A 99826-nucleotide genomic window follows, 5' to 3' on the forward strand; every position below is an offset into this window, starting at 1 on the left:
CAGCAAGCATAAGGCCAAAAAGGGTGAAATATTTCTACCTCCCTACCTTGAAAACCTGTAAACCATACTCAATAGAGCCCAGAATAGAGAAAGGATGCCCTAACAGGCAAGATTAATCGACAGTCTCATCAGCGCAGCTATATATACCAAATCTGAGGTATGCTCAATGGGACGGACACCAGCGCTCTTATTTGGCCTACCATCGCGGTTTCCCCGACTTTTTTGGGCAAATAAGGTCGTGCCTGTCCGTTAAAAATGATAACCTCGATTTTTTAGCCAAATAGCGGCGCGCCTGTCCGTTAGCGTTAGAGCATGACGTTCGCACGCATAAGGCCAACTATAGCGACGAGGATGTCCGTTTCAGGCAGCTAGCCAAAGGTCAATTTTCATCAAGTTGAATCGAAATCGCTTCATTTGCTGCATTCAAGCATGTTATGGTTCCGGTTTACTCCATAAACCCGATATGATGGCGCTAATGCAGCCAATACGCGATCTGAATAGCGGCCATTTATCGCTAACCTGACTGGGTGGACGTGGCGATCAGTGAGCAGTGTGCAACAAACGGCGAACTGCCCACTGCGGAATGCTAACTGCGGATCGCTGATTGCAAACTGCAAGCGGCAAGCAGCGGACTGCGGGCAGCAAGCGGCAAACAGCGACAAGGCCTGCTTCCATCGAGGAAACAGGCCTTGCCTTTGTTTCATTCAAACATTAAACCCTTATTGCATACGCACCAGCAGCGTCTTGATTTCGAATGGCTTGACGTACAGCCGGATCACACCGCCCGCCTGTTCTTCGCCTTCCGGCCGCTCCATCAGGTTGGCTTCCTGCCAGCCGGCGATGGTCATATCGCTTGTCACCTCAACGAAGCCGCGCTTGCCGGCAAATTCGTGAAAACGCAGCACGACAAGCTGCGGATCGTCTTCCGCCAGCTTGACCGCGTCCACGTGAACATGATCCCGGCAGAAGCGAAATAATGAACCGCAACCGGCCAGGTCGCCATACCCGTCTCCCCGGCAAACAAGCGGAGCGTTCAAATCCCACGCCTCCTGCACGGTGCCGCCTTCGACGACATCGCCATTGTGCGGAAACAAAGCGTACGTAAACTCATGCAAACCTTGATCAGCCGTAGGGTCCGGCACCATGGCGGATTTAATGAGCGTCAGGCGCATCCGGTTGTCCTTGATGTCGTAACCGTATTTGCAGTCGTTCAGCAAACTTACGCCGTATCCGCGCTCGGACAAATCGGCCCACTGGTGACCGACAACTTCAAAACGCGCATAATCCCAGCTCGTATTCCAATGAGTCGGCCGTTTCACGCTGCCGAACTGAATATCGTACGTCGCTTCCGTGGACCGGACATCCACAGTGAAAGCAGCCTTCAGCAGCTTGCGGCGCTCCTGCCAATCAATCCGCGTGCGGAAATCGATCCGCGCGGAATGCGCATAGACGATTAGCTCCTGCTGCAGCTTGGAATCGCCGTATGACCACTGAAAGCGGACAACAGCCCGCAGCGGGCCGGACTCGATTAGCTCCACGGAAACAAGGCGCTGCACTTCCTCCATCTTCTCCGTGTAAAACAAATCAATTTCCCACGCTTCGTGCCGGCCCTTCGGCTTATCTTCAAACACCTGCAGCACGTTGCCCCGCTCGCCTGCAGCAAGCATCTCCCGTTGCTCCCTTTTATCATAGATGCGGGTAAGCTGCCCGGCTTCGTTCCATTCCAGCTTATAAAAAGGCGTATCGAGACCTGACGGTTCCCAGCCGAACGGCTGTGTCGCGGCGACGCCCTCTGCTTTAGCTGCATGTGCCAATAGTACCGGCGGCTCCGTTAACGGATGAAGCTCAGTTGCCCCGGATGCAGCTGCAGAATTCCAGCATATCATTTCAACGCTCAGCGGCTGCGCTTCCGGAATTCGCACCAAGCAGCCCGCTTCCGTCCATTGACTCTCCAGTGTCCGGCCTTGCGAATCAGTCCATTGCCCCGCCTGTTCGGGGAAATCCCTCACAAGCGCCAGACCCGATCGCGTCCAGCCGCTGCTGTTCCAGATGACCGCCTGCTGCGATTTGATCTGCCCAACTGTTGCCCCCGCATCCTCAGAATTCGGACACCCGGCCACGGCATCACCAGCCGCTGCGCTCCTGGCCTCCAACAGCAGCCGCTCGGCCTCCGCATACTCAAGCCGGGAATCCTCATACACCTCATGGATCGATGAGCCGGGAATGATGTCATGGAACTGGTTGCGCAGAATGATTTTCCACGCTTGGTCGAGCTTGTTCTTATCATACACGGCCCCGCTATCTTTGCGCGCCAGCACCGCCAGTACGCCGATCCATTCCGTTTCGCGGGCAAGCAGCTCCAGCTTGCGGTTCATCCGCTTGTTGTACGCCTGGCTCGTATACGTTCCGCGGTGCAGCTCCAAATACAGCTCGCCGTCCCATGTATGCACATACGACTTGCTCTCAGCCACCGTCTGATGAAGCTTGGCAAAATAGTCGTCCGCTCTTCCTGTCGTGACATGCGGTACTCCGGGCAGCTCGCTTAACCTGCGGCGCAGCTCCAGCATCTCCCGGTTCACCCCGCCGCCGCCGTCGCCATAACCATAGCTGAGCAGCAGTTCGCGGTTGACCGGTTTATCGCGGTAGCCCTCCCATATGCCGGTGACCGATGCCGCCGTAATATCTCCGTTATATGTATAATACCACCCGTCCGACTTATCCGGCGTCGTAATAAAATGGGTCAAAATTTCCGTGCCGTCAATTCCCCTCCAGCGGAACGTATCGTGTGGCATCCGGTTGTATTGGTTCCAGCTGATTTTTGTCGTCATAAACGTATCGATGCCCGACTTGCGCAATATTTGCGGCAGCGCCCAGCTGTAGCCAAACACATCCGGCAGCCACAGATAAGTGCACTCCACCCCAAACTCCTCCCGGAAAAAACGGGTCCCATACAGCAGCTGCCGCACAAGCGATTCACCCGAGGTCAGATTGCAATCGGCCTCCAGCCACATGCCGCCGCCCGCTTCCCAGCGGCCTTCCCGAACGCGTTCCTTGATCTGCTCGTACAGCTCCGGATAGTCTTGCCGAATGTAGTCGTACAACTGCGGCATCGTTTGCAGAAATACATAGTCGGGAAACAACTCCATCAAACGCAGCACCGTCGAAAAAGAACGGGCCGCCTTTTCCCGCGTATGCTTCAATCGCCACAGCCACGCCACGTCGATATGGGTATGGCCGATCGCACGTACGATCACGCCGTGCTGCTTCGGCATCTGCTCCAGCTCGGCCCGCAGAACGCTGCGTGCTTCTTCGATAGATGCATAAAACGCCGCCGATCCGGGACGCGACCAATCGAGCTGCAAAAATGCCTGATCCACCGTTGCCAGCAGCTGATGCCGCTCTACCGACTGCTCTTCCAGCACCTGCACGACATCAAGCGCCGCTTTGGCCGTGTAATACAGATCGTCCGCCGCCTCATCCAGCCAGCACAGTTCGGCCATATTCAGCTGATGATCCATTATGGCGCCGGGCGAATAACCGCCCATTCCCGACCATAAGCGGAAAACAAGCTCGACTCGGGTTCCAGCCGACGCCTGCGGCAGAAACACCTCCTGATGGTTCGTATCCACGCCTTGATACGGCTGCCCATCCACGTACAGCAGCGATTCGAATCCGGAATTGTTGCCGCCGCCGGTTCGTCCGAAGTCAAATCGGCCCACAATACGCCGCTCATGCCAAGCCGCGGGAATCTCGACCTCTTGTCTCAGCCAAACGTACCGGTCGCGGCCAACCCACCTATCGCCAATCCGCATCTCGCGCCATTCACCATCGGATGAAGGACATTCTCCGATATTCCCCGCTTCGTCCTCCTTGGCAGCAAAACCCGTAATAGCCACGGAATCCCGGTAACGAAACGGCCCCAGTTCCTTCACCCTTGCAAGCAGCTTCTCCATCGTCCAAAACATTGCAATCATCCTCTCTCGATATATGTAAATTGGTTATGTAGACAACATCGATTCGCATAACTTAAGCGGGCCGGTTAAGCTGATAGTCAAACACAGTCTCTCGATATAACACGTGTTATAAGAAAAGCTTCGGATCGAAGCCCTTTCAATGAAGTACATTCGTATCTTAGCGGAAGCTTTTCTTGCGAGCAGAATGTTTAATTCGCGCTTTAGCGCTTTAATATAGTTAAACCTTCCTTACTCTTAACAAAAACTACGATCGAAGTCCTTCAAGGATGAGCGACCGCAATTTTGCAGAAGTTTATTCCCTTTCCGATTACCCTAGCAAGCGGGATGCGCGACCGCCCAAAAGGCGGACGCTGCGATTGGCTTTTTGACGTAATTTTTGCGAACCTCATCATCCATTGCTTTGGTGAATACGAAACCGGCTTTTCCTTGACCGCTCTTACCTTCGTATCCATCCGACACTTCTTCTTGGCCCGCTCTTACCTTCGTATCCATCCGACGCTTTCCCTTACCGCAAGCTCGGCCGGCACCACAATGTCCTCATGGGCGTCCAGCGGGCGGCGGCCTTCCACATATTCCGCCAGTCTTTCCACGGCCAATCTCCCCATTTCGCGATACGGCACCTCCACGGCGGTCAGGGATGGGTATACATGCTGGTTGACGCGATCCGTATTATCTCCCGCCATAATGTGAACGTCTTCCCCTACCGTGTATCCCAGCTTAAATGCGGCACGGCTGATGGAAACCGCCGCCCGCGACCAATTGGTAAAAACCGCGCATGGCTTCCCCTCGTTCATCTTGAACTTTAGCCATTCCAGCCACTTCGGCTCCGCCTGCCGCCATAACTTATCCGGCACCTCCGTAACCGCAGGCTGCCAGCCCTTCTCAAGCATCCACTCTTCGTATGCTTTTCTGCGTTCTATGTCGCCGAACCCAAGCGGAACTCCGACATTCATCTCCACATACAGCGGAACAAGCCCGGTGCGCTCCCACATAAAATCAAGCGCCCGCCGCGCGGCTTCCCGGTAGTCCATCAATACGGAAGCTATCCGTGGCTCGTCCGGATACCCTTCGACGGAAACATACGGCATCGCTTTGCTCTGCACAAGCCGGACCCAGTCATCACGGTCCCACTGCGGCCGGTCAAAAGCGACAACGCCGTCGATCCGCCGCTGCATATACAGCTCGATCAACTCTTCCCGCTGATCCTGCGGCGGGTTTCCCGACCCGTACAAAAGCACATGGTACCCTTTATGGCTGCAAGTTTCCTGCATCCCCTCCAGCACCTGCAGGAACAGCGGGTTCGAGACATTGCCGAATGCAGCCAAACATTGGCTGCGTCCTGTCTTCATCCCCCGGGCCTGTGCATCCACCTGATAACCCAGCTCACGGATCGCCTCCAGCACGGCTTTCCGCTTCTCCGCGCTGACCCCGATCCCCGGCGTATCGTTAAGCACGGCGGATACAACGCTGCGCGAGACGCCCGCCTTGCGGGCTACGTCAAAGCTCGTCACCCTCTTGTTGGCCACGCGCATACACCTCTTTTTGCCATGATTATAACACGTGTTATATCGATTCGTCAGCACCTCGCCGCAAAAAAATTAGCTGATCTGTGCTCGCATGTCCGATCGTTCAGGAAAACGATTACGTCCCCTCTATCTGTCAAAATAACAAAAGCTTCTGATCAAAGTAATTTCGATGAAGTACATTCGTGTCTTAGCGGAAGTTTATTTTTGTGATAAAGCATTTGTTTCAGCTTCGCCGAAAACATATACATTCTTTATCGTTTAAAAAGACCGCCAAAACCTTATTCATTCATAAGGATGATGGCGGTCAACAATTTACATAAATGCTTCTTCTTGGGTCACGGATCGAAACTTCAAGGTCAATCCTTCGGCTTGACGTTCAGGCGCGCGGATGATTTCCGGAGCCGGTTCTCCCGCCTCTGTCATCCGTTTCACAAGCCTTTCGCCCATGACACGTGCAACCTCCTGATAGGGCTTTAAACCGATCAAGTTGGTCAATTCGTGAGGGTCGGCCTCTAAATCGTATAAAAACTGTTCCGAATATTGGCTGGCCCCTGCATGCTCGTAACCGTCATGATCCACTGCGGCAACACTATACTTCCAGCGTTTTGTCCGAACGGCGCGCCCGACCTGCGACTCGCTGATCTGGATGAAGATGTCCTCCGGCCACTCTTCGTTTGATCCTTGCAGGAGGGGCAGCAACGATCGTCCCTGCATGTTGTCGGGAACGGGAATGCCTGCGGCGTCAAGTAATGTAGGCGGCAGGTCGATCAGGCTGACAAGCTCGTTTACCCAGCCTTTGCCTTGGAATCCAGGCCCTTGGATAGCCGTAGGCACCCGTATCGAGCTTTCGTGGCATGATCGTTTATACTCGTCGTTTCGCGTTTTAAAGTGACAGGCGTGATCGGAGGTAAATAACACAACGGTGTTATCCAGCAGGTTTAGGCTTCTTAACGAATCCAGCAGCCGCCCAAGCGCCTCGTCCAATCTTTTGACCATGCCGTAATATCCCCCCAGATGCTGGGCACTGCTTCCTCCCAACGCTTGCAAATCCGGCGGCGTCCAGCGGCCCTCATACCGTTTGCGGGTTCCATGCGGAGGCGGATAATCGTCAATGTGATTTTGGTGGTGCGGCTCCAAATACGAAAGAAACAAGAAAAACGGATTGTCTTGGTGCTGATCCACATAACGGATTGCCGCATCGGTGAGGGCGTCGACCCGGTATCCCGGCAGCTTGACCTGCTCGCCATTGTTGTCATAAACGATTGTATGATACGAGTCCGAGCAAAGCTCAAGCGAATTAGCACCTAACCAGTATTGATACCCTCCTCTTTCGGCTTCGGTTACCGCGTTGCTGCCTGCGCTCGCAAGATGCCATTTGCCAATATACCCTGTGTGATAACCCGCATCGTTGAAATAATGGGCCAATGTTTTCGTGCCTGCCGGCAAGGGAATTTTGTTTTTGAAGCAGCCCGAGACGGTCGGATACAGTCCCGTTTGCAAAACCGATCTAGCCGGCCCGCAAACCGGCTGGCAAGTAAATGAATAACTAACATTGGTCCCGCGATAAGCCATTTCGTCAAAATTAGGGGTGAGATCCAATGGATTCCCGTGTACACCGGTTGTATCCCAACGCTGCTGGTCGGTGAAAAATACGATGACATTGGGGCTTTTTGCATTTTTTTTACTCATTTACAGACCTCCTTTTCAGTCGTTCCAATTGCCCCACTGGCCTTTCTGCGGCTGGCCGGCCGGCGGCATTACAGGGCGGTAAGCCCACGGATCACACATCCGCTGCTGCCAAGAGGAGAGTTCCGCCGCCAATCTCTGAATATGCCCTGCAAAACGCGGGTCCCCCGACAGATCGCTGATTTCCGCAGGATCCTCCTTAATATTGAACAACTGGATACGATCGGAGCCGTAATTGTGCTCTTCCGGGCGATAGTAGCGAATGAGTTTCCATTCGCCGTCGCATACCATACGCTGCAGATCCTTGTAAACCGCAAATACGGAATCATGAATACCGCTTTTTTCGCCTTGAATGAGAGGCAGAAGACTTTGGCCGTCTACGGTCGCCGGAATCGGAATTCCCGCCAAATCGCAAAGGGTAGGGAAAATATCGAACTGACAGGTAACCTGATCAATCCGAACGTTTTGCGGGAGCCCGGGTCCGCTCATCAGCAGCGGGATGCGGATACTGTGGTCATACAGATTTTGCTTACCCATCAAACCGTGTTGTCCCAGCGCCAATCCATGATCCGCGGTATAGACGATAATCGTATTGTCCAGCTCGCCTTTTACCCGCAGCGCCTCCAAGATTTGCCCTATACGGTCATCCATGTGAGTAATCATTGCATAATAATCGGCGATGTGCCGGCGCACCGAATCCGGGTCACGGGGAAACGGCTCCAGCAATTCGTCCCGTACCGTCATTTCCCCATTATCAAACGGATGTTTCTCCATAAAGTTTGCCGGGAGCTCGATGTCGGCCGGATCATATTTCTCCGTGAACTCCTGTGGCGCCGTTCTCGGATCATGCGGTGAGGTAAACGCCACATATAGAAAAAACGGCTGATCCCTGTCGTAGTCTTCGATAAACTTCACGGCGGCATCCGCAAACAGATCGGTGGAGAACGACTGCCCCATGTACTTCGTTTCTTTACGATACTCACCGCTTGGATCGAAATCGTACACAGGCACCTGCAGATGATCGCTCATACCGCCGAAAAATATTTTTGCCCCGTCGCAGAAGCTTCGGATAAAGCTTTGTCTGTCGTTATGCCATTTGCCGGTTGCAAATGTATAGTACCCGGATTCCCGCATCACTTGAGGCATGATTGCACACTCCGGATTGATCGTCATCAATCCCGGCCATTGGTTCAAATGCCGGTCCGCCGAAGCGTTAAGAGTGTGCGCGCCCGTATGAATGCAAGCGCGGCTCGGTACGCAAACGGCCGGTGTAATGCCGCCGGTTATGTACGTTGTTCCGAAGCATACTCCTCGTTCGGAGAGCCGATCGAGCACCGGAGTCATGATTTGGTTGTTGCCGCCTGCATGGATCGTATCAAAACGCTGATCGTCCGCAACCAAAAATAAAATGTTGGGTTTTCGGTCCGTTGTCATGTTGATCTACCCCCTATACATGTGATGAATGCCAATCAAACGACAACACCGTTTTTTTCCATCCGCGGTGGGCAGCCGTCTCCTCCATCGCTTTTGTGAAATCCTCGGCTCCTTTAATCTCATGGTAATGATCGGGCAGCAGCCGGGACAATGTCTCTTGAAACTCCTTGCTCCGCATCGCTTTGACGACAGGGATATAATCGGCAGAGGAACTTCGGCTGCTGCCGGTCATCGTGATCCCCTTCTCTAGTACATCCCTTGTGTTTATTGGCACTCTGTCCTCGGTTACTCCCATCAGAATCAATTTACCGCCTGGTGATAAAATATCGATACACTGATTGATCGCACTTTCGGAAAACTTGCCGCCGGTACATTCTACTGCAATATCAAAGGTTTGCCCTTTATCGAAATCATAGTGCTGTACGAGAGCGGTTTGCGCAAATTTGAAATTGTCCAGTTTTTCTGGAATGGCTCCAAATACAAGCAGTTTATCCCGACTTACTCCAAAGACATGATAGAGCACAGCGGCCGTTAAATATCCGACGGGTCCGTCTCCAAAAACCGCCACTTTCGCATTCTTTAGATTAGACGCCTCCCGTCCTAAAGCCTGATACGATACCGAACATAGCTCGGCGAGGACGGCAATCTCGTCCGGAACATCATCAGGCACTTTAATCAGGCAATCGGCAGGCACTACAATACGGCTCTGTGCAATTCCGTCCGTGCCGCTTCCTAGAAATCTGCCACGCTCACAGTAATTGTCTCCTTTGCCCGATCGGCATGAGGCGCAGCATTCCTCAGGCCGGATCCCTTCCAATGCATGGCCCGGCCAATTCGGCACGATGATGACGCGCTCTCCGGCATGAAATCGTTCGGTTCGACTTTCCGCCACTCTTCCGATCCCTTCGTGAATCAATGCCATAGGAAGCTTACGGGCGAGCGCTTCCGGTCTGCGCTGACCTGTGAAATAACGCAGATCAGCGTGACAAATACTTCCGATGGTTGGTTCGACGACAATATGGTGCTCCGGCATCTCATGGTTCAGCCAAACTTCATTTACCTGTCCTGGCTGCAACAAACGCAAAGCCCGTGACTGTACGATAACTGGATTAGATACATTCATGACTAGCAATTCCTCCTATTCAAAATAACGTTATTTCCCGTGGAAATTCCCCCGCCGCCGTTTGACGCCAATGGATCTCTCATTCCGGGTACGTCCAATTGATGGTATGATCCCGAAGTTCGGTAATTTCAACCCTTCGGTCGACTGCGCTGACACGAGCCGGCGATGGGACGATGGCAGGTTTGCTCTCACCGGCATCTTCCATTCTCTGAAGGAGTGTTTCCCTCAGCTGCTCCGTGACCTGCCGGTACCATTCGACTCCGATCAAATTGTTTAATTCATACGGATCGGCATGCAGATCGTACAAAAATTCTTCCTCATATACGTCGGAGCCCGAGTGAAGCCAGCCGCTCCGCTCTTTGGCTGTTACACTATATTTCCAGCGGTCGGTACGAATGGCACGCGCCACTTTATCCTCACTGATCTGAACAAACACCTCATTAGCCCAATCGGAGCCGGTTTTCCGGCATAACGGAAGTATCGATTTTCCCTGCATGTGCTCGGGAACCGGGATTCCTGCAGCATCAAGCAAGGTCGGGGGCAAATCCATCAGACTGACCAGCTTGTGGATACGCCCTCCTCCATCGAATCCCGGGCCTTGAAAAACGGTAGGCACCCGAATGGAGCTGTCGTGGCAGGAACGTTTGTATTCCGCATTGCGGGTTTTAAAATGGTTGCCATGGTCCGAGGTAAACAATACAACCGTATATTCAAGCAGCTTCAAGCTTCTCAGCGAATCCAACAGCCGGCCGAAGGCTTCGTCAAGCTTTCTGACCATGCCGTAATATCCGGGCAAATGCTGCGCCGCACTGCCGCCTAAAGCCGCCAAGTCCGGGGGCATCCATGTTCCTGCGGCCGTACAGTCGTACCCTAGAGGAGCAGGATAATTGTCAAGGTGATTTTGATGATGCGGCTCCAAGTAAGAAACAAACAAGAAAAACGGATCCTTTTGATTTTGATCAATAAATCGGATGGCTGCGTCGGTTACCGCATCCACTCTGTAACCCGGCAGCTTCACCGCTTTATTCTCATTGTTGTACATGATCGTGTCGTAAGCATCGGAAGAGTATTCGAGCACATTGGACGCCAGCCAATACTCGTATCCGCCCCGCTCATTTTCGGGAACCGGATCCTGACTGGCCAGATGCCATTTGCCGATATATCCTGTGCGGAAACCATACTCACGGAAATAATGAGCCAGCGTTTTGCTATTTTCCGGCAGCGGGATTCCGTTTCTATAACACCCCGTCTGTGTCGCATACATTCCGGTTTGCAGACAAGACCGCGCCGGGCCGCACACAGGCTGACAGGTGAAGGAATTGTAAACATGGGTGCCGTTCTGCGCCATTTGGTCAAAATTCGGGGTCAATCCGTGAGGGTTTCCATGCACCCCGGTAGTGTCCCACCTCATCTGATCGGTAAAAAAAACGATAACATTGGGTTTTTCCTTGACATTTTCCAGATTCATTCGTTTTGGATTCCTCCGCAAGTTTATTTTTTACCAAAGACCTTGGCCGCTTAATCTGCGCGCAAGCCAATTCGTAAACAGGAGCATGAGCAAGCCGACAACGGATTTAAATAAACCCGCGGCGGCGGCTATGGAGAATCTTCCCAAGGTGAGCCCCACGCGGTACACATACGTATCGAGAATGTCGGCGACATTATAAACCAATGGGTGATACAGAATGAACACTTGATCGAAACCGGCATTAAGCAAATGACCGGCCTTCAAAATCATAAGCAGAATGATCGTTCCGCTGATCGACGGCAGTGTAATGTAACGAACCTGCTGAAATCTGGAGGCCCCATCGATTTTGGCCGCTTCGTACAGTTCCGGGTTAATGCCGGTGATGGCGGCTAAATAAATAACGGTCCCCCATCCGACCTCTTTCCATATTTCAGACCAAACGAGCAAGCTGCGAAATTGATCCGGCTCCATTAATGGCGAGCTTTTACTTCCAAATAAAGTAAATATCCCTGTGTTCGGCGAAAGCAGGGTAAACATAAGTCCGCCGAGAACAACCCATGATACAAAATGTGGGAAATAAACCACCGTCTGAACCACTCTTTTGAATAAGGTGCTTGTCACTTCGTTAAGCAGCAAAGCCAGCACAATGGGGGCGGGGAAACCAAAGATCAGCTTATAAAAACTGATCAGTATGGTGTTGCGTAAAGCTACCCAAAAATCCGGAGCCGCAAACAACAAATGAAACCATTTTAATCCCGCCCACTCGCTCCCGATGATGCCTTGGGATAACTTGAAATCCTTGAAAGCGATGATAATCCCGGCCATAGGCACATAATGAAACAAAATAAAATACAACAGTCCCGGCGCGATCAATAAATAATAATATTTATAAAATTTCCAGTTGCTGCGGTTCTTGCTTGCTTTTTTGATTGGTAATTCTGCTGTTTGACTGTACATGGCATTACCCCTCACTTCAATCTCCTGCCAAAGCTAGAGATGTTTCCGATACTCACCGGGGGTGACCCCTTCGTATTTTTTAAAACATCTTATAAAGCTGTGAACTTCCGTAAAGCCGACCATACTGCCGATTTCTTTCAACGAATACCGAGTGCCGTCCTTGAGCAATTCAATGCTTTTCTCCACCCGGTACTTAGCCAAATAATCAATTAACGATCTCCCGGTCTGCTGCTTAAAGATGCGGCTTAAATAGCTGCTGCTTAATCCGACGTATTCGGAAATGTCCGTAAGCGCAAAATTTTCCCGGAAATGCATTTCCACAAATTGAATCGCCTGAGAAATGTACAAATTTGTACTTTTCTTATCGCTCTGGGATTCCAGATCATTGATCATCGTTTGCAGGTAGCTCTGCATAAAGTGTTCAAGCTCCGCCATACTGTTACACTCATTTACTTTAAGCACACCTTCGCTGTTCAAAAAGTCGGCTTCAAACCCTTCTTGCATCAGATCGTGGATTAAGGTGCTTACCAATATGATGACCATCCCGTGAATCTGTTCCCGGGAGTACTTCGTATTGGAAATGTATAATTGAAACAAATCACCCAAGATATCCTTTGTTTTCTCGCGGTCAACCGATTTGATGCTGTGCAGCAAAGCCTTCTCGATATGGAGCGGGTACTCCAGCCTTTCGTCATGATCCCGGATATCCTGCATAAATACGATCTCAGCGTGATTCAGCGCCTTGTAACGTGTCAGCTTCTTCGCCTGCAAATACGAGTTGTGGATCTCGTCAAGGGAACCGCAAGTATGGCCGCATGAAAAGGTCAGCGTCATATTATGCACCCACTGAACCTGTTCATTGATATTTTTACAGCAGCCCTGCAACGTTTTTCTTAAAGGATCGTCAATCGTTTCCCGTTCAAGATTAATCACAAAGCCGAATCGGTCGTCATCAAGCAGCGTCCCGCACAAGTTAAAATGCTCCTTGAGCACATTTTCGGCTAAGCTAAACGCGTATAACTTCATCTTGCCGGAATCCGGCGCTTCCGCTTCATCCTGTAAACCCGAGGAAATCAGCAAGACCATATAATACGGCAGCGGCAAATCAATCCCCATTTGAGCAAGACGGTCAAAATGTATGGAATTATTCGACAGATTATTGTTCAAGAGGTCATAGATCAACCGATGGCGGATTAATGGTTCATTTTGATCCATCATGCTTTTAATGGTCTGGTTTTCGTTTTGCAGGTTTGCGATGACATTATTTACGAAATCAAAAGCATCGATTCCCCTTTGCTGGGAATGGCTCCGGTTCATTGTGCCGTATTTGGCCAAAATCCGTTTCCAAGGACTGTACATGATCACAGAAAACAAGCAGGAAAATGCCAGCCCGATAATAACGATCAGTATGACGGCTTTGATAATTGAAAATAGCTTTTCGTTGACTTTTTGTTCAAAAAAACTCATCGGCAGCAGCTTCAAAATGACCCACGGTTGGTTTGTCACTTTCAAATAGCTGACAAAATACTTTTCCCCGCCAAGCTTCAACATTTCCGTTTCCCGGCCTTGATCCCACTTGCCTTCCGTTAGCATCTTGGTTACAGGAGCGGTAAGCCCGCTATTTTTGTTATTAAAAAGCAAGCTTCGGCTGTTTGTGTCGACAATGAAAATTTCATTGTATTCATCATTAATCAGCTTGCGCAGCGCTTCAAAAAACTCTTCCTTGCTCGCGTTGATTACCATACTGCCCAATACGTCTTTCCTTACCGAGGGCAAATTTCGGGTAAATGAAATGACCTCAATCGGGGGAGCGTTCAGACGGTCCCTCATCGTCCTTATCTCAATCAAATCGTCATTTGTTTTGCTGGCCTTCTCAATAATTTCTCTATCGTAGAAATCAGCCAGACGGTACAATCCTTCATTAGTGGCAAGCACCTTGTTGTTTAACTTAAAATAAATATACCCCGAATAAACTAACCGGCTTGCCGATATTTGGGTCCTAAAGCTTTCGTTTAATTCCGAGAAATCATAAATACTCGCCTTAAACGGGTCAAAAAGAATGGAATTCAGGTTCGACATAAATGACAGCTGCAATGTTAAGCTATCCACTTTCCCCACAAGCATTTCAACCTTCTGCTCCAGGTTCTGCATACTGATATGAACCGATCTCTCGTTCTCGTCGCGCAGCTCACTCGAATAGTTGTTGAAATAGATAGCGCTTATAACCAAAGTAGGCAGCATGATCGTGAATATATAGGACAGCAGCAGCTTTTTAAACAATTTATGGCGAACCAGATTCATTCAGTGGCCCTCTTTTATTTTTTAGTTTTATTCCATTCCGCGTTCACTTGATCTTCGATGATCTTTCCGCCTTGCTGGTAATATTTCTGAACAAACTCATCCCATTTATCGATGGAGTAAGTCCCGCTTATGATTTTACTGTAGTATTCCGCCCACAATTTGCCCAAATCCGGATAATCAAATTGCGCCGGTACCGTTTTCCAGAAGCTGTTTCTGACCAAGTTTTTGTTCGCGCTCTCCAATGCGACAATCGTCTCGTCCGCCGTCCAGCGGCGATCGACCACCTGAAGGAACCGTACCGGATTGGAGTACCCTTGCTCATATAACTCCGAATAAGATTTGACGTTTTGGGAAATCCGGTTTTTCGCCTTATCGTACGTATAATGCTGATTTTCTTTTCCGTACGTGACGAGGTAAAAACCACCGTCCGGTTTATCCGATACCGACCAGTTGATCAGCTTCATCAAAGCTTCGGGATTTTTGAATTTGGCGGAGACCGCTCTAATATCATTATAAGCGGGAGGATTCTCCGGCCAGCCGGAAAGCCCTTTCGCACCCGTCGGAGGCGTAAGGAAGTTAAATTTCGCTGTTGGCGTCACTTTTCTGAGCGAGTTGCCAAGCGGCTGCTTTGGATCCACGTCCATAGTGAGCCCTTCGAAAACCCCTACTTTGGAGTTGATGATTTTCTCCTCAAGCTGTTTTCTCTCGGTCACCAGCGATTCAGGGTCGATAATTCCTTCTTTATACCATTTCTGAAGCAGGGTTAAAGCTTCCTTCGTTTCCGGCAGCACCATTCCTTGCTTCAACTGTCCATTCCTTTCATGCCAAAACGAAGGAATGACCCCAAATGCGCCGAAAATAGCCCCAAAATTCGGATCCATATTGTTTGGCTTGATCCCGCCTAAACCGTAGGTATCGTTAGCTTGATTTTTGTCGGGATCGTTTTTGGTGAATGCAACCAGAACGTCGTGTAATTCGTCTAATGTTTTTGGCGGTTTAAGGCCGAGATTATCCAGCCAATCCTGACGGATAATAAAAGTTCCCGTGTTGGGACCGTTAAACGGCTCAGGGCGATAACCAACCGGAAGCGCATACAATTTCCCTTTGTATTTTAACGCTTCTAAATCCTTCGGATCAAACAGACTCATGGCGTTGGGCGCTTGTTTAATTAAATCGTCGAGAGGAGCAATCAATCCTTCGTCGGCAAAACGGCTCATCGTTGGAATATCCAGGTTGAAATAGTCGGGAAGTTCTCCCGATGCGGCAAGCAGATTCAATTTGGTGAAATAATCCGGGCCTGTTGCCAAGGATACGTCAAAGTCGATCCCTTTCAGACCTGCGGCCTCTAATGACTTTAAAATTTCTTGCCGGCCGACTCCCCCTCCCTTAGGGTATTCCGGGGCGGGATAGTTCCTGAACATCTTTATAGTAACGCTTTCATTTTGTTTTGTGGAAGAGGGGGCCGCGCTTTCGTTGTTCGTTTGCTGCGAGCACGCAATGAGACCGGTTGTTGAAAGCAGAGCAGCCGTTGACAGCGTTACCCCTTTAACTACTTTATTCATAGGAATCATCTCCTTCTTACGATTTAATGGAACCGATCATAACCCCTTTAACAAAATATCTTTGCAAAAAAGGATACACACATAAAATGGGAAGCGTGGCCAGCACAACTGTCGCGGCAATGGCCGATTCGGTGGATGTATTGGTCAGTTGTCCGCTCATTTTAGCTGCTTCCTGACCTTTAATGACATCCCATAACATTAAGGATAATGTATACTTCGACTTGTCATTTAAGTAAATCAGTGCCGAGAAAAAGTTGTTCCACCTTGAAACCGCTTCCCAAAGTGCTATCGTTGCAAGCACCGGCGTCGATAACGGCAAGATGATCGTAAAGAAAATGCGTATCGGGTTCGCTCCGTCCATCATCGCCGACTCTTCAAGTTCTGCAGGCAGTGCTGCAAAAAAACTGCGCATAATGAGCACGTTGTATGCGGATATGGCACCAGGAATAATTAACGCTGACAAGGAATTGATCATTCCCAGCTGTTTAATCAGCAAATACGTGGGAATAATTCCTCCTCCGAACAACATGGTGAACAAGATCACGAAGGACATCACGTGATTCCCCGGCAAACCCCGCTTTACTAACGGATAAGCTGTCATTGCCGTTAACAGCAAACTTAACAAAGTGCCCGCTGCGGTTATGATCACCGTATTTTGATAAGCTACCCAAAGAAATTGCGACTTCAGAATGTCCATATAAGCCGATAACGTAAATTCTTTAGGCCATATGAACAGCCCCCCGCGCATGGATTCTTCCATTGAGCTTAAGGAAAGTGAAACCTCATGCCATAAAGGGTACAAGGTGGCCACCGAAAATATCGATAAGATCATGATGTTGCTCACATCAAAAAGTTGACTGCCCGCGCTTTTTTTTATTGCATACATACATTTCCTCGCTTTCAAGCTTTATAAGTCGTTTGCGGCCGCAATTAAAATTATTGGATATCCAGCTTGAAAAGGGAAGAAACAAATCACGTAAAAACTGTATAGATTCGATCATTCAAGATTTTGTTCATAAATGACAAATAATGTTCAGTCTCAAAACGTTAATGCGTCCTATTCATTCGCCGCGGCGCCAGTGGTGGGGTTCGACCGACCGCCGCTCAGCGCAACGCGCGTCTGGGATTCGCGCGCGTTGGGAAATTTCGCAACTTAAGCAAATCCGTTCCCTCGAAAGGCCGTGTGCAGATACGTTCACTCTTTATACATGATTGTATCATGAACAACTTCCGATGCTACATAAGCTGATCCAAAGATCTTCCCGGAAAAGCAGCGTGTTTACGTATTCTTCAGCTCGCGTGCTGCTTCGATCGCCGGCTTTCCGAAACAACAAAAAGCAAGGACCGCTTTTTTCAAGCCAGTCCTTGCTTATTCATAAACTCAATGTTTTCGGATCGGTTTTAATAAGGCCATACTCTCGGCAGCGGTGCTTCGTTGCGGATAACCGCCGAGAGCAGCTGCCCCCGCAGTTCCTTCACCACATCGCCGTAATCCGCATGCTCCGCTACATCGGCATATTGCATCGGGTCTTCCTTCAAATGAAAAAGCGCTTCCCGGCCATCGGCTTCGCGTAAATACCGGTAATCCCGCGTTCGGATCGTTTTCCAGCCAGTGGCCTCCATCAACGCATACCCTTTGCCGGTAAACTCATCGCCTTGAAGCAGCGGCTTAAACGATTGCCCCTGCACTTCCGAAGGAACGGGAATGCCGGCGCACTCCAGCAAGGTCGGCACGACGTCAACCGCTTCAACGATGGTCGCGGTTGTTCCCGCCTGCTTGGCCCCCTGCGGCCAGCGGACGATCAGCGGCACCCTGCTGACGCAGTCCTCACCCGGATACCCTTTGCCGTATCGCAGATGCTCGCCCAAATATTCGCCGTGATCGGAGCTGAACACCACAATCGTGTCCTGCTCCAGTCCGAGTTCTTGCAGCTTCCGCATCAGCTTGCCCACATAATCGTCGACTTCGCTGATCATCGCGTAGTAGCCATGTTTGACCGACCTCAGCTCCTCGTCGGAGAAATGAGTCTCGGAACGCCGTTCATCCAGATGCGGCGGATAGGCCGGTACAGAAAGCTGATCCGGATCGTACATGTCCAGAAACTTTTGCGGAGCCACCCATGGCGCATGAGGCGAATAAAATCCGGCGATGCACAGCCAGCTGTCCTTTGCATGTTTCTCGATAAACGCCATCGTCTGTTCGGCGACAAACGCCGAATGCGTAAATTCGTCTTTGCCGCGAAACGCTTCGGCGCGTCTCGGCTCCCGCTCGGGATGCGGGATACCGTCGCGAACCTTCATCGTGTCGTACCATACCTGTGCTGCCGGAGGCAGGCCCAGACTGGCATATTCCAGCTGCGACGGATCTTTTGCCCTGATCCACGCCCGGTAGGCATCCTCGTAGCTGCCGGGCTCGTCGGAAATTTCCAAGTGAGCGAACCCGTAATCGGGATGAACGCTGCGGTGATCCCGGTTGGCATGCGGCAGAAAATGCAGCTTGCCGATGTTGCCGCACACGTAGCCGTAATTGTTCAGCATCCGCGGCAAGGTCACCGTATCCTGGGGCACAGGAACACCCATATGCGTAATGCGCAGCGCCGACGGATACCGTCCGCTGAGAAAGCTGATGCGGCTTGGCATACAGACCGGGTTTTGTACAAAATGATGGTCGAAGTTCACTCCCTCCGCCGCCAGCCGGTCCAAATTCGGAGTTTGAATCTCACTGTTGCCGTTTGCGCCAAGCGCGTCCCAACGCTGCTGATCGGTATAAATAATGAGGATATTGGGCCTTTTCAATGTCCATTCCGCCCTTCCGGATCGCTATATGTTATGGCTCCCGCGTTAACGCCTCGTTCATTTTCTCCCTCACCCAGCCGGCAAAAGCAGGCACCTGCGCTCCAGCGGAGGGGACATTCGGCGCTTCAAGCAGCTTGGCGTCTTCGTAGAGAAATACCGGCGCCGGCGCGTCAAATAAGATCATCTGATGCAGCGCGGCTTTGTGCTCGGCGATCATGTCCCGATAAGCCTCGTCGGCGTACAGATTGGTCATCTCAAGCGGATCACGCTGCAAATCAAAAAACAACGATTTCGCATCGTCTTTGCACAAAATCAGCTTATGCGAGCGGGAACGCACCATATATTGCTCGCCTTTGGCATTTTCCGAAAACACGTAGCGGCGGCCCGCAAGCGGAGCGGTCAAATCCACTCCCGTCATATCCGGTCCCGGCTGTTCGCCCGCTACGGCGGCCAATGTCGCCGTGACATCGATGCCGCTGGTCAGCTCGGCGCAGCGTTCGCCCGCCGCGGACATCCCGGGGTACTTGACGATCAGCGGCACTCTGACCAGCGGATCGTACATATAGTTTTGCTTCAGCAGCAAATGGTGGAAACCCAAATATTCGCCGTGATCGCTGGTATATAAAATCAGCGTATTGTCGTATAAGCCTTTGTGCTTCAGCAGCTCCACAATGTTCCCGATGTAATGGTCGATATGGGAAATCGTCGCGTAATAATAACTCATGCACAGTCTCAGCTGCTGCTCCGTCAACTGCTCATGCGGGAAAAATCCCGTATGTTTCTCCAAATCCCGCGGCAGGCAGCTTTCCGTCCAGCCCGGCAGCAGCTTCAGCGCGTCAGGATCGTACATCTCGCTCCACGAAGCGGGCGGATCAAACGGATGGTGCGGTTTGACGAAACTCAAAAACAGCAGATTTCCTCCGTCTCCCCACTTGTCGATTTCCGCCAGCCCTCTCCTGCCGATCCATGCGGTCGAATGATGCTCCTCCGGCAGGTCGGAGACCATCGCCCCGCGAGAATCCCAGTAATGCTCCGGCGCCTGCTGCCGGTATTCATTTACCTGATCGAGCAAATCAACATAATCGATCAAACCCAGGTTTTGCAAGTAGCGGTGATAATCGTCCTCGTAGCGGCCGTCGCCGTTTTGCTCGACCAGCTCCATGCGGTCGAAACCGACATCCTGATACGTTGGCGTCAGATGCATCTTCCCTATAGCCGCTGTTGTGTACCCGGCACGTTTGAGCGTTTTGGGATAGGTGCCCAGCTCCGGCTGGATCGTACAGCGGTTCGTCCACCCTAAATGCTGGTGGGGATGCAGACCCGTCAGCGTGGAATAACGCGACGGGGTGCAGACCGGCGCATTGCAGAAGTGGCTTTCATATACCACTCCATCAGCAGCCAATTGGTCCAAATGCGGCGTGCGGATATCGGTATTGCCGTACGCGCCCAAGCAGTCCGCACGATGCTGATCCGCCATAATAAACAAAATATTAGGTAACCGCTTTTCGCTCACGGATCAAACACTCCCTTCTGAAAGTAAGTTCGACTCACTGGTCACGCAAATTCCAACACTCATTAGCTTTGTAACTCAGGCTTATTGGCCTGTAAGTCCAGCTACTCCACAACGCAGCTCGGCCCTCCTTACCCTTTCACCGAACCGATCATCGCGCCTTTGACAAAATGCTTCTGCAGGAAAGGGTAAATAATCAGGATCGGCAGCGTCGACATCATGACCGTGGCGTATTTCAGCGAATCCTCCGCCATGATGTAATTGTCCGTTACCGCTCCTTCGCTTCCGGTCAGCTGGCCGGCAAGCACGATTTCGCGCAGCATAACCTGCAGCGGGAACAAATCGGCGTTGCGCAAATAAATGAGCGGGCCCATATAGTTGTTCCAAATCTGCACGGCATAAAACAAGCCAATAGTGGCAAATACCGCCTTCGACAACGGCACTACAATTTTAACAAAAATACCCACATCGCTTAAACCGTCAAGTTTGCCCGATTCCTCCAGCTCCTTGGGTATATTGCTGAAGAACGTTCTCATAATAATCAGGTTCCAGGTGGCGATAGCCCCCGGCAGCACCATCGCCCACATCGTATTGACAAGACCAAGCTGCTTGACGACCAGGAATGTCGGGATCATCCCGCCTTGAATAAACATCGTGACGATGATCAGAAACATAAACGTCTTGGCAAACACCATCGTTTTTTTGGACAACGCATAAGCGCCCATCGAAGTAATGACCAGCGAAATACACGTGCCTAGAGTTACGTAGATCAGCGTATTTTTGTAACCGTTAAATATACGCCCGTCCTTGACCACATAATCGTACATCTCCAGGTTAATTCCCTTAGGCCACACCGAGATTTCCCCTTTGAGCACATGCGCCTGGTCACTAACCGATACGATCAGCATGTAATAAAACGGATACAGCGTCACTGCCACCACAAGAACCATCAGCAGCAAATTCAGCCCGTCAAACCATGTCAGCTTTCTCACAATGTACCGGCCTCCCCTTCTACCATAAGCTGTTTTCTCCGACTTTCCGGCTGATATAGTTGGCGGTGGCGACAAAAATAAAGCTGATGACTCCCGTGAACAGATCGATGGCCGTGGCGTAGCTGTAGTTGCCCTGAATCAAGCCGACCCGGTACACGTAAGTCGAAATGATGTCCGCCGTTTCATAAGTGACCGGACTGTACAGCAAGAACACTTTCTCAAAGCCAATCTCCAGCACTCTGCCGATGTCCAGCAGCAAAATAATGACAATCGCCGGGGCGATGCCGGGCAACGTCACATGCAGCGTTTGCCGCCAGCGGCTCGCTCCATCCATCTTGGCCGCCTCGTACAGCTGCGGGTCAATGGCCGTCAATGCGGCCAAATAAATAATCGTGCCCCAGCCCGCATGCTGCCAAATTTCCGAGATGACATAAATCGGCCGGAACAAGCCGGGCTCCATCATAAAGTTCACCGGGGCAAATCCCCACGCCTTGATCACCTGGTTGACGACGCCACCCGTCGGGGACAGAAACATGACGACCATCCCCGCGACAACGACATTGGAAATAAAATGCGGCAAATAACTGACGGTTTGCACAAACCGCTTCAGCACTTCTTTTCTGATCTCATTGATCAGCAGCGCAAGAATAATCGGAGCTGGGAAACCAAACAGAAGCTTGTAAAACCCCAGCAGAAACGTATTGCGCATCAGCTTGAGGAAGTCGGGGTTCTCCATAAACATGTTGAAATATTTAAGCCCGACCCATTCGCTCATCCATACGCCTCTGAATAAATTGTAATTCTGAAACGAAATGACAATGCCAAACAAGGGCAAATATTTGAAAATAAAGTAATACAGCATACACGGCAGAACAAGCAGCAGCAGGTATTTATCCCTGCGGATTTTACGAATAAGCAAGCGGGCAGCGGACAATTCCTTGCCCGCCACCACCGGGAGGCTGCGTTTTTGTGACGCTCTGGCTGGTCTTACATTCAATGCGATACGCCTCCCGTCATTTGCCGCCCATATTCTTTAACGTCCGTTCGTAGGCGGTTTTGTACACGTCCATCATCTTTTGCAAGCCTAATTTCTTCAGTTCTTCCACATACTGATTCCACTCGCTTAAATTTCGTTGGCCCATAATAAATTTGGCCACGTTCTCATCTCTGTATTTGTTAACCGCTTCCCCGATCGTGGACAAAGTTTCCATTTCTTTCTCGTTAAAAGCGGGACGCGGCTGCGGTTTGGCTTCGTAACCTTCGACGGTCTTAAATGCGTCTTTCATCTGCGGCGAGGACAAATTGACGTAAGCGTCAAAATCCATTACGACATAAGAGCCCGGAGTGACGATACCGGTTTTGATGCGCAAATCGGCAAAGCTGGTATAGTCCGGCTTAAACTGATTTTTGCCGTTTACAACAGTAAAGTCCTCCCCTTCTTTGCCCCAGCTGGCTAAGCGGGTCCCTTCGTCCGAATACATGTAGTCGAAATATCGCATCACGTCTTTAATATTTTTCGAGTTGGACGAGACGGTATACCCGCGGGTTTCCATGCCGATAAACGGCATTTTTTGCGCGCCGTTGGGCCCTCCCTTAGGCGGAACCATATACGACAGCTGAAATTCGGGGATCGCTTTTTTCAGCGGTTCTGTGTATTCGTCAATCAATCCGATCGCATCGACGGTAATAAACGATTTGTTTTGCGCGAACAAATCCTGATGTTGCTTGCGTTGATGAGCCATAAAGTCGGGCGGAATATAACCGGCTTTATAAAACTTGTTCAAGTATTCAAGCATCAGCTTGTAGTTGTCTTCGACGGGCCCGAATCTCCATTCCTTCTTGTCGTAATCATAATACGGAAAATGCGAGGAATTAAAGTTGTACGCCATCGCGTCGGCCTTATCGAGCTTATTGTAGAAGGTAAGCGGATAGCTGTCCGGATACAGCTCCTTCAGTTTCTTCAACACATCGCCGAGCTCATCGTAATTCGCAGGTGTTTTCAGCCCATGCTTTTTAAAAAGATCTTCCCGGTACAGCCAAGTTGTCCTCAGCTGCTTCTCGAGTCCCGAGTTCGGGAAGAAGTAATATTTGCCGTCGGCCGACATGATGGCCGCTTGCACCTCCGGCCGGGCTTGCAAAAACTTTTTGAAATTGGGCAGCAGGTCGAAGTATTGGGATATATCGACAAACGCTCCCTGCTGCCCGTATTTGTTGGCAATGGTGATGTTAGGCACAAACATGAAGTCGGGCATATCGCCCGAAGCAACAATCAAGTTCAGCGCAGCTTCATAATCATTGCCCGGAGGCGTCTGGACGTCGAGGTGGATTTTGGTTTTCTCTTCAACATTTTTATAGATCGACCAGTTTTTATTGTAAGGCCAGATCGGGTGATTGGACGTCGCCATCCTCAGTGTTGCCGGCTTCACTTCTGCCGGTTTGGCCGGCTCGGCCGCTTTCTGATTGTCGGGGGCTGCGGCAGGATTTGCTGCCGGAGCCGTCGGCGCGGAAGAACACCCGATGACCGTCCCGGCGGTAAGCAGCACAGCCAGTGTCGTTCCAAATGCTGTTTTGATATTCAAATAAACTCCTCCTTTTTGGGGTCAAACTTGTTTATATCGATAACAATAACGGGATAAGAACCCGATTAAAATCAACATTCCTTGTGTTTATCCGCCATACCTTGTTTATCGAAGAAAATGTGGATCATCTAAAAAAAATACGATACGGCTGGCGGCGGAAATGAAACAAATAAGAGGCTGAGACTCTCACCTTCATACGTTTAGTGAGGATCCCAGCCTCCGGGTTTCCGGTCAGCCCTATTAAAAACCATTAATCATACTATTCCCAGTAAATTAGTGTTATTAATTAAAAGCTAGCATATCTACAGTTGGGCGTCAACCATTTCAGGAAAAATGTTCTACATTTGCAGCGTCTGCAGCTTGCGGTATTCCTTCGGGGTAGTTCCGGTAAACCGCTTGAACATACGGATAAATGAGGTTGGATTGTAATAGCCGATTTGCCGGCCGATTTCCTGAATGTTCAAATCGCTGTTTTCCAGCAGCTCCTTCGCTTTGCCGATTCGGAATGTATGAATATGCTCCAAATAGTTGCTCCCGGTTTTCTCGCGAATATAAATCGAGAGATACGATGGCGAGAGGTTTAGTTTTGCGGCCACCTGTTCCAAAGAAATATCCTCGGCATAATTTTTCCTGATATATTCCAGAACAAAAGCGATCGTATCGTCCTGCTCTTCTTTCTTGACCTTGACCAGCTCGGACACACGATGGAAAAACCGTTCAAAAAACCGCAGATAGTGGTCGATCGAGCAGATTTGCGCCAGCTGTGCCGGAACGTAATCGCGGACCAACTCGCCGGTTTCCACTTTTACCGCTTCCAGAATATTTAACGATTTATACAAAATATCCGCCGAAAATTTATGAAACTGGCCGGCAACCGCACCCGAAGCAGCCATATGTTCCAGCATTTTGCGTATAAGGTCTACACAAGCCAAACAATTGCCCGCCTGCAGAAGATGAAAAAATTCCTCCTCTTGCTTGGCGGTAAAGAAATAACTGCCCGGTATCGGCCTGGCCTCCGTAATGATTTCCATTTCATCGGACAAATAACGCCCGTCAAGCAGCTTTAGCGCCTCTTCGTACGCGCTGTGGTATTCGAAAGAATCGGCATAAACCGAACTTACGGCTGCCGTCACAAGACACGACTGTTTATCATGGTCAAAAACGGCCTTCAGCCGGCTTAACGCCTCTTCAATCCGCTGCCGCTGGTCGTCACCGAAAACCATCGTTAAGATTTGATTTTTTTCAATCTGAATTGTAAAGGAATTTGGAAACGTTTCGTTCAAAGACAAGTGAATGAATTCCTTCATGAAATAAGCGACTCTTTCCAGCGTCAAACTCCGGTCCGTGTCCAAATAATTCAGATGAAACAAGACGACAAAAAAACGGTCTATTTTGCCTCTGTCGTGGGAATCGGTGTAGATCATTTTGAGCTTTTTGATGTATTCGTAATTCTCGAGCTGCGAGCTCTTAGTGAGCAAATCCTGATGTATTTGCTGGTTGAGACTGTTGAGTTCCTGAATTTTGCCGGAAATAAAATCGAATTCTCTAATATTGCTTTTCAGCTGCAGGATGGACCGGGGCTGCTGCAGAGAGTCCATGATTTGCTTAATCGGCCGGTTAAGCCTTCTTCCAAACCAGATCGAAGCGATGATGCTGATCACGATGGAAACCAGCAGCACGGCAAGCAACGTGATGTTGAGTCCGAGAATCTGGTCGTAGATCCGGTGTGTAGGAATAATGCTAATATAAGTTAACCCCGTCAGCGGACTTGTTTTGTAGAAATAATAGTTGCCTTCGCTTTCATAAAAGTCTTCCTCCCGGTTTAAGTCCGGCAGCTTAAAATCCGTAGACTGAGAGTGGATATATACAGGCTGGCGGTTCTCGTTCAGGATAAAGAAACTGTCATCCGTGGAGCGATGGAAGTTTTCGAACAAGTTGTCCGGCTGAATCAGCGCCGATATATAATAGGTATACGCGGAATTTTTCACAATAACCGGCATAAGCGTCAGGCTTGTCCCGGTATGTTTGGCAAACAGGCTTGCCGGGAAAATCTTAAAATGGTACGAGGCGCTTGATTGATCCCGCCAAAATGAAGGCGCATACATTGCGCTTGAATAAAAAGCGGAAAACATTCTGTCTTCGCTGGGTGTCCCGTCTCTTTCAATCAGCATCGACTGAGCTTTAAAAAACAGAAATACATTGTCCATGTAAAGAAAACGGTTGGCCGTCATTTTCTGCATCATGTCCTGCAGGTCGCTAACGAGCAAATAGTTGATTTCGTTCTGCGGCCGGGTCATCATCTGCCCGTTGATCAGCGATACTTTACTGTCGGAGTATAACCGCAGCATCTCTTCCCTGAGGGCGATAAAATACTCCTCGTATTCCTTCACCGTGTTGTTCAAATTCAATTTATTGTTTTTAATAATTTCATCCAAAATATTGTTTTTGAAAAAAGAAAAGGAAAAGTAATTAAACGAGGTAAGCAGCAAAATAATGATCAGAAATTTAGAAAAAACTTGAAAAAAAACGGAGTTGATCTGGGGGAACCTTGGGCTCATCGACATACACCTCTATAGTGAGTATAGCATACTTCAGCGGCAAAATGGGTCAATTCCATTTCACCGTTGCACACGGGCGCCTAAATTCCCCCTCATTACAACACGTGTAATACTCGGCCTGCCAGCGTTATTCCGCCGATTTGGGTTCATCTTCCAAATTGTAATTGTAGCGGATTTTCCCGAATTCACCTTGCTTCCACCGGGAATGTTCGGACACGGGAGGCTGCCCAGGTCTTGGCTGCAGCGTGGCCCAGCTTTCCGCACCTACAAGCTCCCGCCATATTTGCTCCGTCTGCTCGAAACCCAGCATGCGACTCTCGTCAGCGGCGCTTAACCCTTCTGCGAGATCGGATACAATGTCGCCAAGGCGCTCCAAGCACAACTCCACTATGCTTTGACCGTATTCGGCGGAAGCTTCGTCCGCATCGTCGCCAAGCGCAAATGCCCCCCCGCTCCCGGGGACGTCTTCCAAAACCCGTCGGCTCGGATCAATCAAATCCGGCCGCAGGTACGATAAGACGGAAATTTCGTATTTCCCGGCATGGTCCCCTGGAAACTGCGGCGCGGCCAAGTCAAAATCCGTCCCCATCCATATGCGCATGCCCGTAAATTTGCCAAAATGCTTGGCGACCTTGCGCAAATCGTCGGGGTGCGAGCCGCCGTGCCCCGACAGCACTACCGCAGCCTGGAAACCGGCATTATACAAAACTCGAAGCTGGTACAGAAAAAAATAAAGAAACACATAAGACGGAACCGACGTCATATGCGGATTGGTTTCCCCGACCCGCTCCTCAAGAAACCGCGCCGACGGGCCGATTTCATGAACGTGATAATTCATCGTCGGAGCAACGATGCCGCCCCAGCGCCGGGCCGCTTCCTGCGTTAAAAATTCCGCCTTAAACGTGTCCAGTCCGAAAGCGCTGATCTGTCCGTGCGGTTCGCATATCCCTAAAGGAAGATACGCCAAAGGGACAGCCCTTTGGCGTATTTTAAACTCATCGGGAAACAACTCAAGCCATAACACTTTATCCATATTCATCAGATCATGTGCCTTCTCTCGTGATAAAAATGGCGAATCCAGCGGTTGCGAACTTTCATCGTGTTAAAAACGGGAGCCGGCAGCCCCCCTTTGCGGGCGGCTTGAATATTGGCTTCCGCATAAGCCTGCACCTGCATGGACGTTAAGGCCACCGTCACTCCGGGATCGCTTAAAACAAACCGCACAGCGAGTTCGGCTAAGCAGTCCGCATGCTCCGGAATATAGGAACCCAGCCGCTCGACTTTTTCGGTATATACGGAACGCGGCACACAGTCGAAATACCGGTGCCGGTAGTCCGTATCAGGTATTTTCGTATCTTCCCGCAACCATCCGGTAAGCCCGCCTTCATCCATAATGACACGCGCAATCACGGCCACGCCGTGTTCCCGGCAGATCGGCACAAGCCCGTCAAAAGCGATGGAGTCGAAAATGTTTATGACCGTCTGAATGGAGTCAATTTGACCCGTCCGCGCCAGCGCTATCCCCAAGTCGCTGCGATGATCGGGCAACGACACGCCGATGAACCGCAGCTTGCCTTGCTCCCGCAAGCGGATCAATTCCTCCATCCAATAATCGGAGGTGTCCCACTGCGGCCAATATTGGTGCATTTGCACCAAGTCGATACAATCGACGTCAAGCTGACGCAGCGACTCTTCCACGCTTTGGGTAACATGGCCGGCGGGATACGCCAGCTCTACCGGCAAGGAATAATGGAAGCCGGCGCCGGGCAAATACCCGGCCGGCTCTGAAGCGGCCGCCACTTTGGTGGCAACAAACGGCCGCTGGCCCTTCCAGCGCTTTAACGCTTTGCCGACCAGCTCCTCCGATCTGCCGTAAGCACGAGCCGTGTCAATAAAATTAACGCCCTGCTCCAAGCTGAACAATATGGAAGCGATCATTGCTTCGTCTCCCTGCTCACCGAAACGCCCGTCAAGCCCCATCGCCCCGAATCCGAGGCGGAATAACTCATTCGCTTCACCGCTAAATGGCACGCCGCTCATCGCAGAAACCGCTCCTTCCGTCAATAATTTTCGTATTCCAGCTTGTTTGTATGGAATCCGCAAAAAGCTGGGAAATTTTTCGCGAGCTTGTCGATTTCATCCGGCTGAACGTGCTGAAGTTCCTCCAAGCGGCGCCGACGAGCCCGTTCCGCCATAATTTGCGGCGTCATCATATCGCCCACCTGCTTATACAGCTCCGGCCCCCATTTTGTGCCAAAATCGACATGCAGCCGTTCGTCGACGATGTCAAACTCGCTTTGAATCGCCGACAGGTCATCGCCGAATTTCCACAGTGCTTCCACGGCCTTGCGCTTTTTCGTGAAAGAGCATGCCTCGGCCACCATCGTCAGCCAAGCGTACATATCGGCGTAACGGGCATCGTTGTCTTCGCTTAACGTCGAAGTTCGCAGCCACTTGAAATCGGTCGTCCGGTATCCGTATTGCTGCAAACGCCTCATCCCCATCTCGCTGTGGCGGAATTCATCCCACATATGCCGCGCGAAGTCGTAATAAAAGGCCAGCGGCATATTCTGTACCGAATAATAAAGATACGTCATCGTTTCGGCTGGGGAGATTTCCGTCGCATTGATGTAAACCATTTGTTTTACGGAATGAAACAGCGGGGACATCCCGTCGTCCGAATAAGCTTGCGCCGCCCCCCCGTGGCTCTCCAGCGGCGGAAAACGCTCCTCGTCCATCAGCGGCGTCGCCGGAATCGGTCCGGCCGGCTCAACATTCGGTGCCGGAGGAAACAACGGTTCCGCGCCCGAACGAGCGCTGTCCAGCGTATTCCACAAGTTTTCCGCATATGCGGTCCACTCATCGAGCATCCGCCCCGCCGCTTCATCCAACCCGGCAAAACGCAATTGCCCGTCCAGCCACGATAAAATGTCCTGACGGTCCAGCAAAGCGATGCGAACTTGATCAATCGTCGGCGCATCTAGGATCGGGTCGGCTTTGCTTAAGTATTCGTCGTATTTGGCCAGCAAGTGGAGGTAAAAAATCCGATACCCGGCGATAAACGCCTCAGTGGATGGCGCTGAAGCCATTCTTTCATAAGCCTCCCGCATGCGTGCGGGGGATTTTTCTTCGCCCAGACCTCCCGGAAGCTCGTCGAGCCTTTTGTGCAAACATTCCGCATGACGTATATGCACATACGTCAAACGGCCAAACTTCAGCTTCGTCTCATACGCCCGACTGCCCGTTACCCAACCGGCGGCCGCCCGCGAAAGCTCGAATTCGTGCCACAACAGCGGCTTCAATATTTTCGCCGTATCGGTGGGACGCAAATAACGCGAGCTTTTCACGGTGTTTCCCGCTTTGTCCCGTTCTACATCGACAATTCCTTTTACATGATGATCACTCATAATAAGTGCCTCCTTAAAGTGGTGTAGCCATAATGTACCAAAAACCGCTTTCAGAATGTCACACCACTTTGCCTAAAAATAACACAATATTGCGATTTGTGATAAAATGGCAGCAAGGAGGCTTTTTTATGAAACTTGTCGAGCAGTTTGATTTAAATAAGTTCCCGCTGCACGCCGTTCTCTATCGAACTTCCACGTTGCACGATTCCTTTAAGGAAACGTTTCATGCCCACCAAGGCATGGAGCTGCAGTACATTCACGAAGGGCGGGGCCGGCTGCTGATCGACGGGCGTTCCATCGACATCGAATCCGGCTCGTTATGTTTGTTCCAGCCTTTTCAACTGCACCGGCTCCAGCCCGAGATTAATGAAACGGCACGTTATGTACGCAGTTTTGTGTTATTTGAGCCTTCCGTCTTTGAGCCGTATTTGGGCGGGCTGCCGCTGCTGAGTTCCTTCCTGCACAACCTGTGCCGGGGCGCCGTCAAAAGCCCTGTCATATATCCGCTGAATGAAAACCATGAGTTCGTGAGCACGTTGGTCGGATTCGGGGAGCGCCGGGTGGAGGCAAGCAACGAAGCGCAACGCGAAGACGCCGCTTCCTTTCTTATTGCGCTGCTCAGACAGCTCCGGCTGCTGTTATCCAGCTTCAGACCCGCATCTGCAGGCAGCCAAAGAACATCACACCGGGCGGAACAAATGATGCAGTGGATCGAACGGAACTACATGGAACCTTTCCGCTTGGAGGCGCTGGCCGATGAGCTTCATATGTCGCCGTATTATGTCTCCCATCAGTTTCAAGAAATGACCGGCACAAGTCTTTCCGAATATTTGAAGGCAAGGCGGATCCATCAGGCGTGCGTGCTTCTCACGGTCGGGGACAAGTCCGTAGCGGAGATCGGCGAGCTGGTCGGCCTCGGCAACACCTCTTACTTCTGCCGGGCGTTCAAAGATACAAAAGGGATTACCCCGCATCAATACAGGCTGCAGTGGAAAAAGAAACAGTCCTAGAGGCTGTCCGATGAAAGCAAATCTGTGAATCTGATCGATGCCCGTGAAGCCCTTAAAGCCCGCACCCTCTATCATCGATTTAGGGTAGCGGGCTTTTTTTAGGAGAAAGGCGAAGCAGCTTGCGGGAGAATTATACCTGTGAGTGCTCTGTTATCCCTTCAAGCCGGTAGTGGCTATGCCCTGTACCAAGTATTTCTGGAAAAATAGAAAGACAAGCAGCTGCGGCACGATGGAGAGCACAGACATGGCGAATAGCGGCCCCCACTGCGAAACCGATGATGGATCGGCAAACATTCGGAGTCCCAGCGACACCGTAAACAGCTTCGTTTGGTTTAAATAAATGAGCGGTCCCAGAAAATCATCCCATGTCCAGTAAAAGGAGAAAATAGCAACTGTCGCAAGGGCCGGGACCATTAATGGCAAAATAATATGCCAATAAATGCCCAAGGTGCTGCAGCCGTCGATGACCGCAGATTCATCCAGTTCCCGGGGCAACCCGCGGATGAACTGAATCAGCATGAAAATAAAAAACGGCGTGCCCCCGACAAACGCAGGAACGATCAGCGGCAAAAACGTATTGATCCAGCCCAGCTGATGGAACAAAATATATTGCGGAATCAGCGTCACCTGCGCCGGAAGCATTACGGCTACAAGTAAACAAGCAAACAGCGCCTTACGGAACTTAAATTGCAGCCGTGCGAATCCGAAAGCTACCAGACTTGAAGAAATGAGGGTACCGATAACTACACCAATCGTGATTATAAACGAATTTTGAAAAAAAATACCGAAGTCAGTACGGCCGAAGCCGGCCCATCCCTTCACATAATTTCCCCAATTGACGGTTGACGGGATTAAGGATGCCGCTTTGACGAAAATTTCCTGCTCAGGCTTTAACGAGCTCGACAGCGTCCACAGAATGGGATAAACCATAAATAGTCCGAAGAGGATGACTCCAGTGTGATAAACGAAAGAACGCATGGCTTGGCTCATCCTTATTTGCCCCCTTCCGATTCATAATGTACCCAGGAAGCGGCGGACTTGAAGATGAGTCCGGTAAATAGCGCTACAATAATCAACAGCACCCACGCCATAGCGGAAGCATACCCCATCTGGAAATGGGTAAAGGCCGTCTCGTATAAATACACCGCATAAAACAACGTCGTATCCAGCGGGCCGCCGGCAGTGATCAGGAAGCTCTGCGTAAAGGTCATAAACCCGCCTATCGTCTGCATAACCAGATTGAAAAAAATAATCGGCGTCAGCATCGGAAGCGTCACCCGAAAAAACCTCATCCATGCTCCGGCGCCGTCCATCTTGGAGGCTTCGTACAATTCATGCGGGATTTGTTTCAACCCGGCCAGAAAAATAAGCATAGGCGAGCCAAACTGCCAGATGACAAGAAGAATCAACGTCCATAAAGCAAAATCGGGGCTCGCCACCCAACTGGTGCCTTTGATCCCGACGATGCCAAGCAGCGCGTTAACCGCCCCCTTCGAGCCGAAAAGCTGCTTCCACATTACGGCTACCGCGACGCTGCCGCCGAGTATCGACGGAACGTAATACAACGTCCGGTAGACGGATACCCCTCTACGATCAACATTAAATAGCATAGCAATGAGCAAAGCGAATGCCAGCTTAAGAGGCACCGAAACAAACACAAAGGTAAACGTTACCTTCAGCGCGGTAATAAACCGCTTGTCATCGGTCAGCATCTTGACATAGTTGTCCAATCCGATCCATGACGGTTTGGAGAGCATGTCATACTGCGTAAACGAAAAATATAAAGAAGCGAGCATAGGTCCGATAATAAACACCAGAAAACCGATAAACCAGGGGGATATAAACGCGTAAGCGATCATGTTTCTTTTCAGTTCGCGCAATATCGGTTTGCTCCCCTCCTTAGTATTGCGTTCGAGGCCGATATATTCCGATCTTTTAGCTTGATGCATACGCATTCCTCCTGTTTTTGCCGGTTTAGCCGTCCCCGAAGGAACGGCCCGGCGTTCTGCAGCTTCATGTTTACTTGTTGGCTCTGGCTAATATTTGCTCCGCTTCCTTGCGGAACTGCTTGGCGCCATCGGCCGGCGTCAATTTTCCAAAGTTAATCTGTTCTTGAAGATTAGCCAGCAGAGTGCGAATTTCATTATCGCCGGCAGGTGCGGGAGGATCGATTTCCCGGGAATATTTTTGTGCGACTTCGATATACGAGAACATTTGTTTAGATACATCGGGCATTTTAGCCGATACGGTTTTGCGGATTTCCGACGAGATGGGAATTCCCCGTTCAGCCGCCAATACATCGTTAGCCTCCACATCGTTAGTAAAATAATCGATAAATTTCGCCGCAGCCTCCTGATTTTTCGAATGGCTTGTGATTGCAAAGGACATGGCCGCTTTCAAAAAATGCCCTTCCTTTCCGCCCGGAAGCGTCGGATACACCAACATTTTCAACGGACGTTTGGCGGCGCTTGCCAAAGCGACGATTTGGTTGCTTTGCGCAGGCTGAAAAGCCGCTCTGCCGTGAACAAGCAAGGAGTTTTCCAGGTTTTTGAATTCGGCCTGTACGTTAGGAGGCGGAGCAAGCTCCTCTTTCATGAGCTGCTGCCAATAAGTGTAGTAGTCGATAAATACCTTATCGTCCGTGTAGCCAAGCTTTTTCCCGTCTGCAGAATAAAACATCGTGCCGTTCTGGCGGACGAAATGCTTAAACCCGTCATATCCGTTGTCCAAAGTAATGCCATAAAAATCTTTACCCATCTTGGCTTTAATTTTGCGAAGCGTGTTGGCAAAATCGTCATAAGTGTAGCCAGGCTTTAACTCCTCGACACCGGCTTTTTCGAATACGGCAGGATCATAAAACATCGTCACCGAATTAGTACCCAGATTGATGCCCCACAGCTTACCGTTCACTTTATCCGGCAAATAGCTGGCGTCTACGTTTTTCAGGTTAATAATGCCTTTCTCGACGAAAGGATTCAAATCGACAAACAAATTCCGCGACACGTATTCGTTAATGACGCCCTCGTGCATCTGCATAACATCGGGCAAAGTGCCGCCGGCCGCTTGCGTATTAATTTTTTTAAAATAGTCGTCAAAACCGACAAATTCGGCGCTGACCTCGATGTTCGGATTTTTCTTCATAAACATATCGATGACCTTTTGCGTCTTGTCGTGCCGTTCCTGAGATCCCCACCATGCTACGCGTATTTTCACTTTTGCATCCGTCGCTGCCGTCGCTGCCGGTTTATCGCCTGCGGCTTTCGGCTCCGGCGCACTGCTTGAACAACCTAAGGTTCCAACAGCCAGGATTAAGGCTGTCGCCGTCATTGACATCCATTTATTTTTCATCGAAGACCCTCCTTGTGATTAGAAGAGATTAAATAATGACTTTTCGAGCCGCCGCAGCCGCTTCACGTGTACAATCCATGACTCGGATGGCGCGATAGCCGGTCATGCCGTCGATATCGAACCGTTTACCGTCCCGCAGTGCATCCACAAAAGCTTGATGTACATGAGGAAGCGCCCCGCCTCCTGATAGTGTATGAGCAAACGTGAACTCCGAAATCGTACCTCCTTGATAAGCGATGTTTCCTTCGGTGAAATCATCCTTTAACTGAATCGTCATACGGCCGCTTTCCAGAATATATTGGGCGGAACCTGCCGTTCCGTTGACATCCAAAATGTACAGCGGTGTGCCTCCGTGAATGTACGAGCTGTAGGTCGTTTCCATCACGGCGGTTACTCCGCCGCTTAGTCCATAGATCGCCGTTGTCACATCGTCTCCCTTCATCGGAGCGTGTAATGTGTTGGTGTAAGCTTGCACCCATTCAATTTCGCTGTGCAGCCAAGCAAACAAATCAATCATATGGATGCCCAGCAAATCAAGCGCTCCCGAAGCGTCGTCCATCCTCCACTGACCTTCCTTCAAGTTAAAGCCGCCCGCTGAAATCATTTTGCCGCGCAAGGAAATGATGCCTCCGAACGCGCCTTCCCGAATCAGCCGGCGAAGCAATTGAAGCCCGGGGTCACCGCGAAAGCACATGTAAATACCGAGCTGACGGCCAGCCTTCTTGGCGGCGTCCACCATGCGCAGTGCGGCCTCCGCAGAATCTGCCATTGGCTTCTGGCATAACACATGTTTGCCCGCCTCCAGCGCCTGAACCGTTACCGATTCATGGAACCGGTTTGGAACGGCCACATCTACCCAATCCACTTCCGGATCTGCAAGTATGGCTTGCAAATTGCCCGTCCAATTCGGAATGCCGTATTGCTCCGCCACCTTTTTCGCAACGTTCTCGTCAAGATCGCAAACCCATTTCAATGTGGAGCCTTCAATCCCATGGTGGGCAGGGATATGAAGCGCATTGGCAATCCCGCCCGTGCCGACTAATGCCGCAGTTAATGTACTCATTGAGCTCCCCCTTTTTCAATAGTTAACTGATTGTTTTTGATACTTTGGATCAACGCCCGCAGCCGGCGGACCGACTTCTCGGATTTAGGTATGAGCGGACCGATGTGCGTCTCCACAGTTAATGTCTGTACGGATGAATCTCTCAGCAATAACGGAATAATCTCGTCCCAGGGAACAAGTCCGTCGCCGAAAGCGACAAACGGATTGCGCTCGCGCCACGCTTTTGAATCCGCATCCTTACAATGTACATTGGCAATGCAATCTCGTATAAGCGGATATCCTTCCAGCGGATGCTCCCCTGCTACCCACGCATTGGCCGGGTCCCAGTTTATTTTCAGTCCGGGTACTTGATCGATCAATTCCCTCGCATCGCGCGCAGTTTCCACGCCGGTCATATATTCCGTCTCGACGGCAAACTGCAGCCCTTCCCCTTGTATGCGCTTACAAACCTTTTGAAAATGCGGAACCATTTTGTCCCTGAATTCCTTGGAGCGGTGGGTTTGGGCATCTTGCAGAGCAAACCCTGTAATGGTCCGGACATCCAGCCGCTTGGCCAGCTGAATGGCTTTGTCAAGCCTCTCGAACTGCCGCTCAATTGCGGAATCGTCCGGCTCGCATTTAAACAATCCCGCTCCAATTGCAGAATATACGATGTCGTATTTTTCCTTAATAACCTCGAGCTGTGCAACCTGCCGGTCATCAATATCGGGCACCCTTTTTCCTTCGATCATCCGAAGCTCGTACTGATTGACATTCCACATCTGGCTGCCGATATAAACCGCCGCATGCGGGTCCTGACTGATTTCGTCTGCTATGATGCTTATTTTCATAGAAGTGAACCTCCATTCGTTTTCAACCGGTTGTATTAAAAATGTATCATGAATTATGCTTTAAAACTTTCGCTATTAGATGGTAAAATGTTGTTAAAGTACGGTATTCGGAGTTGATTTGATGAAGTTTATTGAAAATATAGATCTGTATTCCAACAACTTTCTTTTTACCTTTCGCGCACAACGTAAGCATCCGGGCCAGTTTCACGCCCACAAGGGCATGGAATTTATTTACATTTATAAAGGTACAGGCCATATTATGCTGGACCACCGAATGTACGAGCTTAGAAGCGGGACATTGATTATTTTTCAGCCGTATCAGCTGCATCGGATCCATCAGGATGACTCCGCCGAATATATCCGCTCCTATGTGGTATTTGAACCGTCTTTATTTGAATCTTATCTTGCTTCCTTTCCTTCGCTGAGGAGCTTCTTCTATCACTTGTGGAAGGATCAGCTGCAAAATCAAATCTTCTACGACATTGGACCGGATCATCCGCTTGTGCATTTGTATGAGGAGCTTCAAGAACGCAAACATCTCGTACCTGATCACAAATTAACAGAGGAATACGGCTTGTTTATTATGCGCTTTCTCTGCTTATTGCGCCTGCTTTGGGCAAAACACGAAAACCCCGATGCCCCGTCCGTCCGATCTTTAAGTCAGGTTGAGCGCATGATGGCCTGGCTGGAGGAGCATTATAACGAACCCTTTTCGATTGACGAGCTAAGCAAGCATGTGCATCTGTCGCCAAAGCATATATCCGCCATATTTCGCCAAAAAACAGGCGGCACCTTAACCGATTACTTGATGGCCATACGGCTCAATCAAGCATGCTTGCTGCTCAAAACTTCCTCCAAACCGGTCACCGAAATCGGTCAGGAAATCGGCTTTACAAACACATCTTATTTTTGTCAGTTTTTCAAGAAAAAGATGGCCGTCACTCCCTACCAGTACCGGAAGCAGTTTTTGGAGCTGGTATGATTCCGCACGACAGCAAAAAAAATCCTCATTCGCGCTTTAGCGAACAAGGACTTTCTTTAACGATAAAATTGCTTGAACTCGCTAGGGGTCATCCCCGTATGTTTCTTAAACAATTCGCGGAAATATTTAAGATCCTCATAACCGAGCCGCTCCGACGCGTTCTGGACGCTGGACCCGGATAAGAGCAACTCCTGGGCTACTTTGATCCTTTCCGCGATTACGAACTGAACAAACGTCAGACCGGTCATCTTTTTAAATAAAGCGGCAAAGTGAGAGGGACTCGTATGCACATGATCGGCGCAATCCTGCACGGTCAAATTGTGTGGCAGATGCTCTTTGATATAAGCGATCGCCGCATGAACCAGCTCTTCCGCATCGTTTCTTTTTCGCGTTTTAAAGCGCAGCGCAATTTCACCGCCAAGCTCAAGCAGCGTTTGCTGCCATTCCTTTAACGTATAGGCCGGGTCCAACAAGGACTGCAGCTTTTGTTCAATCGGGGCAAAGTCGGCAGCGGACAATCGCGACTTAACGGCATACGCCATTTTTCTCGCCAGCTCCCAATACGTACTGGCCATGTAATCGGGCGCAGGCCGAACTTCTTCGTCTTGAATTTGCTGGAACACATCCGCAAGCACGGAACGGACGCGATCCGTATTGCCGGACACCAAACTTAAGATGACCTTTTCCTCCAAATCGGAAGCATACACGGGAATATACGGGCTGATCTTTAGATCCCCGAAGCGGATCACGCTATTGCCCTCGGTATAGAAATGACAAGCCAGAGCCGATTGTGCCTGACGGTAACAATGAGGCAATCCCGAAAGCCCGGCCGTTTCCAGGCTGAGCCCGATCGACAACGTTTGCCTCGTATAAGAGGCCGCGTTGCGGCAGCAAGCCTCCGCCATTTCCACCGGGTTCCGCCCTTCCTCTGTGCGAAAGATACACACAAATCTGCCGATTTGGTCGCGGAATGTCACATGAGAACCCCACTGCGACATCGTTTCCTCGACGACATTTTGCACGGCAAACAGAATCAGCTCCGTATCTCCCGTCGGGAGCGGCTCCACCTTTTTGGCGAAATTGTCGATTTCAATCAGCATTAAAGACAACTCGGACGGCTCAAAATGGATTTCCAGGAAAGACCATCGTTGCCGGGCCATCGGCTCCTTCGCTTTGTAACGGATCAGCATCTTCAAATATTCCTGCCGCAGCAGCGGCAAGCTTTCCCGCATCTTGCCCTCCAGCTCCTGCAGACGTTCCGTCTGTTCCAGTTCCTTCTCCCGCTCGGCTTTGGCCCGCAGCACAACTTCCACCAGTTGCCCCGGCCGAAACGGCTTAACCAAATAATCGAATACCCCAAGCCTCATGGCACTTCGCGCGTCTTCAAATTCGCTGTACCCGCTAAGTACGATCACCTTGGTATGAGGCAGCCCGCCCGTTGTCTGTGCAATCATGCTCAAACCGTCCATAACCGGCATCCGAATATCGGTAATAATCAAATGCGGGCGGATTTCCCGGATCAGCCTCATCCCGTCCTCACCGTTTGTAGCCGTTCCCACCACACGGATACCGTGCCGCTGCCACGGAATTTGCTTGGCGATGCCGTCAACGATCGTCTTGATGTCGTCAATTACGCATAAAGTTGTTTCTTCGCTCATCGGCTTCCTCCCACTCCAATTCTTGATGATCCTGCGGAACGACAAGCTGCACTTTTGTCAGAACCCCGGGATTGCTTTCGATGTTCAGGTCGGCGGCGGAACCGTAATACAACTGCAGCCGCTCATAAATATTTCGCAGCGCGTAAGACGAGGAGCCTCCCGCCGGCGACTTCGCCGCCGCCTCCACCTTTCCGGCATCCATCCCGCAGCCGTTATCTTCGACCGTCAAGCTGATCTTCTCGCGGATGCGTTTAATGCCAATTACGATACGCCCGCCGCTTTTGCGGGATTGGAAGCCGTGCATAACCGTATTTTCCACAAGCGGCTGAAGCAGCAGCTTCGGTAAACGCATGAGCTGCAGTCCTTCCTCCAGATCAATCTCGTATTCGAACCAATCGTCGTAGCATTTTTTTAAAATCGCCAAATACTCCGATACATGCAGCACTTCCTTCTCTAGCGTCGTCGTTTCCCGGCCGCTATTTAAGCCAAGCTGAAACAGTTGGGATAAAGAGAAGGTCATCTCCTTGACATCTTCGTATTGGGCCAGCTCCGCTTTCCAATAAATCGTATACAATGTATTGTATAAAAAGTGGGGATTAATCTGCGCTTGCAAAGCTTTCATCTCGGCGACCCGCTTGCTTCTGTCGGCTGCTTTCATCCCTTCGATCAATAAAGCGATCTCTTCCAGCATGCGGTTGAACCGGTTCCCTACGAGGGCGATCTCGTCATGCCGGGAAGTCTCGAAACGGACGGTAAGATCGCTGGCCTCCACCTTCTTCATCAATTGCACGAGTTGCGCCAAAGGCCGCAGCAAATAAGAGGTCACTACACGCGAAAACAATAAGGCCAGCAGTCCGCAGCTGCTAATAATCGCCACCGTTGTCCATTGGATAGCGGATACCTGTTTGTACAAATCGTCAGTTGGCCGCACTCCGACCAAAATCCAGTCGTCGGTCAGACGAATGCGCTCCACATCGACCAAATAATCTTTGCGTGCATCTTGGTAAACAAAAGGCTGCGCCGCCGGAACGGCGATGCGTTCCAGAAAATCGGGCTTATGCAGAAACGGCCGGGCAAATGGCAAGGAGGTAAATACATTGGAACCGGTTAACGTCATCAAATATAAATCGGCGGCGGACACTCCCCATTCATCGGTCAGCGCTTCAATTAAAGTGCTTACATTGATGTTCACGACGATATAAACGCCGTCCATACGGGTATGATCGTCAATGAGCGGTTCCATCACAAGAGAAATAACGCTGCGTTTGCCGCCAAAAAACATATCCTTATGCTCGGGAACCCAGACGTTGTGTTTTTTCTCCTTAATGATCGGGTACATCCCGCTTTGCAGAAACGAGTTTTCGGACAGGCGAAATTCGGTAGTAGGGTAGAAGTCGCCGATCGGCGTCGTGACAAGCACGGATTCAATTGCCGGCTCGTTGACCTTCATCAGCATAAACCAGCTTTGCAGCTCGGCGAAATGGGCGAAATAAGAGCCGGGATTGCTTAAGCGGATATCTCTCATCGTGCTTGTAAAAGAATCGTCCAGCATGCCGGACATCGCGGTGACGGTAATTTTTTTAAGCCGTTCATCCAGTAGAAGCGCCGATTTACGAATCGCGTTCCGATTTAAATCCGTCACGTTTTTCTCCAAGACGCGGGCTGCAATCATATGAGATAAAGCCCCCGAAGAAGAAACTGCAATTAAAATAAGCAATAAAAAAGAGAGCCATATGCGATTTTTAAAGGACAATGCGGGAAATACACGTGGGATCGGCATAGTTCTCCTTGTCGTCATGAATTTATGTTTATTTTACCTACAGGATGGGCCGATGGTAAAGCGATTTCATTAAAATCGTTGTTTTGTCCCCGATACATCGTGAAATTCCCCCTCGTTGGCTCATCGGCAACTTATGTACAATCATGTTGTGGCCACAGCGATAACATGTCAATTGGGAGGATTATTATGTTTGCTAAACGAAACGCTTCCATCTTTTTATGTCTGAGTCTTGCCGTCTTATCATCCGCTTGCAGCAGCGCCCCGGAGAAAAACGCCGCGGATTCCGGCACGGCTTCCGCTCCTTCCAATGCCAAAGTCAAATTGAAATATTGGACTCCGGACCGGGGATTTTCCGAACAAATTCGTGATGAAGTCGACCGTTTTAATAAAACCAACAAAGACAACATCGAAGTCGAGCTGACCATTATGGCGGAAAATTATCCGCAATCGGTCGACATCGCCTTCTCCAGCAATCAGGCGCCCGATATCATTCGTGTCAACAATGTCACGTTTATGCCGTTTTTGAAGAAAGGTTATTTGGACCCTCTTGACTCCTACATCCCGGCCGAGATGAAAAAGAAATTTGAATCCGTGTTGGCTGAAGAAATTAACACAAAAGACGGTAAATTATATTCCTTGCCCAACTATGGCTATACGCATCGCCTTGTTTACAATAAAGAATTGTTTGAAAAAGCCGGCATCCAGTCTCCACCAAAAACGTTGGATGAGCTTGTGGCGGCCGCGAAAAAAATTACCGAGGCGGGCAAAGGGGCGGCATACGGGTTTTCGGCAAATTTTAAAAGCTCGCTGAACGCGATCGAACGTTCCCCGCGCGCCATTGCCGAGCTCAGCGGTTATCCGGGGTACGGCTACGATTTCAAATCGGGCAAATACGATTTTAACGGATATAAACCGATTATCGAAGCATTCCGGCAGATGAAAAAAGACGGCAGCTTCTTCCCCGGTTCGGAATCGCTGGACATCGACCCGCTGCGCGCCCAGTTTGCCGAAGGCAAAATCGGCATGTACCTATCCATATCCGCAGAACCCAACGTCTATAAGCAGCAGTTTCCGGCCAAAATCAAGTGGGATGCGGCGATGCCGCCGACGATCGACGGAAACATTCGCGGGGCTGTCGGTTTGACACAAGCAGGCTCCTGGCTGTCGCTCAGCAGCAAATCGGCCCATAAAGCGGAAGCATGGAAGTTTCTGCAATATCTCTACAGTGATGAAATTTTGAATTCTTATTACGAAAAAGGGCTTGGCACTTCGCTTGTGCCATTTGTTCTGGCTAACGCCAAAAAACCGCAACTCGAAGGTGTCGAAGGGTTTCTGCCGACTAAATACGATACGCTGCAGCCCGCGCCTCCGACCATTACGGTGGACGGCATGAACTATGGCGACGCTTTCCTCCGCTATATTTTGGATGGAGGAGATTTGAACGTCACGATCGCCGATTTGAATAACCGCTACAATCAAGCGTTGGATAAAGCCCGTCAATCAGGAGAAGTCAAGCTGATGCCCGATCCGAATTTCGATCCTGTGAAGCTGCAAGGGAAACTTGTGAAATAACAGCGGGAGGATCGTCTCGATGAACAAAGTACGATATTATAGCGAAACCTACTCTTTTTTATTGCCAAGCTTGATAGTCACCTTGGTATTCGCCGTTTATCCGATTATTTGGGCCATGCGCTACATGGTATACGATTATCCGGGATATGGAAACGAGGTATTTACCGGTTTCGGCAATTTCACCAAGCTGCTGCAGGATAAGCTGTATTGGCAGTCGGTAGCCAACACCTTCATCTATACATTTGGCAAATTGATCGTAACGATACCTGTCGCCTTAATCCTGGCCGTTATTCTGAATCAGAAAATCAAGGGAAGGCAATTTCTCAGAGCCGTATTTTTCATGCCTACGGTGATTAGCACAGCTGTCATTTCCATTGTTTTCTTTCTTATTTTCAACTCTTACAACGGCATCTTAAATCAGTTTCTTGTAAGGACCGGCATCATCCAAGGAAATATAGATTGGCTTGGCACCGATTATGCGATGCTCACTTTGATTATCGTCGCCATTTGGGGAGCTGTCGGCAACTACATGCTGCTGTTTATCGCCGGCCTGCAAAGCATCCCGCAGGACGTATACGAAAGCGCCTCAATCGATGGCGCAAACGCCGCTCAGAAATTATGGTTTATTACGATTCCGATGCTTGGCCCGGTGCTGCAAATGATTATTATGCTGGCCATTCTCATTTCGTTAAAAGGCTATGAAAGCATTATGCTGATCACCGAAGGCGGTCCCGCGGGCCGCACGGAAGTGATGTACCTGTACGTTTACAAATTGTTTTTCCCGGTTTCCACCGGATCGGCCGTCAACCAGCAGATCGGCTACGGCAGCGCGGTCGGCTTCACCTCTGCGCTGATTGTAGGCATTGTAACTCTGATCTATTTTCACATATCACGCCGTTTGAATCATTCGTAGGAAAGGGGGGGAATGTTTTGGATACGATGCGACGTTCCGCAGCCGAGACTGCGGTCGGCGGACACTCCGGCTCCTTCATGCGCCGCTTGTACCGGCTGCCGTCCAAGCTTATCATAGGGTTGTTTTTGTTAGCCGTGCTTATCTTCACTTTGTTCCCCTTGCTTGTCACCGTGCTCGGATCGCTGAAAACGAATGCCGAAGTGACGGCAGGCGGAACTCTGCTTCCGAACGAGTGGAGGTTTTCCAATTACGCCGAAGCCTGGAGGCAAGCCGATTTTGCCCGTTTCTCATGGAACAGCTTGTTCATCAGCTCCATGACGACAATCATCGCTTTGCTTATTTCCGCCATGGCCGGATATGTTGTTAACCGCAGAACGTTTCCGGGAAAACGGATGTATACCGCGCTGCAAGCTTCCACCATGTTTATCTCGATCGGCGCCGTTGTCCTGCGTCCGCAATTCGAACTGATCGTCGCCATGAACCTGAACGCCAGCTTGTGGGGCATCATTCTCATATTGCTTGGTTCGCACGCCGCCGTGTTTTTTATGATTATCGGGTTTTACAGCGCAATTCCGCGTGAGCTTGACGAAGCCGCGACCATTGACGGCTGCAGCTTTTACGGCGTCTTTTTCCGCATTGTGTTGCCCTTGCTGCGTCCCGGGCTTGCTGTCGGCGCGTTATTTCAATTCCGCAACGCCTGGAATGAATACATCACACCGCTTGTTTTTACGATGACCAATCCGAAGCTGCAAACTTTGACCGTAGGTCTTGCCAATCTTCGTTACGGCTATAACGCGGCTACGCAAACCCATCTCATGATGGCCGGAGCCTGCATCTCGTTATTGCCTATATTGATCGTCTATATATTCGCCAACCGTTCCTTTATGCAGGTCACTGCAGGGTCCGTCAAAGGATAAATTCACCGTTGATCCCCAATTTCAAGCAATCAAGAAAAACCGTCAGGGAAGATCCCTGACGGTCCTTTAGGTTCGTGGAGCTATTTTCGGCGCGTTGAATGGGGTGCCTCATAAGAAAAGCTCCAGCTTCGCTGTGACCCGCAACGTATCCCGCTCCCGTGACACGGGGGTTATTCAAGCAGATCAGCCGTTTACGCGAATCCACACCGTCATTTCGCCAAGGCTGCGATTTCCCCATAAATAATATGGGATCGCCTGCAGCTTGACCGGCTCCGGCGTCCGCCCCTCGGCATACGGCCGGTAAAGAGCTTCGTCCCGCCATGAATCGCGTTCGTCGGCGTGCCCATCCGCTGCGATCACTATGGCTCCGCCGAGCAGTTCGTCATGGTAACTTGCCTCAAGCCGGGAGGAGCCGACAAGCGACAAGGAAGCAAGCGGGCGGCCGTTGTCCGCTTCTTCCAAACAATAAACAAGCGGTCCGCGTTCGATCGCCGCTTTGCCCGCGTTGGCGCGGATTTGCGGATGCGCCGCCGACAGCCGCGCCTCCAGCGCAGGCTCCCATTCGATGATGTCCCCTGGCGTCCATTGTCTGGTCACGGCGGCATAGCCGTTTACCGTCTCGTAATCCGCATGTACGCCATTGATGCTCAGCGCCGCGCGGCCGCCGCACCATGAAGGAATGCGCAGCGACAACGTAACAGCCGTATCCGGCGGTGCCGCCGTTAATTCCAACCGCGTATGCCCTTCCCACGGCAGGCGCGATTGCTGCCGGAGCGCCACTTGCCCGGCGGCCAGATCCAATTGTGCCGTGCTGCCGATGAACAGATGGACAAACACGTTATTTGCCTCCGGTGCGGCTGTGTAGATGTATCTGTTCAGCGAGCTGAGCAGCCGCGCCACGTTCGGAGGGCAGCAGGAGCAGCCGAACCATTTCTGGCGCACTGCCTTCACATGGCGGCGTCCCGGATTGCTCTCGGAAGCCTCAGGCCATACTTCCAACGGATTAACGTAAAAATAATGCTTGCCGTCCCGCGACATGCTGCCGATTACGTTGTTATAGAGCGCACGCTCCAGCACGTCGGCGTATTCGCTTCTGGACTCCAGCTGCAGCATCCGGCTGGCGAAAAAGATCAGCCCGATGGAAGCGCAGGTCTCCGCGTATATGGTGTCGTTTGGCAAGTCGTAATCGAAGGTGAACGCTTCGCCATGGTGTGTCGAGCCGATGCCGCCGGTTATGTACATTTGCTTGCCCGTCGTGTTCCGCCACAAGCGCCGGCACGCAGCGAGCAGTTCGGCATCGCCGGTCAGCTTGGCCAAATCGGCCATCGCGGTATACATGTACATCGCCCGCACGGAATGTCCGATCGCCACCTCCTGCTCGCGGACCGGTTGATGCGCCTGGTTGTACGCCAGCTGCCGGACGGTCGGAATCTGGAGCTGCTTTTTCTGAAAGTGGCTATAGCCCTCCCGCTGTCTGCATTCTTCGATCAGAAAATTCGGATCCGTCCCCCTTTCGTCGATAAAAAACTGAGCCAGCCGCAAATGCCGCTCGTCATCCGTCGCTTGGTACAACTTAACGAGCGCCAGCTCGATCTCCTGATGGCCGTCGTAGCCCCTCAGCTTCCCCGGCTCGCGCCCGAACACGGCTGCAATATGATCGACGAACCTGCATACCACATCAAGCATCTTGCGTTTGCCGGTCGCTTCGTAATAAGCGACCGCCGCTTCGATCATATGTCCGGCGCAGTACAGCTCGTGAGCCTCGTGAAGATTCGTCCACTGTTTGCCGGGCTCTTTTAGCGTAAAATACGTGTTGAGATAACCGTTGTCATGCTGAGCCTTGGCGATCAGCTCGATCACATCATCTGCCGTACGCTCCAACTCGGGATCGGGATGGTTCGCCAGCGAATAACCGACCGCTTCAAGCCATTTGGCGAGGTCGCTGTCCTGAAATACCATGCCGCCGAATTCGCCTTTTTGGATGCCTGCGGCAATCCGGAAATTGCGGACCGCGTAACTAGGCTCGGCGCCCGGAATCCGGTCGTTGAGCGCTTCCCATTGATACGGAATGACCGTTCCTCGAACGAGTTCAATGAATGGATTCCAAAAATCATCATGAATCTTCACATCTTTGCTCCCCTGTACAACACCTGCGGAAATCGCCATGCCGATCCTCTCCCCAATACGTTTATATACAAATTGATTATCGCTTGAATCCAGTTTATCCTTGTAAATAAAGATCAGCTACGAATAAAACCAACCTCTTTTTTATAAAATTTCACACTGTTTTTGAGAGAGGTGCCATTATGGACGAACCGGAATATATTCTCATGGAGCTGCCGCCGCTGCCTTATTACATCACGACAGGCCTGACCACTTACAAGCCGGGAGAGCAGCATCCGAGCCGCCGAAACCTCGGCGTGTTCGACCTGCTTTGGGTCGTCAAAGGGGTATTGTACATGGGGGAGGATGAACGGCAGTGGGAAGTCACGCAAGGCCAAACTTTGCTGCTGCTGCCGGACCGGTTTCATTATCCGGTTAAGCCTTGCGCTGAGGAAACGATCTTTTATTGGGTTCATTTCGACTTTGCAGGCAGCTGGTCGCAGCAATCCGGCAGAAACGCCGGTGCCGTCTCGCCGGTAAGGCAGACATGGGCGAATCCGTACACGCTGGGGGTTTCGCAGCATGCCACGCCTCCCGAATTCGCCATGGCTGAAAGTTTGCTGCGCCAATTGCACGCAAGTTCCGGCCGTCCGCAGCCGGCTGTTTATTGGAACGAGCAGCAGCTGTTTATGGAACTGCTGCGGCTGATCGAAGATACAAATGCCGGAAGCGACGCCTCCCCCGCGCTGAAGTTAGCCGAAAAAACGGAAGCTTACTTGCGGCAGCATTATCAGACCGACGTGACAAACGGCTCCGTGGCCGAAGCGCTGCATTTTCACCCGAACTATATCGTCCGGTGTATGAAGGAGATCTACGGCTGCACGCCGATGGAATATTTGCACGAATACCGGCTGGAACAAGCCAAGCTGCTGCTGATCAAGACGGAGTGGCCCGTAGCGCAGATCGCCGAACATGTCGGCTTCGCAAACGCCCCGTATTTCTCCAACTGCTTCAGGCAGTATGCAGGGACCTCGCCGATGCGTTTCCGCAAGCAGTATGCGCCGTAAAAATTCTTGGTACTTAGGGTTACTTTTAGCTCGGTGGTTGGGAACGAGTGTGGGACTCCAACCGCCAATTACAATCATGGCCCTGGGAATTAAGCAAAGTGGGCGGGCCATGATTGTAAAAGCGGCCGCTTCGCTTTTCCGCCCCACACTCGTTCCTCGTTCCATTTTCGAGCCCATCCGTTACTTAACTAAGCGGATATTCAATGCTATGGGCCACTTTGTCAAACTCAGTGTCCATTTTTCCTCTGCAGCTTATCATCGCTCAAAATATGTTTCGTTACCCTCAAAAACGGCCTGCCATTCCGGCAGGCCGTTATATGCATTTCTCTTAGTGATGGCCAACTACTTCTACACGCGAAGCAGGTTCTCCGGGTCTTTCCCGGCAAATACGTCTAAAATCGCCTGCGCGGTAGCCAATCCGACAAGGTGGTACGTCTCATACGTCTCCGCAGCCGTGTGCGGCGTGCTCACCAGATTATCGTTTTGAAACAATGGATTGTCTGCGGCTACTGGCTCGTGCTCGTACACATCAATGGCCGCCCCGGCAATGACCCCACCCTGCAAAGCCCGGTGAAGCGCCGCTTCATCAACCAGCGCGCCCCTTGCCGTATTGACGAAGTATGCGGTCCGCTTCATCAACGCAAACTGTTCATCGCTCATCATGTGATACGTCAGTTTGTTGCTGGGTAGATGCATGCTGACGACATCGCTTTGCGCAAGCACTTCCTCATTGCTCGAAACGAGTTCAACACCCAATTCTTTAGCCAGAGTCGCATTCGGCTCGATGTCGTAAGCGATGATGCGGACCTCGAATCCGGACAGCTTTTTGGCGACCATCCGAGCAATGTTGCCGAAACCCAGCAAACCGACCGTTTTGCCCCGTAGTTCCATGCCGACATAACGGTCCCAATAGCCCCTTCGCGCCGACTGGTGCAACGAAGGGATGTTTCTCGCTACGGATAATATAAGCCCGACGGTTAATTCGGCAACCGCGTTGGCGTTGATTCCCGGCACATTGCTAACCTTGATACCGTACTCTTGGGCTTTGGCAAGATCGACATTATCAATGCCCACGCCAAAGCGGGCAATCGCTTTCAATTTAGGTGCGAGTCGAAACACCGCTTCGTCCCACGTGTCCACACCGGCAACAACGCCGTCGATGTCGGTCACCAAATCTTTCAGTTCCTCAAACGTATGCGGGCGTCCCAGCTTGTTTTCAATGACCTCGACCCCGTGTTCCTCCAATAATCGTTTAGCCGCTGCACAAAGCCTGGAATAGTTGGTAGCCGTAACAAGTACTTTTTTGACGGTGGACATGAACAAACTCCTCCTATGGGCGGTAGATTTTTATCATGTTAGCGCTTACTTTTTATGATTCACTCAAACCTTAAATATTTCTTTTATCATCATCTCACCTTCGGTATAATATGTAAATAATGGTAAGTGGTCTAATTTTCTAGGAGTGAGGTTATATTTTAGTGTCTTGGAATTTTTAATATCTTGAAATTTTTTAATATCTTGTAATTAACGGGGGCAGCGATGAATTTGAAACTTATTTATAGATGGATTCCGGCAATTATTAGTATGGATATCATTTTTTATTTATCCTCACAGACCTACCATCAACAAGACATTCGTCCTAAGCTTCAAGAATTTCTCCCCGACAAACAACAGATAATAAACACTTTCTCAGGGGTAAGCTTCAATTATGGAAGTAGTCATATAGGAATTAATAACCTGGGAGTATATGGATTCATTGAATTTTTCATTCGAAAAACCGCCCATTTCTCTATATATTTTATACTCGCCATATGTGTTGCTTTTGCGTTGCAGAGCAAGAGTAAACTGAGGATTTCGTTGTATACCGTAGTTTTTTGTTTCTTGTATGCCTGCTCTGACGAATTTCATCAGAGCATAACTGGAGACAGGACCCCTCTGTTCTCCGATGTCATAGTTGATACAATCGGTTCCGTATTCGGTTTAATCTTATTCCTTATTATTTTTGTTACATTGCAGCGCCGAAAACGCGCTCATAGATCATTAAAATCCACCCTGGGATAAACCCGGCTTCTCAAACCTCACTCCGACTTCGCAAATTCGCAGGCTTACCATACAACTTGCGGTATTCCCCCGGCGTGACCCCTTCGTACGTCTTGAATTTTCGCACAAAATTGGGCAAATCGATGTATCCGCAATGCTGCACGATGTCTTTGATCGGCTCCGACGTTTCGGTAAGCAGCCGTTTTACTTCCTGCATTCTTAATTCCGTAACGTAATCGATAAAGGTGGAGCCGACCTGCTCGCGAAACATTTTGACGATATGCGACACGGAGACGCCGCATTGCTCGGCTACGAGGTCCAGGCTTAAGCCCGCATTCCGGTAGGACTGATTTACATAAGAAATCATCCGCTCCACCAGTTCTTCATGACGGGTTTCCTTCATTTTTTCCACCATGCCGCACACGTCGTCGATTAAGCGGCGCAGCATAAGCTCCAGCTCCTCCAGCGTCTGAAAGGCCATCAGGTTCCCCAGCTCGCTGACAAAAGCGTGCTTATCCAGCGCTTTGACCGCTTTGATAAAGCTGTTGACGATGTCAAAGCACACATACCGCAGCATGAGCAGCGACGGGCTGCGATCGGTAAGCGCGGCCATAATTGCATCCAGATTCTCGTAAGCGACCGCTCGGTCACCCTGCCTTAAGCTTTGCAGCAGGCGGATTTGCTCCTCAATCGGGTACCAGTGCTCATGCTCGCTGTCGGCTTTTAACTCGCCGAATTGATGGCAGCCCTCCTGCCCTGTCACCAGCGCATGCTCCAAGCTAGCCGAAGCTTCGACATAAGAGCGGTTAATGTGAAGCGGGTCGGCCACCGCCGAACCGATCGCCACGATTGGCGTGACATCCAGATGCTCACGGATCCGCTGGACCAGCCATTGCCCTTGGGCACGCTGCATATCTTCCTGCGATTCGTGCGCGTCGGCGTTAACGATCGCCGCAATCCACCGCTCATCCGCCGGCTCCACGCCGTAGACATGCGCATTGCCCTGCAAATATTGCAGCAGCTCCAATAATTGCTCTTTCAAATGCGGTGTAAGACGCGACGGTTCTTTAAACGTAATCGTAACGACGTAAAACATCGGATGCACAAAACGCAGCTTCAAATCGTCCTGCCAATAAATCAGCTCATCGTGGGTATCCAGCTTGCCGTTAAGCAGTTTAAGCAGCAGCTGTTCGCGGATCGCCTCATGGTGCATATCGACCCGCTCCTGCAGCTTTTTGCTCGTGTGTATAGCCGTCTTGGCGACGGTGCCGATTACTTCAAAGCCGCTTTTGGCGGAGAGACCGCCGTCCTGCGCATCTTTCCCGGACAGCTGCAAATCGCGGTGCAAATGCTCGGCCAGCTTGCGGATCGGCCTGTAATTAAACGCGGCCAGCAGGAAGGCGCTTCCCGCCACAATCACAATGACCACCGTCAGCAAAGAAAACAGCAAGGTGCGAAGTTCAAACACACGGGTCAAAAATTCCGAATTCGGAATGGCGACTCCGTAACTCCAGCCGGTCGTATCCGACCGGTTTAATACGACGGAATACGAGGTGCCGTTCTGCTGAGAGGAATAAACGCCGGTTTGCGTGAAACCGTCGATCAATTTGACGATATCCAGCTTTTTGGTCGTGCGGTTGGCGGCGGAAGCGATTTGCTCCCCTTTTTCGTTAAGAATGAAGGTTTCGCCCTGCAGGCCGCTGAACATCTCCTCAACAAAGGAGTTCAGCATCGATTCGCGCACTACGAAAAGAACTGTGCCCTTGGAAATATTTTCGCTGGACAAAATCGGGTATATAAACGCCACCATTCGTTGGCCCGGGCTGCCCATATTAAACTTGAACACATCTGCCCGCTGCGTATCGTCCAAGGCGTGCCGCATCCGGTCGCGGTCACCGGGCTCAAGCTTATAGAAGTACTGCTCGAATGTAAAATACGAATACATGCCGGACGAGGCATAAATGAAATTTTGATTTTTGTAGGCCAGAAAAACGTCGTCGACCATCGAATTGTTGGCCTTGTATTTGCTGAGCTGGCGCACCGCGTCCACGCGCATAAAAGCGTCTGACGCCAGATTGGTCGGCGAAATGCCGGGATCGTCGGCGATTCTTGCAGCCATTTCCGACATCTCTTTCAGCCGCAAGTCAAGCATCTTGCGGATCAGGTTGAGCTTGCCGAGGTTGGCCTGCTCCACTTCTTCCTGCAGGCTGCCTGCAGCGCTCCCGTACATCAGCCCGCTGAGCAGCATAATCGGGATGGCGCAGATGAGAATAAACGAAATCAAATAACGGTAAAACAACGGATCTTTGTTGCCCATCATATTAAACGTTTTCATCTTCAAAAGGAGCCCCCTCCTTTATTTACCGGAATGAAGCAAAATCACCCACCGTTAAAACGGTGGGTTCCCAGATATTTCGGGTATGAATCATTTTTTAAGTGTAACATGATCCTTCAGCTATGCCAACAGCTTCGGCATGAAATGATCGATAATCGCTTTGCGCAGCCGGGCGAGCGGAGCCGCGTACTCCGGTTTTTCGACGATATTTTCGTATTCGTGCGGGTCGTTGCTTAAGTCAAACATCTCCGCGTAAGCGAGGCCGTCCTTTTGGGTTTGCACATATTTGAGCGTCCCGTCGCTGACCGCGATAAAACCTTCTCCTTCGGCAAACACGTACCGGTGGCCGCCATCCCGCATGGACTGCAGGAAGTCCCTGCCGTCGCCGGGAACTTCCGGCAATCCGGCCGCGGCAAGGCAGGTGGCCATAATGTCGGTCAGCATCACCCGCGCATCCGTCACGACGCCATGCAGCTCGGCGGTCTCCGCCGCGCCCCCCGTCTCCGGATAACGGACAAGCAGCGGCACGTTCCAGACGTCCTCGTACATGCAGTCGTTTTTGCCCCAAATTCCGTGGTTGCCCAACATCTCGCCGTGATCGGCGGTAAAAATGACCAGCACGTTGCCGCCAAACTTCCGCTCGGCCGCTTGCACGATTTGGCCCACATAATCGTCGATTTGCGCCATATTGGCGTAATAGTTGCGCCTGAGCTCATGCCAGTACGCTTCGGTGTAATTTTTGCATGCACGCTCCGGTGCGGCCCCCGCGCCGTCGATGTTGCCGGGCCCGTGCATGCTGCGGTAGTGAATGCGCTGCGGATCGTCAAGTTCACCATCGCGCACCCGCCGCGGCTCGTCTTGAGTCATGTCGACCCGGTCGTAATACGATTCCGGCGCATCAAACGGATAATGCGGACCGCTGAACGATACCCAAGCGAACAGCGGCGTATCGGCATCGTAATTCTCAATGTAGGACAACGCCTTGCGGCCTACCCAGCTGTCGGGATGCCATTCCTCCGGCCCGGGAAACGGAAACACCTTGCTTTTGCCCTTAATATCCCACGTATCACGGCGATAGGCTTCCAAATAACCGGCGGCGTCCAGTTCCTTCGCATAATCGTCATAGAACCATACGGACACCTGCTTATCGTCCTGCAAATCCAGGTGATCGAGGCCCAGCGACATGTAATAATCGCGGAACTCGTCATAAGGGAGCGTAACGTCCGGCCGCGTCTCCTTGTAAGGCACCGGAGTGAAATGGCATTTGCCGATCAGCGCCGTTTGATAGCCGTTGCCGCCGAAAGCCTGGAACATATTCGGAATGCCGGCCGACAGCTCGCATTTGCGAAAATTGCTGTAAGCTCCGCTGTTATGCGGGAACTGTCCCGTCAGCATCGCGCAGCGCGAAGGCAGACACCAAGGACTTGCCGTATAAGCGCTGTCAAAGCGGATACCCTTCTCTCCGATTGCGTCGATATGAGGCGTATTGACGCTTCTTCCCCCGTAACAGGAAAGCGTCATCTTGCGCAGCTCGTCGGTTGTGATAAACAAAATATGAGGCCGCTGTTGCGGCTCGCGGTTCGCTTCCGTCATATGTAGATCTCCCTTCATGAATCATGGATCATAGTCATGTACGTTATCCGTGCTCTTAAATTAAGCTAATATGTTCTGCATAAAAACTTCCGCCAGCTTGCGCTGCAGCCGGAATAGACGCGCCGCATGCTCCGGAGCCTCCACCGCATTGTCGAATTCATACGGGTCCTGCGGCAGATGAACCAGCTCGGCAAAGTTCTCGTCAGGCTTGTTCACCTGAATATATTTGGTTTCGCCGTCGCTGATCGCGGCAAAACCTTCCCCTTCGCAAATGACGTAAGGGTGTCCGCCCTGTGCAGCAATATGTTTAAAATCGTCCCCGTCAGAGACTACCGGCGGCAGCTGCGCAGCCTTCAGGCATGTCGGCATAATGTCGACCAGCATCACCTTCTCGTCTAAGCGCACGTGCTCCTTCTCTCCTGGATACTGCACCAGCAGCGGCACGTTCCAGACGTCCTCGTAGGCGCAGTTGTTTTTGCCCCAGATGCCGTGGTGGCCTAGCATTTCTCCGTGGTCCGCGGTGAAAATGATCAGGACGTTGTCCCCGAAACGGGCCTTCACGGCGTCCAGAATGCAGCCGATATATTCGTCGATCTGCACGATGTTGGCGAAATAATTCCGGGTCAGCGTGTCCCAGTACTCGTCGGAAAAGTTTTTGCAGGCCCGATCCGGGGCCGCCGCCGATCCGTCGATCCGGCCCGGCCCGTGGTAGCTGGTGTGATGAATCCGGCTCTCCGGATCGAATTCGCCCTGCTTCACATGCCGCGGCTGCGCGCGGCTCATATCCACCTTGTCGTAATAATCGGCCGGGGCATCAAACGGATAATGCGGACCGCTGAACGATACCCAGGTGAACAACGGCTCCTGCCCGTCGTAAGAAGCGATATATTCCGCCGCCTTGCGGCCTACCCAGCTGTCGGGATGCCATTCCTTGGGCAGCGGGGACGGATACACCTTCTGCGTTTCCTTGTTCCAAGCCGCGTCGCGGTAAGCCTGCAAATGGCCATGCGCTTCCAGCTCCTTGCTGTAATCGTCGTAATGCCATGCCGACACCAGCTTGCCGTCCTGCAGACACAAATCGTCAATTCCCAGGCTCATATAATAATCGCGGTAATCGTCGTACGGCAGCGTCTTGTCTTTTCTGGTCTCCGCGTATTTCACCGGGATAAAATGGCACTTCCCGAATACGGAGGTGCGGTAACCTCCCCGCTTTAATTCGGAGAACAAGGTAGGCACCTCTTGTCCCATCCGGCATTCGCGGAAATTGCTGTACGCGCCGTTATTATGCGGCAGCCGCCCGGTGGCGATCGCGCAACGTGAAGGCAGGCACCACGGGCTGTTCGTATACGCCCGCTCAAACATCAGCGACTCGCCGGCAAGCCGGTCGAGATTCGGCGTGCGGATCGCTTCGTTGCCGTAACAGCTGAGGCCGTCCTTACGCAGCTCGTCTGCGGTAATAAGCACAATATGAGGCCGATTCATCGGTTAGACCAGCTCCTTTTATTTTTCAACGCGCGCAAATTCCAGGCGTGCGTTGCGGCGCTGCATGGCGGGTGTCGCTCGAACCCGCCCGGGCAAATCGCAAGCAACACATGGAGGCCGGTGAAGTAAAACTCCGGCCCCGCTAATAACGATTATTTTTTCGCTTTGTCGTATTCCGCTTGGTACATCGCTTGAAGTTCCTTCAAGCCGATTTTTTCCAGCTGCTTGGTGTATTCGCCCCATTTGTCAAACGTCATCGTGCCGAGAATAAACTTGGCGCGCACTTCCTTGACATAGGTTTCCAGGTCGCTTGTAATTTGGTTGGCCCGCTCCTGCTTCTCCGGCGGCAGCATCGGCGCGCTGTAGGAAACTTTCGGCAGGTACGCTTTCACTTTATCGATATACGTCGGCATCGGTGTGCCTTCCATCGTTGGACGCAGCTGCTTCTCGCCAAACAAACCTACCGCCTGGTCCCCGGGGAAATAAGTCCATTTCTGTCCAAGCTCGCGCTCAAGCCCATTCGGGGAATTCAAAAGTTCCGGTTTGAACGCCAAGCTGCCGTCCGGCTTCTTCTCGTACGATTCGCCTTCCTTGCCTAAATAAATTAGCGTAGCTCCTTCATCGCTGTAGAAATAGTCGGCCCAACGGACGCTGGCTTCGATATTTTTATTCGCCTTAGTGATCAGGAAAGCCGGAGAATTCGCCCGCGGATTGTAGAAGTTCCAGAGCTGATCCCCCTTCGGTCCTTTGATCGGCTCGATGGCATCGAATTGATCGGCGTATTTGCCGGCGTTGCGCGGCTGGTACAAAGCGGTGAAGCCAATGCGGTTATCCGCCAGCTTGCCGAAATAAATCTGGTCTGTCTGCGTGAAAATTTCCGGGTCGATCAGCTTCTGGTCGTACAGCTGCTTCAAAAACTGCAATGTTTCCTTATATCTGTCGTCATCCAGCCAAATGTTCACCTTGCCGTTCTCCAGATTGGCCGCAAACAGGTTGCCGTATCCGTATTGATATTCCAGCCCAAACATGTTCGCTACGGTGCGGGTCACAAAGTCAATCGTATGCGCGGAAAGCGGGATTTCATCGGCTTTGCCGTTGCCGTTCGGATCCTTGTCGCGGAACGCAATCAGCACCTTAAGCAGCTCATCCGACGTTTTTGGCGGCTGCATGCCGACCTTCTCCAGCCATTTCATGTTGATTAGCGGATAACGTCCGACGTTGGACGGCAAGTAATCTTTGACGTTCGGCAGGAAATAAATATGCCCGTCCGGCGAAGTAATCGCTTGCTTGACGTCCGGGTATTTGTCGAGCATCGCTTTGACATTCGGCGCATATTTGTCGATATACGGCTCCAGCGGCACAAACAAACCTTGGGAGGAAAACTTCTGAATTTGCGATACGCCCAGATCGTTCTTAAGAATAATATCCGGCAGATCACCTGTGGAAAGCAGCAGATTCAGCCGCTCCTTCGAAGCGTTGTTGGCCAAGCTTGGCGTGTCCCAATTGAGATGGATATTGGTTTTCTCCTCCATCGTTTTCCATAAATACATGTCGTTATAGTTGCCCAACTGCGGGTCCTGCCTGGAAAACGCCTTGAGCTCAATCTTGTTCTTCACAATCGGGAATCCCGTATTCGCTACTCCGCTTTTGTCTTCGCCTGCCGCAGGCGCCGTATTACCGTTATTGCCGGCCGCACCGCTGCCTGCGTTTCCCCCGTCGCTGCTGCAGCCTGCCAGTTGAAAAGCCAAAGAAGCGGATAACGCAAGCAAAGCGTGTTTTTTCCAAGTGTTCATCTAGAACCCCTCCATATTTGTATATTTGCACAATTGTATCATTCACAGCCGCAGAGGAGCAGCCGGTTATGCCTTCCTTACCCTTTGACAGCGCCAATCATAACGCCTTGCACGAAAAACTTCTGGATAAACGGGTACAAAATCAGCATCGGCAAACTGGCCAAAATAATGCTCGCGTATTTGATCGACTCCGCCTGCATCATCCGCTGGGTCGCGTTCGGGTCGGTGCCCGTCATATCCTGGGCGGAAGACTGAATGATGATTTCCCGCAGCACAAGCGGCAGCGTTTGCAGTTTTTTGTCGGATAAATAGATCATTGCATTGAAATACGAATTCCAGTTCTCCACGCTGTAGAACAGAAACATCACCGCCAGAATCGGCGTAGACAACGGAAGCACGACGCTGAATAAAATTCGCGTATTGCTTGCCCCGTCCATGTGGGAAGCTTCATAGAGCTCCCCGGGAATGCTGCTCTGAAAAAACGTCCTCATCACGATCAGATTGTACGTATTGAGAGCGGTTGGCAGCACGACCGCCCACATGCTGTTGTCGATATGCAGCGCTTTCACTATTAAATACTGCGGAATCAATCCGCCGGAGAAAAACATCGTAAATACGGCAATCAGCATCAGCGGCCCGCGGCCCTTCAGATCGGACCGGGATAACGGATATGCGGCCAAAACCGTCATCGTCAAATTAATCGCAACCGCGACAAGCGTATACACAATGGAATTGCGGTAACCGGTCCAGATGCGGGCATTCTCGAACACATTCGTATAGCCCTCCAGATTCCAGCCTTTGGGCAGCAGCCATATCTCTCCGTTCAGCACTTTGGTCGGATCGCTGAACGATGCGACGATGCAATACCAGATCGGATAAAGCACGATGACCGTCAATAAGGAGAGCAGCACCACCAGCACCACGTTAAATGCTTTATCGGAGGGGGTTTCAAATCGGTTTAACGCAGACATGGTTTCACTCCTACCATAAGCTTGATGAGCTGACTCGGCGTGCCAAATAGTTGGCGAGCAGCAAAACGATAAAGTTACACACGGAGTTGAACAAGCCGACGGCCGCCGCAAAGCTGAATGAACTCTCCAGCAAGCCGGTGCGGTATACATAGGTGGAAATAACGTCGGAGGCCGATAATGTGGCGTTGTTTTGCATCAGCAATATTTTTTCAAAACCGACGTTAAGCAATTGCCCGACCCGCAAAATAAGCAGCACGATAATCGTTGGCATAATGCCCGGCAGCGATACGTTAAACAGCCGCTTCAGCTTGCTGGCCCCGTCGATGGCCGCGGCTTCGTACAGCTCGGGATTAATCCCTGCAAGCGCCGCCAAATAAATGATCGCATTCCAGCCCATATTCTCCCATACATTGCTCAGCACAAACAACGTTTTGAAATAACCCGGCTCGATCATAAAATTGATCGGGTCGTGCCCAAACCAGCCGACGATGGTGTTGAATATGCCCCCTTTCACCGAAGTGAAGGTGAGCATTACGCCGACAACAACTACAACCGACAGAAAATGCGGCAAATACGTGGCATTTTGCACAAGCTTTTTAAAAGCGGCGTTTTTCACTTCATTTAGCATCAACGCCAGCACGATTGGCGCAAAAAATCCGACTGCCAAGCTGTACAAGCTGATGCCCAGCGTATTTCCGATGATCCGCCAAAAGTTGTAATAATGGAAGAAACGATCAAAATGAACAAAACCGGCCCATGGGCTTCCGTTGATCCCTTTCAGGGGCAGGAAGTTTTTGAAAGCAATTTGCAGCCCGTACATCGGCAAATAGTGGAAAATAATGTAGTACGCAAGCGGCAGCAATAACATAAGGTACAACTCGTAATTCCGCGTATAAGCGATCCATTTTTTACGGGACGACTGTCTGCGGACTACCGCCTGCTTCCCGTTGACAGACGCATTTGCAGCATGAGGGGGCATACCTTCTTCCTCTCTTCCGTTCTCCAATGAAGTTTGTGGTGGTGCTTGGGCTTACCATACTACCTGCTCAGCTATAACGTAAATATGTGACTTCAATTCGCACTTGGTGATTCTGGTTTCTGCGAATTTTTCATTTTTTTCGCTGCTGCGGCGTGATTTTCGTAATGTGTCAAATCAATTTGCAATTGGTTAATCTGCTTTTCCCGGCTTTTTCCCGCTGTCCCGGTTCGTTGTTTGTCAGATTTCATCCAACTATGACGACATTTAAGCCATCAGCCTTTGCTCCAGCAGCTCCGCCAAAAACGGACTGCTGTTCTTCAGCTCTTCATACAGCAGGCGGCGCATCCGCTGGAGCTGCCCGGCATGCTCCGGCTTTCCAGCCGCGTTCCCGTTCTCGTACGGGTCCGCCTTCATATCGTACAGCTCCTCTATATCCCGGTAACGGAAAATGTATTTCCAATCATCCGTCCGAATCGACAGATTAACGCTGTCCGTATCGGGATTAAAGCCGGTGAGCGGCGTATATTCGCCTTTGCCGTTTTCCTCCCCGTTCCACTTGAACGTCTCGGCCGTCACGTAATCGCGGTGTCTGGCGGCTTGACCCTGTACAACGCCGGCGAAAGAACGGCCGTCGATGTCCCCCGTTTGTATCGATACACCGGCGAGATCGGCAAGCGTCGGGATCAGGTCGTTTAACTGCACAAGCGCTTCCGAGCTGCTTCCCGCAGCGCCGGCTCCGGCGATAATGAGCGGCACGCGCAGCGCTTCGTCGTAGTGGAGATAAAAACCTTTTTCCACGAGGCCATGAGCCCCCATCATATCGCCGTGATCGGATACAAATACAACGATCGTATTTTCGTAAAGGTCGTTTTGCTTCAAATAATCGGTAATCACGCCAACCTGATCGTCGATCAGAGTGCAAAAGCCCAAATAATGGGCGATAAACCGTCTCCACTCGCTTTCGTCGCAATGCTCCAAATGTTTGTAATACCTCGACTCCAACACTTCCCCCGGCTTTCCGTCCGTGCCCTTCAGGAAATTCGGCGGCAGCACGATATCTTCAGGATTAATCAGCGTATCGTAAGGCGCCGGCACGACCATCGGAAAATGCGGCGCATTATACGAGCAGACGGCGAAGAAAGGCCGGTCCTGCTCGCGGCGCTCCATCGACGCCAGGAACTGCCGGGTCTGCCACACCTCAAGATAATGCTCCAAAGCGATTTCTGCCCTTCCGCACGGCGCTTTCCCCGGCTGCTTCAGCAGTTCCGCATCGGCGGCAGTCAAATTCTCGATGTTGTCCGGAAGCAGCGAATACCCTTGCGATTCGGCATATTCGCGGTACTCCAGAATGAATCTCCCGCGGTCAATGCCTTTTGGCTTGGCCGGTATAGCAGCCAGATCGGAGAAACCGAACCGGGCAGGCGTCGTACCGGGAACATGCCATTTGCCCGTATACATCGTATGGTACCCCGCGTCCCGGAACCGGTTCACCAAACCGCCGTCCGCGATTTCCGACCTTATATGCCGCCAATTGCCCATCACATGATGGTCGTGCGGCATTCTTCCGCTCCATAGGCTGGTCCGCGCGGGACAACATAAAGGGTATGGCGTGTAACATTTATCCAGCGAAATGCCGTCCTTGGCAAGCGCGTCCAGATGGGGCGTAATCGCTGAGGTGTTTCCGTGGAAACGAAGCGTGTCCCAACTTTGCTCGTCGCTCATAATGACAACGATATTCGGTTGGTTTGGTTTGACTGCCATGGCTATAAAATCCCCTTTCTCAAGCTGCGAACGGTAATTAACACGCTGCTCAACACGAGCTCCGGCGCTTCCTTGCTTCCGTTCTCCATGAAGTTTGTAATGGTGCTTGGGCTAACCATACTACCTGCTCATCTATACCGTAAATATGTGACTTGAATTCGGACTTGGCGATTCTGGTTTCCGCGTATTTTTTTGTTTTTTACGCTGCTGCAGCGCGGTTTTCGTAATGTGTCAAATCAATTTGCAATTGGCTAATCTGCTTTCCCCGGCTTTTATCCGGCTGTTACCACCTGAAATAGAGGAGAAGAGGACGACTTGCGTCGCCCTCTCCGGCTTTTTTCGGAATGTTGATCGGCTGCTACACCGCTTGCGAACTGCAGGACATTTAAGACCGTTGTTACTTACGGGCTTACGGCAAAGCGTTAACAAACAAATCGTCCACATAAAAACTTCCGTTTGCTGTCGTCACCTGGAAGCTCACATCGGTCAAAGCGCTGATGCCTGCGTTGTTGTAACCTTTCTCGACCACTTTTTCACCGTTGATGAACAAGCTGTAGGTCTTGGTATCCTGGTTAAGCAGCAGTTCCAAATTGTACCACGTGCCGGCATCGTAAATGTATCTGGTTTTGGTATTGTTCATGATTTTCCCGCTGACGTCAAAATTGGCATCCGCCGCAATCGTACCGCCTCCAAGCACCAACATACGCAGCCGGGAATTGGTTTGCGCCGCCTTGACCTTCGCTTTGACGCTCACAATGCCGGTCAGCGAGCCGAAATTGCGCGTGGCCGTCACGTCCGTGCCGCTTCGCTGCAGCAACATGACCCCTTTGGAAGCATCTGCGGGATCCTTCTGAATTGTAGCGCTTCCGGCTGGCGCGGCCGTGAAGCCGAGGGGCACGCCGCCAACGGCCGCTTCGAAATCGTTTTTGATCTTTTGCACCCATGTGTTGGCCGGAGTACCGCTTAATTTAATGGAAGTAGCGGAATGCGCAGGGAACGTGTAGTCGAAGGTCGAACCGCCTGCGCCCAGCGATGGCGTCGTTGTCGAGATCGATACGTCACCCGGATGAGCCGGCGAATTAAACGAAGTGTAGCTGGCCCCGTTTAAGGTGCGGACTGTCGCGCTGCCCGATATCGTATACCCTTTCAGATTCACCGTTGTCGCCACATCGTTTGCCGACGACCGGTTCACAACAACGAGATATACGTTGTTGGCGGCATCCTTGGTCGCAAGCGCAACCAACGCCGGATACGAGGCGGTGTGCGTTTCGGTCGGATTGCCCGCAATCCACGAGCTGACCAATGTGGTGCCGACCCCGTTGCCCATCAGGTTGTAAGCTTTGCCCATGCTGGACTCTACAAAACTCGTCATGTCCGGATAAGCGGGAGCAAACAAGCTGTTGTACACTTTGCCCGCTCCAGGCAATGCCGGTCCGCCGCCAAACGAATAAGCGACCATTCCTTGGTGAATGTTGATCGGCCATCCGTAGTTGATCGCGCCAACCATCGATGTCGCAAAGGTCAAACCGCGGCTTAAAATGCGGGCTCCATCGTCGCCCATCGGCGTCGTAAACGAGATGTTGCCGTATTCGGTCACCGGCACAATCGTATCGTTGCGCAGCGATCTGTCGCGAATGTTGCTTTTGTACGTTTCCAGATGGCTGACATGGTCGTCGCCTTCGGTGATAAAGCTGTCGTGCAGTTGTTGAAGCGTCGACATCGAGCTTGTCGAATCGTAATCATGAATGACGTAGCCGTCCGCTTTATTGCGGGGAACGTACGTATAGATCGAATCGAAATTGCTGTATATTTTGATCGTCGGGTCCACGGCCTTCATTGCATCGTAATACGCTTGGAACCCTTCATGCGTGTGCTGGTAGTCGATCGTAATCGCGGCATTGTTTGCCGGTATTGCCCCGTGTGTGCCGTTGCCGAACACCATTTCTCCGGTGGCATCGTCAAATTGATATACGTTGGCCCCGCTGGCCGCGGTCCCGATATTGGCGACCTCAGTCCAGACCGTTCCGTTCACCTTCAGCGTCTGCGAGTTGGCGACCACCGGTGCAAACCGCGTGTAAAATTTTTGCGACGCCGTGCCGTCGCTTGTATTGTCGCTCCATGTGCCATATTTCCGCGCCCCGGATTGATTGACGGTATCCCCCAGCGCATATTTCTCAGCCGGAGTTTTGTCCGCGCCGCTGACCGAGGTGCCGTTCATCCAATACCTTTGATTGGAAGAAGCCATTTCATTGCCGATTTCAAAATGCTTGACATTATAAGGCGAGGGATGCCCATTGGCTGCTCTGACCGCCGCCCAGTCCGTTCCCCCGTTCGGGTTGCTGCCGTTATTCGGCGCATTTAAATATTCGACCAAATCGGCGGCGGAAGCTGCGGTCTCGACGGCTTCGCCTACCATATAAATCGTCTCTGCGCCGACCTCTTCATGGAACTTCAAGCCTTCATCCAACCCGTAATAAGGAAATACGCTTGTAAAATCGCTGCCCAGCACTTCATTTTTCCGGCCCGCCACCGGCCCGATGGAATCCTTCCATTTAAACAGATTTGCGATTGTGCCTGCGGGATAACGCAACATGCCGTATTTGGCATTTTGCACCTTCGTTTTAAAATCGCTGTACACGGCCATCGTCGCATCGTCAAACATGCCGTTCCCGTCGTTGGAGTACCTTTCATTGGCGCCGATCGTTCCTTTGCTTACCTGGCCGCGATCCGTAAACGGATCGACCACAATCTGCACCGGGTTCACCGCATGAGCGGGACTGGCCGGAAAGGAACTGACCGCTGCGAAAACAAGACTCATACACAGATAAGGCGCCACTTTAGAAAACTTTGTTTTTGAGCGTAAACATGTTGTCTGCATCAACCATGTACCTCCTTCAACAATTTCGTCTTCCATCGCGCGAACTTAGGGCGCGCGTCCCCGCGTCGCATGGCGCTGATCCCCACGCGGCTTGTTATTCATCTGCTGCCTTGGTGTCGTCACTTGTGTCCGTCTTGTACTCACATTAGCATCGGCCGAATTCACGGGTAAATATGTGAATTCAGTCCGGGCTTGGTCATATTGATTTGGCAGCGATTCGTCCATTCCCGCCCGGCAAACCGCTGATTTCGCGAATATGTAAGATAAACATGCAATTGGTATTTTTGGTTTATTTGGATTTTTAAGATAGATCTGTATAAAGCAAAAAGAGCGGTTTTAATCACCGCTCTCTGCCAATCATATTCTTATGTTAAAATAAACGGGGCGGTCATATTGTTTATATTTTCGGGATATTTGGTCTAATCTTCGGTTGTGCCGCTTAATCCGGGAAACCGTACAACCTCCATGGCTTATGCCCGCCGAACGGACGCAAAAGCTTGCTCGTCGGCTCCACCGGACGGATCGTGAAGTCCGGCAGCTCATCGCCTTGATACAACATCGCTTCTTCCCCTGGAGCCAACGTCAGATGAATGCGTCCGTCGCTTTCACCGGCATCGGCGGTATGTATCTGATCCGAACCGCAGCGCTTCCAGCGGACGACTCCGGTCCAGTCCGTCTTGACCAGGCACGGCTCTCCGGCCAAACTTTTCACGCGGATCCAGCTCGTCCGGCCGTCACGCCGCCTAGCGCTAACCAAAAACGCCCCTTCGGCGCGCAAGTCATGGAAAGCCGCATCGCGCCATTCATCCGGCACTGCCGGAAATACGCGGATCACATCACCCCAGCTTTGCAGCAGCATATCGTGAATGGCTTCCGCGCCGGCCAGCGGCGTTTCGATCACCGGTCCGGCTTCCTTATACATCGTATTGGGCCTCAGCATATGCTGCAGCGCCTGCAAATAACGCAGCGCCTCGCCACCTCTGCCAAGCACGGCGGCAATGGAAGCGGCCCCCGTCATACTGAAGCCGCGAAGATCGCCTTCCTTCCGAATCCAATGTTCCAGTGATTTCGCAATCAGCTCCCGCTCCTGATCGTTGTCGCCGCTAACCATATGCAGCGGAAATACGGCCAGCAGGTGGCTGAAATGCCGGTGCCCATAAGCAAGCGGCGTATTGTCACCGATCATAAAGCCGGTTTCATCCACCGGCAGCGGCACAAGCCACTCCAGAATGATGCGCCAACGCTCCTGCAGCGGATCATCTTCCCCTAACCGTTTGCAGATCGCAAGCAGCGTTTCGCAGCCCCAACGCAGCAAGGCAAGATCGTAGTGACAATCGCGCACACGCGTCTTCATAAACGAGCCGTACTCCGGCGAAATCGTCGGCGGCAGATGCAGCAGCCCGTCCTCGCCTTCCTCAAGATGATGATTATAATAATTGACGCTCCGGCGCAGCACCGGATACAACACATTTCTCAGCAGCTCATCATCCATGGAGTACCTGTAATGACGCCACAGATTGTGGCACACCCAGGTCAAATTACCGACTTCATCGTCCACCTGGCTGGCAAGATCGAAGCTGCAGCTCCTTCCGAGCCCCGATGAATTGTGACGATACGGCTCGGCCACATTGCGGATCAGCTGCTCCTGATTGTCGGCGATTGCTCTTACCAGCGACTCGCCGATGTCCAGACGGTTGGCCGTATATACCGGCGAGTAGCTCATCTGCACATTCATATTAAACCAAACCCCGGCCCAAGGCGTCGGCGCCAGCCACGGCCCCTGATTGTCGATCAACGGTTTGTCCGCCCGGGTCGCCGACGCAAGCTTATACATTTGGATCCAATAAAAGCTTTCCAGCCGCCGATCGGGTATCGAGACAAAACTTTGCCGGTAATAACGGTGCCACCAATCACGGTGAGCCTGCATCCACGTATCGTAATCGGAGCTGGACGCTTTCGCCACTGCCTGAACCGCCTGTTCGACGGCATTGGGATCGCAGCCCCGCGCAACGGACAAATAACATATCGTGCGCGAATCGGATAAGCGCACTTCCTTCCAGGCAGTGACACAGCCCTCCTGTTCGTTATAACGCTGCATGGATACGGATATACCATCTGCCTCCGTTCTTTCGACAGCCGCTTGTGGGATAAATTGGTTCGTATTGACCCCATCGGCATAAATGAGCACCGGATCGAGGTTCGCTTGCTCGTACCATGCAAACCGCAGCCCTTGTTCCCCTGCGGAAGCTTCGGTTTCAATCGCCATGACCGGTTCAACGCTATGAACGCAGGCGCGCAGCCGGACTTCCCCTTTTGTTGTCGTCAAAGTGCTCCTGACTTCCGCATTCCACAAGTCAAGTTGTATCCGGGTCGGATGATAAATCATCCCCTTCAGCTCCAGATGCAGGTCGCCGATTGGCACACGCGGGGGAAAACCTTGGCCATCCGTGCGGGTAGCGGTAATGTCCGTTCTCCCCGTAACAAAACGCAGCACATGCCGTTTTTTGGCGTTTTCTTCGCCGTAGATCATCGCCCCCAGCAGGCCATTGCCGATAAAGGCCCCTTCATCCCAGCTAACCGGCTTAACCACCCATTCCATATCGCTTGGGGCCAAAAACGCTTCCCAGTCCAGCTCCAGCCGCACGCCTTCGCCGTTGCCGATTGCTTCCGGCACTTCAGCCTTGCTTTTTATTGCTACATCGTCATCGCTTGTGCCCGGCCTCTCACCCTTGCTCCTTCTTGGCCCACCTTCGCCACTTGCTCCCGGCAGGCCCGTGCCGCTTTCCTCCGGCATCCCCTTCACCTCTTCGCTTTCCCCCATTCCTTCACGCAACTCCTTATCCTTTGATCGTGTTATCCTTTAATCGCGCCAATCAGCGCGCCTTTCACAAAATACTTTTGCAAAAACGGATAAACAAGCAATATCGGAACGGTAGCCACGATAATCGTCGCATATTTCAGCGTAGCCGCCAGCATCGCCATGTCGTCGGCGGACGCCCCCATGCCGCTGGCTTCGCCTTGCAGCAATATTTCGCGCAAAATCAGCTGCAGCGGATACAAGGAACGGTCCTGCAAAAAGATCATCGCATGGAACCAGGAATTCCAATGGCTTACGCCGTAATACAGCAGCATAACCGCAATTACCGGCATGGATAATGGCAGAACGATGCGGAACAAGATGACAAGATCATTGGCCCCGTCGATTTTGGCCGATTCCTCCAGCGCGTCGGGAATCGCCTCAAACGCCGTTTTCATCAAAATCAGGTTAAACGTGTTGATCGCCTGCGGGATAATGAGCGCCCATAACGAATTCGCCAAGCCGACCCCTTTGACCGTCAAATAAAACGGAATCAGCCCGCCGCTGAAAAACATCGTAAATACGATAAACAGCATGATCTGCTTGCGGTATTTCAAGCTTTTGCGGGACAAGGAATAAGCGCCAAGCGAGGTCAGCAAAATGTTGAGCACAAGCCCCACCAGCACGACAAAAAAGGTGTTCCCGTATCCCTTCAGGATCATCGGGTTGGCGAAAACGTTGGAGTAAGCGTCAAGCGAGAAGCCCAGCGGCTTCCACAAAGCGCCTTTGTACGCCATCAGCCGGCTTGCGTCGCTGACGGAAGCAAAAGCGATATAAATAAGCGGATAAATGGTTGCAATCATCAGCGCGATCAAAAACAAACCATTAAACACGTCAAAGCATCTTTCCGAAAATGTCGGCTTGTTCATGCAATGAGCTCCTTTCTACCACAGACTGGTGTCGTTTAATTTGCGGCTTATCCAATTGGATGTGATCAGCAACGTGAAGTTGACAGCCGAATTAAACAAACCGACGGCCGAGCTGAAGCTGTAGTTAAAATCCTGCAAGCCGACCCGGTACACATAAGAGGATACGACATCGGCCGTGTCATAGGTACCCGGATTGTACAGCAAAATGATTTTTTCAAAACCTACATTCATCATTCGCCCCATTTCCAAAATGAGCAATATGACGATCGTAGGCATAATGCCGGGAAGGGTCACGTTCAGCATCTGCTTCCAACGGCCCGCTCCGTCCATCCGCGCCGCTTCGTATTGCTCCGGGTCGATGCCGGTTAACGCCGCCAAATAAATGATCGTACCCCAGCCGATATGCTGCCAGATTCCCGAGGTGACATACACCGTACGGAACCATTCCGGCTCCAGCAACAAAGTGACCCGTTCCCCGCCCATCCACGCAATCAGGCTGTTGATAATCCCATCGCTGGCCGTAAAATCTTTGACAATGCCGCAAATGACGACAAGCGAAATAAAATGCGGCATATAGGTGACGGTTTGCACCGTGCGTTTGAAGATGGAATTTTTCACCTCGTTAAGCAGCAAAGCAAGAATAATCGGGGCGGGGAAACCAAAGATCAGCTCATACACGCTGATCAGAATCGTATTTTTGATCGTCCGCCAAAAGTAAGCGCCGGTGAAAAACGTTTCAAAATGCTCAAAACCGACCCAGTCGCTGCCCCAAATGCCAAGCCGCGGCGAAAAATCTTTAAAAGCGATAATCGCTCCGTACATCGGGGCGTAATGAAATACAACGTAATACAGCAATACCGGCAGCAGCATCAGGTAAAGCAGCTTGTTCTTCCGTATATCGAGCAGCAGCCCCACTTCGAGCCGCTTCTTCTCTGCAAAGGCAGGTGTCGCTTCTTGATTGACCGCGCCCATTATTTTCCACTCCATCCTATCGCGTTCTTAATCCGGGAATGATGCGGGAAGACGCGTCGGACAGGCCGGACGCGTCCTCCAATGACAGCCTTGTTATTAACGTTTGTTGTACCGGTCATAGGCGTTTTGATAAATTTGCACAACTTTATCGCTGCCCATATCTTTGATGCGCTTGACATATTCGTCAAACTTGTCGATCGGCTCCTTGCCCATCACAAATTTGACAAACATTTCTTCCTTGTAGCTGGCAATCGCCGTATTCAGTTTGGCAACTTCCTTGCTTTCCTCTGTGGTCGGAGTAATAAACAAAGGCATTACGTGTTTGTTGGCGTCCGTTTTCTCCCATATTCCCACAGCGTCGTCTTGCTCTTTGAATGTATTGAAGCTTTTGCGCGGATCGCCCAGGAACGGCCCGTTCGGTTTCGTATATTGGGAGATCATCTGTTGCAAGTTGTATTTCGGATCTTTAGTCATTTTATCGCTAAATGCCGGCTTGCCGTTCTGCACGCTGTAACTTTCCCCTTCGATCCCGAAGTTGAAAAGCATGGCGCCCTTCTCGCTGTAGGCGTAGTCCAGCCACTTGACGGCCAGATCGGGATTTTTCGCAGCGGCGGTGACGGCTTTGCTCGCAGGCGGGTTATATTTGAAATCGCGCTGGCCGATAAACGGCCGTTCACCTTGCTTCAAGGTAGGATAAGGCGCCGCGACCAACTGGAATTTCGGGTCCTGCTTTTTCCCGGTTTCCATCCATTTTCCCATGCCGCCGGCCAGCAAACCGACCGTTGCGCCCGAGGCGTTGCTCAGTATTTTACTGTCAATGCTCTTACTGTCGGCATTAAGCGCAAAATCTTTGTCGATCAGCCCTTCGGCATACCATTTGTGCAGCAAAGCAAGCGCGTCCTTGAATTGCGGGTCGATCGGACCGTATTTGATTTTGCCTTGGTCGTCGACGTAATAGCGGTTGGCGGTGTGGTAAGCGCCGATAAAAGCGTCCTGAATATCGAATCCGTTGATGCTGCTATTGACGTATTGCGCCGTAAACGGAGCGGTCGCGCCTTTCTTTTCCTTAAACGCTTTCAAGACGGTATACCATTCGTCGACGGTCGTTGGTACCGGCAATTGCAATTCATCCAGCCAATCCTTGCGAAGCATCGGTCCGCGGAACACCAATCCGTTGTCCGGACGAATCATCGGAAATACGTAATATTTGCCGTCGTCCGTTTTGAGCATTTTGTCCAGCTCTTTGTCCTGTTGCAGCAGCTTTTTCAAATTCGGGGCGTTTTTGTCAATCAGGTCGTTAAGCGGCAAAATCACTTTGTCGGCAATCGCCTTCTGCGGCCCGCCCGGATATTGGCTGTTCCAATCGTATTCGATGACGTCCGGCAAGTTATTGGAGGCGATCAGCAGATTAAACTGCTCTTTCGCTTGGCCGTCGGCCGGGTGGGTGTATTTCACTTTAATTCCCGTTTCCTTCTCCAGTTGCTTGCCAAACGGCGCGTCGGCCAAATTAGGAAAAAACGCCGTCGCATTTGGATTGATCTGCTCCCACGACGATAAGCTCTCGGTCGTGCTTACCGGATATTTGCCCGCATCCGCGGCCGGTTGAACAGGTGCCGACGATTTTGCCGGCGGAGCGGCCGGACTTTCCTTGGAGCTGGAGCAAGCTGACAGCAGCCCGGTTGAAGCGATCATCACGGATACGGCGATGCTGATCGTTTTTGGATTTGAAACTTGTTTCATGGTAGTCCCCCTCACAAATGGTTAGGTCGAATGATTAAGCGTCTGCCTTAGGTGGCTCAGCGGTGTGTCATAGCGTTATTATGGGGCGATATAGGCCGCCAATGAAATCATCAAAATGCAAAATCGATCATCAAAACCTAAAAACCGGCTCATCAAAATCCGCACTGGCCTTATAAAAAGCGGAAAAGCCGCTTAAAGGGCGGCTTTTTGGCATGACACCATGCCTTTATCTCACATAATTTCTTTATATTTGCCGGGGGTAATGCCTTCGTATTTTTTGAAAATCCGGTTGAACGTGTTGATGTCCGCGTACCCGACTTTTTTGGAAATCTCCAAAATCGAAAACGAGGGTTCACCCAGAAGCCGCTTCGCTTCCTCCAGCCGTGTCTTGTTAATGAATTCCAGCAGCGCTTCGCCCGTCTGCGCTTTAAATTGCTTGGACAAATACGAAGGAGTCAGCTTAAACGCTTCGCCGATCATCGTGATGTTCAGATTCTCCGAGCTGTAGTGCTCCTTCACGTAATCGATCACCAGCCGGCTTAGCTGGTTGTAATCGCGGTTGCTGTCCTTTTCGATATATTGGCATACCTGCCGGAGCACTTCCCCAATCTGCACACGCATCTCTTTAATCGTTTCGCAGCGGGTCAGCTGATCCACCGGGTTCACGCTGTCCATGAATTCCCGTTTGTTGCCCGCGCCGATTTCATCCATCGTTTTGAGCAGCGTGCTGATCAGGTCGAACATCAGGCATTTGGCCAGCGAAACGGACAAGGAGGCATCGGATACATTAATATCGATAATTTCGTCAACAAGCGCGTTTGATTTTTCATAATCACCCGTCTTCACATAATTAATCAGCTGCTGTTCCACATGAAGCGGATAATAATAACTCGTGGAACCCTTGTCCGACGCTGCGCTTGGCAAATCCTCATAACGGATAATTTCGCCGCTTCCCATGACCAGACGATATTCCAGCGCCGCCAGCGCTTGTTGATACGCAAGAGGGATTCCCTCCAGCTCCTGGTGAATGGCGCTCTCCGCCACGGTAAGCCGGATGTGGAAATGCTCAAGCATGAACGATTTGACCTGCTGCGAAATGGATTTCAGCCCATCGAGCTCGCTTTCATCGCTGAAATTAACGATACACGCCTGAATATCATCCGTCTCGGTAGCGAAAGCTTGATGTTTGCCGCCGGCGACTTCCTCTACGACATTCCTGATAATAAAATGCACCAGCTTTTCCTGCTGGGGATTCACATACCCGGTTGATTCAAACTTGCCATAACTGTCCACACAAAACAGCAGCACGGCAAAATAAGACGTCGCCAGCCGAATATCATAAGCGGCAAGCGATTCGTGTATCGGCACATCGGTCTCGAGACGGCCCTTCAGCAGTCCTTGCAAAAAATGGGAGCGGATCGCGGGGCGATGCCTTTCCAGCCGCTGGCCGATTCGTTCTTTTTCGTCAAACGTATCGTTTAAAGCCGCCTGCAAATAACCGTACTCATTGGAGCCCTGCTTAAAGGAAATGCCTGATTTGGAGGACAAGCTGCGTATGAGCAGATCGATCGGATTATAATTTTTTCTCAGGAAAATGTAGCTGACAATGCCCCCGATGAGCAGACTGAGCGCCAAGCTGATCGCAATTAGCGACTTCACGTATTGCATCTTCTCGTCAAACAATTCGGCGGGCATCATCGATACGTATTTCCAGCCGTTTCCGGCCGATGTCGTATAATTGACCGCTGTCTTCTCACCGTCCATATCGCCGTAAAACAAGCCGTTTGGGCCGGACAAGCGCTCCTTAATCCACGATTCGGGGATGCGCGTCTTGCTGCTTGCGGCGATTAAGCGGTTCTGTTTATCCAATACGGCTACCGCGGTTTTGTTGGCCGAACTTGTATTCTCCAGCAGCTTGGAATCCTTGATAATAAACAAAATGACTGCGCCCGGCTGCTCCGGGTTATCGAGAATGACCGATTTGGCATACATGACCGCCCTTACGTCATTGCCGTCCTCGCGAAGTGTCACAGGCGCATATTCCTGAATATACCTTTTATCAAAAAAACGCTTCCATTCTTCGTAACTCGTCGAATCCCGCTCGCGGGTCAGGCTGTATAACGCGCGGCTGTCCATCCGGTTCCGCGTCGATACTACGGTGTCGCTGTTTTTGTAATACACGTATATCTGATCAATATAGTCGTTCGCCATCTTGTATACGCGCAGATCGCCTGCGATGCTGACGATATCATAATAATCATTGTCTGTAAGCGGCTGCGATGCCGTAATGAACCCGGACAACCGTTTGCTGAGCGCCATCTCTACGCTCAACCGCTCGATTCCCGCAAGGTTGTTGTCAATCGCCTGTTCCATCTGCTGCAGGAGGGACTCGTTGGCCCTGTTCACTTCCGATTCCACGACATGCCAGGTGGCCGTATAGATGACGCCGCTGATCAGAATCGGAACAAGCAATACGGAGATATAGGAAATGAGCCAATTAATTAGAACGCTGCGGTTATTTAAACGGATTTTACCAAAACTCATATCCGCTGCCTCCGTCCTCCAATAGTTTAAAAACGGGATTCTTCTATTATACACGAATTGGATTGGCTGGCTACTGACTGCTTACTGTTTGCGCGGAATGCGCCATAGGAAATCGGACTCGCAAGGTGAAACCGCGCACCCGGGGTATGTCAATCCGGCCGCCCGTAAACAGCAAAAAACCGCTCTGCTGCAAAGGTTGCCCTTGGCGCAAGAACGGTCTTGCATAGCTAATAGCTGCATATATTTACCGAATTCCGGGGCATTCACCTTGGATGCCAAGGTGCTGCCGCAGCGGCGGCCTCGCCGATTTATTCCAGCGCGCCGTAGATGACGGCATGCAGCCGCGGATGAATGTAAGGCTCCAGGCTGGGCAGCATTTGCTGCATATACACGACGGACAGCTGCTCCTGCGGATCGATTAGCGTCCACGAGCCGGCCAGCCCGGCCCAGCCGAATTCGCCGAGCGTGCCGTTGCTGCCGCCATCCGCGGGATCCCGCAGCACGCGGACGCCGAGCCCGTAGCCGTAGCCCTTTTGCTGCGGCCAGTTATAATCAAGAAGCTGCTGCGGCCCTAGGTGGTTGGTTGCCATCAGCTGCACCGTTTTGCGGCTTAAAATCTGCACGCCGTCGAGTTCGCCGCCTTGCGCCAGCGCTTGCGCGAACCGGCTGTAATCGCCGGTCGTGGACAGCAGGCCGGCTCCGCCGCTCTCGTGCTTGCAGCCCGGCTGATACACAGCGTCCCGCGTCGTGTTTAAGGTCAACGTGCCGTCCTCCGAGCGATCGTACATGCCGCATAGTCTGGCGCGTTTGTCCTCGGAGATACGGAACGCCGTATCGTTCATCCCGAGCGGCTCGAAAATCTCTTTCTGCAAAAACTCGCCGAACGTTTGGCCGGATATCACCTCAATCAGCGCGCCCAGCACATCGTGGCTTAAGCCGTATTTCCAGTGCGTGCCGGGGTCAAACGCCAGCGGAATTGCCGCAAGCGCCTTGGACAAGGCGCGAATGTCCGCCGCATGTGCTTTGCCCATGAGTTCCTGGGTCAGCCGCTCGGTCTCCAAAGCATCCCCGCTGTATGTAAGTCCCGACGTCATCATAAACAAATCTTTTACCCGAATAGGCGAAGATGCCGCAGATACGTTTCTTAAGCCAAATGCGTTGTAACGATACACCTGCGGATTTTTGAACTCCGGCAAATACGCCTCAAGCGGATCGTTCAGCAGAAATTTCCCCTGCTCATACAACTTAAGCGCGGCCACGCAAGTAATCACTTTGGACATCGAATAGATGCGGTAGATCGTATCCGCGGTGATCGGCGTTTTGTGATCCAAGTCCGCGTATCCGAAATGCTCCTGATACACGACCTCGCCATTTTTCACAACCGTACAGGCGCATCCCGGAGCGCCCTTTTCCACCCATTCCTTCAGCATCGGAGTTAAACGCTCATGCAATCGTTTCATCGTTTGATCCGGCTCCCTTCATTATAAAAGCTCCAAGCTGCCGCTCCTGCTGTCCCATGATTTCATGATAACGCATTCACCCGCTAGCAGACAACCAAATTATCAGCTGTACGAGAACGTAAGTTCCCACACTAACACATAGGCAGCCCCAGCCGTTCAAACTGACCGGACCGCGCATATACACATACCGGCCGTCGGTGCAATTGACATGTCCTCCGTGAATGCCAAACAATAACGCATCCCTTACGGGAGCGTCCGATTCAATGACCTCCCGCAGCGGTTGCCCCATAACGTCCTGCGGGATTGGACAATCGAAAAATTCCAGCAGTGTCGGCGCCATATCGATCATTTGCACAAGCGACTGCCGCCGTTCGCCGCGTTTCCCGCTCCGCCGATCCCAAATAAACAGCGAAATATGCGCAATTTCATTATAGAAGGGCTGGCGGTTTTTGCCCCACCAGTCGTGCTCGCCTAGCAGGAACCCCTGGTCGGTGTTGACGATCAGCATCGTATCTTCCCACATGTTCAGCTCGTCCATGAGGTCAAGCAGCTTGCCCAAATAAGCGTCGCACATGCTCACCATTTCGGTTAATCGGATTCGCAGCAAAGAGGTGCCAATATGGATTTGTTCCTTCCTCAGTTGCAGGATCGAATCGATCAGCTCGTCCAATTCCTTCAGAAACAGCTGGGGTTCAATCGTAAATAGCTGTTCCAGCAGCAGTTTGATTTTTTGAATATGCCCCTGCACATCAATCGATCTTTCCAGACGCCTGCCCATTTGCGCAAGCGCATCCTGCAATTCGTGCTCCTTCACCGGCTTCAGAATATATTCGGACACCCCGTAACGCATCACCTGCTGGGCGTATTGGAAATTATCGTAACCGCTGATAATAATAAATTCGATCGGCAAGCCGAAATCGTGCACTTGCTGGATTAACTGCATGCCCGTCTGCTTAGGCATCATAATATCGGTCACGATCAAATTCGGCCAAGCCTCATGGGTCAAATTCCAAGCTTCCTCGCCGTCGTTTCCCTATCGTAATCCTTTTTTTGTGGCAGAGAAAAATATGTAAAAATATGCGGAAGTGCCTATGAAATCAAATCAGCGGTATACTTGCGAACATGCAAAAAAAAGCCTACAACATCTTCATAGACGTTGCAGGCTCCCATCTGCCCAGCGCTTTCTGCTATTTATGTTTAAAAACCATAAACACGATAATAAAAGGTCTTTATTAGCTGCGCTACCGTGCCGCTTTTCTCCTCCAGCATAAAGTGTCCGCCGCACAATAGGTGCGTTTCGACATGCGGGTCCGCTTTGCCATAAAAAGCGGCTCCTTCCAACGTAAAAATAAAATCATTTCTTCCCCATGCCACTAACACCGGCGGTTGATGATCCCGCAAATATTGCTGCCATCTCGGATATTCCTGAACGTTCGTACGGTAGTCATACCCAAGCGCCAGTTGAATTTGTTTATTGCCGTGCCGGTCCAGAAAAAATTGATCCATCGAATAGCCGTCCGGGCTAACGATCAGCGGATTGCACACGCCCGTTACATACTGCTTTTTGGTAAAATCGAAACTCGTCAAAGCGGCAAATTCCGCCTGGTTTTTGGGAGACGGGTCCGCCCAAAGCTTTTTAAATACGTCAAACGGCCGCCCCAAGCCCTCCACGTTTACAACCGCATTTTGAATAACGAATCCGAGTATTCGCGACGGGGCCCGGACGGCCATGCGAAAACCTACGGGTCCGCCATAGCCATGGCAGTAAAGGATACACTTGGATACCTGCAAGCGATCAAGCAATTGTTCAACGATCCGCGATATATGCTCGAAGGTATATAGAAATTCATTTACGCCGGGCATGCCGCTGTTTCCATACCCCGGATAATCGGGAGCTATCACATGATACCGGTCGGCAAGCAAAGGGATAAGTTCCCGGAACATGTGCGAAGAGCTCGGGAATCCGTGCAGCAACACGATCGCCGGCTGCGAAGGATGGCCGGCCTCGCGGTAAAATATGTCCACATTTTCGACCCTCAAACCTTTGTACATTACTGGATGAACCATTGGCATCCCTCCTCACCTGAACCATATGCAAGCATGTGTATTTAATATTCGCCTATTTTCCAATGCGCTTAACATCGCATATCGGTATGCAAATGAAAAATAAGGAGCCCCTGTCAAACAGGAGGCTCCCCTACAACGTTCATATGCATGATGGGTTGTCGGTATGTTGCTTTATTCGTAACAGCGCACCTCGTAGATCGCAGCGGACGGATCGCCGTTTGTCGCCAGGACGGTGATTCTCACCTTATTGGTCGCCACAGGCCGGTCAAACCGGTGCACCCGCTTATGCTGGTAGTTCCCTTCGCAAGCCAGCAACTCCCGCCACTCGCCGTCAACCCAAACGCTGATCGTATAATCTCTGACGCATTGGGGATCGCGGTAAAACGGCTCGTAAGCATGGTATTCCCGCAGCAGATTCCCGGCAAAAGCCAGCTCAACCGTTGAAATGTTGTGTTCCTCTTCCCACGACAGCTCCAGCCATTGCGGCAGCGGATGCGTATCCGGCTCGGACCTCCACAGATTCGTATAACGGTAAGGCCGGGTGTACCCGCTGACCACATTGGCCGCCGAATAACACGGCTGCGGCGGATCGACCTGAACGCTCATCGAGATGCCGTTATCGTAACGCCTCATCTTGCCTCCGCCCATGTCAAAACCGCATACGTGGCCCGGTTCGATTTTCCCGGCGCGATGCCATTCCACGTTTGGGTTCTCGTCCAGATCGAGGCGGATATAGGTGCCCGGCTGCAGTCCCGCTGCGGCGGACAACTCCACCTTCCACTCCACCCATTGGTGAGCTCCCGGAGGAACTTCCAATGTTGCGTGAGCAAGCTGCGGCGCTCCGATCCGGTAATCCCAAATGCTGTCGGCCTGCATGACATACGCCTTCACATATTCCGTTTGCTGCGTATTGTTGCTGACACAAACCTGCAAGCTGTCCAGCTTGCAGGTAGCTACCGCAATCCATTGACCGCGACGTTTCATCAGCAAATCCGTATGCGAAGTTTGCAGCTGCGACAGCCATACGTTTAAGCCTTCGTGGTAGCCGGCCGTATCCGGGCTGATGCCGGCAAACTTGGCTTCGCTGCTCGCCGTAATGGCCGCCGAAAGCGCCAAATCAAGCGGGTCTTCATTTTTGACGTTTGGCAAAAAGCAGTGATCGCGCAGCAGCAGCTGCTGCAGCTCGGCGATGGCCTTCTCCGGCACGTCGGCAGCCGAAATGCCTTTGCTGGCCGCAAGAGCGGCAGCCGTTCCGACCGCTTGGCCCATCACGGCCGTTGTGCCGATGACCCGGACCGTGCCCAAAGCGGCATGGGTGGCGCTGACGTTTCTGCCGGCCATCATCAGATTGTCGACATCTTTGGCGATCAGCATCCGCAGCGGAATACCATATGGACCACAGATGCTTTTGCGCATAAAGTCGCTGACCAAAGCGTACCCTTCAGCAGCGCCGGGCTCGCTTGTTGGGGCCAGCAGGCCGCCGGGAGTGTGCAGATCGATATTCCAGCCGCCAAAGGCTACTTCGTCGGGAAATACCGTATGGTGCAGCGCATCCCGTTCGGTCATCAAATATTGCCCCATAATGCGGCGGCTTTCCCGTTTGCCCGGCACCTGACCGATCCAGTCAAGCGCATAATTAGCGAATATCTCCTTCAGCTTCGGATCTTTATTTTTGATCCAGTCCCACACGCCAAGCGTATGCCGGGTCAGCTGGTGACGAATTTCTTCGTTATCGTAGATCGAATCCCACGGCATCCCGATTTCAATCCACCAATACCCCGAGCGGTATCGATCCGTCAGTCCGGTGTTAAACAACGGACGGCCCATCTTGTAAAAGAAGCTCGCGTCTTCGTAATGGTACGCCCATTCCGGCGCTTTAAACGGCGAAGGACGGCCCATATCGATCGCTTTGAAATGGATGGAGCTGCCCATGACATTGCTGCTGGCCTGCTCGGGAGCGAACATTTCATCAAATTCCGCTCTTGCTTCTTCGCCAAGCCGCCATTCGCATCCGGCCATATCGGCGATAACGCCGTCGCCGGTACAATCGATAAACGTATTTCCATAAACGGTCATTTCAATTTCCGCATTCGCCGTCCGGCAAACAACCGCTTCAATCGAACGTTTGTTCTTCATTTTTGTTTCCTGGACGGAAGTATTCAGATGAAAAGTAAGATTAGGGGTGCTGACGGCCATATCATACATGACCATATCCCATACGCTGTTCGTCCAACCGTTTTCGTTAATAAACTCATGATTGAGCGCCCGCTCTTGAATGAGCAGCTCCGACACGATGCCGCTTTCCCGCGCATAGGCATGGAATGCGGCGGCTCCGTGCGTAGTTACGCGGATTTCCGAGGAGCTGTTGCCCCCGAATACGGGCCGGTCATGGATCAGGCAGGTCGTTGCGCCATGCCTTGCCGCAGCAACGGCGGCGCAAAATCCGGCCAAACCTCCTCCGCACACAACGACGTCATAATGTTCGATCTTCTGTTTCATCGCGGTAACCCTCCTGTTGTTGTTTAGTTGCCGTAACCCATTTGTTTTAACTGCTTCTGGGCCGCATCCAAATATGCTTGATAATTCATCGTTGTTTTCAGCGTATTGGCAAAGCTGTCGTATTCCTGCAAGCTTCTTTTTCCGTAAATGAATTTCGCAAACTCCTCTTCCACATACCGGTCAACGTCGGTTTTGTTAAAACCTTCGGGTAAGGTGACAAAGCCGTTTAACGCCTCAATCCGCGGCTGCTTGTTGTAGAAATCGATATACGGAGCTTGGCTGGCGAATTTGGACTGCAAATATTTAATTTCCGGCCGTCCGGTAAATTGATACAGCCAGGAGTAACCGACCTCTTTGCCCATCAGCTCCGTCGGCACGATTTTGTCGCCCTCCATGTTGTAATGTTTCCCTTTGACGCCGTATTGCACAAGCAGGCCGCCGGTTTGCTGATTGGCAACGTAATTGATCAGATCAAACACCTTTTGCAGTTTGTCCGGATTTTTCTCCAGCGCCTTCGGTATGGAAAAAATATACGGCGAGGTGCCGATATCCCACGTGCCGTTCCATTGCCCGCCCGGTCCTGCCGGAGGGGTCAGCGGGATCCATTCCGCTTTCGGATTGACCGTTTTGATCTGTTCCATAATTTGTTCTTTCGTTAAGTTGGCCCAGTCGATATAAATGATGCCCGCTTGCCCCATGATCGCCTTCTGCTGATGCTGCATGCCGGTATTGCCCAACAGCTCGGGATCAACTACCTTGTCTTGGATCAAACCTTGAATGTAACTTAATGCGTCTTTCATCGCCGGATCAAACAACGAATTGGTCACTTTCCCGTCCTTGACGACAAAGGAACCGGGCATAGCGATGTTAAACGCCCCAAATACGGGCTGGAACGTTTCCAGCTTGGAGCCGGTGATGCCTATCGTATCCTGTTTGCCGTTGCCGTCCGGGTCTTTTTCGGTGAACGCTTTGGCTACGGCCTTCAGCTCCTCCAGATTAGCGGGCGGCTTCAGACCAAGCCGGTCCAGCCAATCCTTGCGAATAAAAAACGATTGCATCGGTTTTTGCTGCGTATGGGAGATCGCGTACAGCTTGCCGTCGATCATGCCGTTTTTGGCGGCGTCCCCGATGAAATCAAGCGCCGGCTTCAGCTTGTCCTTATATTTGTCCAGATCAAGCACAAGATTCTGCTTGACGTATTGGCTCAGCATTTGCCGGTCGACCAGGAACAAATCGGGATAGTTGCCTGCGGTCAGCCTTACGTTCAGCTGGTTTTTGTAATCGTCCAAAGAGGCGTACACCGTCATGTTATAAGACGCCCCCAGCGCCTTGTCCATTTCCTGCTTGATCACGTCTTTGTCCGGCGTCGGCAGGTTGCTTCCCGGCCTGATGATTTCGACCTGAAGTGTTTTTTTGCCGTCGTTCCCCGCTGCTGCAGCGGATTTGTCCCCGTCCGCCGCAGCCGGCCCCTTGCTGCACCCAAACGCCCCCGCAGCCAAAGCGGTAACCAGACCTGCCAACATGATTGATTTCGTTTTCAAATGAACCCCCACTTTCCATGTCATATGATTTTATGTTGAGACCGGACGGATGGCCGGTCTTTCAACCGGCCCCCTCAGCCTTTTACGGCTCCGAGCAGCAATCCCTTGGTAAACTTCCTTTGGATAAACGGATACACGAGAATGATCGGCAGGCTGGCAAGCACCACCGAAGCCATCTGCATCGTCTGCGACGGCACGATATTTTCCGCAGAATCAAGCGGCTGCTGGGTTTGCATCAGAATGTCGCGCACAACCACCTGCAGAGGAAACAATGTGCGATCGGTAACATACATAATCGCTTGAAAAAATTCGTTCCAATGGCCGACCATATAAAACAAACCGACGGTCATCATCACCGGCGTGCTGAGCGGAAGCACGATTTGCCACAGCACCCTTACATCGCCGGCGCCATCAATATTGGCGGCATCAAACAGTTCCTCGGGCAAATTTTCAAAGAAGCTTTTCATCACCAGCACGTTGAAGCTCCAAATGACATTGGGCAAAATCATCGCCCATGCGCTGTCCAGCAGTCCGACCGATTTGACGGTAATGTAAGTCGGAATGATGCCTCCGTTAAAAATCAGCGTAAACACGATCAAAAAAAGAAACGCTTTTCTCCCCGGCAGCTGCTTGCTGCTCAGCGGGTACGCGGTCAGCGCGGTTAGAAGCAGATTCAGCACCGTGCCGACAACGGTAATAAATACCGTGATACCGATCGATTGAACAAGCACCGAATCGCTCAGCAGTTTGGCATAAGCGGTGAAGGTGACCGACCTTGGGATTAAAATAAACCCGCCGTTTTTCAGAACTTCCCCTACCGGAGTAACGGATACGGACAACACATACATCAGCGGAAGAACAACGGAAGCTCCCGAAAGCGCAAGCAGCACATACACGATGGTATTGAAAATTTTATCTTCGATGCCTTTTACCATACGTTCTCCCCCCATCTCTTCGCAAGCGAGTTGGCGAGAACGACAAGCACCAAACCGATAACGGATTTGAACAGCCCAACAGCCGAAGCAAGGCTGAAGTTCATCTGCTGCAGCCCGGTTCGAAACACCCAAGTATCCAAAATATCGGCCACCGGATACACTTGAATGTTGTACAAAATGTAAATCTGCTCAAAACCGGCATCCATAATATGCCCCAGCTTCAACACGACAAGCAAAATAATGACGTTGCGGATACCCGGCAGCGTAATGCTCCAAATCATGCGCAGCCGGCTGGCCCCGTCCACCCTGGCCGCTTCATACAACGTCGCGTCGATGCCGGTAATCGCCGCCAAATAAATGATCGCGTTGTACCCGATGCTTTGCCAAATGTCCGATGCGATGAGGATGCTTCGGAAATACTCCGTCGATGTCAGGAACGGAACCGATTCCCCACCCGCTTCTTTGATAAAATAATTGACGACCCCGGAGTTTTGCGACAACAAAGCGATCAGAATCCCGGAAATGATGACCCAAGACAAAAAATAAGGCATGTACGTAACCGTTTGCACAAAGGATTTAAACCAGCGAACGGCACATTCGTTCAGCAGCAATGCTAACACAATGGGCGGAATCGTCCCAAACACCAGCTTGTACACGCTGATCAGCAGCGTATTGGAGAGAAGCTGCGTGAAATAAGGGGATTCGTAAAAATAAACAAAATGCTTGTACCACGGGTTGGCCCAGCCGCTTCCAACAATGCCGTCCATGATGGAGAAATCTTTGAAAGCGATCACCACGCCGTACATGGGAAAATATCTAAACACGACATAATAGATCATTCCCGGGATCAGAAATAAGTAAAGCATTTTAAACTTCCACAACGTTTTCAAACGGTACTCCATACGTTCACCTCGTAGTCGATCTTGAGCTCACATACATTGTACCAAGATCGGTTGCCGGCAAATATGCACATATGAAGCGATTGTGTACGTTTTCATACTCACTTTTTACGATATTTCCGCGCGCTGGGGAATCGAAATTCTGACAGTGGTGCCGATTTCGGGTGTGCTGCGGATCTTCAAACCATACCGCTCCCCGTAATGCAGCTGTATCCGCTCATTGACATTTTTCAGCCCGATGCTTGTAAATCTCGATGCGACCCGCTGGCTTGGGGTTTCCTGCAGCAGTCTGCGCACGGTCTCCGGCGACATCCCCATCCCGTTATCGTGAATATAGATGTTTACCCGATCCCCGCGCATAAAAGCGCGGAGCGTGACAACTCCGGCCGATTTCCGGCGGGCTAAACCGTGAAATATCGCGTTTTCCACGATTGGCTGCAGCGTCAGCTTCAGGATCGGGCTACTCATAATTTCCGGATCGCACTGCTCGATATACCCTATTTTATCGCCGCTTCGCACATTTTGAATTTGCACATACATCCGCAGCATCTCCAGTTCATCCTTGAGCCGGACGACGGACGAAATGCGGTCAAAGCTGAACGAAAGCAGTCCGACCAGCGACTTGATCGTCTGTACGACCTCCTGCTGCTTGTTAAGCTTGGCCAAACTGCTGACACAAGCCAGCGTGTTGTAAATAAAATGCGGCGCAATTTGGCTTTGCAGCATTTTTAACTCGGTTTCTTTCTTCCGCTCCTCGATTTCCTTGACCTCCTTGATCAGGAAATGAATCCGGTTGATTAGCGCTTTATAGCTGCTGTACAACCTGCCTATTTCGTCCTTGCGTGCGGTCGACAAGGCGAAAGTCGTGGAAAAGTCGCGCAGATGGTCCATCTTCTGCACCAGCGTGCGAATCGGAGAAGTAAAATAACGGCTCATCATATACGTGCAGAACAGCAGGGCAAGCAGCCAGATGACACCCGCCGAGCTGAAGTTTTTGTGAAGTTTTTGCGCCGCCTGATAAAAATAGCTTTCCTCGATAAACAGCACAACGGACCAGCCCAGCCGGTTATAGGCCGATTTTAAGGTGACCAGTTGATCTTTGGCCCCCTGGATATGGCTGACGCCAAACGGCAAATCGCTGACCCTTGTCATAAACTCCGCGGTTAATTGCGGCGGGTAAACGGCCCTTTGAAACAGCAGCATATCGTCTTGAGTGCCGGGAAGATAGACCGGTTGTCCGGTTTTGGTCAGCATGACAAACGTTTGGTGGGAGTTAATGAGCAGAGGCGCAATACGGGTGTACAACAAATTCAGATTGATTTCCAGCACAGCCGCCCCGAGGTATTCGTTGCGTTCGTTAACGATTGCTTTCGTATACGCCACGGTAGGCCCGGCAAGCGGTGAATTGTACAAGCCGCTGACGCTGATCAGGCTTGTATTGGCCCGGGCAAGCTCCGTTAATTGCTGCAAATGGGGATGTCCCATAATATCGTAAAAAGCTTGTTGGTTCGAGTACACCTTCCCGTCGCTCCGGATCAAATACAGCGCTCCGATCAGCGAGCTGTTGGACTTGGCGTAATTGCGCAGCGTTTGCACGCTTTGCGCTTCACTCCCTTCAGCAAACAACTCCTGATTGCTGGACAACATAAGCAGCACGTTGTTGACATTATCGAGATAAGATTCGATCAAGTCGGCCGTGCGGGTCAGCAGCACCTCGGAATCGTGAATCACTTGATCCCTGTACAACCCCTCCGCTTCCCGCAAATTTAAAGTGGCAAGCGAAAAAAACAACACGGCGGTCACTAAAAAAAGAAAGACGAATTGCTTCGTCGCGATGCTCCAGCCCTGAAACCATTCGATGGCTTGTCTCATATGATCAACCTCTTTTGTAGTCCGTTGGTGTAAGTCCGGTTTTTTCCTTAAATACCGCGGTAAAATATCTGTAGCTTGGTATGCCGATCCTTTCGGCAACCTCGTATACCTTAAGGTTCGTGTCCCGCAGCAGTTCCTCCGCTTTCTCCACCCTTTTTCGGATTAAGTAATCGCTGAACGGTTCCCCGACCTGTTCACGGAATACTTTGCTGAAATAACTTGGACTTAAGCCCACCTTGTCGGCGACGGAAGCAAGCGTCAAGTCCTCATGCAGATGAGCCGCCATGTAAGCAAGCGCATCTTCGATTTCTTTGCGGCCCTTGCGCGCCGCAGCATTTTGCACCGATTTTAAGTTATGCACGGCTTCCAGCAATTCATACAACGTGTGGGCCTGCAAAATCGGCTCGTACAAGCGGGCCGGCTCGGCCGCCGAAGCGCCCTGCGCATGATAACCTTTCATCAGGGAGTGAACCAGATGTTTTAACTCCGCCGGTTCGTAACGGTTTTTCATACATTGTGCATAAAACTCGGAACGCAGCCACGCCTCTTCGTCGCCGGTTTCCTTGACCAGCTGGTGAAACAGCTTGGCAAGTTCGGCTGCTTGTTTACCGTCGACCGGATGAAGGGGAATCGGCTTGCCGGTATAAATCGGACTTCTCATCGGACGCCGTTCGTAAAATTTGTGCTTGTCCCACAACGCCGAGCTATGAAATGCTTTGACAATCTCTTCGGAGGAATGAACCGTCTCGCTGACAATCATATACAGCTGAATATCGTCCTGCATTCCGCCCATATTTTGCTGCAGCATGTGCCTTAAGGTGTGCATGACGGCCTCCAATGTTCGCTCGATCTTATTTGCCTCCTGCTGGGCGGTCTCCCGCAGAAACACAAACTGTCCGTCCATCAGCGTCCATTGAAAACGTTCGTTTAACAAGTGATCGAGGCGGCCGAGCGCTTCTTCGATTTCCTGGACGATGTACGTTTTGACGGCAGCTTGCGCATCGACCCGCAAGAAGATGAGTCGCAGCGGATAATGGAGTAAGGTTTGGGCTTCCTCCGGCGACGACCTGCCGCTCACAATTTTGGTCACGGTTCTGGCCAATTGGTTTCGCTGATGAACAATCTCCGCTTTGCTCGACAGCTGATCCCGGGCAATTAAATCGCGGGCTTTCTCCAATGCCAAGCGGATGTCGTCGTCTTCCAGAGGGATTTTCGTCAAATATTCAATAGCCCCTAATTTCAGCGCTTCCTGGGCGTAAGCAAATTCGGTATGGCATGTCAGCAGGATCACTTTGATCAATGGCATTTCGCTGCGTATCGCTTTTAACAGCTCCAGACCGTTCATCAAAGGCATCGTAATATCGGCAATGACAATATTTGGTAAATATTCCCTGCACATGTCAAGCGCCTCTTCCCCGTTCTCGGCTTCCCCAATTAATACCGCATTGCATTCCTGCCAAGGAAAAGCGCGCAACTCCTGCCGAATCGGAAAGTCATCATCAACAATTAACACTGTAAGTGGAGCCTGTACTTGCATGTTACCACCCGCCGTTCCCCTTTTTTGTTACCGGTTTCACATATTATAGCAGAACTTTGCATAGCGGGGCAGCTTATATGCAAATACGCCTTCAATGCCACGGGGTTCGTGGAACTGAAAGCGTATTTTTCAACACTGCTGCTTTGTGAAAAATCGGTTGCCGCGTGGCGAACTGCGCATGAGAGCGGCACCGACGCAAGGTAAAATCGCTAAACGCAGTCCCTCCTTTACCCTTTAACTCCGCCTTCGCTTAATCCCCGAACAAGCAACTTCTGCGCCAACGAAAACACAACGATAGCGGGAATACTCATCAAAATCGACGATGACATCAGTTGGCCCCACTGCACCCCCACTTCGTCAATAAAAAAGGCCAAACCAACCGACACCGTTCGTGTATCCGTCGAGCTGAACACAAGCGCAAACAGAAACTCATTCCACGACAAAATAAAAGCGTACATCGCCACCGCGCCAATCGCCGGCAACGTCATCGGCACGACGATCCGCCACAATAACGCCAAGATGGAGCAACCGTCGATAATCGCCGCTTCTTCGATTTCGTAAGGGATATTGTCGATAAATCCTTTTAGCAGCCAGACGGAAATGGGAAGCACCACGATCAGGTACACGAGGATCAGCCCGGTATAAGTACCTAGCAGTTGAAAATTTCTTAATGTCACGTAAAACGGGATGATAATGACGACACGCGGAAAAATTTGCGTAAACAGGATCGACCACAGCAACGTGTCTCTGCCCGGAAACTTGAAGCGGGAAAACCCGTAGGCCGCCAATGTGCCGATGATAATGGAAAACAACGTGGAACCTATCGCAATCATCGAGGTGTTGAAGAAATAATGCATCATCGCTTTATTTTTAAAAACGGACGCGTAATGCTCCAAGGTAACCGGGTCGGGAATCCATTGCGGCGGTTGGACGTACAATTTGTTTTGCGGTTTCAGGGAAGTGCTGATCCCCCACAAAATCGGGAACAAACTGAAGCCGCACAGCAGCAACGCGGACACATACAACAAACCGTTGCGCACGATGCGGACCTTCGGACTTCTTGTCATCCCATCTCACCCCGCTTGCCCGCCTTGCCGCTCTTGCGGTTGTAAAGCGTAAAAAAGACGATGGCGATCATAAGCAAAGTGACGCTAATCGCGGATGCGCCGCCAAAATCGTAATTGGTAAAACCGATGCGATAAATGAAAAGTCCGAGTATTTCCGATGCGCCTCCCGGCCCGCCGCCGGTTAACACATACAACATGTCAAACGAATTGAGATTTTGAATAATTTGCAGCAGCAACACAATAACGATCATTGGCGCCAAACTCGGAATCGTAATGTAACGAAACAGCTGCACGTTATTGGCCCCGTCGATGCCTCCCGCTTCGTACAATTCTTTGGGAATCCCTTGCATGCCGGCCAGCAGCATAATCATGACAAACGGGTAAGACGACCATGAGTTGGCGACCATAGCGGAAAACAAGGCGGTATTCGGGTCGCCCAGCCAGTTGTGCGCCAAGCTGTCCAGATGGCCGGAACGCAGCAGCCCGTTTAACATCCCCGTATCGCTTTGGAAAATCCACCTCCACAGGTTGGAAGAGACAATCGAAGGAACCGTCCAGGGCAGTAAGCAAACAATCCGCAGCACAACACCGCCTTTAAAGCGGGTATTAAACGTAATGGCGGCCCAAAATCCAAGCAGAAACTTCACGACAATCGAACCGGCAATCCAGATCAGCGTATTTTTGAAAACGGTCACGATTTCTTCCATTTTGAAAATACGCGCAAAATTGTCGATTCCGACAAACCGCAAATTAAACGTGGGCAACTTAACTTCAGATACGCTGAAGAGGATGGTCTGGTACACGGGATACACCATCATCAGCAGCAATAAAACAATACACGGCAGCAGCAGCAAATAAACGGGAACATATCTCCAAACCGTTTTTTGCAGGTGATTCATCGGCATAACCACGCTTTCCGTATCGTAAGTGCGATCGCCCGCACGGCAAACTTCCGGTTGTTCCGTTCCTTTTGCGCCTGTTAACCGGAAGTTTGCCCGGCACATCCGACGGTTATTTTTTCAACAAAGCGTTCATTTGTTTGGCCATGTCGTCGGCGCCTTGCTGCGGGGTTTTGGCCCCCGACAATACTTTCTGCAGCTCATTGACGATCGCCACCTGCATCTCCGTCCACGCGGGAATGGCGGGAACCCCCTTCTGGTACGGTGCGGCCGAAAGCAAATATTGCATCTCTTTGCTGTTCCACGGCGCCACGGTTGTAGCCGATTTGCGGGAAGGGAACACGGAGTTAAACGCCCCCATGTTTTCCGGCTTCATATACCACAACACAAACTCCCGCGCCGCCTCTTTGTTTTTAGCCGACTTCGGAACGGTGAACGACCATGCGCCGGAACGTCCGAATTTATCCGGGGCGTAGACCATTCCCCATTTCACCTGCGGATTTTTTTCCATCAGGAAAACCATTGCGCTGGAGCCTGGCATCATCGCCACCTGATTGTTCAGGAACATCGGCTGGACGTCTTTGGTCAAGGCGAAGTTGATGCTCCCTTCCGGGACAACCTTATGTTTGGTGTAAAGCTCCGTCCAGAACTGAATCGCTTTTACGCCTTCCGGCTTGTTGATTGTCGCCTCCGTATTGCCTTTGTTTAAGAAGTCCCCGCCGTTCGCCCACAGCACCGGAGCAAATGAGGTCATCACGTTGGCCGGATCGCTGTTGGTTGCGGCGATGCCCACTCCGTATTTTTGACCGGGCACCGTAATCTTCTTCGCCGCTTCCAGCATGTCGGCATACGTCCAGCTATCCTTTGGATAAGGAACGCCGGCTTCGTCAAACATCGTTTTGTTGTAGAAAAAGACGACAGATTCGCCGCGATTAGGCAGCCCGTATAGCTTTCCGTTGATCGTGCTGGCGTCCCAAGGGGCGTCCTGGAAATCTTTGCGGTCCAGCTCCTTAATGTAATCATCCCACGGCTCCAGCAAATCTTTGCCGGCCATCGCCGGAATCATCAAGCCGTCCAGATCGAGAACGTCAGGGGCGTTTCCGCCCAATGCCGAAGAAATCGCTTTGTCGAGGTAACCGTTGATCGGCAGCAGCTCTATTTTCAATGTCACATTCGGATGATCTTTTTTGTAAGCGTCGACGATTTTGGTCGTATAGTCCGCCCACCAGCTTCCCATCCATACCGTCACCGTAACCGGCCCTTTCGAATCGGCTTGCTTCTGGTTGCCCGCAGCGGGAGCGCTGGTTCCACTGGTTCCGCCGCCTCCGCTGCATGCGCTTACAATTGCCATCACAACCATGATGAAGATAACGCCCAGGCGGCGAAACCCTCTTTTTGTTTTCATCGCTTCATCCCCTTAAATTAGGCTTTATTGACGTGCCTGCAGTTCAGCGATTTCCCCGACTTCTTTAAATTCCAAAGCAATTCCGAGTTTGGCGATCGTATCAAAGTAGGCGTATCTTTCATGGCCTTTATCCTGCTTGAAAGTGAGCGGCAATCCCAATTGCTCCATGAATTGCACATGTTCCTCAAAACCTTCGACATAAAAAGCGATAAAAAATATTCCCGGCCCGCGTTTTTCCAAAAAATCCGTAAACGGGTTCGGCACATCGGGCAAAGGTTCGATCAGTTCAAGATAAATCGGATCTGTATAAATTTTGGCATACTTGCAGCGCGGTTTACGGTCGCTTCCCTGATACCACGTATAAGCGCGACCGGTCGGATCGGGCGGCGTTTCCGGGCCCGGCGTTGACACCTCGGGTACTTCTATGCCGAATATTTTGGCATAATAAGCCGCCGCTTCTTCCACGTTGTCGACGACAATGCCCAGCTTGACGATATTTTTGTTCGAGATCGCTTGCACAACAACTCCTCCTTCCCACCTTGATTTTTAGCAGTTCATATGCGGCGATGCGGGGTCGATTTGCATAAATTCAATGCGATTGCCGTCGGGGTCGCGAACCCAGCATTGCCAGTTTTTATCCACCCCCTGCTTTGGTTCTGTATCCAGTGTCAGGCCGCTTGCCTTCAGGTGATCGGCAATTTCATGAATGTCTGCGACTTCCAGACACAAATGCGAATACCCGATGCGTAAACGGTCGAACTCGATTTTGCTTTCACCGCCGTAGAATAACTCGATGAATTGCCCTTCTTTGATTTTGATGTAAACGATCCACGGCTGCCCGTCGCGGGACAATTCAAACGCCTTCTTGAAGCCAAGGATGTCGCAGTAAAACTGCAGCGATTTCTCCATATTTTCCGTCATAAAAGCGGCGTGATTAATACCTCTGATCATTGTTCTTTTCCTCCTTGGGATGTTGGTTTTCATATTTCTCGGCGGCACACGGTCCGTAAAACCATGCGATGCCGGAATCATGACGACGGAATGAACACGTGTTTATTTTGTTGTTTTATAAAACACGCGTTGTTTACGCGTGTTTATTGTCTTCCAATCTTCGACAAGATTCCCGTTCGATGAAGTCAATCTCAAAAATCACTTTGACAAATTGCTGCGAGCCGTTTTCGATCACATCGACGATTTGGCGAACCAGTTCGTTGGCGAGTTGCCCGAAATTGATTTTAAACGTTGTTAGCGCCGGTTTCATCATGGAGCTGAGCATATGATCGTTGACGCCGATGATGGAAATATCGCCCGGCACCGATATGCCGTGGTCGTTAAACGCCCGCACCGCCCCTATAGCCAGCGTATCGTTATCCGCGAAAAAAGCGGTGGGCAGCTCGTGTGGATGTTTGGCTTTCAGAAAATTCGCAACCGCCTCGTACCCCCCTCCGGGTACATAACCGGGCAATATCCAGGCATCGTTTAGCGTCAAGTTATGCTTTTGAATCGCTTTCATAAAGCCGTTATATTTGGCGTTGGTCGAACCTCTGCGGATTCCCGACCTGATGTGGCCGATTTTGCGATGGTTGAGGCCAACCAAATAATCGACGGCGCGGATCGCCACGGATTCGTTGTTATTGTTAAATACGATCCGGTTCGGCTCCGTTCGTCCGGGCAACTCCTGATCGATGATGCCGATCAGAAAGCCGTCAGCGATCAATTCTTCGATCATCGGTTCATGATTGGCAAAACCGAAAAAAATGCCCGCATCCACCCGGCCCTGGAAAAAACATTCCTTGACGCTTCTGATCGTTTCCATATCGGACGTATCGTGGATAATTTTGGTCAACACATAATAATCGGACTCGGATGCGCTTTCAATCACATTCGTAATCAGGAAGTTAAACGAGCTTTCTTCAGTAATCCGATGTTCCTCGGTAATAAAAAGCCCTAACGTATTCGTTTTTTTACCCTTTAACGCCCGTCCCGACAAGTTCGGAAAATAATTGTACTTCTTGATGACCTCCATCACTTTCTCGCGGGTTTTCTGGGGCACGTTCGGGTAATTGTTGATGACCCGGCTTACCGTGCTCCGCGACACCCCGGCCAGCTTGGCGATCTCGTGACTGTTCAAATTGTTTGTCTCGATGATATTTACCTCCAGCGCCTATGTGAACACGTGTTTATTTTTATCATACTTGTGATTCCCATAAATTGTCAAGGGGCTTTTGGGCGTGGTGGTTATAAAATTTTCATATATACCAGTTACGCCGAGCCGAAGATCATCTCGAAAGAGCAAGGTGATATGGAACCGGAGCGGACTTTCCCAATCTGACGCGGCTTAGGCTTTATATGGCTTCCTCGGATGCCAAAAAGAGCTCCGCAATTGGGAGCCCTTCTTGACGGCGGTCCTTCCCCGTCTCCGTCCTTTCATCATAAGGTTGACAAGCTATCATGCGCCATCGCACCTCGCGCTGGAAGCTGCGCGAGGTGCCCAGGGCAGAGACGATCCGGCGGTTCGATTGAACCGCGCCTTTCCTTTATCGCTTTTATCGCCTTATCAGGCTTTATTTCGATTCGTGAGTATGGTCGGCGGACGCTTCCGCAATATCCTTAAACGCCCAGTGGCTGGCAGGCACGTCACTCCACTTGACAGCAGAAGCGGAAGAAGGTTCCCGGCCGGACAACTTGTTAAGCATGGTCACCGCTTCGGCGCGGGTAAGCGTCTGCTCCGGACGGAACGTGCCGTCGCCGTAGCCGTTTACGATACCGGCCGCCTTCGCTTTGGCAATGGCTGCCGCCGCCCAGTGGCCCGCCGTATCGGAGAAGCCGCTGCCGCCTTCCGCCGCTGTGCTTAAGCGAGCCGCTATGGCTGCGATTTCGGCGCGGGTGATTGTTTTCTCCGGTTTGAAGCTGCCGTCCGGATAGCCGTCCATCAGCCCCCCGGCCGCCGCCGCTTCAACAGCCGCTTTTGCCCAATGATCCGCCGCAATGTCCGTATAACTGCGGGCGGCCTGTGTGCCGCTTTGATCCTTTCCGAACAAGCGGACCAATACGGTGGCCATTTCCGCTCTTGTCATCGGTTTGTCCGGTCCGAAGGAACCGTCCGGATAACCCGTCATGTACGCTTGATGCCGCTTGCCGGTGTGCGATCCGAGATTAACGACCGTAAACGTACTGAACTTGTTTACGGTAAACTGGATCCCCGGAGTGCCCGCTGCATCATAAGACACGATCTCTCCTCTGAGCAGTTCCTTCGTACCGTCGCTGTGCTCGATAAAAATGCCCAAATCTTGAAGCTGCTGCCCGCTTAAGCCTGTGTCTTTAAGAGGCAAAATTAGTGTAATCGGGCGGTTCTGCATATTCGTCTCGATCATCATCGGACGCCCCAGAACGTTAACCGTCGCAGTACCCGCGGCCTCGCGCACAAGCTGCTCCGTTCTGGCGCGTTGTTCGGCTTCGCTGCGTTCTTTGTCCGTTTTGACCGGCACAATATGGAAGTAGATGTCATCCTTCCAGCCTTGCAGCGACCCGTCAGGAATCAACATCCGCACATTATTTGTGCTGATCTCCAAGCTCACTTGATTGTCCGCCAGTTTAGCGGTGGATTCCTTCGGCAAATTCACCTTAAGCTCGGAAACCTCGTCTTTCGGATCGGGAATAACAAGCTTGGCTGCGTCGGAACCGGCGGTTTTTAATTGATCAACCAGCTTGTCCGTCTGACTTGACGTTAGGGATACCTCATCTTTCTTAAGTCCATTGGCACCGATTGTACGGTTCACTACCGCCGTGGACACAACGCCCCCATTGCCGCTGTTTTCAACATTAACCGTGATGCTTTCACCTAGCGATAGCCCCCCGGACGATGAGCCGCCGGATAGATAAAGCAGTGTAATCGTTCCGCTCAGCGCAGTTAGAGTTACATTCCCCGCCGCATCTTTTAATTCCATCGACACTGTCTTAGCACCGCTGCCAGCACTTAAAGTCCATGCTTTTGTTGCGGCAAGCGGTTCCCATGAGCTCCATGTCACATTGTCATTGGAGAAACGCATTTGCAGGCCGCCCGATCCCGTGCCATCGCTGCCTGTAACCGTCAAGTTGACCGATACCGAGCTTGTATTTTGCGCTCCGCCGTTAATGCTTAAGGTTCCGGTCGGTGCTGTTTTATCGAACAACAAGCTGCTGCCGTCCGTTGTTGAGCTGACAGTTACATTTGCGGACATCTCGATGGAGAAACCGACAAGCCCTTCGCTTATATTACCGCCGAGCAGAAGCGAAGCCGCATAAACATTCCCTGTCACACTCGTTACAACCGCCGGCTGCCCAGCTATCGTAACCGCAGGCAGAGCCGTCAGCGGCGCAACGGATGTAAACGTCACGGTTGCCGTATCTCCGGTTTTGGCAAATGCCGGCGCCGGGTTGCTGCTCCTGATGCCAACCGAAGTCAAAACCGTCGGCTGCGGAGTTGCGGAGGTTTCATTGGAATAATCACTGACCCGTCTCTGATCGGCCGCTTTCACCGCAAAATAGTAGGTCGTGCCGTTGGTCAAGCCGGTCAACTGGTAAGTAGTGCCCGTAACGGTAGCGATAGGCGTTCCATTGTAGCTATGGCTCGCCGTACCTGAATAAATGTTATAATACGTTGCGCCTGTGACACTTCCCCAGTTCAGCGTAATTTGACGGTCACCCGCCGCTGCGCCAAGCGACGCAGGCGCAGAAAGCGGCTCCTCGGTGACTGCGGACGTTTTGGCGCTTTCTACGGCTGTTCCTGTTACAACTCCGGTCAGCGCCACGGGCGTCACTTCAAAACTGATATATTTGCCATAGTCGGCCTCTTGCAAAACATATGTTTTAGCCGTTGCATCGGAAATGGCCAGCTTATTGGCGCCTGCCGCATCATCCGACCGGTACCACTTAAACAAACTTGCTCCTTCCAAATCGTTATCCGCATCGCTGTACGTATAGATGCCGGTCAAGGTTCGGCCGAGTATGGCCGTTCCGCCGATTGAAACCCCCGCTGCGACAGGAGCCGCATTAAAGATTTGGTAATCCAAATAAGGATAACCGTCATTTTTGAAAGCATCCAGCCTCCACACGCCTGCATTGCTGAAGTCCCAGCCGCTGTACGTCGATTGCAGCTTCATGTCGGCAGTGGCGGTAGGTTCGCCTTTTCCCGTATCGCTATAACCCGACACATCTTTGTCGTAATACGACGATGTGATCGTACCGGTTCCGCCGGAGTTGGAAGCGATCAACCCTCCGGACAACGAGACATATGTCGAAATTATCGAAGCTGCCGCATAGGAGCGGGCCACATTCAGCTTCGTATTGTCAGCATAGCCAACCAAACCGCCGGCAAAATTGGTCCCCTGGACGTCGCCTCTAAAGTAAGAATCCGTTATTGACACCGGGTTGGTGGTGCTGCCTTCTGCATAGCCGATCAGTCCTCCGGCAAAACCGCTTTCCGATTTCACGGAGCCTGTAGCGTACACCTCGCTGATCGTCAAATTCTGGCCCGCGCCAAGCAAAGCTCCGGCCATATTTGTGCTTGCTTGCACATCGACATTTTTTAATCCGAGACGCTTGACTTCCCCACCGTAAATGTACCCGAACAAACCTACCCGCTGGCTCGAAACGATTTTCAAATTCGAAATCGTATGTCCGTTGCCGTCAAACCCGCCCGTAAAAGGAGTACCGGTCGTGCCAAACGGCTCCCAGCCTGCTCCCTGGTTATATGGAGCTACGCCCAAATCGATGTCCGCCGTCAGCTTATAATATTTATCCCCCTGCAGCGGGTGCCCATTGGGATACAAATACAGTCTGACGCTGTTAAGCTGATCTGCCGTTTCAATCAGCCAAGGGTCCGTCTGCGAACCCGAGCCCCCCGCAAAGGGATGCGTAACCGGGCCATACCAAGCGCTTTTCACAGCCGTTCCCGTGGATTGGCCGGTCAACGCTTTAGGCGTAACCTCGAAGCGGATGTATTTGCCGTCGTATCCCCCGGCAATTTTATAGGTCTTGCTTGTTGCTCCGGATATTTCGCTCTCGGACGCGCCGCTTGCATTGCTGGCGCTGTACCACTTGAAGGTGGAGGTGCCTTCTGTGTCGAATTCGGCATCCTGATACGCGTAGCTGCCTGTTAACGTCTGCCCTACCTTGGCCGTCCCCGTTACGGTAACAGCCAAAGCGACAGGGGCGCTATCAAACACTTTTAAGTAAGGATAACCCTCGTTTTTATTGCCTTCCAAACCCCACGAGCCTGTCGCAAAGATCCAACCCGAGCCCGGATATATCGGGTACATCATGTTATCCTTCAATTCCGTGGACGTTTTGGCCGTGCCCAGTCCTTTATTATTAAACCCGGCAATATCGCTAGCGTAATAGGAATCAGTAACATAACCGCTGCCTAACGGCATCAAGCCGTTCGATGTGGAGTTGCCCATCAGCGTTGTAACTGTAGCTAGGACATAACTGGCTAAGATGTTTGTATCCGAGGTACTGCTGCTGCCAATCAAGCCGCCGGCTGTAGTATCGGCCTGTACAGCGCCTTTAAAATAGGCGTTTTGCAACAGGGTTTGGGCCGGAGGCATGGGAAATCCTCCCCCTCCGCTGTACGGTACATTCTCTGCCGCTCCAATCAATCCGCCTACATTAGTTTGCCCCAGCACGGAGCCCGTGGCGAATACGTTCATGATGTTCGTACCTTTAGCCCAGCCGATCAAACTGCCGACCTTGGCGGCGAAGGGGGCGTTTGCATTTACATTCAATAGACCGAAGTTACTGACCGTGGCGTTTTCGGTTACGCCAAACAAACCAAGATTTTCGGGTCCCGAATTCACTGTGATCTTAAGATTTTTTACAGTGTGTCCGTTCCCGTTAAAACTTCCTTTAAACGGAGCGGCTGCATTACCTATCGGCACCCAGCCCGCTCCTTGATCGAACGGCGGCGATGCGACGTCCAGATCGATATCGACCATTAGCTTAAAGTAAGTGCCAGAATTCAGGTTATTCCTAACCTCATTTAATTGGGCCGCGTTTTCAATAAGATACGGGTCGTACATGGAGCCATCCCCGCCGGCAAAAGGCACCTGGATCGCGAATGCCGGTGAAACACCCGCTAAGCCGCACAATGCGAACAGTTGCAGGCATACTAGCGCAACCGCCAGCCATTTACGGCTTCGGAAGGTTCTGCTCCCTCGCTGCTTCAATCCATTCATCTCCTCATCCCTTTCAAAGCTTCTTTATTCTGGAAATCTCTTACGTAGTATAGCAATCGGTTCTCTCAAAATTCTCACAAGCAAACATGTTTGTCCGATTTCCCGAAGCAGGCCGGTAAGACCACACGCCCCTCCCGGAAACAAAAAAAGAACTGGCAACAGGATCGAGCCGCATATCGCTCGCATCTGTACCAATTCTTTTATCTCGCAAAAAGTTCATCGTTGTTGATATCTTCATTATCCGATCGGCTAGTCTCTGCCAAAAGCTCGCGGCGAGACGTACACAAAACACTCGCCCCGCGCCATTACATGGCATTTCTGCGCAGGCGTACGTTCATATACCTCCTGCAAAAAGTAACCCGGCTTCTCGCTGTTGCCGGCAAAAATGTCGTAATGCAGCGGAATAACCGTCTCCATTCGCGCCATCGCCGCCAGCTCCGCCGCCTCGCGGTAATTCATATTCCCGATTAACCCGCGGCTGCCCCGGTAAAAGTCTCTTCCGTTAATCGGCAGCATGCCTACATCAATACGCTCCTCGGCAAGCAGCTCCGAAAGCCCCGGATAAATCGTCGTATCGCCGGCATGGTAGATTTTGACTCCGTTCATCTCGATCAAATAGCCGACATAACGATGCTCGCGTTCGCTTCCCGTCGTCTGCAGTTCCTCATGCGCGGCCGGCACCGGCTTGATCCGAATACGCTCCGCTCCGGTTCCCTCCAGCTCCATCCATTCCCCGGTCAACGCATCGATGATGCGCTCCGGCGCGATGCCCGCTTCTTCCTCCAGCAGCGTTCTGCAGATGGCCGGCGCCATAAATCTTGCTTCCGGGCATTGGGAGGCGATCGCTTTTAACGTCCATGGGTCAAGATGATCCTCATGCTCATGCGTAATCAGACACAGGTCGGCGATCGTCACATCCTCCGGCCGCAGCGGCGCAGGATACGTCCGGTGTACGCCCTGCTGCTCCAGGAAATCGGAATAAAAAGGATCGACATGAATAACCGTCCGACGCCCTTTGATCGCGACACTTTCTTGTCCGAAAAACCAAATCCCCGCGCAGCCTTGCGGCGGAGCCAACCTGCCGATTTCGCCGATCAATGTTGCTGCCGTACGCATCTGGATCGATGATTGAGTTGACATTAACGTTCCCTCCACTCTGCTATATTCATAAATAAATGGTTTGTCAGCCCGCTTTATTCCCGAAGAAATGATCCGGACTGCACGTTCCCTGCATTCAGCCTAAAACGCCGCAGCCGCCGCGAAAAGCACATTCCGCAGCGGCTTAAGTTTAATATTTAATTCTGCCGTTAAAAATCTCTTTAATCTTCTCCACAGGCGCCTTAGGAACCCGGTCGTAGGTCAGCACTCCGTTGATTTCCTGCTCCACATCGGTCAACTGTGTATAGCAATAACCTTGAACATGCGGAGATTGCAAGAACGGCTCCACCACATCGGCCAGTTTCTTCAGGAAGTCTTCTTCGTTTTCGGCGCCGGAGTAACCCCAGCCTTCCCAGTCGCTTTTCTTATAAGCGATACCGCCAAATTCGGTAACAAGGATGGGCTGCCCTTCATAAACCGTGCCTCCGACAAGCACCTCGCGGCGATGCGGCTTGCCGCCAAGCGTTTTCTCCAAGGTAGCGTAACGCTCCTCCAGGTCGTCCCGTCTCCACTCATAATCGTGAATGGTCACAAGATCGGTTTTCATATTTTCCCATCCGTCATTGGATACGACCAAGCGGCTGTCGTCCAGCGCTTTGGTCATATGGTACATCGCAAGCGCATGCTGCTGTTGGCGCTTGTCGACCAGAATGTTTGGAACGCCCCAGCTTTCGTTGATCGGCACCCATACGACAAGACAAGGGTGGTTGTAATCGCGCTCGATTGCTTCCTGCCATTCCAACGTAATTTTACGCACATATTCCTCGGAATAACTGTATGCGTTGGCCATTTCGCCCCAAACCAAATATCCGAGCTTATCCGCCCAATAAAGGAACCGCGGATCTTCGATCTTCTGATGTTTGCGCGCCCCGTTAAATCCCATCGCTTTTGCGAGTTCAATATCCTGCTTCAGCGCCTCATCGCTTGGAGCGGTCAGGATGCCTTCCGGAAAGTAACCTTGATCAAGCACCAGACGCATGAAAAATACCCGGTTATTCAGCATGACCTTGCCGGCTTCAACGGATATTTTGCGCATGCCGAAATAACTTTCCAGCACATCCGCTTTCTGGCCGTCCACAAGCAAAGTGATCGTCACATCGTACAAGTTCGGCTTGTTTGGAGTCCACCAGCGGCCCAATCCGTGATCGTTAAAATCGTGCAGCCCGACCGTAACCGTTTCTTCCGCATGGCGGCAATTTACCGTGACGCTGGTAGCGTATTCGTCTTTGAAGCGAATGTCGATGCGGGCTTCTACCTTGCTGCCCGCCGCAGGGGCCTGGTTCAGAAACGTGCGGATTTGAATTTCATTTTTGTCGATATCCGGCTTGAATTTGATTTTGTGAATGTGGAGTTTGCCGGCCGGCTCGATCCAGACCGTCTGCCAAATCCCCGTCGTCCGCGTATAAAAAATTGAAGCCGAATCTTCCTTCCAATACTGCTTGCCTCGCGGCAGCGTCACATCGCGGCTGAAATCTTCGGCGCGCACCACCAATACATTGTCCCCTTGCTGGAGAGCGGATGTAATGTCGGCTTGGAATGGGGTATGTCCGCCTTCATGGAATGCGACTTGCGCGCCATTCACCCATACGGTTGCCGCATAATCGACGGCCCCGAAGTGAAGCAGAATACGCTGGCCGGACCAGTCGGACGGTATCGTAAAGCTGCGGCGGTACCAAACTAAATCGTGAAAGCCGGTTTCTCCAATTCCGCTTAATTTGCTTTGATAAGCAAATGGCACTTGAATTTGCTTGCTCAGCGCTTTAGCTCCCGCCCCCCACTGTTCTTCATCGCCAATCCGGTTATCGTCAAATTCAAATTCCCACATGCCGTTAAGATTAAGCCATTGTTCTCTAACAAGCTGCGGTCTAGGGTATTCCGGTCTTAATAAGGGTTGAGTCATAATATTCCTTGCCTCCATTTTATTAACTTTATAATTAACTTCATGATATCCTTGTTAATATATTAAACAGAGGTTTTTTATATGTCAACCCAAAAGTTGATTAGTTAACTTTAAAGTTATATAATGTATTCAGCTTCCGATCGATGACTCATCCATCAAGTATTATCTGTGTTCCAACTGAAGCTTGAGCTGCGAGCAGTGAACTTATAAAATGACCATGTCAAAAAAACAACATGCTTATGTCCGTGTATATTGTGGAATAACTGCAAATGGCACGCATTTGCAGGAAAGGGTGCTGATCTATGAAACTTGACGTCACTACGAGAAATATGAATATTCTGGAGTGCTTTTCTTCCGAAACGAGGGTTCGGATTATCGAATTGTTAAATGGGCAGCCGTATAACATCGGCGAGCTTGCGGAAGCATTAAGTTTGTCATCGGCGATTATTACGAAGCATATTCAGAAGATGGAAGAAGCCGGCATTATCTCGACCGAAAATATGGTGGGAAAACGAGGCACACAAAAGCGATGTTCGCTGAACATCGATCAATTGACGCTTGTGCTGCGGACCGTTCCGGCGGACAAACCGGCCGATCATACGCAATACACGGTGGAGCTGCCGGTCGGGCAATACTTCCGGCACGAAGTGAAGCCAACCTGCGGACTTGCTTCCTCGGAGAAACGGATCGGGATGATGGATGATCCCCGTTATTTCGATGACCCCGAGCGCACGCAAGCGGAGCATCTTTGGTTTGGCAGCGGTTTTGTGGAATACCGGATCCCCAATTATTTGGTTGGTCACACCGAAGCCTCAAGCATTACGATTTCGCTGGAAATCTGCTCGGAAGCGCCTCACTATAACGAAAACTGGCCGTCGGATATCACTTTCTCGCTGAACGATACGGATGTTGCTACTTGGACCTGTCCGGGTGATTTCGGCAGCAAACATGGTTTATATACTCCGCAATGGTGGATCGATACCCAATACGGACTTCAGAAAACGATCTTGATTACCCGGGAAGGCACATTTATTGATGGCATCCGGTTTTCGAACGTGGGCATTCAACAACTGAATATTAAAGCGGGACAAGAGCTTCGGTTTCGAATCGCTTGTCCCGAGTCGGCGGCAAATTGCGGAGGCGTCAGCTTGTTCGGCAAAGGCTTCGGCAATTATCCGCAGGATATTCGCGTAACGATTGCCGTGTAAAGAAAAGGGGCATGCTGCCCAACATATAAGGCCGCTGACGAATCATCCTTTTCGAGTATGTTTTCGACGGAGCGCCGACGAATCACCCTTTTCGAGCATGTTCCCGACGGAGCGCCGACGAGTCACCCTTTCGAGCATGTTTCCGGCGGAGCGCCGACAAATCATCCTTTTCGAGCATGTTCCCGACGGAGCGCCGACGAATCACCCTTTTCGAGCATGTTCCCGACGGAGCGCC

Annotated in this window: 69 protein-coding genes and 1 pseudogene; 8 read left to right on the forward strand and 62 right to left on the reverse strand. The window is 51.4% G+C overall.

Features of this window, described 5'->3' with window-relative positions:
- Positions 1-719 precede the first annotated feature (719 nt).
- The 20 genes from EYB31_RS00005 to EYB31_RS00100 all read right to left on the reverse strand — a co-directional run bounded on the left by EYB31_RS00005 (position 720) and on the right by EYB31_RS00100 (position 29873).
- Positions 720-3965, reverse strand: a complete 3246-nt coding sequence (locus tag EYB31_RS00005) for an alpha-mannosidase (protein ID WP_131011279.1) — start codon at positions 3963-3965, stop codon at positions 720-722.
- A gap of 321 nt (positions 3966-4286) precedes the next feature.
- Positions 4287-4466, reverse strand: a complete 180-nt coding sequence (locus tag EYB31_RS00010; protein ID WP_131011218.1) for a hypothetical protein — start codon at positions 4464-4466, stop codon at positions 4287-4289.
- Positions 4451-5500 (reverse strand): LacI family DNA-binding transcriptional regulator, encoded by a 1050-nt coding sequence (locus EYB31_RS00015; protein ID WP_240761969.1) that lies wholly within the window; start codon positions 5498-5500, stop codon positions 4451-4453. Before EYB31_RS00015 ends, EYB31_RS00010 begins: the two co-directional genes overlap by 16 nt.
- A gap of 312 nt (positions 5501-5812) precedes the next feature.
- Positions 5813-7189, reverse strand: a complete 1377-nt coding sequence (locus EYB31_RS00020) for a sulfatase family protein (RefSeq protein ID WP_131011220.1) — start codon at positions 7187-7189, stop codon at positions 5813-5815.
- A gap of 15 nt (positions 7190-7204) precedes the next feature.
- The gene (locus tag EYB31_RS00025; protein WP_131011221.1) at positions 7205-8620 is read right to left on the reverse strand and encodes a sulfatase family protein; all 1416 of its coding nucleotides are present in this window, start codon (positions 8618-8620) and stop codon (positions 7205-7207) included.
- Between the two features lie 13 nt (positions 8621-8633).
- Complete coding sequence (locus tag EYB31_RS00030; RefSeq protein ID WP_131011222.1) at positions 8634-9743, reverse strand: alcohol dehydrogenase catalytic domain-containing protein; 1110 nt, start codon at positions 9741-9743, stop codon at positions 8634-8636.
- Positions 9744-9822: 79 nt separating this feature from the next.
- Positions 9823-11211 carry a sulfatase family protein gene (locus EYB31_RS00035; RefSeq protein ID WP_131011223.1) on the reverse strand — a complete coding sequence of 463 codons (1389 nt, stop codon included), beginning with the start codon at positions 11209-11211 and terminating at the stop codon, positions 9823-9825.
- 30 nt (positions 11212-11241) lie between these two features.
- Positions 11242-12168, reverse strand: a complete 927-nt coding sequence (locus tag EYB31_RS00040) for an ABC transporter permease (protein ID WP_131011224.1) — start codon at positions 12166-12168, stop codon at positions 11242-11244.
- A gap of 33 nt (positions 12169-12201) precedes the next feature.
- On the reverse strand, positions 12202-14469 hold the full coding sequence (locus EYB31_RS00045; protein WP_131011225.1) for a helix-turn-helix domain-containing protein: 2268 nt from the start codon (positions 14467-14469) through the stop codon (positions 12202-12204).
- A 14-nt stretch (positions 14470-14483) separates the two neighbouring features.
- Positions 14484-16031 (reverse strand): extracellular solute-binding protein, encoded by a 1548-nt coding sequence (locus EYB31_RS00050; protein ID WP_165452114.1) that lies wholly within the window; start codon positions 16029-16031, stop codon positions 14484-14486.
- 16 nt (positions 16032-16047) lie between these two features.
- On the reverse strand, positions 16048-16875 hold the full coding sequence (locus EYB31_RS00055) for a carbohydrate ABC transporter permease (protein WP_240761970.1): 828 nt from the start codon (positions 16873-16875) through the stop codon (positions 16048-16050).
- A 557-nt stretch (positions 16876-17432) separates the two neighbouring features.
- Positions 17433-18827 (reverse strand): sulfatase family protein, encoded by a 1395-nt coding sequence (locus EYB31_RS00060; RefSeq protein WP_131011228.1) that lies wholly within the window; start codon positions 18825-18827, stop codon positions 17433-17435.
- A 31-nt stretch (positions 18828-18858) separates the two neighbouring features.
- Complete coding sequence (locus EYB31_RS00065) at positions 18859-20340, reverse strand: sulfatase family protein (RefSeq protein WP_165452115.1); 1482 nt, start codon at positions 20338-20340, stop codon at positions 18859-18861.
- 128 nt (positions 20341-20468) lie between these two features.
- On the reverse strand, positions 20469-21332 hold the full coding sequence (locus EYB31_RS00070) for a carbohydrate ABC transporter permease (RefSeq protein WP_240761975.1): 864 nt from the start codon (positions 21330-21332) through the stop codon (positions 20469-20471).
- A 16-nt stretch (positions 21333-21348) separates the two neighbouring features.
- Complete coding sequence (locus EYB31_RS00075) at positions 21349-22191, reverse strand: ABC transporter permease (protein WP_131011281.1); 843 nt, start codon at positions 22189-22191, stop codon at positions 21349-21351.
- Positions 22192-22342: 151 nt separating this feature from the next.
- Positions 22343-23908, reverse strand: a complete 1566-nt coding sequence (locus tag EYB31_RS00080; RefSeq protein WP_131011230.1) for an extracellular solute-binding protein — start codon at positions 23906-23908, stop codon at positions 22343-22345.
- 338 nt (positions 23909-24246) lie between these two features.
- On the reverse strand, positions 24247-26466 hold the full coding sequence (locus tag EYB31_RS00085; RefSeq protein ID WP_165452116.1) for a helix-turn-helix domain-containing protein: 2220 nt from the start codon (positions 26464-26466) through the stop codon (positions 24247-24249).
- Positions 26467-26593: 127 nt separating this feature from the next.
- Positions 26594-27505, reverse strand: coding sequence for a creatininase family protein (locus EYB31_RS00090; protein ID WP_131011232.1), 912 nt, complete (start codon positions 27503-27505; stop codon positions 26594-26596).
- Entirely contained in the window at positions 27505-28506 is a 1002-nt protein-coding gene (locus tag EYB31_RS00095) for an aldo/keto reductase (RefSeq protein ID WP_131011233.1), read from the reverse strand. The genes EYB31_RS00090 and EYB31_RS00095 overlap by 1 nt, the downstream gene beginning before the upstream one ends.
- A 20-nt stretch (positions 28507-28526) precedes the next feature.
- Positions 28527-29873, reverse strand: coding sequence for a DUF455 family protein (locus tag EYB31_RS00100; protein ID WP_131011234.1), 1347 nt, complete (start codon positions 29871-29873; stop codon positions 28527-28529).
- Positions 29874-30001: 128 nt separating this feature from the next.
- Here EYB31_RS00100 and EYB31_RS00105 point away from each other — a divergent pair, with 128 nt between their 5' ends.
- Entirely contained in the window at positions 30002-30883 is an 882-nt protein-coding gene (locus tag EYB31_RS00105) for an AraC family transcriptional regulator (RefSeq protein WP_165452117.1), read from the forward strand.
- Between the two features lie 150 nt (positions 30884-31033).
- On the opposite strand, the gene EYB31_RS00110 is transcribed toward EYB31_RS00105, so the two are convergent.
- The 5 genes from EYB31_RS00110 to EYB31_RS00130 all read right to left on the reverse strand — a co-directional run bounded on the left by EYB31_RS00110 (position 31034) and on the right by EYB31_RS00130 (position 36124).
- Complete coding sequence (locus tag EYB31_RS00110) at positions 31034-31873, reverse strand: carbohydrate ABC transporter permease (protein ID WP_131011236.1); 840 nt, start codon at positions 31871-31873, stop codon at positions 31034-31036.
- Between the two features lie 2 nt (positions 31874-31875).
- Entirely contained in the window at positions 31876-32742 is an 867-nt protein-coding gene (locus EYB31_RS00115) for a carbohydrate ABC transporter permease (protein WP_240761977.1), read from the reverse strand.
- 160 nt (positions 32743-32902) lie between these two features.
- On the reverse strand, positions 32903-34231 hold the full coding sequence (locus EYB31_RS00120; RefSeq protein ID WP_131011238.1) for an ABC transporter substrate-binding protein: 1329 nt from the start codon (positions 34229-34231) through the stop codon (positions 32903-32905).
- 28 nt (positions 34232-34259) lie between these two features.
- Positions 34260-35294, reverse strand: coding sequence for a Gfo/Idh/MocA family protein (locus EYB31_RS00125; RefSeq protein ID WP_131011239.1), 1035 nt, complete (start codon positions 35292-35294; stop codon positions 34260-34262).
- Positions 35291-36124 carry a sugar phosphate isomerase/epimerase family protein gene (locus EYB31_RS00130; RefSeq protein ID WP_131011240.1) on the reverse strand — a complete coding sequence of 278 codons (834 nt, stop codon included), beginning with the start codon at positions 36122-36124 and terminating at the stop codon, positions 35291-35293. The genes EYB31_RS00125 and EYB31_RS00130 overlap by 4 nt, the downstream gene beginning before the upstream one ends.
- Positions 36125-36245: 121 nt before the next feature.
- Here EYB31_RS00130 and EYB31_RS00135 point away from each other — a divergent pair, with 121 nt between their 5' ends.
- Positions 36246-37106: an AraC family transcriptional regulator gene (locus tag EYB31_RS00135; protein ID WP_131011241.1), complete on the forward strand. Its 861-nt coding sequence runs from the start codon at positions 36246-36248 to the stop codon at positions 37104-37106.
- A 56-nt stretch (positions 37107-37162) separates the two neighbouring features.
- Here the strand turns inward: EYB31_RS00135 and EYB31_RS00140 are convergent, their stop codons facing one another.
- The gene (locus EYB31_RS00140; RefSeq protein WP_131011242.1) at positions 37163-38764 is read right to left on the reverse strand and encodes a response regulator; all 1602 of its coding nucleotides are present in this window, start codon (positions 38762-38764) and stop codon (positions 37163-37165) included.
- Positions 38733-40436 carry a sensor histidine kinase gene (locus tag EYB31_RS00145; protein WP_165452118.1) on the reverse strand — a complete coding sequence of 568 codons (1704 nt, stop codon included), beginning with the start codon at positions 40434-40436 and terminating at the stop codon, positions 38733-38735. Before EYB31_RS00145 ends, EYB31_RS00140 begins: the two co-directional genes overlap by 32 nt.
- Before the next feature lie 294 nt (positions 40437-40730).
- On the opposite strand from EYB31_RS00145, the gene EYB31_RS00150 reads away from it, so the two are divergent.
- The 3 genes from EYB31_RS00150 (at position 40731) to EYB31_RS00160 (ending at position 43946) form a co-directional block, all read left to right on the forward strand.
- On the forward strand, positions 40731-42116 hold the full coding sequence (locus tag EYB31_RS00150; RefSeq protein ID WP_131011244.1) for an ABC transporter substrate-binding protein: 1386 nt from the start codon (positions 40731-40733) through the stop codon (positions 42114-42116).
- A gap of 19 nt (positions 42117-42135) precedes the next feature.
- On the forward strand, positions 42136-43029 hold the full coding sequence (locus EYB31_RS00155) for a carbohydrate ABC transporter permease (protein ID WP_131011245.1): 894 nt from the start codon (positions 42136-42138) through the stop codon (positions 43027-43029).
- A 77-nt stretch (positions 43030-43106) separates the two neighbouring features.
- A complete protein-coding gene (locus EYB31_RS00160) occupies positions 43107-43946 on the forward strand; it encodes a carbohydrate ABC transporter permease (protein ID WP_170318197.1) in 840 nt (279 codons plus the stop codon).
- A 183-nt stretch (positions 43947-44129) separates the two neighbouring features.
- On the opposite strand, the gene EYB31_RS00165 is transcribed toward EYB31_RS00160, so the two are convergent.
- Positions 44130-46112 (reverse strand): glycoside hydrolase family 127 protein, encoded by a 1983-nt coding sequence (locus tag EYB31_RS00165; RefSeq protein WP_131011246.1) that lies wholly within the window; start codon positions 46110-46112, stop codon positions 44130-44132.
- 140 nt (positions 46113-46252) lie between these two features.
- On the opposite strand from EYB31_RS00165, the gene EYB31_RS00170 reads away from it, so the two are divergent.
- Positions 46253-47116 carry a helix-turn-helix transcriptional regulator gene (locus EYB31_RS00170; protein ID WP_131011247.1) on the forward strand — a complete coding sequence of 288 codons (864 nt, stop codon included), beginning with the start codon at positions 46253-46255 and terminating at the stop codon, positions 47114-47116.
- A gap of 348 nt (positions 47117-47464) precedes the next feature.
- Here the strand turns inward: EYB31_RS00170 and EYB31_RS00175 are convergent, their stop codons facing one another.
- Positions 47465-48433, reverse strand: coding sequence for a phosphoglycerate dehydrogenase (locus EYB31_RS00175; protein WP_131011248.1), 969 nt, complete (start codon positions 48431-48433; stop codon positions 47465-47467).
- A 222-nt stretch (positions 48434-48655) separates the two neighbouring features.
- On the opposite strand from EYB31_RS00175, the gene EYB31_RS41465 reads away from it, so the two are divergent.
- Positions 48656-49177, forward strand: a complete 522-nt coding sequence (locus tag EYB31_RS41465; protein ID WP_131011249.1) for a VanZ family protein — start codon at positions 48656-48658, stop codon at positions 49175-49177.
- A 10-nt stretch (positions 49178-49187) separates the two neighbouring features.
- Here the strand turns inward: EYB31_RS41465 and EYB31_RS00185 are convergent, their stop codons facing one another.
- The 33 genes and pseudogenes from EYB31_RS00185 to EYB31_RS00335 all read right to left on the reverse strand — a co-directional run bounded on the left by EYB31_RS00185 (position 49188) and on the right by EYB31_RS00335 (position 98383).
- Positions 49188-51491, reverse strand: a complete 2304-nt coding sequence (locus EYB31_RS00185; protein ID WP_240761978.1) for a helix-turn-helix domain-containing protein — start codon at positions 51489-51491, stop codon at positions 49188-49190.
- Between the two features lie 120 nt (positions 51492-51611).
- The gene (locus tag EYB31_RS00190; protein WP_206105412.1) at positions 51612-53084 is read right to left on the reverse strand and encodes a sulfatase family protein; all 1473 of its coding nucleotides are present in this window, start codon (positions 53082-53084) and stop codon (positions 51612-51614) included.
- A gap of 60 nt (positions 53085-53144) precedes the next feature.
- Positions 53145-54566 carry a sulfatase family protein gene (locus tag EYB31_RS00195; RefSeq protein WP_131011252.1) on the reverse strand — a complete coding sequence of 474 codons (1422 nt, stop codon included), beginning with the start codon at positions 54564-54566 and terminating at the stop codon, positions 53145-53147.
- A gap of 152 nt (positions 54567-54718) precedes the next feature.
- Positions 54719-56359 (reverse strand): type 2 periplasmic-binding domain-containing protein, encoded by a 1641-nt coding sequence (locus EYB31_RS00200; RefSeq protein WP_131011253.1) that lies wholly within the window; start codon positions 56357-56359, stop codon positions 54719-54721.
- A 77-nt stretch (positions 56360-56436) separates the two neighbouring features.
- The gene (locus EYB31_RS00205) at positions 56437-57330 is read right to left on the reverse strand and encodes a carbohydrate ABC transporter permease (protein ID WP_131011254.1); all 894 of its coding nucleotides are present in this window, start codon (positions 57328-57330) and stop codon (positions 56437-56439) included.
- 10 nt (positions 57331-57340) lie between these two features.
- The gene (locus tag EYB31_RS00210) at positions 57341-58309 is read right to left on the reverse strand and encodes an ABC transporter permease (protein ID WP_131011255.1); all 969 of its coding nucleotides are present in this window, start codon (positions 58307-58309) and stop codon (positions 57341-57343) included.
- Between the two features lie 92 nt (positions 58310-58401).
- Positions 58402-58557 carry a hypothetical protein gene (locus EYB31_RS39990; protein ID WP_165452119.1) on the reverse strand — a complete coding sequence of 52 codons (156 nt, stop codon included), beginning with the start codon at positions 58555-58557 and terminating at the stop codon, positions 58402-58404.
- Between the two features lie 16 nt (positions 58558-58573).
- Positions 58574-60070, reverse strand: a complete 1497-nt coding sequence (locus EYB31_RS00215; protein ID WP_131011256.1) for a sulfatase-like hydrolase/transferase — start codon at positions 60068-60070, stop codon at positions 58574-58576.
- A gap of 409 nt (positions 60071-60479) precedes the next feature.
- Entirely contained in the window at positions 60480-62888 is a 2409-nt protein-coding gene (locus EYB31_RS00220; protein WP_131011257.1) for a hypothetical protein, read from the reverse strand.
- A 499-nt stretch (positions 62889-63387) separates the two neighbouring features.
- A complete protein-coding gene (locus EYB31_RS00225; RefSeq protein WP_240761971.1) occupies positions 63388-65769 on the reverse strand; it encodes a glycosyl hydrolase family 95 catalytic domain-containing protein in 2382 nt (793 codons plus the stop codon).
- 32 nt (positions 65770-65801) lie between these two features.
- On the reverse strand, positions 65802-66674 hold the full coding sequence (locus EYB31_RS00230; protein WP_131011258.1) for a carbohydrate ABC transporter permease: 873 nt from the start codon (positions 66672-66674) through the stop codon (positions 65802-65804).
- 15 nt (positions 66675-66689) lie between these two features.
- Positions 66690-67646, reverse strand: a complete 957-nt coding sequence (locus EYB31_RS00235; RefSeq protein ID WP_131011259.1) for an ABC transporter permease — start codon at positions 67644-67646, stop codon at positions 66690-66692.
- Positions 67647-67742: 96 nt separating this feature from the next.
- Positions 67743-69386, reverse strand: coding sequence for an extracellular solute-binding protein (locus tag EYB31_RS00240; protein ID WP_131011260.1), 1644 nt, complete (start codon positions 69384-69386; stop codon positions 67743-67745).
- Between the two features lie 231 nt (positions 69387-69617).
- Positions 69618-71930: a helix-turn-helix domain-containing protein gene (locus EYB31_RS00245; RefSeq protein ID WP_131011261.1), complete on the reverse strand. Its 2313-nt coding sequence runs from the start codon at positions 71928-71930 to the stop codon at positions 69618-69620.
- Positions 71931-72238: 308 nt separating this feature from the next.
- A complete protein-coding gene (locus EYB31_RS00250; RefSeq protein ID WP_131011262.1) occupies positions 72239-73390 on the reverse strand; it encodes a serine hydrolase domain-containing protein in 1152 nt (383 codons plus the stop codon).
- 76 nt (positions 73391-73466) lie between these two features.
- On the reverse strand, positions 73467-74168 hold the full coding sequence (locus tag EYB31_RS41200) for a sulfatase/phosphatase domain-containing protein (RefSeq protein WP_338119883.1): 702 nt from the start codon (positions 74166-74168) through the stop codon (positions 73467-73469).
- Between the two features lie 18 nt (positions 74169-74186).
- Positions 74187-74405, reverse strand: a pseudogene (locus EYB31_RS41205) (response regulator); the annotation flags it as partial.
- A gap of 182 nt (positions 74406-74587) precedes the next feature.
- Entirely contained in the window at positions 74588-75457 is an 870-nt protein-coding gene (locus EYB31_RS00260) for an alpha/beta fold hydrolase (protein ID WP_131011263.1), read from the reverse strand.
- Positions 75458-75628: 171 nt separating this feature from the next.
- Entirely contained in the window at positions 75629-77956 is a 2328-nt protein-coding gene (locus EYB31_RS00265; protein ID WP_131011264.1) for an FAD-dependent oxidoreductase, read from the reverse strand.
- 23 nt (positions 77957-77979) lie between these two features.
- Positions 77980-79521 (reverse strand): type 2 periplasmic-binding domain-containing protein, encoded by a 1542-nt coding sequence (locus EYB31_RS00270; RefSeq protein ID WP_240761973.1) that lies wholly within the window; start codon positions 79519-79521, stop codon positions 77980-77982.
- Positions 79522-79571: 50 nt separating this feature from the next.
- Positions 79572-80432, reverse strand: coding sequence for a carbohydrate ABC transporter permease (locus tag EYB31_RS00275; protein ID WP_131011265.1), 861 nt, complete (start codon positions 80430-80432; stop codon positions 79572-79574).
- Positions 80426-81334 carry an ABC transporter permease gene (locus EYB31_RS00280; protein WP_131011266.1) on the reverse strand — a complete coding sequence of 303 codons (909 nt, stop codon included), beginning with the start codon at positions 81332-81334 and terminating at the stop codon, positions 80426-80428. The genes EYB31_RS00275 and EYB31_RS00280 overlap by 7 nt, the downstream gene beginning before the upstream one ends.
- 105 nt (positions 81335-81439) lie before the next feature.
- Positions 81440-83203 (reverse strand): cache domain-containing sensor histidine kinase, encoded by a 1764-nt coding sequence (locus EYB31_RS00285; protein WP_131011267.1) that lies wholly within the window; start codon positions 83201-83203, stop codon positions 81440-81442.
- Between the two features lie 4 nt (positions 83204-83207).
- Positions 83208-84716: a response regulator gene (locus EYB31_RS00290; protein WP_165452120.1), complete on the reverse strand. Its 1509-nt coding sequence runs from the start codon at positions 84714-84716 to the stop codon at positions 83208-83210.
- 251 nt (positions 84717-84967) lie between these two features.
- Complete coding sequence (locus tag EYB31_RS00295; protein ID WP_131011269.1) at positions 84968-85807, reverse strand: carbohydrate ABC transporter permease; 840 nt, start codon at positions 85805-85807, stop codon at positions 84968-84970.
- Complete coding sequence (locus tag EYB31_RS00300) at positions 85804-86811, reverse strand: carbohydrate ABC transporter permease (RefSeq protein WP_131011270.1); 1008 nt, start codon at positions 86809-86811, stop codon at positions 85804-85806. Before EYB31_RS00300 ends, EYB31_RS00295 begins: the two co-directional genes overlap by 4 nt.
- 7 nt (positions 86812-86818) lie before the next feature.
- Complete coding sequence (locus EYB31_RS00305; RefSeq protein ID WP_131011271.1) at positions 86819-88111, reverse strand: ABC transporter substrate-binding protein; 1293 nt, start codon at positions 88109-88111, stop codon at positions 86819-86821.
- Between the two features lie 24 nt (positions 88112-88135).
- Complete coding sequence (locus EYB31_RS00310; protein ID WP_131011272.1) at positions 88136-88630, reverse strand: VOC family protein; 495 nt, start codon at positions 88628-88630, stop codon at positions 88136-88138.
- A 27-nt stretch (positions 88631-88657) separates the two neighbouring features.
- Entirely contained in the window at positions 88658-89062 is a 405-nt protein-coding gene (locus EYB31_RS00315; RefSeq protein ID WP_131011273.1) for a VOC family protein, read from the reverse strand.
- Positions 89063-89195: 133 nt separating this feature from the next.
- On the reverse strand, positions 89196-90242 hold the full coding sequence (locus tag EYB31_RS00320; RefSeq protein ID WP_240761974.1) for a LacI family DNA-binding transcriptional regulator: 1047 nt from the start codon (positions 90240-90242) through the stop codon (positions 89196-89198).
- A gap of 433 nt (positions 90243-90675) precedes the next feature.
- Positions 90676-95316, reverse strand: coding sequence for an S-layer homology domain-containing protein (locus tag EYB31_RS00325; protein ID WP_165452121.1), 4641 nt, complete (start codon positions 95314-95316; stop codon positions 90676-90678).
- Positions 95317-95574: 258 nt separating this feature from the next.
- Positions 95575-96465, reverse strand: a complete 891-nt coding sequence (locus EYB31_RS00330) for an MBL fold metallo-hydrolase (protein WP_131011276.1) — start codon at positions 96463-96465, stop codon at positions 95575-95577.
- 148 nt (positions 96466-96613) lie between these two features.
- A complete protein-coding gene (locus tag EYB31_RS00335) occupies positions 96614-98383 on the reverse strand; it encodes a glycoside hydrolase family 2 protein (RefSeq protein ID WP_131011277.1) in 1770 nt (589 codons plus the stop codon).
- Positions 98384-98685: 302 nt separating this feature from the next.
- On the opposite strand from EYB31_RS00335, the gene EYB31_RS00340 reads away from it, so the two are divergent.
- Positions 98686-99591, forward strand: coding sequence for an ArsR/SmtB family transcription factor (locus tag EYB31_RS00340; protein WP_131011278.1), 906 nt, complete (start codon positions 98686-98688; stop codon positions 99589-99591).
- Positions 99592-99826: the final 235 nt, after the last annotated feature.

This window comes from Paenibacillus thalictri, from assembly GCF_004307995.1.
Lineage (GTDB): Bacteria > Bacillota > Bacilli > Paenibacillales > NBRC-103111 > Paenibacillus_AF > Paenibacillus_AF thalictri.

What these genes read in the sequence shown, in the direction of transcription:
- EYB31_RS00005 (WP_131011279.1), bottom strand. Translation starts at nt 3,965, where the DNA reads ATGTTTTGGACGATGGAGAAGCTGCTTGCAAGGGTGAAGGAACTGGGG.
- EYB31_RS00010 (WP_131011218.1), bottom strand. Translation starts at nt 4,466, where the DNA reads ATGGATACGAAGGTAAGAGCGGGCCAAGAAGAAGTGTCGGATGGATAC.
- EYB31_RS00020 (WP_131011220.1), bottom strand. Translation starts at nt 7,189, where the DNA reads ATGAGTAAAAAAAATGCAAAAAGCCCCAATGTCATCGTATTTTTCACC.
- EYB31_RS00025 (WP_131011221.1), bottom strand. Translation starts at nt 8,620, where the DNA reads ATGACAACGGACCGAAAACCCAACATTTTATTTTTGGTTGCGGACGAT.
- EYB31_RS00030 (WP_131011222.1), bottom strand. Translation starts at nt 9,743, where the DNA reads ATGAATGTATCTAATCCAGTTATCGTACAGTCACGGGCTTTGCGTTTG.
- EYB31_RS00035 (WP_131011223.1), bottom strand. Translation starts at nt 11,211, where the DNA reads ATGAATCTGGAAAATGTCAAGGAAAAACCCAATGTTATCGTTTTTTTT.
- EYB31_RS00040 (WP_131011224.1), bottom strand. Translation starts at nt 12,168, where the DNA reads ATGTACAGTCAAACAGCAGAATTACCAATCAAAAAAGCAAGCAAGAAC.
- EYB31_RS00045 (WP_131011225.1), bottom strand. Translation starts at nt 14,469, where the DNA reads ATGAATCTGGTTCGCCATAAATTGTTTAAAAAGCTGCTGCTGTCCTAT.
- EYB31_RS00050 (WP_165452114.1), bottom strand. Translation starts at nt 16,031, where the DNA reads ATGAATAAAGTAGTTAAAGGGGTAACGCTGTCAACGGCTGCTCTGCTT.
- EYB31_RS00075 (WP_131011281.1), bottom strand. Translation starts at nt 22,191, where the DNA reads ATGCTGTATTACTTTATTTTCAAATATTTGCCCTTGTTTGGCATTGTC.
- EYB31_RS00085 (WP_165452116.1), bottom strand. Translation starts at nt 26,466, where the DNA reads ATGAGCCCAAGGTTCCCCCAGATCAACTCCGTTTTTTTTCAAGTTTTT.
- EYB31_RS00090 (WP_131011232.1), bottom strand. Translation starts at nt 27,505, where the DNA reads ATGAATATGGATAAAGTGTTATGGCTTGAGTTGTTTCCCGATGAGTTT.
- EYB31_RS00095 (WP_131011233.1), bottom strand. Translation starts at nt 28,506, where the DNA reads ATGAGCGGCGTGCCATTTAGCGGTGAAGCGAATGAGTTATTCCGCCTC.
- EYB31_RS00100 (WP_131011234.1), bottom strand. Translation starts at nt 29,873, where the DNA reads ATGAGTGATCATCATGTAAAAGGAATTGTCGATGTAGAACGGGACAAA.
- EYB31_RS00105 (WP_165452117.1), top strand. Translation starts at nt 30,002, where the DNA reads ATGAAACTTGTCGAGCAGTTTGATTTAAATAAGTTCCCGCTGCACGCC.
- EYB31_RS00110 (WP_131011236.1), bottom strand. Translation starts at nt 31,873, where the DNA reads ATGAGCCAAGCCATGCGTTCTTTCGTTTATCACACTGGAGTCATCCTC.
- EYB31_RS00115 (WP_240761977.1), bottom strand. Translation starts at nt 32,742, where the DNA reads ATGATCGCTTACGCGTTTATATCCCCCTGGTTTATCGGTTTTCTGGTG.
- EYB31_RS00120 (WP_131011238.1), bottom strand. Translation starts at nt 34,231, where the DNA reads ATGAAAAATAAATGGATGTCAATGACGGCGACAGCCTTAATCCTGGCT.
- EYB31_RS00125 (WP_131011239.1), bottom strand. Translation starts at nt 35,294, where the DNA reads ATGAGTACATTAACTGCGGCATTAGTCGGCACGGGCGGGATTGCCAAT.
- EYB31_RS00130 (WP_131011240.1), bottom strand. Translation starts at nt 36,124, where the DNA reads ATGAAAATAAGCATCATAGCAGACGAAATCAGTCAGGACCCGCATGCG.
- EYB31_RS00135 (WP_131011241.1), top strand. Translation starts at nt 36,246, where the DNA reads ATGAAGTTTATTGAAAATATAGATCTGTATTCCAACAACTTTCTTTTT.
- EYB31_RS00140 (WP_131011242.1), bottom strand. Translation starts at nt 38,764, where the DNA reads ATGAGCGAAGAAACAACTTTATGCGTAATTGACGACATCAAGACGATC.
- EYB31_RS00145 (WP_165452118.1), bottom strand. Translation starts at nt 40,436, where the DNA reads ATGATTGCAGCCCGCGTCTTGGAGAAAAACGTGACGGATTTAAATCGG.
- EYB31_RS00150 (WP_131011244.1), top strand. Translation starts at nt 40,731, where the DNA reads ATGTTTGCTAAACGAAACGCTTCCATCTTTTTATGTCTGAGTCTTGCC.
- EYB31_RS00155 (WP_131011245.1), top strand. Translation starts at nt 42,136, where the DNA reads ATGAACAAAGTACGATATTATAGCGAAACCTACTCTTTTTTATTGCCA.
- EYB31_RS00160 (WP_170318197.1), top strand. Translation starts at nt 43,107, where the DNA reads ATGCGCCGCTTGTACCGGCTGCCGTCCAAGCTTATCATAGGGTTGTTT.
- EYB31_RS00165 (WP_131011246.1), bottom strand. Translation starts at nt 46,112, where the DNA reads ATGGCGATTTCCGCAGGTGTTGTACAGGGGAGCAAAGATGTGAAGATT.
- EYB31_RS00170 (WP_131011247.1), top strand. Translation starts at nt 46,253, where the DNA reads ATGGACGAACCGGAATATATTCTCATGGAGCTGCCGCCGCTGCCTTAT.
- EYB31_RS00175 (WP_131011248.1), bottom strand. Translation starts at nt 48,433, where the DNA reads ATGTCCACCGTCAAAAAAGTACTTGTTACGGCTACCAACTATTCCAGG.
- EYB31_RS41465 (WP_131011249.1), top strand. Translation starts at nt 48,656, where the DNA reads ATGAATTTGAAACTTATTTATAGATGGATTCCGGCAATTATTAGTATG.
- EYB31_RS00185 (WP_240761978.1), bottom strand. Translation starts at nt 51,491, where the DNA reads ATGAAAACGTTTAATATGATGGGCAACAAAGATCCGTTGTTTTACCGT.
- EYB31_RS00190 (WP_206105412.1), bottom strand. Translation starts at nt 53,084, where the DNA reads ATGACGGAAGCGAACCGCGAGCCGCAACAGCGGCCTCATATTTTGTTT.
- EYB31_RS00195 (WP_131011252.1), bottom strand. Translation starts at nt 54,566, where the DNA reads ATGAATCGGCCTCATATTGTGCTTATTACCGCAGACGAGCTGCGTAAG.
- EYB31_RS00200 (WP_131011253.1), bottom strand. Translation starts at nt 56,359, where the DNA reads ATGAACACTTGGAAAAAACACGCTTTGCTTGCGTTATCCGCTTCTTTG.
- EYB31_RS00205 (WP_131011254.1), bottom strand. Translation starts at nt 57,330, where the DNA reads ATGTCTGCGTTAAACCGATTTGAAACCCCCTCCGATAAAGCATTTAAC.
- EYB31_RS00210 (WP_131011255.1), bottom strand. Translation starts at nt 58,309, where the DNA reads ATGCCCCCTCATGCTGCAAATGCGTCTGTCAACGGGAAGCAGGCGGTA.
- EYB31_RS39990 (WP_165452119.1), bottom strand. Translation starts at nt 58,557, where the DNA reads ATGAAATCTGACAAACAACGAACCGGGACAGCGGGAAAAAGCCGGGAA.
- EYB31_RS00215 (WP_131011256.1), bottom strand. Translation starts at nt 60,070, where the DNA reads ATGGCAGTCAAACCAAACCAACCGAATATCGTTGTCATTATGAGCGAC.
- EYB31_RS00220 (WP_131011257.1), bottom strand. Translation starts at nt 62,888, where the DNA reads ATGAGTCTTGTTTTCGCAGCGGTCAGTTCCTTTCCGGCCAGTCCCGCT.
- EYB31_RS00225 (WP_240761971.1), bottom strand. Translation starts at nt 65,769, where the DNA reads ATGGGGGAAAGCGAAGAGGTGAAGGGGATGCCGGAGGAAAGCGGCACG.
- EYB31_RS00230 (WP_131011258.1), bottom strand. Translation starts at nt 66,674, where the DNA reads ATGAACAAGCCGACATTTTCGGAAAGATGCTTTGACGTGTTTAATGGT.
- EYB31_RS00235 (WP_131011259.1), bottom strand. Translation starts at nt 67,646, where the DNA reads ATGGGCGCGGTCAATCAAGAAGCGACACCTGCCTTTGCAGAGAAGAAG.
- EYB31_RS00240 (WP_131011260.1), bottom strand. Translation starts at nt 69,386, where the DNA reads ATGAAACAAGTTTCAAATCCAAAAACGATCAGCATCGCCGTATCCGTG.
- EYB31_RS00245 (WP_131011261.1), bottom strand. Translation starts at nt 71,930, where the DNA reads ATGAGTTTTGGTAAAATCCGTTTAAATAACCGCAGCGTTCTAATTAAT.
- EYB31_RS00250 (WP_131011262.1), bottom strand. Translation starts at nt 73,390, where the DNA reads ATGAAACGATTGCATGAGCGTTTAACTCCGATGCTGAAGGAATGGGTG.
- EYB31_RS41200 (WP_338119883.1), bottom strand. Translation starts at nt 74,168, where the DNA reads ATGGGCAGGCGTCTGGAAAGATCGATTGATGTGCAGGGGCATATTCAA.
- EYB31_RS00260 (WP_131011263.1), bottom strand. Translation starts at nt 75,457, where the DNA reads ATGGTTCATCCAGTAATGTACAAAGGTTTGAGGGTCGAAAATGTGGAC.
- EYB31_RS00265 (WP_131011264.1), bottom strand. Translation starts at nt 77,956, where the DNA reads ATGAAACAGAAGATCGAACATTATGACGTCGTTGTGTGCGGAGGAGGT.
- EYB31_RS00270 (WP_240761973.1), bottom strand. Translation starts at nt 79,521, where the DNA reads ATGACATGGAAAGTGGGGGTTCATTTGAAAACGAAATCAATCATGTTG.
- EYB31_RS00275 (WP_131011265.1), bottom strand. Translation starts at nt 80,432, where the DNA reads ATGGTAAAAGGCATCGAAGATAAAATTTTCAATACCATCGTGTATGTG.
- EYB31_RS00280 (WP_131011266.1), bottom strand. Translation starts at nt 81,334, where the DNA reads ATGGAGTACCGTTTGAAAACGTTGTGGAAGTTTAAAATGCTTTACTTA.
- EYB31_RS00285 (WP_131011267.1), bottom strand. Translation starts at nt 83,203, where the DNA reads ATGAGACAAGCCATCGAATGGTTTCAGGGCTGGAGCATCGCGACGAAG.
- EYB31_RS00295 (WP_131011269.1), bottom strand. Translation starts at nt 85,807, where the DNA reads ATGACAAGAAGTCCGAAGGTCCGCATCGTGCGCAACGGTTTGTTGTAT.
- EYB31_RS00300 (WP_131011270.1), bottom strand. Translation starts at nt 86,811, where the DNA reads ATGTGCCGGGCAAACTTCCGGTTAACAGGCGCAAAAGGAACGGAACAA.
- EYB31_RS00305 (WP_131011271.1), bottom strand. Translation starts at nt 88,111, where the DNA reads ATGAAAACAAAAAGAGGGTTTCGCCGCCTGGGCGTTATCTTCATCATG.
- EYB31_RS00315 (WP_131011273.1), bottom strand. Translation starts at nt 89,062, where the DNA reads ATGATCAGAGGTATTAATCACGCCGCTTTTATGACGGAAAATATGGAG.
- EYB31_RS00330 (WP_131011276.1), bottom strand. Translation starts at nt 96,465, where the DNA reads ATGTCAACTCAATCATCGATCCAGATGCGTACGGCAGCAACATTGATC.
- EYB31_RS00335 (WP_131011277.1), bottom strand. Translation starts at nt 98,383, where the DNA reads ATGACTCAACCCTTATTAAGACCGGAATACCCTAGACCGCAGCTTGTT.
- EYB31_RS00340 (WP_131011278.1), top strand. Translation starts at nt 98,686, where the DNA reads ATGAAACTTGACGTCACTACGAGAAATATGAATATTCTGGAGTGCTTT.